Source organism: Pseudomonas sp. UBA6562 (genome assembly GCF_002434265.1).
In the GTDB taxonomy this organism is placed as follows: domain Bacteria; phylum Pseudomonadota; class Gammaproteobacteria; order Pseudomonadales; family Pseudomonadaceae; genus Aquipseudomonas.
Genome location: NZ_DJJS01000008.1, coordinates 1 through 115,343, shown reverse-complemented (window position 1 = coordinate 115,343; position 115,343 = coordinate 1). Strand labels below are relative to the sequence as shown.

Genomic DNA, 115,343 nt, shown 5'->3' with positions numbered 1-115,343 from the left:
CGCAGGTGCCTTGCCGGAAACTGTACTTTCGGCACCTGGCAGGGCAGCGCTCTTGGCGACGCTAGCGGCCTTGTCCGAGGCCTTTGGGGCCTTGTCCACGTCGGCAGCGGCCTTACCTTTGACACTGGCGCCCTTGCGCGGCTTGGCCTTGGGCGCTACCGCCTCGGCTTCTGCCAGCTTGCGGGCCATCTTCCAGTGACGCTCGTCTTCGCCGTCGGGTTTGCCCTCGGACTCCCAGATCTGGTAGGCGAACTCGCGGATACGTTTGTCTTCAACACTCATCACGATGCTCCTGGCTGCGCTTAATCATGTTCGATCAACAGATTGACCGGAAACTCGGCTAGAACGGCGCTCAACTTCAGCTCCTTAGTAGGGCTGACAGCGCTGTTTCCGAAAAGTCCCGAGCAAGTGGTGGAAGACAAGGCGAACGGCAGAATCACCCGCGTATCTTCCCAGGCATGGGCAGGGATCAACGGCGTGTCGGCGTGTTCGCCCAACAGGCCCGCCGCCAGACGCGGCAGCACCACGACGGCGCGCTCGCCTTCACCGATGCGGGCGAAGGCCATGACCTTGTCGGCGTGCTTGCCTTCGACCGGCAGCGGCTGGTACTCGCCGCGGCGGAACAGCTCGGGGTACGCGCGACGGCAATCGAGCACGCGCGCGATCAGCGCTTGCTTGATACGCCCGTCGCGCCAGTGCGCGACCAGTTCGGACAGCGCGGCGCTGTCGTCCAGGCTGGCACGGCGGGCGGCGTAGTCCACCGGGCGACGGTTGTCGGGGTCGACCAAGGTCAGGTCCCAATATTCGTTGCCCTGGTACAGGTCCGGGATGCCGGGCACGGTCATGCGCAGCAGGGTCTGCGTCAGGCCGTTGAGGGCGCCCGGGCTGGCGATGGCCTGCGCAGCGCTTTCCAGCGACTGGCGCAACTCGCCATGGTCACGGCCTTGCAGCAACTGTTCGGTGTAGCCGGTGCAGACCTTCTCGTAGTCTTCGTTGGGCGCGTTCCAGCTGCTGCGCAGCTTGGCTTCGCGCAGGGCCTTCTGCTGCCACTGCTGGATGCGCTCGATGTAGCTCGACACCGCCGTGCTGTCGTCCAGGTCCAGGTCCAGAGGCCAGCTGCCCAACAGCAATTGGAACAGCATCATCTCGTCGCCCGGGCTCGGCACTGGGCCTTCGGCATCTTCCTTGCGCAGCCCGCTGGCGAGTTCGCGCCAGTGTTCGATCCGCTCGGCCAACCAAGGGCCGCGCTCGCTGAGTACGGCCAGGCGTGCGCGTACGTCTTCGCCGCGTTTGTGGTCGTGGGTGGCGGTGGCCAGCAGGTTGTCGGGGAAGTCGCGCAGCCGGCGCTGGGCTTCTTCGTGGAACTCGTCGATCGGCGCGCTGAAGCGTTCGGCTTCGAAGCCCACGTCGTTGCGCGAAAGCAGGCGCGCGGAGCGGTAGAAGGCGGTGTCTTCCACGGCCTTGGCGGCGCTCGGTGCAGTCAGTTGCTGGAAGCGCACACAGGCATGGCGCAGTTGCTTGCGCGCCTTGCCCACTGGCAGCGAACGCCAGCGCTGGCCGCCAAGCCACTGTTCGAGGTGGCCGAGTACTGGCCAGTCGGCTTCGGGCAGCGTCTGGCGCGCGTCGTTCAGTGCTTGCTGGAAGAACGCCTCGTCTTCGCTCGGACGGCCGCAGGCGTTTATGTAGGTGCGGTACACCGAGTAATGCTCGACCAGCGCCTGCACCCCGCGGCGGATGGCACCCAGGGTGAGGTCGCGGGTCATCAGGTCGTTGCGGGCGACTTGCAGCAGCGCCTGGGCGACCGATTCGAAGTCGCCGGCAAGGCTTGCGTTGAGCACCAGACGGCGCGCCTGGCGCACTTCCTCGGGAAATTCGGGGCGTTCGCTGACGCGCTGCCACAGCTCGGTCAAGGGCGCTTCGCCAGCCGGGTCGTGCTGGGCCAGCGACACCTGGTTCATGAATTCGTAGCCGGTGGTACCGTCGGTGTTCCAGTCGCGGTGCAGGTGTTCGCCGGTGCCGAGGATCTTCTCCACGTAGATGGGGAAGTGCTCGACCGCCGTTTGCACGGGGCGCGCGGCGAGCAGGCCGTTGACCCGGCGGCGCAGCTTGCGGCAATAGCCACGAGGGTCGGCCAGGCCGTCGATGTGGTCGATGCGCAGACCGTCCACCAGCCCGCGCTCGATCAGCTCGAACAGTTTGGCGTGGGTGGCTTCGAACACGCTGGCGCGTTCGACGCGCAGGCCGCCTAGTTCGTTGATGTCGAAGAAGCGCCGCCAGTTGATGTCGTCGGCGGCGGTGCGCCAGCTGGCCAGGCGGTAGGACTGGCGCTCCAGCAGCGCGTGCAGGCGCTGCAAGCCGGCTTCGCTGCGCGCATCGAACAGGCGCAGCACAGGGTCCAGACGCGCGCCGTCGGCATGCAGCTGCGACAACTCGGCCTGCAGCGGCTTGGCCGCCTCGAGCGGATCTTGCGCCTGGCGCAGGGCGTCGAAGCGCTCGGCCAGGGCTTGCAGTTCGCTGACTTCGCTGTGCTTGAGCACCTGGCCGTAGTCGAGCGGGCAGATCGGGAAACGGTGTTCGTGGTGCGCCACTTCCAGACGGCCATGTTCGGCGTCGAAGGTCAGTGGCAGTTCGCCTTCCTTGAGGGCTACGCCATAGTCGTTGCCCAGGAACGGCAAGAGCAGTTGCCCGGCCAGCAGCGGGTCGTTGGAATTCCACTGGATGTCGAAGAACTCGGCATAGGGGCTGCGGCGGCCCCAGGCCAGCAGGCTCTGCCACCAGGGGTTGTCGGCGCCGCCGACGGCCATGTGGTTGGACACGGTGTCGAGGATCAGGCCCATGCCGTGTTGGCGCATGGCCGCCACCAGCCGTTCCAGTGCCGCTTCGCCGCCCAATTCCGGGTTGACCTGGGTCGGGTCGACCACGTCGTAGCCGTGCCGGGAACCGGCGCGGGCCTTGAGGATGGGGGAGGCGTAGAGGTGGCTGATGCCCAGTTGAGCAAAGTAGGGCACCAGGGGTACGGCGTGGTCGAGGGTGAAATCACTGTGAAATTGCAGGCGTACGGTCGCAGTCAAGGGCTTCATCGGTCGCGCTCCCACGCATTGTTGCGGGCCTTCGCCAGCAGTTGCAGACGCCGGAAGGCGTCATCATCGTCCAGCAGTTGTTCGGTCGGCAGGGCAAAGCGCCGGCGCCAGTTGGGGTGGCCTTCGGTGGTGCCGGGCAGGTTGGGTTGTTCGTCGACGCCGAGCAGGTCTTCGAGCGGCAGCAACACCAGTGGTGCGCGGGTTTCGCCGACGAACTGGATAGCGGCGTCGATCAGGGCTCTGTCATCGGCCAGCGGGCCGTACTCGGCTTCCAGCAAGTGGCGCAGACCTGCGCATTCCTTGGCGCGGTCTTCGCGCCACTGCGCTTCGGCGTCCTTGTCGATCAATTCCAGGCGGCTTTGCCAGTCGATGTCACGGCTTTGCAGCCAGCCGGCCAGCGGTGCCAGGTCATGGGTGCCGGTGGTGGCCAGCGCGTTGTCCGGCCAATCCTGCTGCGCGGTGAAGCGGCCGGGGCCGTTCTGTTCGAAGGGCAGCACGCGCATGCCCAACACGGCCTTGGCGGCCAGTTGCTCACGCAGGCCGTCCGGCACCGTACCCAGGTCTTCGCCGAGCATGATCGCCTGGTGGCGCACCGATTCCAGGGCCAGCAGGCGCAGCATGTCCTCGAACGGGTAGTGCACGTAGGCGCCTTCGCGCGGCGAAGCCCCGCGTGGAATCAACCACAGCCGGCGCAGGCCCATCACATGGTCGATGCGCAGGCCGCCGGCGTGGGCCAGGTTGGCGCGCAGCATCTCGATGAATGCGCGGAAACCGTTGCGTTTCAGGCCCTCGGGCGAGAAGCCGCAGATGCCCCAGTCCTGTCCGGAGCGGTTGATGATGTCGGGCGGGGCACCGACGGTGAGGTCCGCGAGCAGCTCGTCCTGTCGGCTCCAGGCCTGGCTGCCGGCGCCGTCGGCGCCTACCGCGAGGTCGGCGATCAGGCCGACCTTCATGCCGTTGGTGCGCGCCGCTTGCTGGGCGCGTTGCAGGCTGCGGTCGGCCAGCCATTGGCAGAACGCCTGGAACTCTACCCGCGCCGGATAGGTGTCGGCGAAGGCCTCGACTTCGGGGTGGTAGGGGTCGTGCCAGGCTTTCGGCCAGCGCCGCCAGTCGGCACCCAGGCCTTGGTCGACCGCTTCGGCTTGCAGCACTTCGAAGCGGCAGTGGTGTTCCAAAGCCTCGCCACCGGCGGCGCGGAAACTGTCGAAGTCGGCCCGCAGTGGGTGCTGGCCTTGGCTGAAATCCTTGTACAACGCCTGCAACAGGCGCTGGCGCATTTCGGCCGCGCGGGGCCAGTCGACCAAAGGCTGCTGTTCCAGATCGTGCAAGGCGTCCGCCAAGCCCTCGGCTTCGATGGCAGCGCGCACCTCTCGTTCGCCCAGCAAGGCGGCGGGGCTGGCATAGAGGGTGTTGAGCAGCAGGCGGCTGGAAGGGGAATAGGGGCTGTAGTGCTCCTGCTCGAAGGCCGACAACGCATGGATCGGGCTGATCGCCAACGCGTCGGCGCCGCGCTCGGCGGCGCTGCGCGCCAGTTGTTCGAGCGCCAGGCAGTCGCCATAGCCGCCGTCGCCTGGGCGGCGCAGGCTATACAGCTGAGCCGCCAGGCCCCAGCAGCGAGCAGGGGCCTCTTCGACAGCGTCGTCCAGGCTGTAGCAGCGCGCAGGCGCGACGGCCACGGTCAGGGAGCGGCCGTCGACCTCGACCTGGTGGTAACCCAGTGGCAAGTCGCTTGGCAGCTCGGCCTGATCGCCCAAGGTGCACTCGCGGACATTGCCGCTTTCGTCGGTGCAGCGTGCCGTACTACCGGCCGGAAACCAGGGCTGCAACGGCAAGGCATGGCCGACTTCACTCGTGAGCAGCTTGGGCAGTTCCTGAAGGTCTTGTTGGCGTTCCAGCGCAGCCAGGCTTTCGTTCACTTCGGCGGTATCTTGCGCCGGATGCCCCAGGGCGCTGAGCACACCGCGCAGCACCTCGTCGCTGACTTGCTGGGGGCGGTCGTTGGCATCGGTCCAGTCCCGGGCGATGCCGACCCGTGCGGCCAATTGATGCAGGGCGTGGTCGCTCATGCGGTCTCCGAAGCGGTGGGGATCAAGCTGACGACGCAGCTGTGGGCTGCCAGCGAGGAATCGGGATGCGTGGTGTCGCCGCTGTCGAACAGGCGCATGGCCGGGCCGGGCAGCTCGACCGCCACAGGGTGCTTGCCCAGATTGAGGTCGATGCGCAGCTCCTGACCACTACCCAGACGCCAGCGCGCACTGACGGCCTTGTCGGCCAGTACGCTGCAGCCGAGCGAGGTGGTGCCTTGCAGATGCGGCACGATCAGGCGATGGCGCAGTTCCAGCAGCTGCTGGTACAGCCCGGGCCAGCCGGCGATGACGTCCTGGCCGGCGGGGTTGGAGGCTTGGAATGTGCCTAGCGCATTGGGGTCGGGAATTTTTTCCCGCGTTTCCGGGTTCGAGAAGGCGGCGAAATGTTCGAACTCACCCCGTCGGCCCTCGCGCACTGCATCGGCCAGTTCGTCGTGGAAGTCGGTGAAGAACAGAAACGGCGCCCGGCTGCCCTGTTCGTCGCCCATGAACAGCAGCGGGATCATCGGCGAGAGCAGCAGCAGGCCGGTGGCAGCGCGCAATGCGGCGGGCGGGGCCAGCCGGGTCAGACGCTCGCCCAAGGCGCGGTTGCCGATCTGGTCGTGGTTTTGCAGGAACAGCACGAAGGCGCTGGGCCGCAGATGGCCGCTCGGTTCGCCACGGGGTTCGCCATGGCGGTTGGCCTGGCCCTGGAACACGAAACCTTCGGACAGACAGCGGGCCAGCTGTTGGGTGGGCGCGTCTTTGTAGTCGGCGTAATAGCCCTCGGTCTCGTCGGTGAGCAGCACATGCAAGGCGTTGTGGCCGTCGTCGTTCCACTGCGCATCGAAGTGCTCTTCGAGCAGGAACGCCTGGTTGTGCTCGTTTTCCAGCACCAGCCACACCTGGCGGTCGCCCTGGGTTTCGTTGCGTACCCGTTCGGCCAATTCCTTGAGAAAATCCGGTGAGTCGATGGCGTGGACCGCATCCAGGCGCAGACCGTCGATGCGGTAATCCTGCAACCACATCAGGGCGTTCTGGATGAAGAACTCGCGGACCGCCGGCTGCCGGAAATCGATGGCCGCACCCCACGGGGTTTTCTTGGCTTCGTTGAAGAAGGCGCCGGCGTATTCGTGCAGGAAGTTGCCGTCGGGGCCGAAATGGTTGTAGACCACATCGACCATGACGCTGATGCCCAGGCCGTGGGCCTTGTCCACCAGCGCGCGCAGCTCGTCGGGCGTGCCGTAGCTGTGCTGGGCGGCGAAAGGCAGCACGCCGTCGTAGCCCCAGTTTCGATTACCGGGGAACTGACCGAGCGGCATCAGCTCGATGGCGGTGATGCCGAGCTTGGCCAAGCGTTCCAACTGCTCGCCCACGCCCCGATAGCCACCCAGCACGCCCACATGGACTTCCTGGATGACGGCGGTGTGCCAAGAACGGTTGGGGTAGGGGTGCTGCCAGTGGTAGGCCTGGTTGTCGACGATCGCGCTGGGGCCGGTCACGCCTTCTGGCTGGTAACGCGACGCCGGGTCGGCGACGGTCAAATCATTGTCGATCTGGTAGCGGTAGTGCTGACCGGCGGTGCACGGCACAGTGCCTGCAAACCAGCCATCTTCTTGGGGTGTGAGCTCGAAAGGCGCTTGCCCTTCGAGCACTACGTTCACGTGACGCGCGTCTGGCGCCCAGAGGGCGAAGCGCGCGGACGTGGCGTCCAGCAAGTGTGCGCCATGTCTGTGCATCTTCGAATCTCCGGATCAGTAGTGGGCGACGTGTGCCTGTTTGACGAGGTCTTCGAACAGCCGGGCGTATGGGGTCACCGCCTGGTACCAGTTGAACGGTTGGGTCATCGACAGGCAGCGCATGGCGTTGAGCAGGTCCGGCTGGCTGTAGACGTAGAAGGCACGGCTCAGCGCCTCGCGATAGCTTTCTGGCGTGGATTCGTCGAACAGGAAACCGGTCACGCCGTTTTCGATGGTGTCGGCCAAACCGCCCGTGTTACGTGCCACCGGCAAAGAACCGAAGCGTTGCGCGTACATCTGGCTCAGGCCGCACGGCTCGTAGCGCGAGGGCATGAGCAGGAAGTCGCTGCCGGCGAACATGCGTCGCGCATCGGTTTCGTTGAAGCCGATGCGCACGCCGATGCGGCCGGGGTGGCGCAGTGCGAGTTCGCGCATGGCTTGCTCTTCGGCAGGCTCGCCGCGGCCGATGATCGCGATCTGACCACCTTGCTCGACGATGAACTCGGCCACTGCCAACGTCAGGTCCAGGCCTTTCTGGTAAACCAGGCGCGAGACCACGGCGAACAGTGGGCCTTCGCTGTCATCCAGGCCAAACAAGCGGCGCACTTCCTGGGTGTTGCGCGCCTTGCCTTCCCAGTCGTTGAGGCTGAAGTTGTGCTGAAGGTGCTCGTCGGTGGCCGAATCCCAGCTTTCGTCGATGCCGTTGGGAATGCCGCTGAGCAGCCCTTGCTGGGCTTTGCTGGCGAGGAAGCCGTCCAGACCGCAGCCGAACGCCGGCGTGGTGATTTCCTGAGCGTAGGTGGCGCTGACGGTGGTGATGTGGCTGGAGTAGGCCAGGCCCGCCTTGAGGAACGACAGCTTGCCGTAGAACTCCATGCCTTCCTGTTGCAGGGCATGCTCGGGGATCGCGAGCTCCGGGCAGCAGGCCAGGCTGTACACACCCTGATAGGCCAGGTTGTGGATGGTGAACAGGGTCGGGGTGCTCAGGCCGCGCCAGTGCATGTAGGCCGGTGCGAGGCCTGCGGGCCAGTCGTGGGCATGGACCAGTTCCGGTGTCCAATGCGCCAGGCCTTCGCCTGCGGCGATCTCGGCGGCGGCCAGGCCCAAGCGGGCGAAGCGGATATGGTTGTCGGCCCAGTCGCGACCGTCGTTGTCGCCATAGGGGGTGCCTTCGCGCTGGTACAGCTCGGGGCAGATCAGCACGTAGATGACCAGCCCGTCAGGCAAGTCCATCCGGCCGATCTTGCACGGCGGCAGCGCGGCGTGGCCGCCCAGTTGGCCGACGATGTGGATCGGGTTGTCGCTGTCCATCACCTGCGGGTAGCCAGGGATCAACACGCGCACGTCGTGCAGGTCGGAGAGGGCGCGCGGCAGGGCCGCGGACACATCGCCCAGGCCGCCGGTCTTGACCAGGTCGGCGATCTCCGAGGTGACGAAGAGTACTTTGCGTTTGTTCGGGTTCTGCTGGCGCTTGGCGCCGGGTGATCTGCCAGCCGTGATAAAGCCTGGGACCTGAGGTCCGCGGTGTTCCGTTTTGAACGTGTCTGCATGTGGCTCGACAGCGGCGCTGATCATCGTACTCTCCATCCCTAAATTCAGGCCCTCTGGGCCTTCGCGTTACATCGTGCTGGCTCTCTTCTCTGTACTGGGTGAAGCGTCTTGCAATCCATGCCCCGAATTCTGTGCAACCTTGGAAACGCCTGGGCCTTCCGGGCCGCAAGCGTTAATGCGCTGTGGGGTGGGCGGGCCGTGAGAAGAACGTCTCTGTACTGCGGCCTGCTTAAGTGCTGACCGGTGCGTCGAGCGGAAAGTTCTACCTGTTTTGAGCGATAGTTCCGAACGGTAACGGCACCGGATTTCGAGTGTAGGAGATACCCGGTAGAAAATGTGACCCGCTGGTCACAAAAGTGGGGCCTGCAAGCACATTTGCAAGGATCGCGCCCTTTGCAAAGTTGCCGGGCTAGCGCTGGCGTTCGTCATGGCCGAGGCCAAAAGTGCCCCATGGGGTGGCATGCACAGTGGCAGCCTGCACGCTTATGGCGCGACTGCCGCCATAGGGCAGGGCACGGGGGAGGCAGGACTCGGCGCGCGCCTGCGGACGGGTTCAGTGGCGCCGTTGCAGCGACGCTTCGGTGCTGGCGTGGGTCTGCGTTTGCGCGACCTCCTTCAAGGGCACTTCCCCAACGGCCCGCGCCTGTTCGATCAGCAAGGCGTCGCCTTGCTCGCCCAGCAAGGCCTGCAAACGTTGGAAATCGCCGCACCACAAGGTTTCGACATCCAGATCGCGGGCCTTGTCGCGCGAGGGATCGAAGGCCACCGCGCGCACCTGCAAACGCGCGCCCTCGGCTTGACCGCCCACTTCGACCCCATACCCCGGCGTCGCCGGTTTGCGCAACACCACGCGGCCGGTCTGCGCCCAGCCCGTGGCCATCCCTTCGCGCACCTCGTAGCCCAGGCTGCTCAAGCCGCGCAGCACCGCCTCGCGGCGTGCCTGGGCCGCCAGGGCTTGGGCATGTGCGTCGAGCGCGGCTTGAGCCTGCGCGATCAAGGCATCCAGGTCGGCGAGGCGGTCGCCCGGCCCGCAGGCGTCCAGTTGCGTGCGCAATGCCACCTGGGTCGCGGCCCGCAGTGCGTCGGTCTCGGCTGTCGAATCGGCCAGCGCATGGAGTTCGCCTGCCAGGCCCCGCACCCGTTGCAGCCGCTCGCGCACCTGCTCGAAGGCGCGGGTGGCGCTGGCGAGGTCGATCACCAAGCTGTCCAGCAACAGCGCCCGTTGCCCAGGTTGCTGCGCCTGCTCGGCGCGCTGCAAGGCGAGTAGGAAGGGTTGCGCCGCAGGCGCGCCTTGCAACAGCTGCAACTGCGCGATGTAGCGGTCGATACGCAGCAGGCGCTCGTCACGTCCGGTGCCTGCCCCCTGCGTGGCCAGCCATTGGGCGTAGGAGGGCTGTTCGGCGTCGCCCTTGAGCTGTCGCGCCAATGCCTGCTGCGCCTCGCTCAAGGTGGTCGGGGAGGCAGCCTCAGACGCCAGCGCTGCGAAGCCCCGCGCCAGCACGGCATCCGCATCGTCCTGGCCAGGACCGTCACGCAAGCCGGCCAGCGCTTCCAATACCTGCGCTGCCACTGGCTGACGACTCGCCTCCAGGGCCTTGAGCAGCGCCTGGGCGTTCTCACGCACCTGACGCATGCGCTGACGCTGCTGCGCGGCCTGCTCGATCGCCCGGCCTTCGCGCTCGCGCAGGTCGCGGCGCAGGAACTCGATCTCCTCCGGCACCGCTTTTTGCAATTCGCTGAAACGTTCCTCGACCAACAACGTCTGCAACCGTGCGTGCCTGGCCTGGGTCGCGGCCAACTGTGCCGTGTCGACGCCGCTCAACCGAGTGGCCTGCACCGTCCAGTCCGCCATGGCCTGGGCCAGGCGTTGCAGATGGCCCTGGCAGATCGCCAGGATTTCCTCGCGGGTGACGATACGCACGACTTTCGGCCCACTCATGGCGCTACCTCGGTGGAAGAGGCCGGAGCCTCGTGGACGGGCGTGGGCAAGGTGCTGCCCATGGCTGCTTCGATCGCCAGGCGCAGGCGTTCGCGCTCGGCGGTGGGGTCGTGGTACCAGGCCTGCGACGACACCCGGTGCAGGTGCGCGATGGCCCGGCCCAGTACCCGCGGGCGCCAGATTTCCCGCGCCCGGGCATGGGCCAGCAAGGCGTGGCAAGGCGCGTCGCACTCGATGCCGATGGCGTATAGACCGGTCAGTGGGTGTTCGATGGCAAAATCCAGGCCGAAGGCATCGCCTTCGCTGGCCGGCGCGGCCTGCCAACCCAGGCTGGCGATGTACTCGCCCACCAGGCGCACGAAGCCGTCGCGCACGCCGTCCTGGACACGCGCCGGCAGGCTGCTGCGGTCGGTCTGCAAACGGTCGAGCAGGCGCGCGCCATTGGCGAACTCCCCGGCGGTCAAGCTGCGGGCGTATTCCAGGTAGCCCTGCAGGTAGTCGCGCGGGCTGGCCGGGGCACGCTGGGTGTTGAGCATGTCGGAGATGTCGGCGATCGGCATCGAGGTGATCATCACCACCTTGCGGCGTGCCCGCGTCACGGCCACGTTCAAGCGGCGCTCGCCACCGGTCTGCCCGAGCACGCCGAAGTTGCGGCGGAAGGTGCCCTGGCCGTTGCGGCCGAAGGTCGAGGAAAACACGATGATGTCGCGCTCGTCGCCCTGCACGTTTTCGACGTTCTTGACGAACACCGCCATGTTCTCGCCGTCTTCGCTGCGCTCGCGCTCTTCGGCGTAGGCCGCGCGGAAGGTCGGGTCCTGCTCGGCGCGCAGTTCCAGGCAATCTTCGATCAGCTCGGCCTGTTTGCGGTTGAAGGTCACCACGCCCACCGACTCGCGCGCGGCGAAAGGCTGCTGCCACAGACCGGCGAGGTAGTCGACCACCCGTTCGGCTTCGGCCGGGTTGCTCTGGTTCTGGTACACGCCTTCGACCTGGATCAGCTCCAATGGCTTGATGCGCTGGATGTTGGCCTGCGGATGGCGCACCGGCACGTTCAGGCGATTGCCGTAGAACGAGGCGTTGGAGAAGCCGATCAGCTCGCGGTAGGCCGAACGGTAATGGATTTGCAGCGTGGTGCTGGGCAGCACGTTGCGCGCCAGTTGCAGCAGGTCCGGGCAGTCCTTGATCTCGCGGCGGTTCCAGGTGTCTTCGAAGGCCTCGCGCTGTTCTTCGTCGGTGTCCTCGTTCGGCTCGTCGCCGTCGAACACCTGCGCTTCGTCGCTCTCGATGCGGCTGGAGAAGAACGCCGTGGGCGGCATCTGCTTCTCGTCGCCGCTGACCACCGTGACCTTGCCGCGGAACAGCGTCGGCAAGGCGTACTCCACCGGCATCTGCGAGGCTTCGTCGTAGATCACCATGTCGAACAGCCCGGCCTGGAGCGGCAGCACGCGGCTGGCCACGTCCGGGTTCATCAGCCAGACGGGGCGCAGGTGCATCAGCCCGATGCGGCTGCCCAGCTCGATGAACTCGCGCAGGCGCCGCGAACGCTTGCCGGTGAGGCGGGTGAGGTCTTCCCATTGCTTGCGGTTGCCCAGGCGGTCGGGATCGATGCCCTGGCCGAGCAGGTCGCGGTTGAGCAGGCGCATCTGTACGTCGGCCTCGGCCAGGCTGGCGATCTTGGCCTGCGCTTCGTGCTGGCTGAACAGCAGCTCGGGGTGGGCTTGCTCGATGCGGTGCTTCCAGCCGAGGCGGGCTTCCAGGTTGAGCACGCGGCGGACCGTGCCTTCGAGCTGTGCGGTTGGGATGGTGTCGAGGGCGTCCTGACGTTGGCGCAACAAGGCCAGCAACGCCAGTTCGGCCTCCGACAACAGGGTGGCGCGGGCGCGGAAGCGCTGGTAGGCGGCAAGGCTCGGCAGCGCGTCTTGCAGGGCTTGCAGGCTGACCTGGGTACTGCGGTTGTGGCGCACGGCATCGGCCAGCTCGGCCTGCAGGTCGGCGCCCAGCCACTGGCTCAGCAGCTCGAGGCGCACCAGGCTGGCCTGGCGTACGCCCTGGCGCAGCAAGGAGGCGTCGACGTCGGCCAGCAGCGCCTGCACCTGGCGTGGGTCGCCACTGAGTGCGGCGGCATCGCTCTGGGCCGGGCGCGGCGATTGCGCTAACGCGGCGGCCAGTTGCCGCACCTGGTGCAGGTGGCGTTGCACGCTGCGCACCTTGGGCAGCAGGTCGGGGCCGCTGTCGGCGGGCACCGGCGGCAGTTCGAGGGCGCGCTGTACGGTCTGCAATTGCCCGCGCAAAGGGCGCCAGGCACGCTCCAACTGCGCGGCGTCCAGCAGGGGCGGCAGCGCCGTGTCGAGGTCGTCGTGGCCGAGGGAGGCGAGAAAGCCGTACAAACGGCGGCGACGCAGGTAGCGCATCGGGTTGAGCCAGCGTTGCCAGCCCCGATCGGCGTGCACGCGCCGGGCGTCGTCGGCCACACGGGCGAAGGTCGCGTCGTCGAGTTGGCCCAGCGCTGGCGACAGGTCGGCGTGGTGCGCGCCTTGCTCCAAAGCGGCCAGTGCCGCGTCCAGTGCGTGCAGTTGGTTCAGCAGCGCGTCGCCGCGCAAGGTGCCGTCGCCAGGGCTTTCGCGGAACAGGGGTAGCCATTGCGCCAGGCGCTGGCAGGCGCGCTCGTCCAGGCCGAGCAAAGTGTTGGCATGGGCGGCGAGCCAGGCGCGGTAGGGGGCCGGGTCGTCGAGTTCGAAGCTGGCTGGATGCGCCAGCAGGGCCGCGTCGCGCTGGGCTTCGACTTCGCCGAAGCGCTGCAAGGTTTCGGCGAAGGCCTCAAGGGTGGGGGCGTCGGCGGCGAAGGCTTGCAGGCGGGCCAGCGGGCTGCCCTCGTAGCGCGCCGGCAGCCACAGGCCGATCAGCGGGGCGCAACGCTCCTCCAGCTGCGCCAGGCTACCGATATCGAGGTCGGCCAGGCGCTGGCGCAGGGCCGGGAAGTGCAGCGGCTCGGGCCCCGACTGCAGCTCGATCAGTTCGCCGAGCAGGCGCCGGTAGCTCAGGCCGCTGTCGGGGTCTGGCTGGTGCAGGCTCTGGTGGTAGCGGTCGAGTTCGCCTTCCAGGGTTTCGATGCGCGCGGCCAGTTGCTGGCGCTGACGCTGCCAGGGCGCGCTGGGATTGCCTTGGCCGAACAAGGTGTCGAGTTGCTCGCGGATGCCGCGAATGACCGGCTCGCGGTCGCGGTTGATGTCGTTGAGCATGACCACGCGCTGGCCCAGGCCTTCGGCGATCAGGCGTTTGTGCACCACCTCCAGCGCCGCATGCTTCTGGCAGACGATCAACAGGCTGCGCTGGCGGCCGATGGCATCGGCCACCATGTTGACGATGGTCTGGCTCTTGCCGGTGCCGGGCGGGCCTTCGACCAGCAGCCCGGGGCCTTGCCGGGCCTGCATCACCGCCGCTTCCTGGGACGGGTCGCTGGCTACGGTGAAGTAACGGTGCAACTCGCCCACCGCCTGGGGCTCGGCGAACTCGTCGGCGGTGGATTCGGCCGCCCGTAGGCGCAGCGCGGTTTCCAGACCCGTGCCCGAGGGCGCGAGGCTCTTCAGATGGCGCAAGTCTTCGCCGATGGCCTGGCCCATGAAGGTGACGTGGAACAGCACTGCCGCGCAGGCCAGTGCGTCCTGGTCCGAGGCCAGTTGCACCGACGGGCTGGGCAGTTCGCCGAGCTGGCGCGCGCGGGCTGGGGCGAGCATGCCGAAGGCGTCCATCACGTCGCTGGCGCGCAGGGACGAGCGGCCCAACAGCTCATCGGCCGTGGCGCGCCAACGCTTGCACGCCTCGACGCCCAACACGCTTTCCAGCGCCGGGTTCAGGCGCACCTCCTCGCGCTCGCTGTCGAAGGCCAGGGCGGCCTGGCCGCGTTGGCCCACTTCCAGTTGCAGGCTCAACGGCCATAGCAGCACCGGAACGATGCGAGGCCGCGCGTTACTGCGCGCATCGCGGCTGAGCAGGAAGGGGAAGCCCAGGTACAGCCCGTCGATGCCGGTGTCGCGCTTGTACAGCGCGCTCTGCCGGTGCAGGCCGTGCAGGCGCGCGGCCAGGCCCGGGTCGAGCTGCAGCGTCTGCGGGTCGAGGTTGACTGCACGGGCGTTGCGTTGCAGCAGGTGGTCGAGCAAGGCCGGGGCAGGGCGCCGCTCGCTGTGCAGCTCATTGAGGTCGACGCGGGCCGTGGTCTTGCCGATGGCCATGCGCACCAGCGGGCCGCGCATCACCGCGCTCACCACCTTCTTCTCGAAGAAGTCCAGGATCTGCGCGACGTACTGCTGTTTCTGCGGCTCCAGCCATTGGCTGGGTTCGATCGCCAGCAGCACCAGGGCCTGGGCCAAAGGCATGCGTCGCTCCAGACGGAACTGTTCGGCCCACTGGTCGACCGCTTCAACACCGCAGCGGGCAAAGCCCTGGATGCGTTCGTCGACACTGCGCATCAGCTCCGCCTGCGGGCGTTGCAGGCGTTGCGCGGCGGTGTCCGCGTCGAACCAGCCCACTTCATGCTCGCGCGCCAATGCGGCGGCTTCGGCGATGATCGCATCGGCGGCACGGAACTGGCTCAGGCTCGCGCTGAGCAGCACGATCAGGTCCTCCTCGGCGATCAGCCGGCGTTGGCTGAGCGACTGCAAACCGGGGTGGTCGGTGTCGGGGAACAGCCGCTGGCGCGCCTCCCACTGGCTGGCCAGGGTGGCCCGCGAGGTCGACAGCAGGTAGATGCGCAGGTCGTCTTCGACCAGTTCGATGTGCTGGTGCAGGGCGCGCTGGCGCACGTTCTGCGCGCGGGTCTTGAGGCGGCTGAGCCAATGGTCGCTGTGCAGGCGTTCGAGCAGTTCCGGCACTTCGCCGCTGATCAGGCCATAGCCCTCCAGCGGATGCTCCAGCAGCCAGCCGGGGGTGACGATCTCGCCGCGCAGGATCAACGGAATTTCCGGGTTGAGCAGCTTCAGCGCGAGCATCAGACGCAGGTCGTCGTGCAGGCCTTCGTGCTGCACCACCTGGCGCAGGCCGGCGAGCACCGTGGGCGCCAGGCCGGTCTGCTCGGCCCAGGTCACGATCACCCCGCGCAGCAGGTGCTGCAAAGCTTCGGGCCAATGCTCGGCCTGCGCCGCGGCCAGGGCGAAGACCTGGGCGTTGCGGTAGTGGCGGTCGCCGAGCGACAGGCGCGCGCCGGTGCCATCGTCCGGGGTGTCGTTGGCGGCAGGCGGGGCCGGTACCTCGGCGCCGTCGAGCCAGGCCGCGACCTGTGGCCACTGCCAGCGCTGGTGGCGGTCACGGGCGAGCAGGCCGCGCAGCAGCAGGTGCAGGCGCGGCTCCAAGGTGTCGGGCAGCGGCACGCCATTGGCCAGCACATGGATGAGGAAAGCATTGGCCTGCACGCCTTCGAAGCAGGCACCGCGGGTCAGCTGTTCGAGCAGGATCATGCCCAGGCTCCACCAGTCCGACGCTGCGGCCACGCCACCGGCGACCGCTTCGGGCGCCATGTAGCGGCTGGTTTCCAGAGGCGAGACGATGTCCAGGTCGAACTCCGACAGGCGCGCCGAGCCGAAGCCGCTGATGACCATGTCCAGCGGCTCGCGGCTGCGCACCAGCAGGCTGGTCGGGCGCAGGTCGCGGTGGCGCAGACCGGCTTCGTTGAAGGCGTGCAGGGCCTGGCCCACTTCACGCAGCAGGTGGCTGGCGCTGTCGAGGTCGACCACCACGGGGCCGAGGTCGGCCAGGCTGCCGCCGTCCAGCGCCTCGATCACTTCGAAGGCGCGGCCTTGCCAACGGCCGGTGGCGAACAACTCGGGCACGTGGGCCAGGGGCAGGCGGCGCAGTACGTCGTAGATGGCCGGGTCCGGCTCGGCGCCGGGGCGGTAGAGGGTGAGCACAGCGCGTTGGCCGCTGTCGCGGTGTTCGGCCAGGTAGCGCTCGCGGATGCCGTCGGTGTTGCTGATCGCCTGCTCCAACCGCCAGCCTTCCACTTCGCTGGGGGTGTCGTTGGCAAGTGTATCGCCTGTGTCTTCGTCGACAGGGGCGCAGGTGGGTGGCTCAGCGTTCGCGGCTTGGGCCCGGTCCGCCTGGGCGAGGGCTGCCACCGGTGCGCCGCAGGTCAGGCACATCAGGTCGCCGGGCTCCAGGGCATGGCCGTTGCCGCACTGCGGTGCCAGCGCGGGCGCCGAGCCCCCGGCGCCGTTGGCTGGCGCTGTGGCCGACGGATCGGCCGGGGCTGCCGATTCGATCGGGTGCCCGATATCGGCCGCCTGAGCCTCGCTCGGCGCGGCCTCGGTCGGGCGCCAGCCGTCGGCATGGATCGGCTCGGCGGACAGGTCCCAGGCGCAAGGCTGGCCGTGCACGGTGCCGGCGCAGAACAGCTCGTCGAGGCCACGCTCGGTGTGGCAGTTGGGGCAAAAACGCATCATGTCGGTGAACTCCGCTCAGCGCCGCTTCGACGTGTGGGCGCTGGTCTGTAACTGGTGGCCCTGGCTGTGCAGCAGGTCGCGCAGGCGCAACAGGTCGCCACGTCGCGGGATGCCTGCCATCCACACGCTGCCGGCCTCGTCGAACATGAGGTCCAAGGCCTTGTCGGCGGCGCGCAGGGGGCGTTGGTAATCGGCCAGGCGGGCCCGGCCGAGCGGCGTGAGCAGGCTCAGGCGCTGGTTGTCGCTGCCGCGCAGGGCGAGGGTCTGTTCGCTGTGTTCTTGGTAGGGGTCGCTGATCAGACCGTCGATCAGCCCCTGGGTTTGTTCCAGTTGCGGGCCCAGCGCTTCCAGGCTGTGGCCGCTGTACACCAGGATGTCGCCGGCGCTGCGCTGGCGCAGGGCGCGCAGCAGGGCGAGGAGGGCGTCGAACTGCTCGAACGGCTCGCCGCCGGAGACCGTGATGCCGTCGGCCTGGGCCAGCCAGGGCGCGATCTGCGTCAGCAGCGCGTCCAGGCTCACCTGGCGCTTGCCAGGCCCCCAGGTGTCGGCCGAGATGCAGCCGGGGCAGCGCAGACTACAGCCCTGGAACCAAATGCCCAGACGTTGGCCCGGCCCCAGGGTGGTGACGGGAAAATGCACCCGCGACAGGCTCAGGTGCATGCTCAGCGCGCTTCCAGGGTCAGGCCGGCGGCGTCCAGGGCGCCGATGCGCAGGGCTTGGCCCGGCTGCACGTCCTGGTCGAACAGCGCCCGCGCCAGCGGGTTGAGCAAGTGCGCTTCGAGCTGGTTGCGGATGCCCCGGCCGCCGTTGCCCAGGTCTTGCAGGCACAGGGCGTGCAGGGCCTGGCGCGCCGGTTCGCCGAATTCGACGCTGAAGCCCTGGGCTTGCAGGTCGGCGAAGGTGGTCGCGACCATCTGCTCGAAGATCTGCGTGGCCACCTCTTCGCGGATGAAGTCGAAGACGATGATGTTCTCGCCGATCCGGTTGAGGATTTCCGGACGGTTGAGCACCAACTTGAAATAGCGGTCGATCTCGCTGTGGACTTTGCCCTGCACCTGCTCGAACGGCTCATGGGGCTGCACGTTGGCGACCCGCTCGCCGTTTTCGCCCTGGCGGTAGATGCCCAGGTTGGAGGTGAACACGATCAGCGCTTCGGAAAAGTACACGCGGTCGCCGCGCCCGGAGGTGAGCACGCCGTCGTCGAGGATCTGCAGGAACTTGTCGAGGATGCGCGGGTGGGCCTTTTCGATCTCGTCGAACAGCACCACGCTGAAGGGTTTCTCGCGGATGGCGTTGGTCAGTTCGCCGCCCACGTCGTAACCGACGTAGCCGGGCGGCGCGCCGATCAAGCGCTGGTCGGCGTGTTCGGCGCTGAATTCCGACATGTCGAAGCGGATGTACGCGCTTTCGTCGCCGAACAGCAGGTGGGTGATGGTCTTGGCCAGCTCGGTCTTGCCGACTCCGGTGGGCCCGGCCAGAAAGGCCACCCCGCGCGGGCGGTTGCCCTTGCGGCTGGCGCCCACGCCGGTCACCGCGCGCTTGACGATGTCGAGCATGTGCGTGACCGCGTGGCGCTGGCCCTTGACCCGTCGCTGGACGATGCCGTCGGCGTTGCGGATGCGCGTTCGGTCCAGGCTCAACCAGGGGTCTTCGGTGACGCCCACTTTGTAGCGGCGCACGGCGTCGCTGATCTGCGTCATGTCCACGTTCTCGACCCGCGCCAGCTGGGCGATGGCGCTGAGGTCGAGCAGCAGCAGCCCTTCGGTGTTTTCCACGAAAGCCTCGACGGCCGCGTCCAGCGCCTGCGGCTCGGCGCCCTGGCTGCCGACGAGGCCGCGCAGCAGGGCCGGCGCCAGTGCGCGGCGTGCGCGTTGGTCGGGTTTGCCGACCGGGATGTGGCGCAGGCGCGGATTGTCCACCAGCAGCCAGTCGGGCAGGTCGCCTTCTTTCTCCACCAGCCACAGCAAGGTGTTGAAGAACGGCTTGCGCTCGGCCGTGGCAGGGCGGCTGCGCGCCTGGTGCGAAAGCACCAGGGCCTGGGTGAAGAGGCGATGCTCGGCGGCGCTGAGCTGGTCGTTGCGCACCGCCAGGCGCGAGGCGAAATCGAGGATCAGCGCCACGGGCTCGCCGCCCTGGGCGACCAGGCGCTCCAACGTCACGCCGAGCAGGTCGATGCCGGCCGGCGCCACACCGTCCACGGCATTGAGGCCCAAGGCCTGCAAGGCGGCCAGGCCGCCGGCCGGGTCGGCGCCAGGGCGGTGCATGGCGGTGAAGCCGCTGACCGGGTTCCACAGCAGCACGTGGCTGAAACCGGCATCGAGCAGGGCATTGCACAAGGTCTGGTTGAAGCTTTGCGCGGTGACCGCGCCAGGGGCGATCTGCGTGGCTTGCAAGTCGCGGATGTTGCCCGTCAGGACGAATTGACTCTTGAGGGGCAGAAAGCGCACGAGGTCGCGCAACCAGCGTGGCCGTTCGAAATGGACAATCCCTGACATGTTCGTGCTCGCGGCGTGGGTCGATAGCGCAGGGTATGGGGCGGGGGCGGTATTTTCCAGTTTTGCTGTGAGGAAAATACGCGGTGGGTGTAGTTCGACGGTATGGACCCCGCTAGGCTACCACGATAGTGGCTTTAAGCCATATCACGCTGATTGGCATGCCAGAAGACCGTCTACCAAGCGGGTGATGGGCAGTGCAAAGATTGTCCGACAATTTGCACGAAACACCTTGCTTCCCGCTTCGCTTGGGCTAGGGTTGGCACAACGCTATCGATCCATACGCCTTTAGTCTCAGGAGGAGCCTGGCATGCGCATTCGTGGTGATTCGTTCTGGTCGTGGGCCGATCCCACGCTGCACCATCGTCGGCATGACGAAGCCCTGCCCAATGGCACGTGCCTCGACGTACAAGTCCGCCTTTCCCGCACCGGGGCGACCCAACTGTTCCTTGGCGTGTATGGCGCTTCGGGCTTGGCGTTGCACGAAGAAGCCTATGCGTCGCGCCCCGGCGAGTCGATGACCCGCGCCTTGGCCTGGGGCGTGGTGCGGGCCAGGCAGGTCGCGGTCGAGCTGGCCACCTTGGCATGCGTGCCCACGGTACGGCAGGTTCCCCTACAGGCCACCGGCCCCTGCTGAGGGCATCGAACGCTGCCTGCGCAGGCGCGTCAGGTTCTGACGCCGGCCTCTGCTAGCATCGACGGTTCACCGCAGCCAGGGAGTGGCGCATGAAGTCCGTCGTGATCAAAGTCCACCGTAGCGAATACCCCCAACCCATTCGTCTAGACGCTGGGCAACTGCTGAGCGTTGGCCAGCGCTACGAGGGCAGCGAAAACTGGGAAGACTGGTACCTGTGCACCTGCGCCGGACAATCGCCCGGCTGGGTACCGGCGCAGTTGATCGAGATCCTGGGCGTGGGCCAGGGCCGTGCCCGAGAGCCGTATTGCGCCCACGAACTGGATGTGGAGCCGGGCCAGTTGATCGAGGCGCTGCGCCCGCTGAACGGCTGGTACTGGTGCAAACGTTTAAGCGATGGCGAGCTGGGCTGGTTGCCGGCAGAAGTGCTGAGGCTGCCCGGGCAAGTGGTCGACGCCTTCTGATCTGCTTTTTTTTCGCCAACCTGAATCTGTAACCGTATCAGTTGCAGCGCGACCATAGCGCTACCCCAGCCGAGCGACCAGGCCTGTGCTGGGCCGGCTGCGCGCCATGGCATCGGCGCTCGTCAGCCAGGCCGTTTGGTTAACGCACTGAGAGGTTTCAATGGGCAAGCTCGCGTGGTTTCTTGGAGGATTTCTGCTACTGACCATCGGTATCGGCCTGCTGGGAACCATTCCACCCCCCTGATCGTCGGTGCCCGGCCCGGCCCGGCCCGTCCTGCCCCTGGACGGGACCAGGCTGTTGGCGGTGTATGGCCTGTCAAGGGTGGCAGGTCATGATCCGTTCACACGGCTTGCGGTACCCTGCGCAGCGTCCTGATCCAAGGAGGCACGCGCAATGATGCGAACCCACAAAGGTGCAGCTGCGATGGGGCGGTGGCGCACGCATTTTCTCGATCACACCTCATTCCACGAAGACGACTACGCACGTGCGCTGTTGCAAGCGCAAGTGCTCGAACAGGCGGGCGCCATCAGCACCCGCGAATGGATCGAACTGGTCAGGCAGGCCAACCAGGCTTTGTTGAAAATCGATTGAGTAAGGTAGGAAATTTGTCCACAGAAACCGTGGGTAGGTCTGTGGATAACGCGCTCAAGGGCTTGGCTTCAAAGGCTTTGGTTGGATTGCGCAGAATTTGTACAAATTATGTTTATCATCCCTGATTGTTGCTCCCAAGGCGTTTCGCTCAAGGTGCGCGCAGGTGCTGCGCAGGCTTTGACCCATCACCAATCCTGGGAAAATACGAAACACAGCTTATTGCCTTCCGGGTCTCTGCAATAAGCGGCGTAGAAGCCTGCGCCGTACTGCGGGCGCGGCCCGGGAGCGCCTTCATCGCTGCCGCCGTGGCGCAGCGCAGTGCCCCATGCGGCCTGGACTTGATCCGGGCCTTGCGCAGCGAAACTGACCTGGGTGCCATTGCCTGCGCTGGCAGGTTGGCCGTCGTAGGGCCGTTGCACATAGAACTGCGGCCATTCGGCGCCAGGCGTCTGCCAGCCAGCCCCTTCAGGCCCCTGGTCGTCGACTTGCGGTAGGCGCTCCAGGCCAAGGCATGTCAAAACGGCATCGTAGAACGCGATCATGCGCGGTAGGTCGCGCGTACCTAATTGAATGTGGCTGAACATGCGGCGTTTCTCCGTGATCAGGTGGTGATTGCATGGGGCAACTATACGCTGTGAAGCGGCCGGGCGAGGGGGCCGACGGCCGTCCAGGCTGCCAGAAACAAACGAGCGGCAACGGTGGTGGCACGTGCAGGGAAAGACTCAGCATGATGATGAAATGATTAGCAAACGCTTATGATTATCATGTAGATTGCCGCGCTCATGGAGCTTTCCTCTCTGCACAAGGAGTCCGCCTGCAATGCCGCCGTCCCTCAATCCGTCCAAATCCCTGGCACTCGGTGTCTGCCTTTCCATCTTCGGCTCCGCGTCATTGGCAGAGACGGAAACGGAAATAGAAATCGATTCCGAAGCCGAGACGCGCGTGCTGGAACTTGGCAGCACCGATGTCCTCGCCACAAGCCTTGGCCGCACCACGGAAAACAGCGGCTCCTACACCACTGGCAACATGAGCGCCGCCACCCGCCTGCATCTCTCGATCAAGGAAACGCCCCAGTCGGTATCGGTGATGTCCCGCCAGCAGCTCGACGATTTCCAGCTCAACACCTTGTCCGAGGCCATGGCCCACGTCACGGGCGTTACGGTACAGCGCAACGATTCGGAGCGGCCGACCTATTACTCGCGCGGCTACGCCATCAACAATTTCCAGATCGATGGCATGCTCAACACTTTTTCGGGGCTCAAGTCCGATTCGGACACCATCATCTACGACCGCATCGAGGTCGTGCGCGGCGCCACGGGCCTCACCACCGGGGCCGGCGACCCGTCCGGGACGATCGCCATGGTGCGCAAGCGCCCCACCCATGCATTGGCCGCCAAGGCCGGTGTCAGCGCGGGCAGCTACGACAATTATTACTCCTACCTCGACGTCGGCGGGCCTCTGGGCTGGGACGGGCGCTTACGCGGGCGCACGGTGCTGGCCTACCGCGACAACCGATCGTTCATGGACAAGTACGCGAACCAACGCGAAGTGGCCTATGGCGTGCTCGAAGCGGACCTGACCGACAGCACGGTGCTCGCGGTCGGCTACGACTACCAGAACAAGCACGTGCAGGGCTCCTCATGGGGCACCGTACCCTTCTGGAACGCCGATGGCAGCAAAGCCGATCTGCCGCGCTCGACCAACCTCAGTGCACCCTGGTCGTCTTGGCCGCTGCAGGACCAGACCTTCTTCGCCACCCTCGATCAGCGCTTGGGCAATGACTGGCTGATGAAGGTCGCCTACACCCACCGCCAGAGCGAGACCGACGGCAAGGTGTATTACGGCGGCAACGGCTTCCCCGAAGCCAACGGCAGCGGCATGCAGGCCTGGTATTCGCATTTTGGTGGCGAAGAAAGGATGGAGGCGCTCGACTTCAACCTCGCCGGGCCGTTCCAATTGCTGGGCCGCACCCACGACTTCATGATCGGCTACGGCGAATCGGAGCGGCGCAACAGCGAGCCTTACCGTACCGGCCTGAACGTGGGCGAGGGCTACGACAAGATCGCCGACTGGAAATACATGGGCGGTGTGCCGAAGTTCTACGACATCGACACCGGCCTGGACAACGGGCGCTCGCACACTCGGCAGAAGGCCGGCTACATCGCTACGCGCCTGAACCCCACCGAACGCCTGCACCTGGTGCTGGGCAGCCGCTATGGCAGCTGGGACACCGAGCGCAAGAACTGGTCCTACGACGACACTCTCGCCGTGACCGGCCGATCGCATAGCGCGCAGACGCAAAACGATCAGTGGACTCCTTACGCCGGCGTGCTGTACGACCTCAACGACCGATTCACGGCCTACGCCAGTTACGCTGACATCTTCAATCCGCAATCGGTGGTGGACGTCGACAAGCAGTACATCGAGCCCATCGTGGGCAAGGTCTACGAGCTGGGACTCAAGGGCAGCCTGCTCGAAGAGCGCCTGAACCTGAGCACTGCCGTGTTCCGCAGCAAGCAGGACAACGTGGCTGAAGTCGACGACTCGGTGCCGCCTAATGGCAACGAAGTGTTCTACACCTCAGGCGGCAAGGGCATCGTGGTCGAAGGCTTCGAAGCCGAGATCGCGGGTGAGGTGGCGAGCGACTGGCAAATGAGCATGGGTTACAGCTACACCCACGCCGCTGCCGCCAACAAGCAGCGCAAGGGCACCGAGCAACCACTGAACCTAGTGCGGTTCTCCACCACCTACCAAGTGGTGCCTGCCTTGACGGTGGGCGCCAGCCTGGATTGGCAGAGCGATACCTTCCGCTTGGCCAACCGACCGATAGGCCGCAAGGGCGATACGATCGTCACCACCCGTGACAAGATCAGCCAGAAGGCGTTTTCCGTGGTCGGACTGATGGCTCGCTACCGCATCGACCGGCACCTGAGTGCGTCGATCAACGTGAAGAATCTTTTCGACGAGCACTATTACAACAATGTCGGCTTCTACAACGGCGTCTACCACGGCGAGCCGCGCACGCTGATGGTGGGGCTTGACTGGACGCTTTAGGTTGAACCCGCGAGGCGATGGGTCGGCTGCACTCAGCTCACTTCCCGCTGCGTCGCATGCTGCACCACGCGATTGCGGCCCTGTGCCTTGGCGCGGTAGAGGGCCTGGTCGGCCTGGATCAGCAGGCTGTCCAGGTCGTCGTCCGGCGCCGCGGTGCCGCCGGCCAGGCCGATGCTGACGCTGATGCGCAGGGTTGGGCCGTAACCTTGCAGCGTGAGCGACTCGACCGCCCGGCGCAGCCGTTCGGCGAGGAAGCTGGCTTGGGGCGGGGCCAGGCTAGGCACCACGATGGCGAACTCTTCGCCGCCCAAACGGGCGAACAAAGCGCCTTTGCCCAGTTGGTCCTGCACAGTACGCGCGAATTGGCGCAGCACCTGGTCACCCACGGCATGGCCATGACGGTCGTTGATGGACTTGAAGTGGTCGATGTCGAGCATCATCAGGGTGATCGGCAACCCCGGCTGACGGCAGCTGTGCAGCAGAGCGCCGGCCTGGTGCGTGAAGGCGCAGCGGCTCAGAGCACCGGTCAGGTGGTCGACCGCGGCCTGGTGCGCCAGGCGGCCGAGCAACTGCCGGTTGGCGTGGCTGACGCAGGCCACCACCAGTGGCCCCAGTACCAGCATCGCGATGCCCAGGCGCGCCGACATCAACGCGGTGACCGCTGTCTCCGTCTGCGGCAGGCTGAAGCGCATGACGTTTTGCGCCACGGCGACGATCAGCGTGCTGCCCGCGCCCAGCGTCAACAGCGACAGCAGGAACGGCGAGTAGCTCAGGGCGCACCACACCAATGCGGCGATTGGAAACGCGATGGCGCCAGGCCCCCCCACCGCCAGACCCAACCCCAGCGAACCGAGCAGCACCAGGAGCGGGGCTAGCGGGATCGGCTGGCTGCCACTGCGCAGCATGCCGCGTGCCGAAGGGGCGCTAAGGACCACAGGCAGCACCAGCACACTGGTGGAGAACTGCTCGCTGAACCACGCCAGCCAGGTGGCGCGCACCGACTCGTCGAACCAGGGCGCGGCCACCAGACAGGCCAGGCTTGCCGCCACCACGGCGGCGCTGGCGCTGGCGCCGAGCAGGCACAGCACGCCATAGGGCGTATGCAGGCGACGGTCGTTGCGCGGCAGGCGCGCCATCAGCAGCCACAAGGTCGAGACCACACTGAGGTTGCACAGGTTGAACCACAGCGCGGGGCGCCACTCGCTACCGCAGGCCAGGTCGGCGGTGACCATGGCCAGGTAGATCAGGCACCAGCCAAGCGGGCTGGCCTGGCGGGGATGGCGCAGCAGCAGACCTGCCAGCACCGCGTTCACCGGCCAGAACAACGACAGCGAGGCGAACGGGCGCGCCAGAATGCCGGCCAGCGTCAACACCAGCGTCAGGCTGAACAAGGCCAGGTAGATCACCAGACGCGAACGGGCTGAAAACACCATGAACGTGGACCACATGCGCGGTGAAGAAGAAAGACCGAGCTTCGAGGTCAGGCTCGGCAACGACGCGGGAAGTGTGGTTCAAGCGAGTAATTGATGTCAAATGGATGTCATCGTGGCCGGTTCGTTGGCGATTGGCTGTACCGCAAGCGGGCAAATACTCGACTCACAAGGGAAACAACCACGGCACCATGACCACCGTCACCAGCATCACCAGCACCGTGAACGGCACACCGACTTTGACGAAGTCGGCAAAACGGTACTGCCCTGGCCCCAGCACCAATGTGTTGACCGGCGAAGACACCGGCGTCATGAAGGCCGCCGACGCGGCCAGCGCCACGGTCATGGCGAACGGGTAGGGCGAGAGGCCCAGTTGGCTGGCCATGCTGATCGCCACCGGCGCCATCAGCACTGCGGTGGCGGTGTTGGAGATGAACAGACCGATCACCGCCGTCAGGGCGAACAGGCACGCCAGCATCGTGCGCGGGCCGGCACCGCCGAGCAGGCCGACCAGGCCGTCGACCGCCAGGGCAATGCCGCCGGTTTGTTGCAGCGCCAAGGCGAAGGGCAGCATGCCGACGATCAGCACCAGGCTCTGCCAATGGATGGCGCGGTAGGCACTGTTCATGTCGATGCAGCGCCCGGCACCCATCAACAGACAACCGATCAGCGCCGCCACTACATTGGGCACCAGCCCGCTGACCATCAGCGCCACCATCACCGCCAGACTGGCCAGCGCTTGCGGGGCGCGGCGACGTGCCGGGGCGACCTGGTCGATTTCGGCCGGCAGGCTGAGCACGATGAAGTCATGCGGGTGGGTCTGCAGTTGGCGGATGGCCTTCCACGGGCCGACGACCAGCAGCGTGTCGCCCATGCGCAGTGGAGTTTCCAGCAGGTCCTCTTCGACGGCCTGCTGCTCACGGCGCAGGCCCATGACGTTGAGCCCCAGGCGTGTGCGCAACGCCAAACCCAATACGGTCTTGCCCAGCAGGCTCGAACCAGGCGGCAGCGACACTTCGGCCATACCCAGATCCTGGGACTGGTCGATGAAATAGGCGGCCTTGAAACGCAGGGGTTCGAGCTGCATCGACTGGCACAGGCCGCGCAGGTCGTTGCCTTTGTCGAACAGATCGAGCAACAGCACGTCGCCCGCCTGCAGCACGGTCGCCGAATCGGCAGCGATCACCCGCGTGGTGAATTTATGCTGGCGTTCGATGCCCACCACGTTGGCGCCGTGGGCCGTGCGCAGCGCCAGCTCGCCCAGCGAATGGCCGACCAGGGGGGAGTGTGCGCGGACCCGCAGACGTCGCTCGCGGCCGCTGAGTTTATAGTCCTGCACCAGATCATGCAGGGTCGGACGCGCCTGGCTGCGACCCTCGGCGTGCGACTCGCCCTTGAGCCAGCGGCGCGTCACGAGCATGTAACCGACACCCAGCACCAGCACCACCAAGCCGAACGGGGTGAAGCTGAAGAAGCCGAACCCTTCGACGCCATGGCGCAGCAACTCGCCATGAACCACCACGTTTGGCGGCGTCGCGACCAAACTGAGCATGCCGCTGATCAGGCCGGCGAAGCTCAATGGCATCATCAAGCGGCTGGGCGCGATGTGCAGACGCGCGGCGATGCTCAGCACGATCGGAATGAAGATCGCCACCACGCCCGTCGAGCTCATCACCGAGCCCAGGCCCGCCACCGACACCATCAACAGCAGCAACAGGCGCACTTCGCTGTGGCCTGCCGTGTCGCTGAGCCATTCGCCGATGCGGTAGGCGATGCCGGTGCGCACCAGACCTTCGCCGATCACGAACAGCGCGGCGATCAACACCACGTTGGGGTCGCTGAAGCCGGCCAGGGCCTGTTCGATGGTCAGGACGCCGGACAGCGGCAGGGCGAGGATCACCAACAAGGCGACCACGTCCATGCGCGGGCGGTTGCGGATGAACAGCACGACGGCGACGGTCAGCAGGGCGAGTACCCAGAACAGCTGGACATTCATGGAGCGGGTGATCCTTCACGTGAGGGAGCTGGAGGCGCGCATGGTCGAGGTTGCGCCGGGGCCGAGCGCAGACTGTGCAGGTTTTCGCTGACGGATGCATTGATGTGTTGCAGGTGTCTTGCAATGGATACGAGCACAAGCTCGTCATGCGTATCGGCTGCCGCAAGGATGTGCGCAGGCCATGCGCCAGTGGCTTGCGCTGCGCAGTAGGCCGTAGGGCTGTCGAGGCGCCGAGGGGGGTAGTCCTTGAGGGCAGTCTTACGGGTGGGCTGGAACTGTAGGGCGGAGCGGAGGTGGAGGTGAAACCGCCGCGTCGCTGCGAATGCAGACAGACGCGGGGTCTCGAAGGCCAATGGCAGCGCCGGCACTCCGTTTCAGCGGAGGGACACGCTAGCTGCCGTGTGGATCCGGGGCAGGCTTATTTCTTGCCAGAGTGGATGGCCAGAATCACACCGTTGGTGGTCTGTACCAGCACATAACGGCCAGCCATCTTCACCCAATGGCTTTCTTTTTCCGGCGCCGGCAGGCCCTTGGACTGCCAGTCTTTGACAGCCGCTTCGTCACGCTTGTACTGGTCGGGCGCTTTATCGCCGACTTCCAGCTCACGGTTGCGCGTCTCGTTGGACTTGACGCTTTCTTGGGTCGATTCGGCGGCTTGCACCACCATCGGCACGCCGACCAGGGTGCCGGAGAAGAGCAGGGCGCAGAGCAGAGAGTTGGCTTTCATACCGGTGTTCCTTATGGACGTGTGTACAAAATCCGACATCCCAGCGCGACGACAATTCACTTTGCGTGCTGGCCGGGTGCTAGAGTCACGTTCTTTTTTTCGAGGAATGAACATGCGAGCACTACTGCCGATGGCCGCCGCGCTGCTGATGGTCGGCTGTGCCTCATCGACCATGGACGCCGCCCGTACCGCCGCGCCCAACGCCCAGCTCGATTCGCGCAAGAACGCCGACCTGGTGGCCCAGTGCATCCAGTACGGTTGGCAGGACGAAAAGGTGTTCGGGGTCGATGCCAGCGGTTACCTGGAAACGCGCAAGGCGGGCGGCTTCACGGTGTATACACGCGAAGCGCAGGCGTTCGTGGACGTCTACCCGCAAGGCGGCGGTACCCATATCGATTTCTATGCGGCGCAGCACGATGGCGTGGCCTTGCAGCGCAAGGCGGCCGCCGCTACCTGCTTGTAAGCGTAATACTCAGCGGCGGCTGCACGCTCACGCCAGATAGCCGCCGTCGACGGCCAGCGCAGCGCCCGTGGTATAGCTCGACGCCGCGCTGGCCAGGTACAGCACCGCCCCTGCCATTTCATTCGGTTCGGCCACGCGTTTGAGGGGAATGTGTTGCAGGGCGGTATCGAGAATGGCCTGGTTCTTCACCAGCGCCGCGGCGAACTGGGTATCGGTCAGCCCTGGCAGCAGGGCATTGCAACGAATGCCGAACGGTGCGCACTCCTTGGCGAAGGCCTGGGTCATGTTGATCACCGCCGCCTTGGTCACCGAATAGATGCCCTGGAAATGCCCCGGCGTGACGCCATTGATCGAAGCCACGTTGATGATGCTGCCGCCGCCATGCTCGCGCATCAGTTTGCCGGCCGCCACCGACATGAAGAAATAGCCGCGAATGTTGACGTCCACGGTCTTCTGGAAAGCGCCGGGGTCGGTGTCGAGGATGTTGCAGAACTGCGGGTTGGTGGCTGCGTTGTTGACCAGGATGTCGAGCCGGCCGAAGCGCTCGCGAACCGCGTCGAAGGTGCCTTCGATCTGCCCCAGGTCGCCGATGTGACAGGCCATGGCGGTCGCCTGGCCTCCCGCCGCGACGATGGCGTCGGCCACCTGTTGGCAGCCTTCGAGTTTGCGACTGGTCACCACCACATGGGCGCCCTGTTGGGCCAGGAGCTGGGCGATGGCCGCGCCGATGCCGCGGCTGGCGCCGGAAACGAGGGCGATCTTGCCGTCGAGGTCGAACAATTGCGTCTTGGACATGGGGCGCTCCTGAAACGGGTCAGAGGGGTGAGCGGGCGATGACGTGGAGGGTCATCTGCTCGAGCAGGTGGTTCATGCGGACGAAGCTGGCGAAACGGGCGTCCTGCGTCTGGCGATGGAAGTAGCGGTAGTAGATCTGCTGGACGATGCCGGCCAGCCGGAACAATCCATACACGTGATAGAAATCGACGTTGTCCAGTCGCAACCCGCTGCGCTCGGCATAGCGCGCGACGAACTGCCGGCGGCTGAGCATGCCCGGCGCGTTGCTCGGTTGGCGGCGCAGCTGCTGGATCGGCGCAGGATCGTCGGCTTCGATCCAGTAGGCCAGGCTGTTGCCCAGGTCCATCAGCGGGTCGCCCAGGGTAGCCATTTCCCAGTCGAGCACGCCGATGATGCGCGCCGGATCGGCCGGGTCGAGGATGACGTTGTCCAGGCGGTAGTCGTTGTGCAGGAGCGCCGGGCGCGGGTGGTCGGCGGGCAGGTGCTCGCGCAACCAGGCGATCGCCCGCTCCCAGCGCGGCGCGTCGGGAGTGAGCGCCTGTTCGTAGCGCGTTGCCCAGCCCTCGATCTGGCGCTGCACGTAGCCCTCGGGCTTGCCCAGGTCGGCCAGGCCGCAGGCTGCGTAATCCACCTGGTGCAACTCGGCCAGGCGGTCGATTAAGCTTTCGCACAACGCCCGGGTCGCGGCTGGCTCCAGGCCCAGTGCCGGCGGCAGGTCGGCGCGCAGGATGATGCCTTCGACCCGCTCCATCACGTAGAACTCGCTGCCGATCAGCGCAGTGTCGGTGCAGTGCAGATAGGCCTTGGGGCAATAGGGGAAACCGGCGTTGAGCTGGTTGAGGATGCGAAATTCGCGGCCCATGTCGTGGGCGCTCTTGGCCTTGTGGCCGAAAGGCGGGCGGCGCAGCACCAGGTCCCGCTCGGCGTAGCGCAGCAGGTAAGTGAGGTTGGAAGCTCCGCCCGGATACTGACGAACCTCAGGGCTGCCGCTCAGGCCCGGCAGGTGGGCCTTGAGGTAGGTGTCGACCGCCGTCACGTCGAAGGCTTCGCCGCTGCGGACGTCGATGGTGTGATCTGTAGGCATCGGTCTTCCTTGTAGTTGTCTCGACCAACCTGGCCACGGTAATCAGCGCACCGGCCGGCGACAAGCGATCCAGGCCTCGATAGACCGGGGTGTTGGGGGTCGATCAGCTGCTGTGATGCGAGCGGGGCGACGCAAGCCGAAGGCCAAAAAAAACCGAAGCCAACAGGCTTCGGTTTCCAATTCCGCGCGCGGCGCCCGGGCGTGGCGAGCGTCGCACTGGCGGACTCAGGAGGGGAACAGCTCGCTGAGCTTCATCGACAGCATCATGTCGCCTTCGACGCGCAGCTTGCCGCCCATGAAGGCCTGCATGCCATCGGTTTCGCCGCTGACGATGCCCTTGAGGGTTTCGCTGTCAAGCACCAGGGTGCAGTTGGCGTCGGGGTTCTCGCCTTCCTGCAGCTCGCAGGTGCCATCCTTGATGATCAGCGCGTAATGCTTGTCTTCGTCGGTGATGTTGAAGCCGTAGACCAGGTCCAGGCCGGCGGCGGCGGACGGGTTGAACTTCTCTTGCATCTTCTTCACGGCATCGGCTACGGAGGTCATGGCGTGTTCCTTATCGGTTGTGGGTGACGGAATACAGTGGCGGAAACGGATGGGTCAGCGGTAGGTGATCAGTTCCGGCGCTCTGAGCAAACGCAGGTGCGCCTGGCTGTTGAAGGTACTCAGGCTCACGGTGTGACCCTGGAATTTCAAATGGCTGAGCGAAGTGTTGACGATCTGCCAGTTCAGCGTGAAAGCCTGGGCGGGCGTTATGCCCGTCACGCGGTGAAGCAAGGCGGCGATGCTGCCGCCTGAGGTGAATACGGCAATGTCCTGGCCTTCCTGAGCTTGATCCAACAGGCGCTGCAAGCCCCGGTCGATGCGCGCAGTGAAGGCCTGCCAGGTTTCCAGGCCATCGTCGGCGCTGTGCTCGCCAGCGTGCCAGCGCTGCACCATCAGGGCAAACAGGCGCTGGAATTCGCTGCGGTGCGCGCGCGCGTTGCGCATCACGTCGAGCACATGCGGCTCGTGGGGCAGCAGATCGGGCAGCAGGGTACGGATCACGCCTTCGGCGTCGAACTCGTTGAAGTCGGGGTCGGTGTCCAGTGCGGGAACGGCATTGCCATGGGCTTGCAGAGCATCGAGCGCGATGCGCGCGGTGTCTTGCTGACGGCGCAGGTTGCCGGCGATGCAGCGGTCCAGGTGCAGCCCCAGCTGGGCGAAGTGTTCACCCAGGGCCTGGCTTTGGCGTATGCCCAGTTCGGACAGCACGTCATAGTCGCTGGCGCCGAACGAAGCCTGGCCATGTCGGATCAGATAGAGATTGCCCACGGGGTGCCTGCACGCATTGGGAGTGCAGCGAGGTTAGGATGCGGCCGGCAGGCTGTCAACGAAAAAGCATACAAGCGTTTGAAAAGGGCGTTTGAATGTTGACGCATGCTTCTCGAATTCGACGGCCTGCATCGCGCCCGTTCCTACCGAAACGCGCGCCCGTTGCGGGCGCGCGGTCGATTTCAATGGGCGCCGGCCGATTTGCTCAGGTCGCTTTCGGCCCATTCCGTGTAGATGCACGCATCGGCCACTGCCCAACGTACCTTGACCGTATCGCCTGGCTGCATCGGCATGCCGGCGGCCGACAGTGCCTTGACCGTCAGTTCCGTGCCCCCTGCGGTGACCACATGGCAGGTCTGGCTTTCCCCGAGGAACAGCACTTCGCCCACCTTGGCGCCGACTTCGTTCCAGCCGGCCGGCAGTGGCTCGCGCGCGGCCTGTTCGACGCTCAGGGCCAGGGCCTTTTCCGGGCGCACCATCACCAGCGCGTCTTGCTCGGCGGCAAGCCCTGGGGTCAAGCGGATGGCCAGCGGTTGGCCCTCGAACGTGCCCGCCGCATTGCTCTGGGCCTTGATGCGCAGGAAGTTGGAGTTGCCCAGGAACGAGGCCACGAACGCGTTCGGCGGGTTCTGGTAGAGGTCGTAGCCGGTGCCCAGGCCGACGATCTTGCCGTGGCTGAAGATGGCGATGCGTTGCGACAGGCGCATGGCCTCTTCCTGGTCGTGGGTCACGTAGACGATGGTGATGCCCAGGCGCCGGTGCAGCTGGCGCAGTTCGTCCTGCAGGTCTTCGCGCAGCTTCTTGTCCAGCGCGCCGAGCGGTTCGTCCATCAGCAGGATGCGCGGTTCGTACACCAGGGCGCGGGCGATGGCCACGCGCTGTTGCTGGCCGCCCGACATCTGCGACGGCTTGCGATGGGCGAAGGGTTCGAGCTGCACCAGCTTGAGCATGGCATCGACGCGCTTGGTGGTTTCCGTGGCGCTGAGCTTGCGGATGGCCAGAGGGAAGGCGATGTTGTCGCGCACGTTCAGGTGCGGGAACAGCGAATAGCGCTGGAACACCATGCCGATGTCGCGCTTGTGCGGCGGCACCTGCACCAGCGATTGGCCTTCGACCAGAATCTCGCCGCTGCTCGGGGTTTCGAAACCGGCCAGCATCGACAAGGTGGTGGACTTGCCCGAGCCGCTGGAGCCGAGGAACGTGAGGAATTCGCCGTCCTGGATCTCCAGGTCGAGGTTGTCCACGGCGGTGAAGTCGCCATAGTGCTTGTTCAGGCCGCGCAGGCTGACCAGAGTCTTGCCAGGCGCTTTGTCTTGGATCACTGCACTCATTTTTATTCTCTCCGCAGACTGCTTTTCACAAGCTCACGCGTTGGCTTCGGTACGCCGGCGCAACGCGGCGGCAATGAACATGACCAGCAGCGACAGGCCGATCAGCAGCGTCGAGGCGACGGCGATGACGGGGCTGAGGTCCTGGCGCAAGGTGGTCCACATCTTCACCGGCAGGGTCTGCAGGTCGGGGCTGGCCATCATCACGCTGAGCACCACTTCGTCCCACGAGACGAGGAAGGCGAACAGACCGCCGGCGATCATCCCCGGGCGAATGGCCGGAAAGGTCACCTTGTAGATGGCTTGCAGGCGCGAGGCGCCGCAGATCACCGCCGCATCCTCGATGGACTGGTCGAACAGCTTCAGCGAGTTGATGATCGAGATGATGGTGAAGGGCAGTGCGACGATCACGTGGCTGACCACGAAGGCGAACAGCGTGCCGGTGTAGCCCAGTTTCAGGAACAGCGCGTATACCGCCACGGCGATGATCACCAGCGGCACGATCATCGGCATGGTGAACAGGCCGTAGAGCATTTCCCGACCGGGGAAACGTCCGCGCACCAACGCGAACGCGGTGGGCAGGCCCAAGGCGACGGCGGCGACGGTGGTCAGCACGGCGACCTTGAGGCTGGCGAGTGCGGCGTCCATCCAGTCGGGGTTGGAGAAGAACTGCGCGTACCACTTGACGGTCCAGCCTGGCGGCGGGAACACCAGCCACTGCGAGGAGCCGAACGACAGCAGCACGATGAACACCACCGGCAGCAGCAGAAACGCCGCAATGACGCCGGTGGTCAGGTACAGGCCCGTACGCAGCGGGCGACCCATGGCATTGGGAGACAGAAGCATGGCGGATTACCTCGGGTTGCCGACCGGAGATTCCGGCTGCAGCTTCAGGTACAGGTAGAAGAGCACCAGGGTGATCGCCACCAGCAGTGCCGCGGCGGCGCTGGCCAGGCCCCAGTTGAGGAACGACTGCACCTGCTGGATGATGAACTCGGGCAGCATCATGTTCTGCGCCCCGCCCAGCAGCGCCGGGGTGACGTAGTAACCGAGCGACATGACGAACACCATCAAGGCCCCGGAGAACAGCCCCGAGCGGCACAGCGGCAGGAACACCTTCCAGAAGTTGGTCCAGGGGCTGGCGCCGCAGATCGAACCAGCCTGCAGCACCATCGGGTCGATGGCGTGCATGGTCGCCTGCAATGGCAGCACGATGAACGGGATCATGATGTAGCTCATGCCGATCACCACCCCGGTGAGGTTGTGCACCATCTCGATGGGGGTATCGATGATGCCCATGGCCATCAACGCCTTGTTGATCACACCCGAGCTCTGCAACAGCACCAGCCAGGAGTAGGTGCGCGCCAGCAGGCTGGTCCACATCGACAGCAACACGATGTTCAGCAGCCAGCGGCCCCAGCCTTGAGGCACCAGGGTGATCGCCCAGGCCAGCGGAAAGCCCAGTAGCACGCTGATCAGCGTCACCAGGCCTGCCACCGAGAAGGTGTTGATCAGGACCCGGGTGTAGGCCGAGTTGGCGAACAGTTGCGCGTAGTTGCCCAAGCCCGGCTCGGGCTCCAGCACGCCGCGCAGCAACAGGCCGATCAGCGGTGCGAAGAAGAACAGGCCAAGGAACAGCAGGGCCGGCAGCAGGTTGCGGCTGCCTTTCCAGCGCTGGCCCAGGCTCGGGCGGCGCACGGGGGCGGCGCCTGTGTCCGGCCCTTGGGCGTTTTGCAAGGCGTTGATGGCGACTTTCATTTGACCAGCCACTCATTCCAGCGGGCGGCGATGGCCTGGCCGTTCTTGGCCCAGTAGGCGAAGTCCAGGGTTACCTGGTCTGCGGCGTAGGCGGTCGGCAGGTTCTTGGCCAGGTCGCTGTCGAGCTTGGCGACGCTGTCGACGTTCACCGGAGCGTAGGCGGTCTTGTTGGCGAAGTCGGCCTGGCCCTGCGCGCTGCTGGCGTTGGCCAGGAACTTCATGGCCGCGTCCTTGTTCTTGGCGCCTTTGGGCACGACCAGGAAGTCGGCCATGACCAGGTTCTGTTTCCAGCTCACGCCGACTGGCGCGCCGTCTTGCTGCAAGGCGTAGACGCGGCCGTTCCAGAACTGGCCAAGCGAGGCTTCGCCCGAGGCCAGCAGCTGCTGGGACTGCGCACCGCCGCCCCACCAGACGATGTCTTGCTTGATGGTGTCGAGTTTCTTGAAGGCGCGGTCCAGATCGAGGGGGTAGAGCTTGTCGGGCGCGACGCCGTCGGCCAGCAGGGCCAGTTCCAGCACGCCTGGGCTAGGCCATTTGTACAGGGCGCGTTTGCCGGGGTAGGTCTTGGTGTCGAACAGGGCGCTCCAGTCGACCGGCTTGCTGGCGCCGAGCTTGCCTTCGTTGTAACCGAGTACGAAGGAGAAGAAGAACGAGCCGACGCCATGGTCGGAAACGAAGCGCGGGTCGATCTTGTCGCGTTGGATGGTGTTGAAGTCCAGCGGTTCGAGCAGGCCTTCGCTGGCGGCGCGCAAGGCGAAATCGGCTTCGACGTCGACCACATCCCACTGCACGTTGCCGCTTTCGACCATGGCCTTGAGCTTGCCGTAGTCGGTCGGGCCGTCCTGGACCACCTTGATGTCGGTCTGTTTGCTGAAGGGGATGGCCCAAGCTTCTTTCTGCGCATCCTGAGTGGTGCCACCCCAGCTGACGAAATTGACGTTCTCGGCGGCCACGGCCGCCTGGCAAGCCAGGGTCAGCAGGCTGGCGGACAGCACTGCGCTTACACGTTTGCTCAACAGCATGGTTACGCCCTCGTTACTTTTGTTATTCGAGGCGGGTCAAGTGCACCCGCCAATCATGTTCGGGGAGCAGCTTTGTACTGGGTGAAGCGACAACGTTGGGTCCGGATGCAGCACGTAAATATCAAGGTCTACGGAATGTCATATTATGGTATTCCAAGATTTTGGCAAGTAATTGAAGGCTACCGGCCATCACTTGTTTTCCACCCCCGAACGTTAGGCTCTTCGGCAGGATGGGGCGCCTTCGCTCTGTGTGGTTTCTAGGCCAGCGGGCGGGCGATTGCGTCGCCCGCCGCAGCCTTCGTCCGTGTGCGTCTCATGCGCACTCAAACAGGCTCGAAAGGAATGCTCTGCACCACTTCCAGTTCGTAACCGGCCAGGCCCGCGTACTTGAGCGGCGGGCCGAGGTGGTTGAGCTTGCCCACGCCGAGGTCTTGCAAGATCTGCGCCCCGGTGCCGACTTCCGAGTACACCCGCGATTGCCCACGCTGATACGGACGTTGCGGTTGGGTGAGCTGTGGAATGCGTTCGAGCAGTGCCTGGGAGGATTCATGGTTGGCCAGGACCACCACCACGCCAGCGCCTTCCTGAGCGACCTTTTCCAGCGCCGCCCATAGGGTCCAGTTGGCGGGGCCGGCATACTCGGCGCCGACCAGATCGCGCAGCGGGTCGATCACGTGCACGCGCACCAGGGTCGGACGCTCGCGGTGGATTTCACCCATCACCATGGCCATGTGCACGCCGCCTTCGATACGGTCTTCGTAGCTGACCAGACGGAAGGTGCCATGTACGGTGGGCAGTTCGCGTTCGCCAATGCGCTTGACCGTGTGCTCGGTGCTCAGGCGGTAGTGGATGAGGTCGGCGATCGTGCCGATCTTGATGCCGTGCTGTGCGGCGAACACTTCCAGGTCGGGGCGGCGGGCCATGGTGCCGTCGTCGTTGAGCACCTCGACGATCACCGAGGCCGGGGCGAAGCCGGCCAGGCGCGCCATGTCGCAGCCGGCTTCGGTGTGCCCGGCACGGGTGAGTACGCCGCCTTCGCGAGCGCGCAGGGGAAAGATGTGGCCAGGTTGCACGAGATCTTCGGGGCGAGCGTCGGCGGCCATGGCGGCGGCGACGGTGCGTGCGCGGTCGGCGGCGGAAATGCCGGTGGTGACACCCGTGGCGGCCTCGATGGACACGGTGAAGGCGGTGCTGAAGGCGCTGCCGTTGGCAGGCACCATCTGTTCCAGGCCGAGGCGCTGGCAATGCTCGTCGGTCAGGGTCAGGCAGATCAGGCCGCGGGCATGGCGGGCCATGAAGTTGATGGCGGTGGCGTCGCAGCGCTCGGCGGCGATGAGCAGGTCGCCTTCGTTTTCCCGGTCTTCGTCGTCCACCAGCAGGACCATCTTGCCTTGGCGGTAGTCTTCGAGGAGTTCTTCGATGCTGTTGAAAGCCATGCGCTACGCTCACTTCTTGTAAAAGGTTGTGGTATACCATCATACACAAACCCCCTTGCGGAGCGCAGTGCATGAAAGCCTATTGGATCGCCCATGTCGACGTCAGCGACGCCGAGCAATACCAGCAGTACACCCAGCGCGCGCCGGCGGCGTTCCAGGCCTATGGCGGACGTTTCCTGGCCCGTGGCGGCCGCAGCGAAGCGCTGGAGGGCCGACCCACGCCGCAACGCAGCGTGGTGATCGAGTTCGATTCCTACGAGCAGGCGTTGGCCTGCTACCGCTCGGCCGAATATCAAGAAGCCTGCGGCCACCGCCAAGGCGCGGCCAAGGCCGAAGTGATCATTGTAGAAGGGTTTGCGCCTTGAGCCCTGCGACGTCAACGCACGGCTGACAGGGTCATCGGGCAGGCCGCCAGTTCTTTTGGCGCCAGCCTGGCGGTTGCGATCACTCGGACGCGGATCGGTCGACCCACACCTCGACCCGGCGATTGCGCAGGCGCTCCTGCCACTGCATGTTGCCTGCCACCGGCAACGCATCGCCCAGGCCCAGCACCTGCCGCGCCTGCACGCCCTGGCGCGCCAGTTCGCGACGCACCGCGAGCGCACGCAGGCGCGAGAGCAGGGCCGCGCGGCCTGGCGTGTCTTTGCGGTCGCTCAAGCCCACCAGCACCACGCTGCCACGCAGCTTGCCCGCAGCCCGCAGATAGCCGGCCACCCGCTGTACGTCGTGCAGGGCCTTGGTGTCGAGCAGGGCACTGTCGGGTTGGAAGCGAAAGCTCACGCTCAGGCGCTCCGCGCTGCTGGCCAGACGCCGGTAGGTCGGCGGCTGGTCGGGCAGCGGCGCCACGGCGACCGGCACGATCTGCTGCGCGACGAAGCCCTGCGCGGCGACGATGGCCTGGCCCGCGTTGCTTTGGGCGAACGTCGCGAGACCTTGGGCAAAGGGCGTGGGCTGCGCGGGTAAATAGAAGTACAGGCGCCGTGACAAGGGATAGTCCTCGCTGGCCACCAGCGCCCGACTGGGCGCCATCGCCGGCCCATCGCCGGCTGCGATCGCCAGTGCGCGTGCCGCGTGCAGCGTGCCCAAGCCGCTGAAGCCGATCGCCTGGCGGTCGGCCACTACCTGTGCCACCAATGCGTCGGCCGACTCGAAGCGCTCGGCCTGGGCCGACAAGCGCAGGCGCTGTGGGCGCAGCACCAGGCTGTCGAAGGTCTCGAACGTCCCCGAGCGCCCATCGCGGGCATACAGGTGGATCTCGCCGCCTGTCACGCCCAGTTGCTCCCAGCGTGTCACCTGACCAGAAAAGACCTGCGACAGTCGTTCGAGCGTCAACTGCCTCAATGGGTTGTCCGGGTGCGTGACGATCGCCACGCCGTCGAGCGCGACCACCTGCTCGCTGGCTGCACTGCGCAAGTCGCCCATGCCGCTCAGACGCTTGAATTCGTCATCGCCGATTGCACGTGAGGCGCTTGCCAGGTCTGCCTGGCCTTCGGCCAACGCCATGAATCCGGTGCGCGTGCCATGGGCGCCGATGTCGATGCGTATCGGCTGGCCCTGCGCGTCGCGTGCGCGAACCACCCATTCGTTGGCAAGCGCGCCGGGCCGCTGCTCGATGGCGGTCGCGCCGCGTGCCTGCAACATGCCTTGCACCAACGCCGGCACCAAAGCGCTGCCCAGCGTGTTGGAGCCCTGGATGCGCAACTGGCTGGGGGCCGCCCAGGCCAGTGTCGGCACCAGGCAGAGGAGGGCGATGAGACGCGACATACCGTGCAGGCTCTTGGCGGCGATGCTCGGCAGGGTACGCCTGTCGCGTGTCCAGCGGATGACAGGCGCGCCGGACTGTATGGCTTTCTCTAGAGCCATCTGTGCCGCACGGCTCAGGCGCTGTCGCGTTATGCTGTTTCTAGATGTTTCTATAAAAAGTCTGCATAAGGAAGCCAACCGTGCCGCTCAAGGACCTGCTGATCGCCCTGGTGGTGATCGTCGCGTGGGGTGTCAACTTCGTCGTCATCAAGGTCGGCCTCGATGGCTTGCCGCCGATGTTACTCGGCGCGCTGCGCTTTTTGCTGGTGGCGTTTCCCGCCGTGTTGTTGATCAAACGGCCCAAGCTGCCGTGGCGCTGGCTGGTGGCCTATGGCGCGACCATTTCACTGGGGCAGTTCGCCTTTCTTTTCCAAGCCATGTACAGCGGCATGCCGCCTGGGCTGGCGTCGTTGGTGCTGCAATCCCAGGCGTTCTTCACGCTCGGCTTCGCTGCGCTGTTTCTCGGTGAGCGATTGCGCCCGGCGAGTGTGCTGGGCTTGTTGGTGGCGGCCGCGGGGCTGGCGGTGATCGGTAGCGAAGACAGTGCCCACGTGCCGCTGATCGCCTTGCTGCTGACCCTGTGCGGGGGCGCGATGTGGGGCATGGGCAACATCATCACCCGACGCTTCGGTTCGGTGGACCTGGTGGCCCTGGTGGTCTGGGGCGGCTTGATTCCACCGCTGCCGTTCCTGGCGCTGTCGTGGTGGCTGGAGGGGCCCGAGGCGATCAGCCATGCGCTGCTGAACATCTCGCTGAATTCGCTGTTGGCCCTGGGGTACCTGGCCTTCATCGCTACCATGGTCGGTTACAGCCTATGGGGCGCCTTGCTGTCGCGGCACCCGGCCGGCAAGGTGGCGCCGTTTTCCTTGCTGGTGCCGGTCATCGGGTTGAGTTCGTCGGCCTGGTTGCTGGGCGAGCGGCTGACGGCGTTGCAGTGTTGGGGTGGGGGGCTGGTGATGATGGGGCTGCTGATCAATGTGTTCGGTCCGCGACTGGCACAACGGTTTCACACACGCCGTGACCACACTACCTGAGGTAGGCCGGGCAATCTGCTAGGATCGGCGCTTTGTATCGGCTTGGAGGCTCGACATGATCGTTACCACAACCTCACAGATCGACGGTCGTCCGGTCGCCCAGTACCTCGGCGTGGTCAGCGCCCAGTCGGTGCAGGGCGTCAACTTCGTGCGTGATTTCTTCGCGCGCTTTCGCGACGTTTTCGGCGGGCGCTCGCAAACGCTCGAAAGCGCGTTGCGCACGGCACGCGAGCAGGCCACTGACGAGTTGCAGCGGCATGCCCAGCAATTGGGTGCGGACGCGGTGGTCGGGGTGAACTTCGAAATCAGCATGCCCAGCGCGCAGGGCGGGATGGTGGTGATGTTCGCCAGTGGTACGGCGGTACGCTTGGCGTGAAGCTTCGCAATCGGCTCAACGGCGCCTGTTTTCGGTCGATTCATTGATCCTGGGCAGGGGATTGGCGCATCGCGCTCGTGAGGCCTGTGCAGGTGTGTTTTTCTGTCGGACATTTCAGCAATGTCCACCGGAGAAACCCTATGAGAGTCAGGGAAGATACTTACTGGCAGTGGGCCGATGCCAACCTGCACAGTCGTTGCCATGACGAGGCACTCAGCGACGGCACTTCGTTTGAGGTCCAGGTGCGCTTGTCGCGCCTGGGCGCCACACAGCTGTTCCTGGGCCTGTACAACCGCGAAGGTACGGCGATCCGCGAAGAGTATTATCGCCAGCGGCCGGGAGAAACCATGACCCGCGCCATGGTCTGGGGTGTGGACCGCGCACGGGCCTTGGCGACCGGCGCCGTCGAGCTGCCGTCGGTGGCTCGACGCAAGGCCTGACGCGGTCGCAGAAACGCCCGACCAGGGGCCGGGCGTCAGGTTGTAGCGCCGGTGGCGTCACTCCACCGATTCGATCACTTTCACCGCATCGCGCTCGCGGGCCGCGGGCCATTCCTGTTGCAACGTTTGCAGCACCCGTGCCACGAATTCGGTGTCAGCTGCCGCCTTGCGCCCCACGAAGCCCTGGCCGCGGCGGTACACCTTGAAGCGCGCGCGCATGCTCGGCAGGTGGGCCTCGAACTGTTCTTCGTGGGAGTTGGGCGGCAGGCGGTCGAGGCGTACCTCGCCGGTCTGGCTGAGCCACAGCAGGTGGTCGTCGAAGCTGTCCTTGCGCGCGGCGAACAGCTGGGCCAATTGATCGATGGTCGGTTTGTCGTTCAGGTTCATCATAAAGCCCCCATTACCCATTGTCTGGTGTCGTTCCGAGTGTTCGCCACAGGCGTGTAGCGCACTACCAAAGCTGCTACCGCAGCGTTGCAACAGGGGCTTTCTCACGCTGTCTTTTGGACAGTTCCCGCTCCAGAGACGGCCTGCGTTACCGCGCAGGCCGTCTGGAATACCCGTGCCAGTGTCCCCGATCAGGGAGACGGCTCGATCATGCCCAAACTTCTGGAAGGTCGTCAATAATTTTGTAGTGAAAATTTCTAGTCACTACATATTGTCGAACAATCGCTTTAGTCGTGTAGGCTGGCGCGCAATTTTGCCGTTTCAACGCCGACGTCGCCGTCAAGGCGAACCCTGCCCTTGGAAAGGGGTCAGGAAAAAGCCGCACCCAAAAAAGTGTCGTCGAGACCACAGACAAGGAGCTTCGCCCGCATGCCGACAAAGCCTGACCCTGAAAGCAAACCCAGCATCAATCCCCCCGTCTTTTGGATAGCAGCGCTCTTGCTGTTGGCCTTGGTGATCTACGCCAGTGTGTTTCAAACCCATGCGCAAGCGCTGTTCGGTCATATTCAGGGCTGGATCATCGGCAACGTCAGTTGGTTCTACATCCTTGCGGTGGCGATCGTTCTCGGTACCGTGGTCTTTCTGGGGGTCAGCCGCTACGGCGACATCAAGCTCGGCCCCGACCACAGCACCCCCGACTACAGCAGCGCCACCTGGTTCGCCATGCTGTTCTCGGCCGGTATGGGCATCGGCCTGATGTTCTTCGGCGTCGCCGAGCCGGTCATGCATTTCGCCAAGCCGCCCTTCGGCGACGGCGGTACGGTGCAGGCGGCGGGCGAAGCCATGCGCATCACCTTCTTCCACTGGGGCCTGCACGCCTGGGCGATCTACGCCATCGTGGCGCTGATTCTGGCCTACTTCAGCTTCCGCCATGGCTTGCCGCTGACCTTGCGTTCGGCGCTCTATCCACTCATCGGCGAGCGCATTTACGGCCCGATCGGGCATGCCGTGGACATCTTCGCCATCATCGGTACGGTGCTCGGCGTAGCGACTTCGCTGGGCTTTGGCGTGTCGCAGATCAACACCGGTCTCAACGCACTGTTCGGTGTCCCGGTGTCGATTCCGGTGCAGATCGCGTTGATCATCGGCACGACGTTCCTCGCTACGTTGTCGGTGGTGTCCGGCCTGGACAAAGGTATTCGCCGACTGTCCGAGCTCAACCTGGGCCTGGCGGTGCTGTTGCTGCTGATGGTGATGGTCCTGGGACCGACCGTGCTCATCCTGCAGACTTTCGTGCAGAACACCGGTGGCTACCTGAGCGAAATCGTCAGCCGCACCTTGAACCTCAACGCCTATCAACCGACCGACTGGATCGGCGGCTGGACGCTCTTCTACTGGGGCTGGTGGCTGGCCTGGTCGCCCTTCGTGGGCCTGTTCATCGCGCGCATTTCCCGCGGCCGCACCATCCGCGAGTTCGTCACGGGGGTGCTGTTGGTGCCGACCGGCTTCACCCTGCTATGGATGACCGTGTTCGGCAACACCGCCATCCACATGATCCTCGACCAGGGCTTCACCGACTTGGCAGAAGCGGTGAACCGCGACACGTCACTGGCCTTGTTCGCCTTCCTCGAACACTTCCCGTTCTCCAGCGTGATCAGCACCTTGGCCATCGTCATGGTGGTGGTGTTCTTCGTCACTTCGGCCGATTCCGGCGCCATGGTGGTCGACATGCTGGCCTCGGGCGGGCAGGAAAACACGCCGGTCCGCCAGCGCATCTTCTGGGCGTCGAGCATGGGCCTGGTAGCCATCGCGTTGTTGCTTGCCGATGGCCTGACGGCCTTGCAGACCGCCACCATCGCCAGTGCCTTACCGTTCACCATCGCTTTGCTGTTCAGCATGCGTGGATTGCTCAAGGCATTGAAGCTCGATGCCACCAAGCGCGGGCTACGCCATCAGGCGCTGGCGATTTCGCCGACTGCTTCGCGAGGGGCCAGCAATTGGCAGCGCCGCTTGCGCACTTTGGCGATGTTCCCGCGTCGTTCCCACGTGCTGCGCTTCATCAGCGACGTCGGGTTGCCGGCTTGTCAGTCGGTCGCCGAAGAATGGCGCCGCCAGGGTTATGAATGCGTCGTAGAGCAAGGCGAGGAGGGCGATGTGACGCTCAAGGTCGGGCCGAGCGAAGACACTTTCGTCTACCAGATCCGCCCGCAAGCCTATGCGATGCCCAGCTTCGTCAGCAGCGAGGCCGACGGCGAGGAGCGCAAGTATTTCCGTGCCGAAGTGCATTTGCGCGAAGGCGGCCAGGACCACGACGTCATGGGCTGGTCGAAGGACGAAGTGATCGGCGACATCCTCGATCACTACGAGCGCCACCTGCACTTCCTGCACCTGGTGGGATGAGATGAAAAAAGGGCCGCGAAAGCGGCCCTTTTCCGTGCGGGACATCGGCTGCGCTACGCACGCCTTGTCCATGCCTCAGTCCAAGTCGGCCGCGCTGTGGCGCTCCGGCACTTGGGTCCGCTCGTCCCCCCAGGTGCGGTTGACCCGCAAACCACGCTGCACGGCGGGCCGTGCGGCGATGGTCTCGGCCCAGCGCAACACATGCGGGTACTCTTCGACGGCAAGGAATTCGGCTGCGTTGTACACCGTTCCCTTGACCAGCTGGCCGTACCACGACCACACCGCGATGTCGGCGATGCTGTAGTCGTTGCCGCCCAGGTAAGGGCTTTCTTCCAGGCGCCGGTCGAGGACGTCGAGTTGACGCTTGGCCTCCATGGTGAAGCGGTTGATGGCGTATTCGATCTTCTCCGGCGCATACACGTAGAAGTGGCCAAAACCGCCGCCCAGATAGGGCGCCGCACCCATCTGCCAGAACAGCCAATTGAGCGTTTCGGTGCGCGCCACGGACTCGGTGGGCAGCAGGGCGCCGAACTTTTCCGCGAGATACAGCAGGATCGAGCCGGACTCGAACACCCGCTGCGGCGGCTCGACACTGAGGTCGAGCAGGGCGGGAATCTTCGAGTTGGGGTTCACGTTGACGAAGCCGCTGGAGAACTGATCGCCCTCACCGATGCGGATCAACCACGCGTCGTATTCCGCGCCAGTGTGGCCCAGGGCAAGCAGTTCTTCGAGCAGGATGGTGACCTTGACGCCGTTGGGCGTCGCCAGCGAATACAGCTGCAAGGGCTGCTTGCCGACCGGTAGTTCCTTCTCGTGGGTCGGGCCGGCGACCGGACGGTTGGTGCTGGCGAATTTGCCACCGGAGGCGGCGTCGTTGCGCCAGACCTTGGGGGGGACGTAGGCATTGCTCATGAGGGCTCCTCGGTGTGGAAAAGATGATGCGTCTTGGAGTGGACCGGCGAGGGTGAGTGGGGTTCGAACGCGGTCGGAGAAGTCAGGCCGGCAAGCACGCCGCGAGCGGAGAGGCCCCTGGGCCGCGGCGTGATCGCCATACGTGGCGCCGGCCACCGTTGCCGCTCTGCGCTTGCCACGAAAACTGCGCACTGCGTGCGTTATGCAGCAGACTACCCATCATGATCCTTACCGCAAAGAGGCTTCGATGAAGACCGAGTTTTTCGGCAATACCCGCTTGGACAATCCTTCTGCAGGCACTTGCGACGAATACGGCCTGACTGGCCTCAAGCGCTTCGACGACCTGCTCGACGCCCGTCAGCGGCTGATGCTCGAGCATCCCGGCTGCACCATCGTGATGTCGCTCGACGATCTCGACCAGGCGCGCTATACCAGCGGGCACGCGCGGTTGGGCTTGGGCCTCGACCAACCCGATGCCACCGAACTGGCCCATCTGCCTGCCTGCTGTTTCGAGCACGGCGAATACGTCGGCTATACCAGTTGCAAGGCTGAATTTGCCATGTGCCTGCGCAATCTGCGCCAACATGTCGTCGCCACTACCTTCGCCGATGCCTGCGCCCACGGCCTGACCCTCGACGACGAGGCGTTACAGGGTTGGGTCCAAGCGCAGCGCGCGCCGCTGGCGGTGGTCGAGCAACCCCTCATCGCGTTGGTGGTGCCGGTGCTCAACAGCGCCGATGCGCTGGTGGCGTTCCCCAACGGCTATTTCGAAAGCGATCTCGACCCGGCCATGAACCACGCTGTAGTCAGTCGTCTGCAAGGCCTAGGCTATGGCTTGTTCGGTGTGGGCGCGACCTACCTCGGCCTGCTGCGTGACGCACCGGCCGATGCGGCGACGGCGACGGCGGTGGCCCAAGCCTTTGCCGCCCTCTACAACGTCGAAGCGGCGCAACGGGATGCGTTGATCAGGGTCGTGATATGTGCTGTGAGCGGGCAGCGACACCTGTGGTTACGTTACGTGGAATGACCGGCGGCGCTCATCGCGCGCCCAACCGCTGGTCCAAAGCCAGGCACTCCTCAGCGGCTTGGCCCTTCTACCACTCAGGCCCAACCATCAGGAGCGAACCTCATGCCTCAGGGTGACAAAACCAAATACACCGCCAAGCAGAAACGCAAGGCCGAACATATCGAGCAGCAATACCAGAGCGAGGGGCTGTCGGCCGAGCAAGCCCAGGCCCGCGCCTGGGCCACGGTCAACAAGCAGTCGGGCGGTGGTGAGAAGGCTGGCGGCTCGGGGCGTAAAACGTCCAATAGCGCAAAGGCCAGCGCACGCTCGGACTCGGCCAAGCGCGCTGCCAAGTCCCGTGAAGGGCATGATCGTATGTCCGAGGCGTCGTTGGAATCGCAGACCAAGGAGAGTTTGCTCAAGCAGGCGCGTACCCAGGACATCAAAGGGCGGTCGAGCATGAGCAAAGCCGAACTGATCGCCGCCTTGCAGCATCACGCCAAGCAGTGAGGCGCCAGACGCTGGGCTCTGCGTGCAAAGCCAGAGTCCGGGCGTCTGCCTAGATAGCAAAGGCTCATGCAGTTCAAGGCGAGCGCATGTTGCGTGTCCGCTTCCGAACTTCGTTTCTTGATCGGCGCAACAGCGCATGCCAGTGCTCGGTCAGCGGGCGAATCCAAGGTCTGCTCGCTAAGAAGACCTAGCCTGAGCATTAATGCTTAAGTATTAGTTATGTATGAGTTTGATGCTGTTGCCGTTGTTAATTAAACGCACTCCGGAATTTCTGGCATAGAGCGCTTACAGATTTATGCTGGGCGGTCGATATAAAAATAAATATACCTGCGTCGTCCTCAATCGAAATGCTTCGTCCGTCAGGTTAATGGCGGCAATTATCCGGCGAGTATCGATCGTTTTTAATTTGCTGAAACAAGGAGGCCATGCGGAACGATCGGGCAGGGCGCCTGTCTGCTTGGTGGCTCTTAGCCATGAACCAGGATCGGTCCCATATTTAGGGCGCTTGAACCTTCCAGTCAACGGTTTTTGACGTATCAAAGTTCTGTCAGTTATCGATTCTCGCAGGCTATTTCTTGAATAATTTTCAATGTCCCGCCCTTTCACAGCCCGTCATTGAAAACATTAATGGCGAAATGATGGCGCTGTTTTCGATTTTTTGTGATGCTGCCTTTATGCGAACTGCGACCAGGCCAACGAGGGTGCAATGAACGGCGTACCCATCCCTTTCAACGAACAGCAGCGTCTGGCCAAGCTCGTCGGGCTGTGCGTGATGCACGACGACGCCCGCGGCGAGCTGCGGCCCTTGGTGGAACTGGCCAGCGCCTATTTCAAGGCGCCCATCTGCCTGGTCTCGATCGTCAGCGACCGCCAGCAGTGGTTCATGGCCAAAACCGGCCTGGCCGCCGACAGCACGGACCGCGACGTTTCGTTCTGCGCCCATACCATCGTGCACACGCAGCCGTTCGAAGTGCTCGACGCGTCGGTCGACCCGCGTTTCGCAGCCAACCCGCTGGTTACTGACGAGCCGGGTATCCGCTATTACTGCGGCGTACCGCTGATGGTCGAGCAGGCGTTCGCCATCGGCAGCTTCTGCATCATCGACACGGTCGCGCGCCCTGCCATGAACGCCACCGACCGGGCCATGCTGGCCAGCTTCGCCGAGTGCGCCATGCGTATCATCGACGGTATCCGCCAGCGTAATTTCCTCGACCACCCGACTGGGCTGCTCAACCGCATCAAGCTCGAATGCGACGTCAAGGACCGCCTGGCGCGGCGCGAGCGCTTCAGCCTGATGGCCTTCGACGTGATCCAGGCGTCGACGCTCAATGAAGTGGTCAAGGCCCTGGGGTACAACTTCGCCCATGACCTGACCTTGCAGATCAAGGAACGCCTGGTTCGCCAAGTCGATCCTGACCTGCAGCTGTACCGTATCAGCCCCACGCGTTTCGGCACCTTGGTGCCCGCCCAGTACGACGTCGAGGCCCTGGCTGCGCGCATGGTCAAGACGTTGCAAGAACCCATCGAGTGCCACGGCATACCGGTGCCCTTGGACGTGGGGGTTGGGGTCGGCCACATCGGCGAAAGTGAAGGCGATGGCGACGGCGCCGACCTGGAGTGGCTGCGCCGCGTAGTAGCCGCCGCCGACGCCGCGCGGCGCAACCCCACGCGCTATGCGGGCTACCAGCCGGAAGCCGACGCTGCGCAGCGGCGTGCCTTCATCCTGTTGTCGTCGTTGAGCACGGCGCTGCTGGGCGACGATCAGTTGCAGCTGCACCTGCAGCCGCGTATCGATCTGCTCAGCGGTGCCTGTTGCTCGGCCGAGGCGCTGTTGCGCTGGCAGCACCCCGAACTCGGCGCCATTTCGCCGGCCGAATTCATTCCTCTGGTGGAAAAGACCGCCTTGATGCCATTGCTCAGCCATTGGGTGATGAACGAGGTGCTTGCGATCCTGCGGCGCACGCGCGGCCAGGATTTCAGCGTGAGCATGAACGTCAGCGCCGGCGATCTGGAAAGCCCCGCCTTCATGGATGCGTTGCTGGCCGGCCTTGAACGTCATGGGTTGAGCAGCACGCGGGTGCAGTTGGAGTTCACCGAAAGCCTGTTGGTGGAGCACCTCGAAATGGTCCAGCAGCAACTGGCGCGCGCGCGCGCGGCCAACATCGACATTGCCATCGACGATTTCGGTACCGGCTACAGCAATTGGGCCTACCTCAGCCGCATCCCGGCTTCGGTGGTCAAGCTCGACCGTTCGCTGATCCAACAGTCGGCGGCCTGCTCGCGCGAACGCATCCTGGTTAGAACCATCGTCGAGCTGTCGATCGAGCTGGGATACCGCGTGACCGCCGAAGGCGTCGAAACGCTCGAACAGTTGTCCCATGTGCGCGCGTTGGGCTGTCACGAAGCGCAGGGTTTCCTGATCGCCCGGCCCATGCCCAGCGCAGCGTTCGAAGCCTGGCTGCACACGGCCGGCGCGGCACGGGCCCTTGCCTGAAGCCGCCGCCACCTTCCCTTCAATCCACAGTAGGTCTTGATCATGTTCAACCGGCATCTGAAAGCTACGTTGGCCGAGCGCGAAGCCGATCTTGCGCGCGCCGTGCAGCTGCTGAGCCTGATGGACCAGGCCGGTATCGTCGTCAGGCTGGATGCCGATAACCGCGTCATCGAATGCAACGCCGCCTTCACCCAGGCTCTGGGCTATCCCGACGCGCAGGTCCTCGGCCAGAAGCTGTCCCAGCTGGTGCCTGGCTACGTATCCAGGCTGCCGTGCTTCCATGCCTATGCCAAAGCCATCGCGGCGGGCGTCCCGGTGCGTGACGACTACCGCTTCCTGCGTGCCAACGGCAGCCTGGCCTGGTTGCGCCTGACCTGGCACCCGGTGCGCGATGCGCAGGGTGCCCTGCAGCAGATCGTCGGCTATGGCTGCGACGTGTCTACCGAAGTCAGTCTGGCGCGGGAAAACCAGGCGTTGCTCGATGCGTTGCTGCGTTCGACCGCGACCATCCAGTTCAATCTCAATGGCACGGTGCTGGGGGCCAACGAGCAGTTCCTCGCCAGCATGGGCTATAGCCTCAATCAAGTCGTGGGCGAACATCACCGCATGTTCTGCGAACCCGAATACGCGGCAAGCCCCGCCTATGCCGAATTCTGGCGCACCCTCAACGCCGGGCAGTACGTCAACGGACGCTTCAAGCGCCTGGACAGCCGTGGCCGCGAGGTATGGCTGGAAGCCAGCTACAACCCGGTCAACGATGCCGAAGGCAACCTGGTGCGTGTGGTCAAGTTCGCCTCGGTGGTGACCGACCAGGTGCAGCGGGAGAACGAGGTCAGACGCGCCGCACAGATGGCCCTGGAGGTGTCCAACCGCACCGATGTCAGCGCCAGCGAAGGCGCGTCGGTCGTGGATCAAGCGGTATCGACCATGCAGAGCGTGTCGCAGCAGATGCAGTCGGCCGCCGTCACCATCGAAGCGCTGGGCAAGCAGTCGGTGGTGATCAGTTCGATCGTACAGACCATCGGCGGCATCGCTTCGCAAACCAACCTGCTGGCGCTCAACGCCGCCATCGAGGCGGCGCGTGCGGGCGACCAGGGCCGTGGTTTCGCCGTGGTGGCCGATGAAGTGCGGCAACTGGCGGCGCGTACCAGCAAGGCCACCGAAGAGATCGTTGGCGTGGTTGCGCAGAACCAGACCCTGGCCAGCCAGGCGATCGTGGAGATCGAGAACAGCCAGAGCAGCGCTGCGCTCGGTTTGTCGTTCGCGTCCCAGGCCGGGACTTCGATCAGCGACATCAAGGAGGGGGCCAGACGTGTGGTGCAGGCGATCAGTCAGGTGAATCAGGACCTGTCCTGAGGCACGGGGTAAAGTGTGGCCACGAAACGAGCACGCGCGGCCATCGAGCCCATAGGGTTCGACCACCTGCGCGGCATCGAGCGTCGACATCCCGTCCGGCCTCAACTGGCAGCGCTTGGGCGACCCTGATACAGACTTACCGGAGCCATCCATGACCCAATACCGCGGACTCTTGCTGGAAGACACTGGCCAGCCTGCCAGCGAAGAGGCCATCGCCTCGCTGGAGGCCCAGCTGGGCGCACGCTTGCCTGACGACTATCGCGCGTTCCTGCGCAGCATCAACGGCGCCGAACTCGACTACGACGTGATCGTAACCCTGGCCAGCGGTGAGCGCGATGTCCTGAGCTTTACGCTGTACGGCCTCGATGCGCAGAGCGAATGGGGCGCCAACCCGTTCGAACTTGAGCAGTTGCGCGAAACCGACGGCTTTCCATCAAGCGGGCTGTTGCCCATCGGTCGCGACGGTGGCGCCAGCGTGCTGCTGTTGGACCTGCGCGAAGGCCGTCAGCAGGTGGCGGCCATGGTCGCCGGGCTGCCGGCCTGGACCGGGCGGCGCCAGCAGGGCGACGAGTACGTGGTGCTGGCCGAATCGTTCGACGCCTATCTGGCGCTGCTGCACCTATCGGACGCGACCGTGGCCGACCATATCGAGCGTTTCATGGTCACTCCCGACAGCATCGCCGCCACCCTCGAATGGTTCGACAGTGGCAGCCCGGGATGGCGCGAACGTTTCCGTGAGCAGTGGAACGCGCGCATCGCCCAAGCGCCGATCTGAGGCGCGGCTCAGAACCAGCGGTCGTTGCGCTTGCGGCCGCGGGTCAGGGCGGGAAGGATCAGGCCGGCCAGCAGCCCGGCGCCGGCGATGCTGCCGCCATAGACCATGTAGCGCATCATCACCTGTTTGTTTTCATCGCCCAGACGTGCCTGGGTGTCTCTGAGGGCCGATTGGCTTTCGTCGAGCTGTTCGCTGAGGGTGGTATTGCGCGCTTGCAGCTCATCGACCAGCGATTTGCGCGAATCGAGCGTTTCCTGCATGCCTTGCACGCGGTTCTTCCAACTGTCGTCGATGGTCTTGAGCTGGCCGGAGAGTTCGTTGACCTGGGCTTCGAGCTGCGGCACGCGCTCGTTCTGGCCGGGCACGGCTTGCAGGTCGCTGGTGAGAATCCATACCTGGTCGCCATTTTCGCCACGTACCTGGCTGTAGTTGCCTTGGGTGCTCAACAGTGTGACTTTCTGTCCGGATTTGAGGTTGCCGACGATGCGATGACCGTCCGTGGGGCCGCTGCGTACATAGGTGGTCAGGCTGTCGCTGACCCAACGGGCATCGTTGGCCTGGGTCTCGGCGTGGGCCGGCGCGGCAAGCACGACCAGGGCGGCGAACAGGCTACCGCGCAGGACGGCAAGGGCGGGGAGGGCAAGGCGGGAATCAGGCATGTCGATCTTCGCTGGAACGGGACGAATGAAGGCCCCATGCAGCGGGCCGTGATTCGGTCGGGTGGGTTGACCGTCAGCCAAAGACCATTTTTATAGCGGCAGGTTCACCAATGGGTGTAGGAAAACACGGCGGATGTTGGAGCAGCCGAGCGGCCGCTCCAACTCGATTCAGCTCACCACTTGATAGCACGGCACGTACGCAGCGCCGCCCGGCAACTTCATCCGGTGTTGGTCGACGAACGCCTGCAACAAGCGCCCCAGCGGGTCGAGCACGGCGCTGTCGCCGCGGATCTGGTACGGCCCGTGTCGCTCGATCAGGCGGATGCCGTTGTCCTTGACGTTGCCCGCGACGATCCCGGAAAAGGCACGGCGCAGGTTGGCGGCCAGCTGGTGGGGCGGCAGGTCGCGGCGCAGGCTGAGGTTGGCCATGTTCTCGTGGGTCGGGTCGAACGGGTGCTGGAAGCCCTCGTCGATTTTGAGCAACCAGTTGAAATGGAAGGCGTCGTTGCGCTCGCGGCGGAACTGCTTGACCGCTTTGAGCCCTTCGACCATGTGCCGCGCCACGGCGGCTGGGTCGTCGATGATGATCTGATAATGCTGCTGCGCCTGCTCGCCCAAGGTGGCACCTACGAAGGCGTGCAGCTGCATGAGGAAGGCTTCGGCGCTACGCGGGCCGGTCAGCACGACCGGGAAGGGCAGCGAGGCGTTGTCCGGGTGCATGAGAATGCCCAGCAGGTAGAGGAATTCCTCTGCCGTGCCAGCGCCGCCGGGGAAGATGATGATGCCGTGGCCTACGCGCACGAAGGCTTCCAGGCGTTTTTCGATGTCGGGCAGGATCACCAGTTCGTTGACGATCGGGTTGGGCGCTTCGGCGGCGATGATGCCCGGCTCGGTCAGGCCCAGGTAGCGGCTGCCGGCCATGCGCTGCTTGGCGTGGGCGATGGTCGCGCCCTTCATCGGGCCTTTCATCACGCCAGGGCCGCAGCCGGTACAGATGTCGAGCTTGCGCAGGCCCAGTTCGTGGCCGACCTTCTTGGTGTACTGGTACTCCTCGCTGCTGATCGAATGCCCGCCCCAGCACACCACCATCTTCGGCTCCACGCCAGGGCGCAGGGTGCGGGCGTTGCGCAACAGGTGGAAGACGTAATCGGTGATGCCCTGGGAGCTTTCCAGGTCGATCCGCTGGCTGGCCAGCTCGCTCTCGGTGTAGACGATGTCGCGCAGGGCGCTGAACAGCATTTCGCGGGTGCTGGCGATCATTTCGCCGTCGACGAAGGCGTCGGCCGGCGCGTTCAGCAGCTCCAGGCGCACGCCGCGGTCCTGCTGGTGGATGCGCACTTCGAAGTCGCGGTAGGCCTCAAGGATGGTCTTGGCGTTGTCGACGTGGGCGCCTGTGTTGAGGATGGCCAGGGCGCACTGGCGGAACAGGGTGTAGAGGGTGCCGGAACCGGCTTCGCTGAGTTGCTGAACTTCACGTTGCGACAGCGTCTCCAGGCTGCCTTTGGGGCTGACGGAGGCGTTGATGACGTTGCGTGTGGGCATTGGGTCTTTCCTGTGCAGGTAGAACATCCTTCTCTGTCGCCACCATACCGACAAAACCGAGCGGCAACGAGGGGGCAGGCGAAAAGCCTGCGGTGCCCGACCCAGACACCCCGGGCCGGGCGCATCGGTGCTTCACTGCGCCGACAGGTGCTCGTAGAGGATAGTCGCGCCGATCAGCATCAGCACCACGCCGCCGAGGATTTCCGCACGCTTGCCCACCAGGGTGCCGAGCACCCGGCCGAGCATCACCCCGAGCGTGACCATGACCAGCGTCGCACAGCCGATGGCAGCGGCCGCTACCAGGATGTTGACATCGATGAAGGCCAGGCCGATGCCCACGGCCAGCGCGTCGATGCTGGTGGCGAACGCAGTCAGGGCGAGCATCGTGAAGCCGTGCTGGGTGGGCTTTTCCGCTTCCTCGTGGTCGGCCTGCAAGCCGTTGTAGATCATGTGCAGGCCCAAGAGCAGCAAGAGGGTGAAGGCGATCCAATGGTCCCAGGCTTGCACGTAACCGCTGGCAGCCTGGCCGATGGCCCAGCCGATCAAGGGCGTGATGCCTTCGATGACGCCGAAGATCAAGCCGGTGCGCAGCGCTTCGCTCAGGCGCGGGCGGTGCAGGGTGGCGCCTTTGCCGATGGCCGCCGCGAACGCGTCGGTCGACATGGCCAGGGCCAGGAAGAAGAGGGAAATGGGATTCACGGTCAGGATCCGGTCGGGCTATGAGTCAACGACGCGACCACACGCCCGACCTTAGGCATGGATGCGTCGTTGGTCTCGCCAATCCGAAGATGTCCACGCCACGGCGGCTGCCGAGAATGTTGACGTGAACGCGCTGTGCCCAAGGCCGCCAGCGCAGGCTACTCCCCAACGAGGGCGGGCATTATGCCCGTTGCTTTTGCGAAACGGAATGCTTGTGTCGCGATGGTTCGCCTTCGCGACTCACCGGCAATGGGCCGCTGCGAATGCCGGCAGGGCCGCGCGCGCCATCCAGCCACGGGCCCATAGGCCGCGCCTGGCACGGGGCCATTGGCCACGCCTGGAAGGTACCGAGGGTAGCCCCACCCACAAACGGTCCGGCTGGCAATCGTGGACAGCTGCCTTATGCTGTGGCCCATCCCTTCCAAGGAGTCGCCCATGTCCTGGTCCGCCAGCCAATACGTTCGTTTCGAAGACCAACGCACGCGCCCGGTGCGCGATCTGCTCGCGGCCGTGGCGCCGCGCCCCGTGCGCCATGCCACGGACCTCGGCTGCGGGCCGGGCAATTCCACCGAGGTGCTGTTGCAGCGCTGCCCCGACAGCCAGGTGACTGCCCTGGACAGCGACCAGGACATGCTCGGCCAAGCCCGCCAGCGGCCGCGCCTGAACGTGCCGCGGGTTCGTTTCGAGCAGGCCGACATCGCCCAATGGAGCGCTGCGCAGCCACAAGATCTGATTCTGGCCAACGCCTCCTTGCAGTGGGTGCCCACACACGAAACGCTTTACCCGCACTTGGTCGCGCAACTCAGCGAGGGCGGCAGCCTGGCCGTGCAAACGCCCGACAACCTCGACGAACCCGCGCACCGCCGGCTGCGCGAAGTCGCCGGCAGTGGCGAATGGGCCGCTACGTTCGCCGACTTCAGCCTGCCGCCGCGCCACGCCGCGCCGTTCTACTTCGAGCTGCTGGCGCCGCTGTGCGAGCGGGTCGACGTGTGGCGCACCACTTACCACCACCCCCTGGCCGGCGGTGTCGACGCGGTGGTCGAGTGGTTCAAGGGCTCGGCGTTGCGGCCCTACCTGGCGCGCCTCGACCCAGCCGGGCAAACGGCGTTCCTGGCCCAGTACCGCGAGGCCTTGCGCGCGGACTATCCGGGCACCGACGATGCCCAGGTGCTGCTGGCCTTTCCGAGGGTGTTCGTGGTCGCTACGCGCTAAAGCACGTGGCGGCAGGGTGCGCGGAGTTGTCGACACTTGGCCGAGGGCGTATAAACTGCACCCCACCTTGGCCGGTCGCTTCCTGAATCGGCCAGCGAAACATAGAGAGTCGTCATGGGCGCACAGTGGAAAGCCAAACATAAAGAAGCCGCGGCCAACGCCAAAGGCAAGGTCATGGGCAAATTGGCCAAGGAGATCCAGATCGCCGCCAAGTCGGGTGCCGATCCGGACATGAACCCGCGCCTGCGCCTGGCCGTGGAGCAGGCCAAGAAGGCCTCGATGACCCGCGAGACACTGGAGCGCGCCATCCGCAAGGGTGCCGGGCTGGACGGCGACACCGTGCAGTACACCGCCGTCACCTACGAAGGCTTCGCGCCGCACCAAGTGCCGCTGATCGTCGAATGCCTGACCGACAACGTCAACCGTACCGTCGCCGAGATCCGCGTGGCCTTCCGCAAGGGCCAACTGGGTGCCAGCGGCTCGGTGTCATGGGACTTCAACCACGTCGGTCTGATCGAAGCCACCCCCGAAGGCGATGCCGACCCGGAAATGGCCGCCATCGAAGCCGGCGCACAGGATTTCGAAGAAGGCGAAGAGCCGGGTTCGACGCTGTTCATCACCGACACGGGCGATCTTGGCGCCGTGCAGAAAACCCTGCCCGAGCACGGTTTCACCGTGACCTCGGCCAAGATCGGCTACACCCCGAAGAACCCGGTCAAGGCCAGCAGCCTGAGTGCCGAGGCCCTGGCCGAAGTGGAAGCCTTCCTCGAAGCCATCGACCATCACGACGACGTCCAGAACGTCTACGTCGGCCTTACCGAGTGACCGAGCGCGCCGGGGCCCGTGCGTGGCCCCGGCGACCCTGAACCGCAGTTGGCGCTCGCTCGCATCCCATGACAGCTCCGAGCGCTTTTCCGCGTTCACGTCCCCTTCAACCCCTCCAGGATATATGTCCGCCTGGCAGGTGCTCTGCAAGCTCGCTCCCATACCGTCCAGGCCCTGCCCATGAACGCCGCGTTCGCCGCCCTCAGCCTCGTCCACCTGCGCACCCTCGACTGCCTCCTGCACCTGAAGAACCTCAGCCACGCCGCCCAACGCCTGGGTTGCAGCCAATCGGCGTTGAGCCGGCAACTGGCGCACCTGCGTCAAGCGTTCGACGACCCGCTTCTGGTACGCCAGGGTCGCGGTTACGTGCTCAGCGAGCGAGCCGAACAGTTGCGCGCGCCTCTGCAGGACGTGCTGCACTCGCTCAGCGCCTTGCCGCAACCGGCCGCGTTCGACCCCGCGCGCTGCACCCGACGCTTTTGCCTGGCCGCCTCGGACTACGTGGCCGAGCACATGCTGCCGTTGCTGGTGGCCGCGCTGGAGCGCGAAGCGCCAGGCGTGTGCTTGGGTTTTCGCACTTGGCAGGCGGGCGACTACCCTTTGCTGGCCAACGGTGAGATAGACCTGGCCACCACGCTGTTCGACGACTCGCCGCCCAACCTGCATGGCCGGGTGCTGGGCGAGGACCGCGTGGTCTGTCTGATGCACCAGGACCATCCCCTGGCCGCCGCCGAGCGCTTGGGCCAGGCCGATTACCTGACCTACGGTCACGTGCGCATCTGCGCCGGTGGCGACAAGGACAGCTTCGTCGACCGCCACCTACGCGCTCAGGGCCTGCAGCGCCGCATCGCCCTGGATGTGCCGTTTTTCACCGCCACCGTGCAGGTGGTGGCCAGCACCCATTACCTGGCCACGTTGCCCGAACACATCGCGCGCCAGTTGTGCCTGCGCCACCCGCTGACCTGGCGTGCACTGGATTTCGTCGAGCACACGCAACGCTACTGGGTGGTGTGGCACCAACGCTGGCAGGGCTCGCCCGAACACCGTTGGTTGCGCGAACGGGTCTTTGCGTTGTGGCGCCAATCGCAGTTCAGCGTGCAAGGCAGCTCACCGCTTTCGCCATAGCAGCTATGCGCCCGGCGCGGTGCTGGGGGCACCGTTACCGGCCTACACTGGCGCATCGTTTGATCGTGCCCAGGAGCCCGCCGCATGACCCCCGAACAATTTCGCCAGTACGGCCACCAGCTCATCGACCTGATCGCCGACTACCGACAGACCGTGGCCGAACGACCGGTCATGGCCCAGGTCGAACCCGGCTACCTGAAAGCGGCGTTGCCCGAGGCTGCCCCGCAGCAAGGCGAGCCTTTCGAAGCCGTGCTCGAAGACGTCCAGCGCTTGCTGATGCCGGGGCTGTCCCACTGGCAGCATCCGCAGTTCTACGGCTATTTCCCGTCCAACGGCACGCTGTCGTCGGTGCTGGGCGACTTTCTCAGCACAGGCCTGGGCGTGCTCGGTCTGTCCTGGCAATCGAGCCCGGCGCTCAGCGAGCTGGAAGAAACCACGCTCGACTGGGTGCGCCAGGCGCTGGGCCTGTCAGGGCAGTGGAGCGGGGTGATCCAGGACACCGCATCGACCAGCACCCTGGTGGCCTTGATCTGCGCCCGCGAACGCAGCAGCGGCTATGCCCTGACCGCAGGCGGCCTGCAAGCCCAGGCCAAGCCGCTGATCGTCTACGTCAGCGCCCAGGCCCACAGCTCGGTGGACAAGGCCGCCCTGTTGGCAGGCTTTGGCCGCGACAACATCCGCCTGATTCCCACCGACGCCCACTACGCCTTGCGCCCCGAGGCTTTGCAGGCGGCCATCGAGCGAGACCTGGCCGACGGCCTGCAACCTTGCGCCGTCGTCGCCACCACCGGCACCACGGCCACCACCGCCCTCGACCCGTTGGACGCCATCGGCGCCATCGCCCAGGCCCATGGACTGTGGCTGCACGTCGATGCCGCCATGGCCGGCTCGGCGATGATCCTGCCGGAATGCCGCTGGATGTGGCAGGGCATCGAGCGCGCCGACTCGCTGGTGGTCAACGCGCACAAGTGGCTGGGCGTGGCCTTCGACTGCTCGCTGTACTACGTGCGTGACCCGCAGCACCTGATTCGGGTGATGAGCACCAACCCCAGCTATCTGCAATCGAGCGTCGACGGTCAGGTGAAGAACCTGCGCGACTGGGGCATTCCGTTGGGTCGCCGCTTCCGCGCGTTGAAACTGTGGTTCATGTTGCGCAGCGAAGGGCTGGACGCTTTGCAGCAGCGGCTGCGGCGGGATCTGGACAATGCCCGCTGGCTGGCGGCACAGGTCGAAGCCGAAGCGGATTGGCAGCTGTTGGCGCCCGTGCACTTGCAGACGCTGTGCCTGCGCCATTGCCCGCCAGGGCTCGATGGCGACGCGCTGCAAGCCCATACCCAGGCCTGGGCCGCGCGGCTCAACGCCAGCGGCTCGGCCTACGTGACCCCGGCGCAGTTGCAAGGGCAATGGATGGTGCGGGTCTCGATCGGCGCGTTGCCTACCGAACGCGCTCATGTGGAGGGGCTGTGGGAGGCGCTGCGTGAGGCGGTCAGGGGCTGAAGCCCCTTCTTTGGGTCGAAGGCGGGGTGGGGCCTGGTCGGCTATGGGTGGTAGCAGGCTATCGACCTCCTAGAGCGGCTCTATTAGAACTGTCTCAAAGCTCGTCTACGCTCTTTCGAGGGGTTGCCCGGCCTGGTCGGGCGCCGCTTGGAGTCGCCAGTGTCCGGCGACTCTGCCGACCCAACACCACATCGCGCACTTTTGACGCGGCCGACCTTTGCAGGCGCAACGCGCAACCGTGACCAGACCCGAGCCGTAGGGAGATAGCCATGTCCACCGAATCGAAATGCCCGTTCCACCACACCGCAGGCAGCGGCACCAGCAACCGCGACTGGTGGCCCGACCAACTGAACCTCGCCGTGCTGCACCAGCACTCTGCGCAGTCCAACCCGTTGCAGCCCGATTTCGACTATGCCAGTGCCTTCCGCCAACTGGATTTCCAGGCGCTCAAGGCTGACCTGCACGCCCTGATGACCGACTCCCAGCCCTGGTGGCCCGCCGATTTCGGCCACTATGGCCCACTGTTCGTGCGCATGGCCTGGCACAGCGCCGGCACTTACCGCATCGCCGACGGCCGTGGCGGCGCGGGCTCGGGCCAGCAGCGTTTCGCGCCGCTCAACAGTTGGCCCGACAACGTCAGCCTCGACAAGGCCCGGCGCCTGCTCTGGCCGATCAAGCAGAAATATGGGCAAAGCATCTCCTGGGCCGACCTGATCGTGTTGACCGGTAACGTCGCGCTGGAGTCGATGGGCTTCGAGACCTTCGGCTTTTCCGGTGGCCGGCCCGATGTGTGGGAACCCGATCAGGACGTGTACTGGGGCTCGGAAAAGGTCTGGCTCGGCGGCGATACCCGCTACGGCAAAGCGCAAACTCCGGGCCAGGGCGACCTGGTGGCCGAGCCCGAGAAGCACGGCGAAGAACAAAGCCGCGACCTGAGCCAGGACCGCAACCTGGAAAACCCTTTGGCTGCGGTGCAAATGGGCCTGATCTACGTCAACCCGGAAGGCCCGGATGGTCACCCCGACCCGGTCGCTTCCGGCCGTGACATCCGCGAAACCTTCGGCCGCATGGCCATGAACGACGAAGAGACCGTGGCCCTGATCGCCGGCGGCCATGCCTTCGGCAAGACCCACGGTGCCGCGCCAGCCGACAACGTCGGCGCCGAGCCGGAAGCGGCCGGTCTGGAGGCCCAGGGCCTGGGCTGGCACAACCGCTACCGCAGCGGTGTCGGCCCCGACGCCATCACCAGCGGCCTGGAAGTCACCTGGACCTCCACCCCGACGCGCTGGAGCAACGAATACCTGGAAAACCTCTTTAACTTCGAGTGGGAGCTGTTCAAGAGCCCGGCTGGTGCGCACCAGTGGCGGCCCACCCAGGGGCAGGGCGCAGGGCAGGTGCCGGACGCCTTCGATGCCGGCAAACGTCATGCGCCGTCGATGCTCACCTCCGACCTGGCGCTGCGTTTCGACCCGATCTACGAACCCATCGCACGCCGTTTCAAGGAGCACCCGGAGCAGTTGGCCGACGCCTTCGCCCGCGCCTGGTACAAGTTGATCCACCGCGACATGGGCCCGCTGTCGCGCTACCTCGGCCCGGAACTGCCGCAGGAAGAGCTGCTGTGGCAAGACCCGCTGCCCAAAGCGCCGGCACCGTTGTCGAACGCAGACATCGACGCGCTCAAACGGCGCTTGCTCGCGTCCGGCTTGAGTGTGGGCGAACTGGTATCCACCGCTTGGGCTTCGGCATCGACCTTCCGTGGTTCTGACAAGCGTGGTGGCGCCAACGGGGCGCGCATTCGTCTGGCGCCGCAGAAAGACTGGGCGGTGAACCAGCCCGAGCAATTGCGCAAGGTACTGGCCGTGCTGGAACAGGTGCAGGCCCAATGCCAGGCCGAGGGTAGGGACGTTTCCCTGGCCGACCTCATCGTGCTGGGCGGCACCGCTGCGGTGGAGCAGGCGGCCAAGGCGGCCGGGCATCCGGTGCAGGTGGCGTTCCACGGCGGCCGCAGCGATGCGTCGCAAGAACAGACCGACGTCGAGTCGTTCGCCGTGATGGAGCCGCTGCATGACGGCTTCCGTAACTTCACCAAGGCGCGTTACAGCGTCGGTGCCGAACGGCTGCTGCTCGACCGCGCGCAACTGCTGACCCTGACCGCGCCGGAGCTGACCGTGCTGATCGGTGGCTTGCGCGTGTTGGGCGTCAACCATGGCGGCAACACCCAAGGGGTGTTTACCGATCGGGTCGGGGTGCTCAGCAACGACTTCTTCCGCCATTTGCTGGACATGGGCGTGGAGTGGAAGCCGACTTCTTCGGACAACGATGCCTTCGAAGGGCGCGACCGCAAGACCGGACAAGCGCGCTGGACCGGTAGCCGGGTCGATCTGGTGTTCGGTTCCCATGCGCAATTGCGGGCGCTGGCCGAGGTGTATGGCAGCAGTGACGGCGAGGCGCGGTTCGTCCGGGACTTTGCGGCGGCGTGGGTGAAGGTGATGGAGTTGGACAGGTTCGATCTGGACCGTGCGGTATAGCCAGGAGACTCTGATGCGGAACATGTCAGCCAGCTAAGCCGAAACAGTGTTACTTGGGGCTGCTTTGCAACCCATCGCGGCTAATCGGAGCGCCGAACCGGCCGCTCCTACAGGGTTTCGCTTCTTCTGTTGGAGCGGCCGGTTCGGCGCTCCGATTAGCCGCGATGGGCCGCTGAGCGGCCCGGATTGCTTGACTGAGGGCAGCGGGCCTGTTTCTGCACGCCCTCCGGCTTCGACGTCAGCGGAGGGTCGCGGGTTAGGGCGCTGTCATTGCACAGCGCCCTCGAGCGCATGCTGTAGCTGTTCGATCATCTGAGCGATATGCGTCTCGCTCAACACGATGCCTTGGTCGGTGTCGATCAGTTGTCCAGCCGCGACCCGCGCCTTGAACCAGTCCTCCACGAAACCTGGTGCGTAGCCTCCGGTGCTGAACCCTTTCCCGCCGAACGCGACCATCCCCGAATAGATGTCGAGGTACTGCTGTCGGCGCTCCACCCGGTGGCGGTGCTGATACACCCAGAACTGCACGTCGTACAGCAGGTAGGACAACGGGTCGGCGTGCAGGGCGAAGCAGCGTTTTTCTTCGAGCAGCCGCAGGCTGATCGCACGCACGGCCTCGCCAATGCGCGGAAACGGCGCGAAGTCCGCCAGCAAGGGCGCCAGCATCGGCGAAAACTCGCCTTCGGTAACCCGATACAGGTCGTCCTCGAACATTTCCTCGGAATTGTCATACACCTCTTCGTTGACCAGCCCGCGTACGAACGTCTCGAAGTCCTTGGCCAGCACGGTGATCTGGTAGTCGCCTTCCTGGTCGACGTGCACCACCTGGGGTTCGCCTTCGGGGCCGCAGGCACGGTAGTCGAGGGCGACCATGTCGTGCCCGGCGCTCGGAGTGTCGCAGATGTACACGCCGATGTCCGGATAGCCCCATTCCTCGATCATGAAGCGGCTGCCGAACTCGCCGCACAGCGAGTACATCTTCTGCCTCCCGATGCTTAGAAAACCGCTGATGGCGGCATGGTCACCGGCCCATGAGGTCGACTCTTCGGTGGGGAAGCAGGTGTTGCGCGGTAGGCCGCCGTTGTGCCTGCGCATGAACGCGACGTAGGACGCCGGCAAACGGTAGCCCAGTTCGGCTTCGACTTCTGCGACGCAGGCGTCGCTGGGCGGGACGTCGGTATATTCCTTGCGGGCGTAGTCGCAATCGTCCCAGAAGGTGTCCAGGTCGAGGTCGTGGGGAAAACCGCTCATGCCGAGGCCACCTGTGCGAGAAGGGGCCGGGGGACAGTGACGGGTGCGGTGCTGTTCATGGCTGCGTCCTTTGTGCAAACGATGATCGTCGTGGCCCGTCAGACTCATGGGCAATGGGGAAGTTCGTCGCCCAAGGCGTGCCTTGCAAGCAAAACGAGTCGAGGCGCAGCCATCGGTATTTAGTTTGGGCCAGCCACGTTCCAGGCCCTACACTGGCACCTATCCATCGACTACCGCAGCAGCGCATCGGCCGCTGCCAGCCAGGAGGTTGCCTTTTCGTGACGCTCGATTCCCCGCTCGCTCGCCTGCCCGGCATCGCCATCACCCCCGACGCCATCGAAGTCCTGGCGGACGCCGCCAGCTATCGCCGTGCCTTGTTCGACCTGATCGAAGGCGCGACCCGGCGCATCGTTCTGGTCGCGCTGTATCTGCAAGAGGACGAAGCCGGCCAGGAGGTGCTCGATGCGCTGTACCGGGCCAAGGCCGCGCGCCCTGAGCTGGACATCACCGTGGTGGTCGACCTGTTCCGCGCCCAACGCGGCTTGCTCGGCGCCGGCAAGCAACCCGGCAACGCGGCCTGGTACCAGGCGCAGCGCCGCCTGCAGGGCCTGGACGTGGCGATCCACGGAGTACCGGTGCAAACCCGCGAGCTGTTCGGCGTGCTGCACCTCAAGGGCAGCGTGATCGACGACTGCGTGCTCTATACCGGCGCCAGCTTCAACAACGTCTACCTGCACCGTTTCGACCGCTACCGCCTGGACCGCTACCACCTGCTGCGCAGCCCTGCACTGGCCGACAGCATGGTGCAGGTGGTGCGCCAGATCATCGACGGTGACGCCACGCCGCGTCTCGACCAGCCCGATGTGCCCGACAGCCGCAGCCTGCGCGGCAAGATCCGGCGTTTGCGCGAGCGCATGCGGCAGTTGCAGTACCGGGTCGCGTTGCCCGTCAGCGAAGGCCTGCGCGTCGTGCCGCTGCTCGGCATCGGTCGCGGCAACGCCCTCAACTATACGCTCTGCGCCCTGGTCCGCGCCGCCCGGGGCGAACTGGTAGTGTGCACGCCGTACTTCAACCCGCCGCGCATGCTGATGCGCGAGATTCGCCTGGCGCTCGCCCGTGGCGTACAAGTCGAACTGATCGTCGGCCACCGCACCGCCAACGATTTCTACGTCGCGCCCGAAGAGCCCTTCAGCGCCAGCGCTGCGCTGCCCTATCTCTACGAAGACAACCTGCGCGCCTTCGCCCGCCGTCAGCACCGCGCGTTGGAGCGTGGCCAGTTGCACATACGCATGTGGAACGACCCGGGCCACACCTTCCACGCCAAGGGCCTATGGGTGGATCAGCGCTACAGCCTGTTGACCGGCAACAATTTCAACCCGCGCGGCTTCAACCTCGACCTGGAAAACGCCTTGCTCATCGACGACCCCGACGGCGAGTGGCTGGCGCCACGGCAGGCCGAGCTCGACGGCATCCGCCGACATACCGAGCAGGTCGACCACGCCAGCGACCTGGGCGAGAAGGGCGACCATCCGAAGAAGGTCCGCACCTTCCTGCGCCGCCTGCGCTACACCCGCTTGGAGCCGTTGATCAAGCGGATGCTGTAGACGCGCCGGGCTCGAGCGCTCACGACGACTGGCGCTGGCCGTCCGACCCTGGCGGCGCCTCGTCCTGCGCCGCCACCCGTTGGCACAGCTCGATGATCTGCTCGCGCATCCAGCGGTTGGCCGGGTCCTGGTCGGTGCTTTCGTGCCAGTACAGGTGGGTCTCCAGCGGCGCCACGTCGATCGGCAAGGGCAGGTAGCGCAGCTGGTGGCGGCGGGCGAAGCGTTCGGGCACGGTCATCACCAGGTCGGACTGTTGCAGCACCTGACAGGCCATCAGGTAATGCTGCGAGCGCAGCACTACCTTGCGCTGCACGCCCATCCGGCCTAGCGCGAGGTCCACATAGCCCAAGCCGTTGCGCCGGCTGGAAATGTGGATGTGCGCCATGCTCAAGTAGCTTTCGAGGGTCAGGCGGGTGTCGGCCAGCGGGTGGCCCTGGCGCAGGGCGCAGACGAAGCGGTCTTGCAGCAGCTTGACGTGGCGCACCTGGGGGTCGGTGTTGAGCGGCGCGTCCACGGCGAAGTCCAGGCGGCCGGCGGCCAGTTCCTTGGTGGTTTCGCGACGCTTGCTGGGAAAGCTGTCGATGGTCACCCCAGGCGCCAGCCGGCGCAGGCGCTGGAACAGGGGCGGCAGGATCACCGCTTCGATCAGGTCGGTCATGCTGATGCGGAAGGTCTTGCTCGCTTCCAAAGGGTTGAACAGCCGGCTTTCCTGCACCGACACCCGCAGCAGCGTCAGCGCATTGCGCACCGGGCCGATGATGTTTTGCGCCATGGGCGTGGGCACCATGCCCTGAGCGGTGCGCACGAACAGCGGATCGTTGAAGGTCTCGCGCAGGCGCGACAGGGCGTTGGACACCGCCGGTTGGGTAATGCCGACGATCTGCCCGGCGCGGGTCAGGTTGGCTTCGGTGTAGATCGCATCGAAAACGATGAACAGGTTGAGATCGACCTTGCTGAGGCTCATGCGCGCTGCTCGCTGACGGACATTGCGACCGATCGTATAACGCTTATGAATGTTAATACACGTAAAAAATACACTGGATGGATCGGCTCCCTCTGGCCTAGGCTCTGCGCTCACCCCGCCGATCATCAGGAAAGCGTGCCCATGGATTTTGCCTACACGCCCAAGGTGCAAGCCCTGCGCGAACGCGTCACCGCCTTCATGGACGAGCATGTCTATCCCGCCGAAGCGGTGTTCGCCCGGCAAGTGGCCGAAGGCGACCGCTGGCAGCCCACCGCCATCGTCGAAACCCTCAAGCGCCAGGCGCAGGCCGCCGGCCTGTGGAACCTGTTCCTGCCCGAATCGGAGCTGGGCGCAGGGCTGAGCAACCTCGAATACGCGCCGCTGGCCGAGATCATGGGCCGCTCGCTGCTCGGCCCCGAACCCTTCAACTGCTCGGCGCCCGACACCGGCAACATGGAGGTGCTGGTGCGCTACGGCACGGCCGAGCAGAAACGCCGCTGGCTCGAACCCCTGCTCAGGGGCGAGATCCGTTCGGCGTTCGCCATGACCGAACCGGACGTGGCGTCCTCCGACGCCACCAACATGGCTGCCACCGCCATGCTTGAGGACGAGCAATGGGTGATCAACGGCCGCAAATGGTGGACCTCCGGCGCCTGCGACCCGCGCTGCAAGGTGCTGATCTTCATGGGTCTGAGCGACCCCCAGGCGCCGCGCCACCAGCAGCACTCGATGATCCTCGTGCCCACCGACACACCGGGGCTGCAGATCGTGCGGCCCTTGCCGGTATTCGGGTACGACGATGCGCCCCATGGCCACGCCGAAGTGACCTTCGACGAGGTGCGCGTGCCGGTGGAAAACGTCATTCTCGGCCCCGGTCGCGGCTTCGAGATCGCCCAGGGGCGGCTCGGCCCAGGTCGCATCCACCATTGCATGCGTTCGGTGGGCATGGCCGAACGCGCGCTGGAGCTGATGTGCCGCCGCGCCACCAGCCGCCACGCCTTCGGTAAACCTCTGGCGCAATTGGGCGGCAACTTCGACAAGATCGCCGAGTCGCGCATGCAGATCGAAATGGCCCGGCTGCTGACGCTCAAGGCCGCACACATGATGGACAGCGTCGGCAACAAGGTCGCGCGCAGCGAGATCGCCCAGATCAAGGTAGTGGCGCCCAATGTGGCGTTGCAGGTGATCGACCGGGCCATCCAGCTGCATGGCGGGGCAGGGGTCAGCGACGATTTTCCCTTGGCCTACATGTACGCCATGCAACGCACCTTGCGGCTGGCCGATGGGCCGGACGAAGTGCACCGCGCGGCCATCGCCAAGTATGAGTTGAGCCGCTACGAACCGGCGCGGCCGTGAAGGGGGCGCTCGCCGGGTAGGCGAGCAGGCCTTTCACACCTCCATCAGTTCCCTGACCCGCGCCACCAGCGCTTCCACCGCGAACGGCTTGGTCAGAATCGACATGCCCGGCTCCAGCTGGCCATTGCCGATCGCCGCGCTCTCGGCATAGCCGGTGATGAACAGGGTCTTGAGGTGAGGACGCAGCACCCGTCCGGCGTCGGCCAGTTGCCGGCCGTTGAGCCCGCCCGGCAGGCCGACGTCGGTGATCAGCAGGTCGATGACCGTGTTGGAGCGCAGCACCGTCAGCCCCGCGACGCTGTCGGCCGCATCGATCACGGTGTAGCCCAGGTCGTTGAGCACGTCGTCGAGCAACAGGCGTACGGTCGGCTCGTCGTCGACGATCAATACGGTCTTGCCCGCCTGGTTGCGCACGGCGCTGGTGGTGCTCGGTTCGCTGCGTTGTTCGACGGTGTCGCCTTGCGAACGGGGCAGGTAGATGGTCACCGTGGTGCCCTTGCCCAGCTCCGAGAAGATCCGCGCCTGGCCGCCGGACTGTTTGGCGAAGCCATAGATCATCGACAGCCCCAGCCCCGTGCCCTGGCCGATCGGCTTGGTGGTGAAGAACGGGTCGAAGGCCTTGGCCAGCACTTCCGGAGGCATCCCCGTACCGGTGTCGGTGACGCTCAGCGACAGGTATTGCCCAGTGGGCACGTCGAGCACCTTGGCCGCGTCCACGCCGATCCAGCGGTTGGCCGTTTCGATGACGATGCGCCCGCCTTCGGGCATGGCGTCGCGGGCGTTGATGCACAGGTTGAGCAGGGCGTTTTCCAACTGGCTGGCATCGGCGCGGGCGCGCCATTTGCCGCCGACCGAGAACGTCTCGATGACGATGCTCGGGCCGACGCTGCGCTGGATCAGGTCGCTCAGCCCCTCGATCAGCTTGACCACGTCGATCGGCTGCGGGTCGAGGGTCTGGCGCCGCGAGAAGGCCAGCAAACGGTGGGTCAGACCGGCAGCACGCTTGGCCGCACCTTGGGCGGCGGCCATGTATTTGTCGATGTCGTTGAGGCGGTTCTGCGACAGGCGCAGTTTCATCAGCTCCAGCGAACCGGAAATCCCGGCCAGCAAGTTGTTGAAGTCATGGGCCAAGCCGCCGGTGAGTTGGCCGACCGCTTCCATCTTCTGCGATTGGCGCAGCTTCTCCTCGGATTGCACCAGCTCCAGGGTGCGCTCGGCCACCCGCTGTTCCAAGGTCTCGGTGAGGTGGCGCAGCGCGTTCAAGGCGTGGTCGCGCTGCTCACGGACGGCGCGGCGCTCGCCGACGTCGATCAGCACGCCGGGGAAGTCCATGGGCGTGCCGTCGGCAGCGTGGTCGACGCGGCCGTTGGCTTCGATCCAGTAGTAGTTGCCGTCGACGCGCTTGACCCGGTACTGGTGCGCATAGGCGCCGCCGCGTTGGCAGGCCTCGTCGATGGCGGCAATCAATCCGTTGCGGTCTTCGGGGTGTACGGTGGCGACGACTTGCTCCAGGCTCAGGCCTACTCGACCCAAGGCCGGATCCAGGCCGAACGAGATGGCGAAGGCTTCGTCCACCGTGAAGCGGTCGTGTACCAAGTCCCAGTGCCAGGTGCCGATGATGGCTCCGGCTGCCAGGGCCAACTGCACGCGCTCGACGTTCTCCCGGGCCAGTTGCTCGCTGACGCGCAAGCGGTCCTGGGCGTTGCGCCGCTCGGTGACATCGTTGAAGAAGACGCCGATCTGCCGTTCCTCAGGCTCCCCGACACGCACCGCGCGCACGTCGAACCAGCGGGAAAACGACTCGGCGTAGTTCTCGAACTGGATCGACTCGCCGGTCTTGGCCACGTGTCCGTAGGTCTGGAACCAGAAGGGCTCGAGATCGGGCGCGTATTCGGTCACCCACTTGCCCTGCAGGTTCACCCCCGATTGGCGCTCGAACGCCGGGTTGACTTCGAGGAAGCGGTAGTCGATGGGCTGGTCGTCGCCGTCGAACTTCACTTCGACGATGGCGAAGGCGGTATCGATGATCTCGAGCATGGTCAGGAAGCGTTCTTCGCTCTTGCGCAGCGCAGCTTCCGCCGAGCGCATGCGGGTCAGGTCGAGCATGGCGCCGATCATGCGCACGGCGTTGCCGTGCAGATCGCGGCTGACATAGCCACGGTCGAGCACTTCGGCGTAGGAGCCGTCGGCTCTTTGGAAACGATAGCCATCGCTCCAGGTGGTGCCGACCCCGTCGATCACCGCACGTATCGAGGTGTAGACACGGTCGCGGTCTTCGGGATGGATGTGCGCGACCCACCACTGGTAGCCCATTTGACCGTGATCGAGGGTATGGCCGTAGGCCTCGTACAGCGCGTCGTTCCACTGCACCTGGCCGCTGGCCATGTCCCAGTCCCAGATGGCATCGTTGGTCGCTTTGGCCACTAGACGGTGACGTTCCTGGGCTTCGAGGATGCTGCGTCCGGCCAGATGCTCGTGGGTACGATCGCGCAGGATCTTCATGAAGCCCAGGTGTTCGCCGCGCTCGCCGTGCAGCGGCATCAACTCGCCTGAGGCCCAGAACTGCGTGCCGTCCTCGCGCACGTGCCAGCGCTCGTCGGACACCCGACCATCGCGCAGGGCCAGGCGCATTTCCTCGGATGGGCGACCGCTGGCGCAGTCTTCGTCGGTGAAGAAGCGCTCGACGCTTTCGCCGCACATTCGCTCGGCGCTCCAGCCCATGATATGGGTCGCGCCGATGTTCCAATCGGTAATCAGGCCATGGTGGTCGCTAAGCACGATGGCGAAGTCCACGGCGCTTTCGAACACTGCCCAGTGCCGCGCGGCCGTGCGTGCGCGCCGCGCCTGTTCGGCGATGGCTGCGTCGGTAGTGGGGTCGGTGCGGTCCGGGTCGATGCCGGCGGCTTCGAGCAGACCGCGCAAGCGCAGCACTTCGGCGTGTAGGCGCGGCTCGGGATCGCACGCGGTGGAGGGCGATGGGTATTGGGCGGTCATGTTCTCGGGTCACGCTGGCAGCGGAGAGGATGCAATGGGTATGGCTTGGACCGGCAAGTGCATGCAGGGGTTGCATGAAGGGTGGCCACGGACCTAATGCCAGTCAGTTAAGCCGCAATAGTGCTCATTAGGGCTGCTTTGCAGCCCATCGCGGCTTGTTGGAGCGCCGAACCGGCCGCTCCAACGAGCAGGCGCAATCCTGTTGGGGCGGCCTTAGCCGCGATGGGCCGCTGAGCGGCCCCAATCGCTTAACTGACAAACATTAGGCCGAGGGCACATTTTTCTGCATGGCTGCGGTCGCCGGTCGGCGCTCAGTATGCCCTATTCGCAGGGGTATTACCGCAGGGTGGCTGGGTTGCCACAGGGTTGGCCATCGCTGAAGTCATGGCGACCAGTCGGGTGATCCATCTGGCGAATGGTACGCGACGGATGCAAGAAGTTACCGACTGTAGGCTGCTGCGCGCCTTGCAAGGTGCAAGTGGATTGCCATGGCTGTAAGAATTTATTACAGTTGAGAACCATTTTCATTGATGAGCTTCGCGATGGCCGCCCATTCGAGCTTTCCACACGCGCGTCTCGATGCTCGCCAGAAGCTGCTTCATCAGCTGTTTGGTGACCATCACGGGTGGCTCCTGGGCCGCTTACGGGCGCGTTTGGGATGCGCCTGCGACGCTGCGGACATGGCCTCGGAAACCTTCGTACACGTGGTGGCATTGCACGACCCTCAGGCGATTCGCGAACCCCGTGCGCTGTTGACCACGATCGCCAAACGCTTGATGTACGCCAGTTGGCGCCGCCGCGACCTGGAGCGTGCCTACCTGGAAGCCTTGGCCGGCGGGCCTGAACAATTCGCCCCGTCGGCAGAAGAGCAGATGCTGGCCATCGAAACGCTGATCGAAATCGACCGCTTGTTGCAGGGGTTGTCCTCGCGCGCCCGCGCGGCCTTCCTGTACAGCCAGCTCGATGGCCTGACCTACGCTGAAATCGCACGCGAACTGGGTGTCTCCGCGCCGCGGGTTCATCAGTACGTGGCTCAAGGGTTGCGCTGTTGCTTGGAAGCGTGCTCATGAGCTCCGCGCTCTCGAAGACCCTGTTGGAGGCCATCGACTGGATGGCTGCCCAGCGCTCCGGCAGCTTCGAGGCGCATCAGCAACTGGCGTTCGAGCACTGGTTGGCGGCGGACCTTCAGCACCAGGAGGCCTGGAACCTTCTGCAACGCAAGGTGCAGGCTACCTTTGCCGGTGTCGATGGGGTGTCGGGGCGCATGCTGATCCAAGAGCGGCCGGTGCGCCGCCGCGCCTTGCTGCGTGGTGCGCTGGGGCTGGGCGCACTGGCCGCCGGCAGTTACTGTCTGACGCAGCCTGGCTGGCAGTTCGCCGGGTGGCGTGCTGACCTGAGCACCGGTACCGCCCAGCGCCAACGGCTGTCCTTGCCCGACGGATCCTCGCTGACGCTCAATGCCAGGAGCGCGGTGAATCTGGACTTCGACAGTGCGAGGCGCGATATCGAGTTGCTCGAGGGCGGCGTAATCGTCGAGGTGCGCGCCAGCGGGCGCGATGCATTACGGCTGCGTTGCGGCCTGGGCATGGCGAGCATGGCCGAAGGGCGCTGCGTGATGATGCGTTTCGCGGAGCAGACCCAGGTATGGGCACAGCGTGGCGAGCTGCTCGTAACGCACCTCAATGGCGCCAGTCTGCTGCTCGCACAAGGACAGGGCGTGCGCCTGACGGCCAACGGGATCGATCCGCTGGACATTTGCGCAAGCAGTGCGGCGGCCTGGTCGCAGGGCATGCTCCAAGCGCACGAGCTGCGCCTGGAGGCTGTCATCCAAGCGCTGCGACCCTATCGCCGCGGCGTGCTTACGGCCAGCCCCGAGGCTGGGCGGTTGAAGATATCCGGCGTGTTCAGCCTCGAGCGAAGCGACGATGCCCTGGCCGCAATCGCCGAGCTCCTGCCACTACGGGTCGAACGCGTGCTGGGGCTGTGGACCCGCGTGACCCTGGCTTGAGGCGCTGGAAAAAGATATTCGCCGGCCCTTAATTTTTCGTTGGCTCATCGCACAAGGAAGGCAGTGCTGTGCTCTAGCAGCTGATCCGTCCAGACACCGGAGAGTCATCCACCTATGCGTCCCCTGTTTTTCTGCCCGCTGGCCATCGCCGTCAGCATTGCCGTCGCGCCCGTGGCACCCGCCTTCGCAGCCCCGGCTTCCAGCGCCTCCGCACGCCAGGCCTATGCCCTGCCCGCAGGTCCGCTGGAGACGACGCTGATCGCCATCGGCCAGCGCAGCGGCCGGCAGGTCGCGTTTCTGCCCGACGACGTGCGGGGGCGCCAGGCCCACGCGGTGTCCGGCCAGTTGACCGCTGAGCAGGCGGCGCAGCAGGCGTTGCAGGGTAGCGGCCTGTCGCTGTCGGTCAGCGGCAATGGCGCGCTGCTGGTGCAGCCGCACACCGACGCCTTGACCTTGGGCGTATCGGACATCAATGCCAGTGCCGACCGCGAATCGGCCTACGGGCCGGTCTACGGCTATGTGGCCAAGCGCGGGGCCAGCGCGACCAAGACCGATACGCCGCTGATCGAGACGCCGCAGTCGGTGTCGGTGGTGACCCGTGCCGAGATGGACGATCGCAAGAGCGACACCTTGGCCGACGCCTTGGGCTACACCCCCGGATTCGTCAGCCAGCCCAATGGCTTCAGCCGGGTAGCCGACGACTACACCTTACGCGGTTTCAACGTCGGTTCAGGCACTGGGGGCATGCTGCTCGACGGCATGAAATTGCAGTCCAGCGTCTACGACGGCGGTATCGAGCCTTTCGGGCTGGAACGTGTCGAGGTGCTTAAGGGGGCGTCTTCGGTGCTGTATGGCCAGTTGTCGCCAGGCGGACTGATCAATGCGGTGAGCAAGCGGCCCACGGATATGCCGTTGCACCGGGTCAGTGCCGAGTACGGCAGCCACAATCGCCAGCAGTACACGTTCGACCTCGGCGGGCCGCTGGACGAGCAGGGCGAGTTTTCCTACCGGCTCGACGGTCTATGGCGCGACGCCGACACCCAGGTGGATCACATCGGCGATGACAAACGCTACATCGCGCCGTCACTGATGTGGAAACCCAACGACACCACCTCGCTCACCCTGCTTGCCAGCCACACCGAGGCCCTGACGGGGCTGACGCCGCCCTTGAACTACGGCATGACCACGTTCAGCCCCAATCCGGGGCGCAAGATCGGCCGCGACGATTTCGTCGGCGAGCCTGGCTACGACCATTTCAACAGCCGCATCGACACACTCGGGTACATCGTCGAGCATCAGGTCAGCGACGCCCTCAAGCTGCGTCACGCCTTGCGTTATTACCAGTCCAACGTGTCGTGGAATTACCTGCTGCCGTTCAGCATCAGCGGCGACCGGCTCAATCGCCGCTACAGCGAGCGCCAAGAGCGTTCCACTGGCTGGACCAGCGACAACAACGTGGAATGGACGCTCGACAGCGGTCGCTGGCAGCACCGCGTATTGGCCGGCATGGACTATTACCACAAGACTTATGACACCCACCGCCACATCAGTGCCACGGTGGCCCAACTGGCCCCCAGCCTTGATCTCTCCACCTTCGCCTACACCGGTGTAGGCAACAATACGGCCGCGGAGTCCGGCTGGGACATCCACAGCCGCCAGGTGGGTGTGTATCTGCAAGACCAGATCACCTTCGACGAACGCTGGGTCGTCCTGCTGGGCGGGCGCCAGGATTGGGCCGAGAGCCGCAACTACTCCTACGTCACAGGCGGCCGTACGCCACGCAGCGATCGCAAGCCCACCGGCCGCGTGGCCCTGTTGTACCTGTTCGACAACGGCATTGCGCCCTATGTCAGCTACAGCCAGTCGTTCCAGCCTGCCGATGTCGCCAATCCAGGCGTGGCGCAAACGTTCGACCCCATCGAAGGCGAGCAGTACGAGGTGGGCATCCGCTACCAGCCGCCTGGCAGCGGCACGATGCTCAGTGCGGCGGTCTATCAGCTGACGCAGACCAATGCCATCACCTACGACGCCCTCAACGGGCAGTACGAGCAGTATGGCAAGAGCCGTTCCAAAGGCCTGGAACTCGAAGTCAAGACCGACCTCACCGACGACCTCAGCCTGACTGCCGGCTACAGCTACACCGACGCCCATGTGCTGCAGGACAACGTGGTCAGCAACGTCGGCAAACGCCTCGAAGGGGTGCCGTACCACAATGCTTCGCTGTGGACCGATTACCGCCTTGCGGCATTCGGCTTGCCGCAACTCAAGGTCGGCTTGGGTGCGCTCTACACCGGTACCACGCGCACCACGCCGACCGTCACCGACCGCAAGATTCCGGCCTATACGCGCTTCGACGCGCGCATCAGCTACGACGTCGACGAGCATTGGCAGTTGGCTGCCAAGGCACAGAACCTGACCAACGCGTCCTATCTGTCGTGCACCACGTCGTGCCGTTATGGCGACGAGCGCAGTGTCATCGGGTCGGTCAGTTACCAGTGGTAAGGGGGCTGGCGAACATGGCTTTGTGAGACCTAAGAAGGCCGTGCACTAATGCCGGCCAGTTGAGCAATCAGGTCGATCATCGGCGATGGGCTGCAAAGCAGCCCCAGTTGACACGGTTTCGGCTTAACTGACTGGCCTTCGGCCTTGCAGTGACTGTCTTGATGCGCTGATCACCTCGCAGCGATGCCCCCAGCAGCGGGGGCATCCCAGATCAATCCGGGTGCCGTAGTGGGGCAGGGGCAGAGTCCGGCTTCGCCGCGAACCACCCAGGCCATGAGCTGCGATGCCGACTGCCCACCTCCACGCAGTCGATCAACGCTTCGCTCGCCAATGCCGCAACTCGATCCGCCTTGGCGGTGCGATAGCGCACGCTATGGATGCATTCGCGGTCGCCGAACTCGCAACGGTTAAGGCGTGTGCCGCCGCACGGGCCATTGGCCAGCCCTTTGGGGCAGGTCTCCGGGCACACGTACAGGGTTTGCTCCAGGCGACAGCGCCCGCAGGTGTCGCAGCCCACCAGCGGCCGCTTCGCCGCGCGTTCCAGGCGATGCAACCAGCGCCCGCCGTGCGCGCCTTGCCACAGCGGCCGGCGCACGAGCCAAGCGAACGCTCGGCTCAGTCGGGTCGTGCCGCCAAACACCTGATGATGGAGCGCCGAGAGCAGTCGGACCCGTGTCGCTTCCTTGAACGACGGCTTCACCTGTGCTTGCCCCAACGCCCAGTGGGCGCGCTCGGGGCGGAAGTCGACCGGTGCCACACCGGGCATATGCCAGGCCTCGTTCCAGGCCGCCTGCCACTGGGCCTGGTCGTCGATCTCGGCCTGGCAGGCCTGGATGGCTGCCTCCAAAGCAGTCATTTGCTCCAGTTCGTGCACGCCCGACAAATGCACGCCGGCGTAGCCGATGCGTTGCAGCTGTGTGATCTGCAACGCCAGGCGACGCAGGCTGCGGCCTTGCGCGAACGTTTTGGACACCTCGGCCTCGGCTTCGAGCATGCGCAGCATCGAGGCCGATACCGTGACCCCGGCCACGTGCTGGAGCATCTTGGCGCGGCCGTGGGTGACGGCGATCAGGCAGGCGATCAGCGGCTTGGGGGTCGGCTGGTCTTGCATCCACTGCCAGGCTTCGACGTGCTTGGCCATGTCGAAACCCAGTTGCAGGTCGAGAAAGTCCGCGCCGGCGCGCAGCTTCTTCGCCGCTTTGAAATACTGCGCGCCGCCTTCTTCCTCGTGGTACTTGAACGGGTTCAGCGCCGCACCCAGCAGCCAGTCCGGGCGGGCCTGGCGCACGATGGCCAAGGCTGCGACCGACTCCAGGTAACGCACCGGGTGGGCGCCAGGCTCGTGGCCTTGCAGGCGGTCGCCGGTCAGCACCAGCAACTGGTCGAGGCCGGCGGCGTCCATGCGTTCGAGCTGGGCCTGCAGGTCCTGGCGCTCGCGGTCCTTGCCGGAAAAGTGCAGCAGGGTCGGCACGGGGTGCGCCAAGCTGGCATGGGCTTCGAGCGGCGACAGGTCCAGGCGGCTGCCGACCCGGTCGCCGATCGACACCGTCATCGGCCAGCCGCACAGCTCGCGACGGCCCATCATGCTTGCCAGTGCGTCGAAGCGGGCGGCCGAGGGTTTGGGCACGAACTCCAGGATGCAGACGAAGCGGCCTTGTCGCAGGGCGGTCTTGAGGGTGGGCATGGCAGGTATCTCGAGCGATGCAGCGCTGAACCGGTAGGAAGGTGACGAAGCACCCGGCGAGGGTGCGTTGGCGGTGCGTGGCGACAGGTACCGATATGGCTACCTCGCCGCTCACGGCGCCTAGTGTGACGCATTGCGCCACGGCGCGTTGTCTCGCTGCGCAGAGCGCATTGCTGAACCCGACATCGGCTGCGGGCTATTTCTGACATTCCATGGCTATAGCCAAGTCGTTCGGGCAATCACGGCCATGCGAAGGCGGCCGTTTCAGTGCTCGGATCAGCCGCGAAGGCTGGCGCAGCAGGCCCACTGGCTAAGATCGATCGGGTCAGGTGCTTACCTCCGTTGGAGCAGCTTCAGCCGCGATGGCCGGCAAGGCCGGCCCAATTCAGCCACGGGAATCTGCTCGAAGAAAAGCGGTATCTCAACTAGGCCGACGCTGCCGGCCATCGCGGCTGAAGCCGCTCCAACGAGCGTTTTTGCGGGAAAATCTTGAAAGCGCGAAGACCACCGGTCGCCCGTACTTGCTGGTCGGCCAGACGGTCATGGTTCAAGGCTGTTCCTCCACTATGGTGGAAGTAGCTGCACCGAACACCTGTCGGCACTCATGCACATGCCAGTGCTGCGGGGCCAAGCCGATATCGCGCAACGTGGCGACCGGTCCTAGCGCGACAGATGCGCCCAGACCTTCAGCAAGTGCAGCGTCGTGCTCGCTGTACGTTGCGCCCAACCCAGGTGTCCTATCCTGCGGCGCACTGGCTACAGCGAGGTTTGGCGACATGTCTCTGATAGGTGTTTCAACGTTGGAACTGCGACAGATGATCGAGCAGGCGTGCCTGCCCGATCGCTGCGAAGTGTCCTGTCCAGATGGGGTCAGCCTGACCCTGCGCCTGGGCCAGGGTACGACCCTCGACGATTGCGTGACCCTCACCGGCGTACCGATCGACAGCTTGAACAGCTGCCGCGATGTAGTGGCGCTGGTCGGTCAACTGCGTGAGCAGCAGCGCCGGCAAGGCGCTGATACGGTGGCCCGCATCCATGCCTGAGGCCGGGGCGCCATGCTCCGGTCTCAGGCGATGGCTGACGTGGCCGGCCCTTTGTGCTCGACTCGCGTCGCTGGACCGTTTTTATAAGCACTGCGCCAGAAAACGCGCAGTACGGCTGTCTTCGCAGGCCGCGACCTCGTCAGGCGTACCCGTCGCAACCACACGACCGCCTTGGGTTCCGGCACCCGGGCCGATGTCGATCACCCAGTCGCTCTGCGCCACCACGCGCATGTCGTGTTCCACCACCAGCACGCTGTGTCCGGCATCGACCAGGCGGTTGAGCTGCACCAGCAGGCGGTCGACGTCTTCGGGGTGCAGCCCCGTGGTGGGCTCGTCGAGCACGTACAAGGTCGCGCCTCGCGCCTGCCGCTGTAGCTCAGTCGCCAGCTTGATGCGCTGCGCCTCGCCCCCCGACAGTTCCGTGGCCGGTTGGCCAAGGCGCAGGTAGCCCAGGCCGATGTCGGCCAGTACCTGCAAGCTGCGGCGGATGGCCGCTTGTTCGGCGAATACCTCCAGCGCCTGGCCCACGGTCAGTTGCAGGACGTCGGCGATGTTCAGGCCTTGCCAGGTCACGGCCAGCGTTTCGGGGTTGTAACGCGCGCCGTGGCAGGTCGGGCAGGGCGCGTAGACGCTGGGCATGAACAACAGCTCGACGCTGACGAAACCCTCGCCCTCGCACTGCGGGCAGCGACCCTTGGCCACGTTGAAGGAAAAGCGCCCGGCGTCGAACCCTTGGGCCTTGGCCTGTTCGGTGTTGGCGAACAGCTTGCGCACCGCGTCGAACAGCCCGGTGTAGGTGGCCAGGTTCGAGCGTGGGGTGCGGCCGATGGGTTTCTGGTCCACGTCCACCAGACGCTTGAGGTGTTCGATGCCCTGGGTGATTTCGCCCGTGCTGGGTAGCTCGGCGTCGTCTTCCAGGCTGGGCGTTTCGCCCTCGCTCGCCGCTGGGCCGCGGCCCAGTTGCGCCCCCACCAGCTCCAGCAACGCCTGGCTGACCAGGCTGGATTTGCCCGAACCGCTGATGCCGGTCACCGAGGTGAAGCAGCCCAGCGGTATGGCGACGTCCACCTGGTGCAGATTGTTGCGGGTGATGCCTTGCAGGTGCAGCCATTGCTCGGGCTGGCGCGGTGCGCGTGCAGTGTGCGTGTGTTCATCGAATACATAGGGGCGGGTGCGCGAGTCGGCGATGGCGGCCAGCCCTGCCGGCGGGCCGCTATACAGCACACGTCCGCCCCGTTCGCCGGCGTCGGGTCCGACATCGACCAGCCAATCGGCGCGACGCATGGTCTCCACGTCGTGCTCGACCACATACACCGAGTTGCCGGCTTCCTTGAGCCGCTGCAAGGCGCTGTACAAGGCTTCGCTGTCGGCCGGGTGCAAACCGGCCGAAGGTTCGTCCAGCACATAGATGACGCCGAACAACTGCGCATTGAGCTGGGTCGCCAGGCGCAGGCGCTGCAGCTCGCCCGACGACAGGCTCGGCGTGCTGCGGCCCAGCGACAGGTAGCCCAGGCCCAGGTCGAGCAGGCTTTGCAGGCGGGCCAGCAGCTCTTCGGCGATGCGTTGCGCGGCCAAGCGCTTTTCCGCAGAGAGGGCCGGTTCGTCCGAAGCCTGGTCGTTGCCTGCGGCGACCCGCCGTAATACCTCGCCCAGTTCGTCGAGGGTCAGTTGCGACAGCTCGGCGATGTCCAGGCCATCGAAGGTCACGTTCAGCGCCTCGCGCTTGAGCCGCTTGCCGTGGCAGGCCGGGCACGGCCCGGGGCGCATGAACTGCGACACGCGCTGGCGCATCTGCGCGCTCTGCGAGTGCATGAAGGTGTGCAGCACATAGCGCCGCGCACCGCTGAACGTGCCTTGGTAGCTGGGTTCGAGTTTGCGCGATAGAGCCGTGCGGATCTGTGCCGGGGTCAGCCCCGCGTACACTGGTACGGTCGGGGTTTCGTCGGTGAACAGGATCCAGTCGCGGGTCTTCTGCGGTAGGTCGCGCCAAGGGATGTCCACGTCATGGCCCAGGGTCACGAGAATGTCACGCAGGTTCTGCCCTTGCCAGGCCGGGGGCCAGGCGGCCACGGCGCGCTGGCGGATGCTCAGCGAAGGGTCGGGCACCAGGGTCTGTTCGGTGACTTCATAGACCCGGCCCAGGCCATGGCACTCGGGGCAGGCGCCTTGTGGGGTGTTGGCGGAAAAGTCTTCGGCGTAGAGCATCGCTTGGCCGTCAGGGTAGTGGCCGGCGCGCGAGTAGAGCATGCGGATCGAACTCGACAGCGTAGTGACGCTGCCCACCGACGAGCGCGCGCTGGGCGTGCCGCGCTGCTGCTGCAAGGCGACCGCCGGCGGCAGCCCTTCGATGGCGTCGACGTCCGGAACGCCGGCCTGGTCGATCAGGCGCCGCGCATAGGGCGCCACCGACTCGAAGTAGCGCCGCTGGGCTTCGGCATACACCGTGGAAAAGGCCAGCGACGATTTGCCCGAACCCGATACGCCGGTGAAGACCACCAGGGCGTCGCGGGGGATCTGCACATCGACGTTCTTCAAATTGTGCTCACGGGCACCGCGCACGTTGACGAAACCGGTGGGGGTGAAAGATGAGGGCGGTTTGGCGGGCATTGGGCGGTCCTGTAACGGCTGGAGGGCTGGCTGTGGCGGGCATGCCCCGAATCGGCCTGGTGGCTGATCGCAGGGTTAGCCGCTGCCGCACAGCGCCTGGCTATGGACCGTAGCCAATGCTTGCGGTTCGAAGCGCTACCGGTGGTGCAGGTTGCACAGCGACCGCGCGGTTTGGGTTCAGGCGTGGTTCAACGTCAGGGCGTGTTGCAAACGCTCGCGCATGGCCGTGCGTAGCGCATGGGGGCGCTTGATCCGTAGCGAACCGGCATGGGCCAGCAGCCAGGCCATGAGCTGGGGCTCGTCGCTCACCGTGGCCGCCACGTGAGCGCCGCCCTGGCTATCGCGCCGCAGTTGCATGTCGTCAGCCAAGGGCGCGTCGAGCAGTCGCTCGGCCAGGGCGGCATCCACCCACAGACACAGTTCGATTTCGCGTGAATGCGGTGCACGGTCGGTCAGGGTGATGGGCACGTGGCCGTGCAGGGTAGGGTCGGGCCGCAGATACCAGCCGAACGGCGTGCCTTTGTCGTTGCAACGCAGCGGAAACAACCCCGCCAGCTCGTTCAGGTCGCGCTCGATGGTGCGCTTGCTGGTGCTGTGGCCTGCCTCGGCAAGGGCACGGTGCAGATGGGTGGAAGTGGTCCCGGGGTGCTGGGTGGGCAACAGCTTGAGCAGTCGCCATTGGCGGGCGATGGTCTGTCGAGTGGAGTTGCTGGGCAAGGTCTGGTCCGGTGGTGGCACATGGCTATGCTTGTCAGCATAGCTCGCGTGCTCCACCGCGCCAAGCCTCGCGCCGCCAGAGGAGAGTGTTTGGCGGGAACCGCAAAGGCCTGGAATAGAGGCGGTGCGCCAGGGGAGTAGGGGCCTGGCGCATCGGCTTAGAAGGTGTACGACACCCCTGCCTGTACCGTGCGCGGAGCGCCGGGGTAGGCATACGTGTTGAACGCGCCTTCGTCATAGCCTTTGTTGAAGAGGTTCTTCACGTCCAGATTCAGGCGCACGTGTTCGTCGACCTTGTAGTAGCTGAGCAGGTCGACCACGCTGTAACGCGCCATGGTGTAGGTCTGCGCTTCGGTCTGGCCCTTGCGGTCGTCCACGTACTTGAGCCCCACGCCAAGGCCCAGGCCCTTAGCCATGCCGTCCTGGAACTCGTAGGTGTTGAGCAGGCTGAAGCTGTTGCGCGGGATGTTGGCCAGGCGCGTGCCGGTGGGCAGGCGGTTGTCTTTGGTCACTTGCGCGTCGACATAGGCATAGCCGCCGATCATGCGCCACTCGGGGGTGATGTTGCCGGCGACGTTGATGTCCAGGCCGCGGCTGCGCACTTCGCCGGCGGCGGTCTGGAAGGCGGTGTCCACCGGGTCCAGGGTCAGCACGTTTTTCTTGACGATGTGGTAGAGCGCGGCGTCGACGCTCAACTGGCCGTCCAGCGCTTCCCACTTCATACCCAGCTCATAGGATTTGCCTTCTTCGGGGTCGAAGCCGCCGCCTTCGCGGGCCGCGCCCGTGTTGGGCTTGAAGGAGCGTGCGGTGTTGGCATAGACCGCCAGCGTATCGGTCAGGTCGTAGATCAGGCCCAGCCGTGGGGTGACGGCGTTGTCGCTCTTTTCGAAGGAACGGGTGGCCAGCGCGTAGTCCTCGTTTTCGTTCTCGAAGCGCTCGAAGCGCAGCGCCGCCAGGGCCTTGAGGCGCTCGGTGAGGGCCACTTGGTCCTGGACGAAGAACGCCCAGGTCTTGAGGTTGGATGTGTCGTGGGTCGGCGTGCGTGTCAGCGCAGGGCGCGACTGGCCGAGCACCGGATTGTAGAGGTCGATGGGGTAGGCACTGAGCGATCCGGACGAACGCATGATGATCGACTTGTAGTCGTAGTCTTCGTATTCAACGCCGGTCAGCAGCGTGTGGGAAAACGAGCCAGTGTCGAAATGGCCGGTCAGGTTCAGCTGATAGTCGCGGTCGGTCCACTCCAGCTTGCGGTAGTTGAAGTTGCGTCCCAGGGTACGGTTGTCCGCTTGCAGGCCGTTGGCCTCCACGGCATTGCCCTTGAGCGTGCCGTCCAGCCATTGCAGGCCGCCGCCCAGGGTCCAGTCGTCGTTGAGGCGATGCTCGAAGCGCAATTGGGCCATGTCGTTGTCGTTGTGCAGCAGGTTGTCGCTGCCCTTTTCCCAGATGTACGTGTCGCGCGAGGCGCTGCCGGATTGGCGGGGGTAACGGGTCAGCCCGCGGTCGAGCGGGTGGTTGTTGCGCATGAAATCGCCTTCGAACACGATCTTCGTGCTGTCGTTGACCTGCCAGCTGAGCACCGGCGCCACGTCGTAGCGCTCGGTCTCGACGTCGTCGCGAAAGCTCTCGCCACCTTCGCCCAGCAGGTTCAGACGGTAGGCCAGGCTGCCGTCCTGGTTCAGCGCGCCGGTGGCGTCGAGGGTGGCGCGATGCATGCCTTGGTCGTCGATCTGGCTGCCCAGGGTGACCTTGGGCTCGGCCTGCGGCTGCTTGCTGACCACGTTGAAGGTGCCGCCGGGGTCGCCACGGCCATACAGGGCGCTGGCCGGGCCGCGCAGCACTTCCAGGCGCTCGACGGTGTTGGCGTCGGGGGCGTTGGGGTAGCCGCGGTTGGTGGGAAAGCCATTGCGGTAGTACTCGCCGGTGGTGAAGCCGCGCACGGTCACGGTGGTCAGGCCCTGGCCGCCGAAATTGTTGGCCCGGCCGACGCCGCCCGCGTAGTCCAGGGCGTCCTGCAGGCGGGTGGATGCGGTGTCTTCGACCACGTCTCTGGGGACCACGCTGACCGACTGCGCGGTCTCGTGCAGGGCGGTGTCGGTACGCGTGGCACTGGCCGAGCGGCTGGCCTTGTAGCCCTGCACCGGGCCATCGGCACGTTCGTAATCGCTGTCGGCGCTGATGCTCACGGCATCAAGCTGAATGTTGCCGGCCTCGACCGGCGGTTGTGCGGCCCAGAGCAGGGTGGGCGCGGCGGGGAGCAGGCACAGCGAAACGAGCGAACGGCGCATCGGGTGAGGTCCTGAAGCAATGAAAATGGGATAAAAATGCGACGCGATCTTATGTGGGAATTATTACCAGTTACAAGCTGTTTGGTGTGCCAGATATCGTTGCGCCGTCCTCTGTAGTTGGTCGTTAGGCGCCGTCGCCACACCGTCCCTGGCTTGACCTGCATGATGTCGAGCGGTTGCCGCTCAATCTCGCGGCGCGTACCATGCCTGGCAATCCTTCCAATAACAGTTTCTCGCCGGCGCCCCCATGGGCGGATGGCGTATTGCCCATTGCTGCGTTTCGGAGAACCCCACCTCGCCCATGAACGGTCCAATCCCTACCTCGATCCCTGCTCCGGTGGGCGGCGGCAGCTGGCTCAGCGTCATTGCGCTGGCCTTGGCCGCGTTCATCTTCAACACCACCGAATTCGTGCCGGTGGCCCTGCTCAGCGACATCGGCCGCAGTTTCGCCATGACCCCGGCCCAAGTGGGGCTGATGCTGACCATCTATGCCTGGGTCGTGGCACTGGCTTCGCTGCCGATGATGCTCATGACCCGCAACGTCGAGCGCCGGCGCCTGCTGACGGTGGTGTTCGTGGTGTTCATCGTCAGCCATGTGCTGTCGTGGCTGGCGCAGAGCTTCGCCATGCTGCTGGTCAGTCGGATCGGCATCGCCCTGGCCCATGCCGTGTTCTGGGCCATCACCGCCTCGCTGGCGGTGCGTGTGGCGCCGCCGGGGCAGCAGGCCAAGGCGCTGGGTTTGCTGGCGACCGGCACCACGCTGGCCATGGTGCTCGGCATTCCGCTGGGGCGAGTGGTGGGCGAAGCCCTGGGCTGGCGTATGACTTTCCTGGGGATCGCCGCCGTGGCGCTGGGCACCTTGCTGTGCCTGTTCAAGTCGCTGCCGTTGCTGCCCAGCCAGAATTCGGGTTCGCTGCGCAGCTTGCCGGTCCTGTTCAAGCGCCCGGCGCTGGTCATCACCTACCTGCTGGTCGCACTGGTGATCACCGCGCAGTTCACCGCCTACAGCTACATCGAGCCGTTCGCGCTGGACGTCGCCAAGATCGGCGGCGAACGCACCACCTTGGTGTTGCTGCTGTTCGGCGGCGCCGGCCTGTTCGGTTCGGTGCTGTTCAGCCGTTACAGCGAGCGCTTCCCCCATGGTTTCCTGCTGGGCGCCATCGGTTTGTTGGGCGCGTGCCTGCTGTCGCTGCTGCCGTTGTCGGGCAACTTCTATGCGTTCGCGGGGCTGAGCATGTTCTGGGGCATCGCCATCCTCAGCTTCAGCCTGTCGCTGCAGGCCAAGACCCTGAAGCTGGCCAGCGACGCCACCGATGTGGCCATGGCGCTGTTCTCGGGCATCTACAACATCGGTATCGGCGGCGGCGCCTTGCTAGGCAGCATCGTCAGCAGCCAACTGGGCGTGGCCAACATCGGCCTGGTGGGCGGTAGCGTGGCGGTGCTTGGGTTGCTGATCGCGGTGCTCAGCACCCGGCGCCTGACGCAAGCCGACATGGCCGGCGCCAAGTCGTAAGCCTTCACCCGATCGCACGCCCTCGCGGTTCACAGCAGGCTGAACCAGGCCGAGGCCAACAGCAGCCCCGCGAGGCCTCGGTTGAACCAGCGCAGCGCGCCTGGCGCCTGCAACCAGCGCGCGCTGCTGGCGCCCAGCCAGGCCCAGGCGGCCATGCACGGCAGCGCGACCAGCAGAAACACCACGGCCAGCAGCCATACCGGCAGTGTCGGACTGGCGAACACACCGATCACCGCCACCGCCATCCACCACACCTTGGGATTGAGCAACTGCAATCCCGCCGCAGCGCCCGGGCCGAACGTGCGGGCCTGGGCCTGTTCCAGCGGTGCGCTGGCGCTGCGCAACATCTGCACGGCCATCCAGCTCAGCCAGGCCACCCCTAGCCAACCTAGCCAGCGCTGCACTTGCGGCTGGCCCAACAGCCAATCGCCCAGGCCCAAACCCACCACCAGCACGATGCCTGCCGCCGCCGCGCAGGCGGCTAGCAGCGGCGTCAGGCTGGCGCGCCAGCCACGCCGGGCGGCATGGGCCAGAATCAGCAGGTTGGTCGGCCCGGGGCTGATGCTGGCGACGAAAGCGAACAGGGCGAAGGGCAACAAGGCGTGTGACATGGGCAGGGCTCCAGACGAATGCGAGCCCAGCGTGGCGTATGGGCGCCGCCTAGTCTGGAAGCTTTGTGCAGCGCTTGCGGTAGTCGGCGGGCGTCAGCCGGTAGGCGCGGCGGAACCAGCGGCCCAGATGGCTCTGGTCGGCGAAACCCAGACGCGAGGCGACATCGACCGGGGTATGACCGCGGGCCAGCAGAATGCGCGCCTGGGACAGGCGCAATTGAATCAGGTAGGCATGCGGCGCGATGCCGTAGGCGGCTTTGAACGCGCGGGTCAGCCGGTAGCGGTCGGTGCCGCAAGCGGCGGCCAGCTCGTCCAGGCCGATGTCCTGATGGGCGTGGGCATGCAGGTATTCCCGCGCACGCTGGGCGGTCAGCGGCAGGCGCGGGTCGGGGTGCAGGCGCTTGCGCCATTGCAAGTGCCGGGTGAGGGCAGCGAGCAGCTCGTCGCTGGCGGTCTGGCGCACGATGCGCAGTTCCCTGCCATGCAGCGCCTGGAACGCGCGCAAGGTGGCGCTGGCCAACAGCGGGTCCTGGCACAGGGTGTCGGCAAAGCCTGGCAGGGCGTGCTGCGGCACCTGCTCGAACACCGCATGCAGCTCACGCTCCAGCCAGTGGGGGTCGAGGTAGAGCATCGAGTAGGTGAAGCCGTCTGCCGTCGGCGCGTGGCCGTCGTGCAGCTCGCCGGGCTCGAGCAGGAACACCTGGCCGGGAGTGCTCTGGTGGCGCACGCGGCGGCAATTGAACTGCTGCACGCCCTGTTCGGTGACACCTACCAGAAAGCTGTCGTGGAAATGCGGGTCGTAGGCGTGCCCGACGAAGTGCGCACGAACCGACTCGATACCGGTGGCGGCGTCTTGGTTGAGGTCGATCCAGTTGCTCATGGGCGTCTCCAGGGCGCCGGGTTCAAGGGAGAAGCAGCACTCGACAGGTGCGAATCCGGACGCCACTTCACTGCTGGCAGGCAAGCGCGCAGACGATGCCTGAGGTGCGATGGGCTGCGCTTGGCCTGACCGCGCTCACAGCCTAACCGCCGTCGGTCGGTTGCGTCTGGAACGTCTGTGCAACCCTGAAGCCCGCGTTCATTGCAGCCCACCCGCGTCGGCCAAGGCCAGCGGGTGCAGCGCGCGGAAATGCTGCGCTTCCTCCACCAACCAGTCGTGCACCGCCCGCGCGCCCGGCTGCAACAGCCCGGCCTGGGAGTACAGCAGCACATAGCGTTTGTGGTTGGGGATCGGCACGCCGAACGGCACGATCAGCGCGCCGCGCTCCAGTTCGTCGTTGAGCAGCGTACGGCGGGCGATGGCCACGCCTACGCCGGCGATGGCGGCCTCGATGCTCAGGTGGTTGCGGTTGAAGGTATGGCCGCGGCGCACATCGAGCCCGCCCGCACCGATACCGTCCAGATAGAACTCCCATTCGGCGTATTCCGAGCTGCCGCGCCAGGCGGTGATGTCATGCAGCAAGGGGTAGTGCATCAGGTCCGCCGGGCCATGCAGGGGCGGGCGGCCGCGCAGCAGGGCCGGGGAACAGACCGGGAAGATCTGCTCGTCGAGCAAGGGTGTGGAGAGCATGCCCGGGTAGCTGCCGTCGTTGAGGTCGATGGCCAGGTCGAATTCGCTTTGGTCCAGCGCCTGGCTGCTGTCTTCGGCCACCAGTCGCAGCTCGATGTCCGGATAGCGCTGCTGGAAGCGCGGCAGGCGCGGTGTCAGCCATTTCGCCAGAAACGAGGGGATCGAGCGCAAGCGCAGGGTGCCGCGGATTTCCCCGGCGTCCAGGCGCAACAGCTCGGCCTCGATGCTGCCGTAGGCATCGCTGACGGTCTGCGCCAGACGCTGGCCTTCGGCGGTGAGTTCCACGCCACGGGCACGGCGCACGAACAGCCGAAAGCCCAGGCGCTCTTCGAGCAGGCGCATCTGCTGGCTGACGGCGCCGGGCGTAATGTGCAGCTCTTGCGCGCAGCGGGTGAACGACAAATGCCGGGCGGCACAAGCGAACACATGCAGCCAGACATACACCTGGCCATTCAACTGCCCCTTCATTGTTTAGTCCTGCTAAAGGCTTGGTTAGGAATTTTCGTTGGTCATTGTAGGCACTGCGGAACACCATAGGCTCCAACAACAGCAAACATCTACGTTCCGCAGGCTCCGTGCGTTAGCCCCAGGGCGTCGCACCGCGAGGTATTAGCATGGCTATCAGTGTATTCGACCTGTTCAAGATCGGCATCGGTCCTTCCAGCTCTCACACCGTGGGGCCGATGCGGGCCGCCGCCACGTTCGCCCAGGCGCTGCGTGCAGCCAACCTGCTGGAACAGGTGACACGGGTCGAAGTACGCTTGTATGGCTCGCTGTCGGCCACGGGTGTCGGCCATGCGACCGACCGCGCTTGCCTGCTCGGCCTGATGGGGCAATGGCCCGATCAGATCGACCCGCACAGCATCGAGCCGCGCATCGCGCAACTGCATGAGGAGCGCTGCCTGATGCTCGACGGCAGCCGGCCGGTGGATTTCGACTATGCCCGCGACATGCGTCTGCTCGACGAAAGCCTGCCGTACCACCCCAACGCCATGACGATCGAGGCATGGCAGGGCGAGCAGAGCCTGCTGAGCCAGACCTATTACTCGGTCGGCGGCGGTTTCATCGTCGAAGAAAGCGAGATCGATGCGCCGGCCAGCACCGACAACCAGGTCGAGCTGCCCTATGAGTTTTCCTCCGGCGCCGAGTTGCTGGCCTTGTGCAAGACCTACCACCTGAGCGTCAGCCAACTGATGATGGCCAACGAGCGCGCCTGGCGTTGCGAAGAAGAGATCCGCGCAGGCCTGCTGAAGATCTGGGCCGCCATGCAGCAGTGCGTGGAGAACGGTCTGCACAACGAAGGCATCCTGCCCGGTGGCCTGAAGGTCAAGCGCCGCGCCGCCAAGCTGCACCGCAGCCTGCAGGAAATCGGCAAACCCAACGTCATCGGCTCGACCCTGAGCGCGATGGAGTGGGTGAACCTGTTCGCCCTGGCCGTCAACGAAGAGAACGCCGCCGGCGGGCGCATGGTCACCGCGCCCACCAACGGGGCGGCCGGCATCATCCCGGCGGTGTTGCACTACTACATGAAATTCAACCCCGGCGCCTGCGACGACGACGTGGTCAACTTCCTGCTGGCGGCTGCCGCAGTGGGCATCCTGTGCAAGAAGAACGCTTCGATTTCCGGTGCGGAAGTCGGTTGCCAGGGGGAGGTGGGTTCGGCCTGTTCCATGGCCGCCGCCGGTCTGGCCGACATCCTCGGCGGCACCCCGGCGCAAGTCGAGAACGCCGCCGAGATCGCCCTGGAACACAACCTGGGCCTGACCTGCGACCCAGTAGGCGGCCTGGTGCAGGTGCCGTGCATCGAGCGCAACGCCATTGCCGCCGTCAAGGCCATCAACGCCGTGCAGATGGCGCTGCGCGGCGACGGCGAGCATTTCATCTCCCTGGACCGGGTGATCCGCACCATGCGCGACACCGGCGCCGACATGCATGCCAACTACAAGGAAACCTCGCGGGGTGGCTTGGCGGTGGCGTTCGTCGAGTGCTGAGCAGTTCTGCTGTGACGAAAAATGGCGCTTGGGCGCCAGTATCAGTCAGTTGAGCCAAAGCCGTGCTATTGGGGCTTCTTTGTAGCCTCTCGCGGCTGAAGTTGCTTCAACAGAGTAGGAGTCACCCTGTGGGAGCGGCTTTAGCCGCGATGGGCCGCAAAGCGGCCCCTATTGCTCAACTGACTGATACTGGCGCCCAGGCGCCGTTTTTTGTAGCCAGCGGGATCAGACCACCACACCCTGACTGCGCAGGTAATCGTCGTAGGTGCCGCTGAAATCGACCACGCCTTCGGGCGTCAACTCGACGATCCGAGTTGCTAGCGAGGAGACGAACTCCCGGTCGTGGCTGACGAACAGCAACGTGCCGGGGTAGTTCTCCAGCGCAAGGTTCAGCGCTTCGATCGACTCCATGTCCAAGTGGTTGGTGGGTTCGTCCATCACCAGCACGTTTGGCTTTTGCAGGATCAATTTGCCGAACAGCATGCGCCCCTGCTCGCCACCGGAGATGACCTTCACCGATTTGAGGATCTCGTCGTTGGAGAACAGCATGCGCCCCAAGGTGCCGCGGATGACCTGCTCGCCGCTGACCCACTGACCCATCCAGTCGAACAGCGTCACGTCGTCTTCGAAGTCGTGCGCGTGGTCCTGGGCGTAGTAACCGACCTCGGCGCTGTCGGTCCACTTCACCGCGCCGGCGTCCGGCTTCAGTTCACCGACCAGGGTGCGCAGCAGGGTGGTCTTGCCGATGCCGTTGGGGCCGATGATCGCCACGCGCTCGCCGGCCTCGACGGTGAAGCTGAAGTCCTTGAACAGCACCTTGTCGTCGAACGACTTGGCCATCTTCTCGACCACTACCGCCTGGCGGTGCAGCTTCTTGGTCTGCTCGAAGCGGATGAACGGGCTGACCCGGCTCGATGGTTTGACCTCGGCCAGCTGGATCTTGTCGATCTGCTTGGCGCGCGAGGTGGCCTGCTTGGCTTTCGAAGCGTTGGCCGAGAAGCGGCTGACGAAAGTCTGCAGCTCGGCGATCTGTGCTTTCTTCTTGGCGTTGTCCGACAGCAACTGCTCGCGCGACTGGGTGGCGGCGGTCATGTACTCGTCGTAGTTGCCTGGGAACAGGCGCAGCTCGCCATAGTCCAGGTCGGCCATGTGCGTGCACACGCTGTTGAGGAAGTGCCGGTCGTGGGAAATGATGATCATGGTGCTGTTACGCGCCGTCAGAATCGTTTCCAGCCAACGGATGGTGTTGATGTCCAGGTGGTTGGTCGGCTCGTCGAGCAGCAGCACGTCCGGGTCCGAGAACAGTGCCTGGGCCAGCAGCACACGCAGCTTCCAGCCAGGCGCCACTTCGCTCATCGGGCCGAAGTGCTGTTCCAGCGGAATGCCCAGGCCGAGCAGCAGCTCGCCGGCGCGGGACTCGGCGGTGTAGCCGTCCATTTCGGCGAACTCGGTTTCCAGTTCGGCGACGGCCATGCCGTCTTCCTCGGTCATTTCCGGCAGCGAGTAGATGCGCTCGCGCTCGGCCTTGACCTTCCACAGCGGGCCGTTGCCCATGATCACCGTGTCGACGACGTTGAATTCTTCGTAGGCGAACTGATCCTGGCGCAGCTTGCCCAGGCGGGTGTTGGGCTCGAGCATGACCTGACCGCCGCTGGGCTCAAGGTCGCCGCCGAGGATTTTCATGAAGGTGGACTTGCCGCAGCCGTTGGCACCGATCAGGCCATAGCGGTTGCCGTTGTTGAATTTGACGGAGACGTTTTCGAACAGGGGCTTGGAGCCGAACTGCATGGTGATATTAGCGGTGGAGATCAATTGCCTTACCTATCAGTAACTTACAGTGTGCTTTTTCAGCCTGGGACCAATTTGGGACCAATCTGGAGCTTTTCGAGCTCCTGCCAATCAGAGGCTGAGTTGATCCAACGTGCATAAGTCGACAGCAGCATCTGCACGCTATGCCCGAGCTGTTGAGCGATGAATGCGGGGTTGAGACCGGACATTAAGCATATTGTCGCATAGGTGTGACGGCAGTTATACGGTGGCCGATAGCGGACATCCAGCGCCTTAAGGGCAGGGCGCCACTGGTGGTGAACGTCCGAGGTTTGCTTGACGAACTCGCCGTTCTTTCCAGGCGGAAAGATGAAAGGTGATTCAGTGAACTGACCTTTCCCCAGCTTGCGGCGCTCGGCGTACTGGCGCGCAAACTCCAGAGCATGCAGCGCTCTCTCGTTGAGCAGCACGAATCGATCTCTGCCCGTTTTCGTCCTTTCCTCGACCACACCCAAGGCGATGGTGCGCCGGACATGGATAGTCCTCTTCGCCTCGTCGAAGGTGTCCCACCGCAGGGCCAGGCCCTCGGACAGTCGCAAGCCAGTGAAAAACATGAACTCGAAGAACGCTGCATAGATCTGGCTAGGCCAATGCTTGTGCGCGTACAGCTGCGCGATAATGGCGTTGGCCTCTTCCAAGGTGAAAGGGTCGACCTCCTTCCGTGTCCTGGCCGGCAGCTGGATCGACTCGGCTGGGTTGCGTGATATCAGGCCATCCATCACCGCAGATCGTAGGATGGTCGACAGCTTCACCATCGCATTGCGCTTCACTGCCGGCGATGTCCATTTCGATACTGCCACGATCCTACGCAGCAAAGTTGAAGTGACCAGATCGATGCGCACTAGAGCTAGGTGTGGCACCCAGTACAGGTTCAGCGTGCTCTTGTAGTTCATCCTGGTGCCGGCAGTAATTTCCCGGCTATCGAGCCACAACTGCGCGTACTCCCCGAACGTTGGCATGCCGCCCACCACAGCAGCGGAGCTGGGAAACAACTCCGCGTATTTGTCGTGATCGAGTAGGTTCAGTTTGATCAGGCTGATTACTTGATCGCGAAGCTGGGATGCAGCTTTGATGCCTTTCTGTGACGCGGGGTAGGGAAGGGTTTCACTTCGGCGAGTACCTTCCCACATGAACCGGAGTCGGAGCGATCCGTGGTGAATGTCGATCCCTGGGGGTAAATCCATTGGCTTTCCAGCCATTCGTCATACCTCTTTTTGCTGTAAATGATTCGGCCGCCATGCTTCATCCAGACGCCCTCTGGAATCGCGCTGCGGAGGCGGCGACCCTCTAGGGCACGCTTTGTACAGCCGAGAAGGTCGGCCATTCGTTGTTCAGTGACCTTGTCGACGTCGCCGGTGTTTTCGGTACTCATAGTGGCTCCAGTGCTAAGGGGTGACAGGTGATTTCAGAAGGTAAATATGGCGCTTGTGGGCATGCGCGTTACCAGACGATTACCCTTTTGGTTTCAAACCGCTAACCTCAAGCGTGCCGGCTGTTAGCATATCCAAGCTCTACACCGATCAAGCTTCAGGTCTAGAATTGTTGCCTTGGCTTCATTTGAGCTTTTATGGAGTCGAGTCAGCGTTTAGGTTTGAAAAGGTTTCCAGGTGAGGGGCATTAGCATAAGATGCTACAGTCGCAGTAGGACCTAAAAGCAGGTTGGCTGCAATTTGGTATTTTGGTTGGCGAAGTATGCTAAGTTTTAGTTAGGGTATAAATTTAAATTACTACAGGGATTAGTTATGTCAAGTTATGTTGTTTGGGCTAACAAGGGTGGCATCGGGAAGTCAACGCTGAGCTTTCAGTTGGCATGTTCTGCTGCACACGAAAACCCCAAGAAAACTGTTTATGTGATTGACCTTAGTCCTCAATGTGATGTGTCCAGAATGTTACTGGGTGGGGGGCATAATGGAGGTGAGGAGAGCATTCTTGCTTTGATGGGCGGTTCTCCAAGAAAAACAGTGCAATCTTATCTTTCTGATTGCTTAAATAATGTGCCCACCGGGCATGGATGGCCAGATATTAGGGATTATATAATAAAGCCCAACGATCACAGGGGTGAGGGGGCAGAGGATCTTCCGGATAATATTCGTTTGCTTTCGGGTGATTTCGACTTAGAAAGAACCATTGCTTTAATCGAGCAGTTACCTCAGCCTCCTCGTCGAGCTGGGCGTGCACCAACCGGCCCAGAATTTTCTCAATACCTCTTAATTCGCTCCTTTATCAAGCATGGGGTGGACCAGCTGACGCCCGGTAATGACGCGATAGTGATCATAGACACTGATCCATACTTCAACGTGATCACTACCCATATGGGGCTATTGGCAGCTGAGCACTGGGTAACGGCCTACTCTCCAAACTCGCAAGCCAGCCAATTCGCAGTTTTGCGAAGCCTTGAATTTATGTTTGAGCCGGTTTCGGGTCTTAAGCGTTTCGTTGGAGACGAACAGTCGCGCTATCCAAATCCATGGTTCGACTACCGTGGCAACCCTATGCTGGTTCCAACTCTCGAAATGGCGGAGCCGTTTTTGCTAATTGCAAATATGACCAACCCATATCGACTAAGCGGGGGTCAAAGCTATACGGATCCTCAACGTTTGCATCGTCAGACCATCAACTCAATTACAGATAAGGTAGAGGCGGAAGCCGATCTTTACAATGTCGCAAGATTTCCAAATCATGAGCACCTTTGGGATATGCGTCGACTTGGGCTGATTTGTGATTATAATGGTGTAGAATTACAGTCGCTTCAGTTAGGCAGAAACTACCCAGAGCCTGGTTCTAATAAAAGTTACCATTTAAATAGAACTGGTGGCACGCCGAATCAGCTTGAAGGGTACCAGCGTCGACTACGCCATGTGTCAAAGCTACTTTGAATAAAAAAGCTACATTGCATGCTTCAAAGCAGCTTTAGTTGGCTGGGTCCGCGATTGCGGGTCCAGTCTTTGTTTGTGCCAGGATCACTCATTGGATTGCGCTGTAATATAGGCACCAATGTGTCAGTTCAGCAATTCGTTCTAAATCATCTTTTGCCATGTTGCAGCTATCTGCTCGATTTAGCGAGTTCAAGTGCATCGATAAAGCGCAAAGCCGCTCTGTAGGTGAAGCAAAAGCCGAATGTCTTGCCCGTGATCATATCGACTATGTGCCAGGCCTTGCCTTTGGCAACGACCCTGAAAAATTGATTCGGCCCCGTCGCCTTAAGCGCGATTTTACTATTAAAGTCGACCGTTACCCTAGTGGTCCGCTCGCGCAAAGCGGCCAAGACCTCAACGCGCTGCTGCATGGCAGGGTGCATAGTTAATCCTTGTTTGATTTAGAGATGAAACTCGATTGCCTCGGCCTTTCGAGTGATTCGGGTTTCGGCGAAGCGGCGTTCCGGGACGCGGCGGTCGCGGCGCACGGGGTCGGTGTCGCCCAGGGCGGCATGCACGGCCATTAGGCCGGCCAGTGCGATGCATAATGGGCTGATTAGTTGACGGCCCATAGCCTTTGTGACTGCCTCAATGCGGCGTCCGACCTCAAGCTTGTATAGCACCGTCTCGATGCGGTTAGCGGCGGTACCAGGGCTGATGCCCATGCGTCGCGCGATTTCCTTGGTGGTCAGGCCCTGGGCGACCCACAGCAGGGCCTCCAGTTCGCGAGGTGCCAGCGCCTGTCCGAGCTGGCCAGTCCATGTACCGCAGGTGATCTTTTCCATGAATCATCTCGGGGGACTGCATTGGTCAGGCGCCAGACGCAGTGACCAAACTGGGCGTGAAAAGCCAGCCTGGCGCCTGCCAATGCAGTCGATGGTTGTTGGGGGAGGGTGGTGCAGGGGGTCGCTTTGCGCGGTGCAGAATCGTCCGCATCGGGGTGTGATCTGTCGTCCGGTCTGGGCTGCCCGGCTTGCTGGCTTTCGCCTCCCATATTCCTCTGCTCCGCTTCCCTTCTCAGGGCCTGTGCATCGCAGGGCAAACAAATCACACCCCGATGCGGCCTGCGATGGGGAGCAGGCCGTCGGGCCGTCTTTCCGGCTGTCACCGCACAACCATTGAGCCCGTCATGCGGAAGGGCTATCCCTTTATGCGCTTGGGAGTCCAGCGGCCGGCTAACCCCGGTCAGGATTCATTTCCCGTCTGCCCCTGTTGCCAAGGCCAGCAAGTGGAACTGGGTCAGGCGACAGCGTCGGCAGCGGCCTCAGCTTGGGCCTTGATGCGTTCGTGTACCTCGCTGCGGTGTACGGCTATCTCGGCTGGCGCCTCGATGCCGATTCGGACTTGGCCGCCATTCATCTGCAGCACCGTGACGCGGATGTTGTCGTTGATCACGATGGTTTCGCCTGCCTTGCGGGTCAGTATCAGCATGGTCCTACTCCTTGGTTGGTTTCCCGTCTGGCCCGCGTGAGCAGGCCAATCGGTGAAACCTCAGCGACCCGCTGCTGGCGTCGGTCGCTGGTTATTGTTCTGGCTGTCGATGCAGGGTTACTCGCCACCCTAGTGGGCATTACTGCTCGCTGCTTCGCGCTATGCCGGTAGAGCGCCTAATCTCGGCCCCGGCAGGGAGCGCTAACAGCGCAGCACGGTGGCCGCTGGGTCCAGATGCACCAACGGGTCGTGTTGGCCCGGTATCCAGAGCCGGGCGTGGGCCAGTCCTAACTGGCGTGGTCGACGACTTAGCTTGTTCCTACCCAGGTGATGGCCTGGGTGCGTCGAGAGGGTCACGTCTGGTTATTTAAAGAGCAGTGGCTTTACAGCCTTCGAGCCTTGTAGCGGCTCGGTGAAGAAACATTACGCTTCGTAATATTACAGGTCAATACCCTCCGTAATGTTTTTTCGGTAGGCATAAAAAAACCCGCTATAAGCGGGCTTTGTACTGTTTGGTGTTCAGACCATTAGACGAACACTGCTGTAGGCATCTTCCCATCAAGCACAGTGCCCACGATCTCCCACGATTCATCGAGGAGCTTCGTGCTGTAAGCGTGGTTCAATGGGCGAAGGTACAGGTCACCCGCATCACGGACCAACTGCTTAAACGTCGCTTCGTTGGTCGTAAGCATGCGCGCGACCACAAACTGTCCTGGGCGCGGCTCTATGTCGGGGGCAACTAAAATCAATGTCCCTTCTGGGAAGGACGGCCCAGACGTTGAAGTCATCGAGCTGCCTGTAACCCTAAGCCAGAAAGCATCGTCCCCGGCCCATACGTCAGAGGAATGATGAGGGCACAATGCAACGTTCAACACTTCTGTAGCTTCCCTGGCGATACCTGCTTGAACCCAACTGATTTCTGGATAACTAAACGACCGCGACGGCTGGGGGGCCATTTGGACATTCGAATCAGGATGAATGCCCATTTCAATACCCATTTGAGGAAGGCCTAAATAGCTCAGCACTTGACCAATGACCTCAAGGGAAGGCTCTCTGCGACCGCTTAGCCAATGGGCGACACCACCCTGGCTAACGCCCATGTGTTCGGCGAGCTTCTCCTGGGTGATCTGGCGTTCTTTCATCCTGGCTCTAGCCAGCTCGTACCATTTTTTCATCCGGTAATTATTACGGCCTGTGTGGTTCCCGCCCACTGACAGGGCGTAATGTCTCTTGCAGTGAAGCATTACCAAACGTAATATCGGCTGCACGCTACCGGAGACCCTCTATGTCAAACATCAAGAACATCCGCGAACGCTTGCGCATGACCCAGGCCGCGCTGGCCGTTGCGGTTGGTGTGACGCAGAGCGCGATCGCCCATTACGAAAACGAGCGTCGAAAGCCTGGCCTTGAGGAGTGCCGAAAAATCGTGGCCGCCTTCAACAGCCATGGTGCTGGCGTGACCCTCGATGAGGTGTTCCCACCCGCCGACGCACTATCAGCTGCGTGACTCAGTGAGCTGATACGGCCAGGCACCGCCGCCCTGTTCAATCGAATTTTGCGGCCAGTGCTGCCGTTTAGAAAGATGCTCAACACGACTGGGATTTCATCCAGTACCCGAATCGCAGACACAAAAAAACCGCCTGGCAGGGCGGCTTCTTCAACATCACATCGAGACGAATTATGCCCATCAAACACGACGCAGGCAACACATTGCCTGAGCGCATCCCTGCACCTGGGATTCATCTATGAGCACCATTCTGATGACCGCCTGTTGGCCACTGCAGGGCATGAGTCCTGCGCAGAAGTCAGTTCTGATTTCCCTCGCTGATAACGCGAATGATGACGGTGTTTGCTGGCCCTCTCTCGCTACCATCGGCGTCCGCACCTGCCTCTCAGAACGTGCTGTTCGCAATGCGCTTCGCTGGCTTGAAGAGGCGAATGTCCTGGCAAGCCATCAACGGTTCGGCCGATCGACTTGGTACACCCTGACCCCGGCAGCATATGCCCCCGGCACTAAATGCCCCCCGGCACCAGATGCCCCACCGCCCCGGCAGGATATGCCCCCCACCCCGGCACCTGCTGCCCCCAGAACCGTAAAGGAACCATCAATTGAACCGTCACCTGCTGGCAATCGCGATTCGCGATCGCCGTCATGCCCCGTGCAAGACATCGTGAATCTGTTTAACCGATTGCTCACTCCGCAGCTGCCAGCGGTGGTGCTTGTATCCGAATCCCGCAAAAAGCAGGTCCGTGCTAGGTGGGTCCAGAGCGATGTTCACCAAAGCCTGGATTTCTGGACCGAATATTTCGCGACCGTGGCCGAATCCGATTTCCTGATGGGCCGACTCCAAGGCAAACCAGGCATTGCGCCATTCCGCGCCACGTTCGACTGGCTGATCAACGCTGGTAACTTCGTCAAGGTCGTGGAGGGCAATTACAGTGCGTGAACTCTACAGCGCAGAGGCTGAACACGGCGTGCTGGGTGCGATGCTGCAACGCCCGGAACTGATTGACATCCTCGCAGATGGCTTGAGCCCCACATCGTTCTACTTCGCCGAGACGGCCGAAGTATTCCGCGCCATCCTCGAGCTGCATTCGACCGGCAATGCTGTCGACCTGTTGACGGTTGGTGAGCACATCGGTCGGTTGCACACCGGCGACAACGCGTTGGCCTACTGCGCAGAGCTGGTGCAGGCCACCCCAAGCGTTGCCAACGCCCGGGCGTATGCCCGTATCGTGAACGACCGCGCCATCGAACGGGCGCTTTACGACTTGAGCGGCCAAGCGCTCGACATCGCCCAGGGCGCAGGCGACTTGCAATCCAAAATTGCCGCAGTCCAGGCCGCCGCGATGGCCATTGATGCTGGTAGCGATGAGGTCGAAGTCGTCAAGGCAAGCGATCTGCTCGCCCAGCAGGTAGAGGTCTGGCAGGACCGGCACGACCGCCTGAGCCGAGGTGAAACCCTGATCGGTCTGTCCACGGGCCTGGCGGATCTCGATGAAAAGCTGGGTGGCCTGCAGCCAGAGCAACTGATCATCGTTGCCGGACGCCCGGGCATGGGCAAGACGACGCTGGCAATGGCCATCACGCAGCATGCGGCGATCCAGCAGAACAAGACTTGCCTGGTGGTCAGCTTGGAAATGAGCAAGGGCCAGCTGCTCGACCGCGCGGTTGCCTCTGAGGGCCGAATTCCACTGAATTTGGTGAAGAGCGGTGCGGCATGCCAGTCCCACGGGAGCCAGCTTGCGGCCGCAGCCCATAAGATTCAGCGAGCACCACTGTTCATCGCTGACAGGGCTATCGGAACCGTTGGCCGTATCCGCTCGATGGCGCGCCGCCACAAGCTCAAGCATGGGCTGGACTTGCTGGTTATCGACTACCTGCAGCTGATGGAAGGTGAGGGCGGTAACCGTACCGAAGAGGTCAGCAGCATTAGCCGAGGCTGCAAGCTGATTGCCCGCGAGTTGGGTATTCCAGTCGTGCTGCTCAGTCAGCTTTCCCGAGAGTGCGAAAAGCGTCCCAACAAACGCCCTGTGCCCTCGGATCTGCGCGAATCTGGCGCTATCGAGCAAGACGCCGATGTGATCCTGTTTGTGTACCGCGACGAGGTCTATCACGAAAACAGCGAGTACAAGGGAATTGCCGAAATCATCATCGGCAAGGGTCGAGATATTGAGACGGGCACCGTTCGTGCTGCGTTTGTTGGCCAGTACAACCGCTTCGAAGACCTGTCGACCAGTTGGGTGCCGCCAGTGAAAGCAGCTCCGACCAAAGAGCGCTCGCTTTCCGCTCGCTATGCGGGAAGGACGGCTGCAGCATGAGCATGGAACTCCGTCCCGAACTTAGCGAGTACCGCTACGCGCTTTACTGCCGCAGCGATCGGCTCGATCTTTCGTACAAACCAGCGCCCCCAGTAGCGCTTTATCGCGACAAGGCTCTGGCCGCATCGCACGGCGCCAGAATGTGGCCCTCCACCTACAGCATCATTGATCTGCTTGGGGAAGAGCTTCCTTGCCGGGGAAGAGCATGAGCGCGACGGCCATCGTCAAGCTTTCGGACGCCGAGATCCGCCGACAAGCCGCTGTGGCCGGCGTACGTGACCTGCGCGACCCACGTCACCCTGGGTTGAGGTTTCGCTTTGACCAGAGCCGGCAATCAGGTACTTGGTTCCTTGTGGTACGTCGGAAGTGGAACCGGCTGGCCCGCTTCCCTGAGTACGGGCCGGCTGCGATTTTTGCTGAGTTGCCAGCGCTTCGGCAGCGGTTGCTAGGCCGTCCAGATGAAGCAGTCGCCCTCGCAGGCCTTGTGACCTTCAGCGACCTACTGGACTGGTTCAAGGGCCGTGTCGCCAGTGACGCCGCGCTTTCCGATTCTTGGAAGGGCACAGTAAGCACGGTGGTAGATCGGCACCTGCAGCCTCGTCTTGGCGACATGCCTATCTGCGCACTCACCCCGGCCGCCCTCGACAAGTCCCTGATGTGGCCTCTTCAAGCGACGTGCTCGACGTCCTATGTCCGGCAGATCTTTCGAGTGTTGAGCCGCGCCATGAGCGCAGCACGCACGCTCGGACTGATCCCCAGCAATCCCATGGCTGAAATGAAGTTCACGAATTTCATCAAGACCAAGATTTTGCCGAAAGATGGACGACTGCGGTCCGATCACCTGCGCGAGGTACTGCCCGCGCTAGGAGCACTGTTCGACGCATCGCCCATCGACGCCATGCTGGCCCTGTTGATGATCTGCCACGGCACGCGCATAGGGGAAAGCCGGCAAGCCGAGTGGTCCGACTTCGCCTTCGGTCATGCCGAATGGTTCATCCCGGCCAAGCACACCAAAACCCGTACTGAACATCGGCTGCCGCTGACGTCGCAAGTGTTGGCACTGCTGCGCCGGTATCGCAACACACAACTCGACGGCGGCTATACCGGCCGGTACCTGTTCCCAGGCCGAAAGGGGCAGGCGATGAGCGCCAGCCAGGCCTCGTCCGTGTTTCGGCGCTTGGCCAGCCGCGAATGGTCGAGCCATGACCTGCGCAAGGTCGCGCGTACCGCCTGGCTGGATATGGGCGTGGATGGGTTCATTGGCGAAATGCTGCTGAATCACTCACTCGGCAAAGTTGCTGATACCTACATCAAGACCAAGGGCAATGGACTGCGCCGGGAGGCACTGGAGCAATGGCACGCATGGTTAGACGGGATCGGTTTTGCGTCCATCCACGGGTTGACGGGCGTGCAATCGGTCATTCCTCACAACGGGCCACAGGCCACACCGCGCAAAGCGCGCAGCCCAATCATCGAATTAGTCATAGGGGAGAATGCAGAACGTGAAAAAGGGCACGGACCGTGGCTTTGATCAGGCCCGAATTGACTTGGTTAAGTGCCCGACATGCAAGGGGAGGGCAGTAGTAAGAGGGGTGTTTTTTGAGCTGGCTTGTACCGCTTGCAACGGGTCAGGTTGGGTTGTTGAGGGATCTAGGTTGGTGCTTCCGCTCGACGAACTGGTAACCCAGCTCAGTTTCAAGCTACAGGCGGCAGAGCAGCAAATAACTCAAATGAAAAGGCCCAGCGAAACGCATGGGCCAGAGCAGCAGTATCAGGGGACCAACCGACGTGGCGCGGGTGGCTCCAACTTCACCGGGGATTGAGTAACAACATGAAAAAACGAACCTACACCGACAAACCTCTGGGTGATACGGAGTACATGCTTGAGCAATGGGGGTGGTGGCGTATGGACGGGATGGGGATACCGCGTTACGTCTCACCTCTGTTTGCGCTCATGCGTGACCACGTACCCTCGGAAGGCGGTCAGAGACAGTACGTCATAACCGATGACCTGGCTCTTGCAGTGGATGGCGCTTTGGCACGCTTGAGCAAGCGTGACCAGCAGATGGGCGACTTCCTGTGGCTCTATTTCGGAGCAAAGTGGCCCGCCCTGCGCGTGGCCCGAGAAAACAACATAAGCGAAGCCAAAGCGCGCGAGCTGATCAAGGCCGGGGTAGCTTGGATCGATTGTGCCTTGGAGCAGGTAAGGGAGGCAGCTTAAAAAGTTCTTTCCGCGCGGATAAAGACCTGTTTCCATAGCAGCGTGTCCAGCTCACGACGCGACACAGAGACCCCCCTGGGGCTTCCCTAGGGGATGAGGGCTGCTCAATGCTGGGCTGATGCCAGTAGATTTATTTGATGGCGTTCTGCCTCCATACCGTTCAAAATGCGTGTCTTAACCCTCGCCATGGAGAGCGATATGAACGATGTGCCAACGACTCAAAAACGCCCTGTTGGGTTTCTTCTTGGGTTAGGTATTCTTTTTATCCCGGTCATATTTGTCTGGTTCTTGCTTAGAAAGGGACATTCGACTTTGGCTCGGATCGTGGGATTCGGATGGTTGGTTTTATGCCTTTTTGCTGTGTTTTCAGGCGAATCAGAACGACAGGTAGATAAAACAACTTCTACCGAGTCTACGGCGAGTAGTGCTGCGCCGGTTTCTGACTCACAAGCGCCGGCATATCTTTCCTCTCAGGTTGCTCAGCTATACGAGGAAAATACAGTTGCAGCGGATATGAAGTTTAAGGGCAAGAGAGTTAAGGTTAGCGGCAGGGTCACTGATATAAATACGGATTTCATGGGGAACCCTTACCTAGTCCTCGCTGGCAGCAACCCTTACCTGGGGCCTCAGTTCAAATTCGCGAAGTCAGCCATTGAAGTGATGGCGACTATCAAGAAGGGTTCGACTGTTCAGGTAATATGCACTGGTCGTGGAGATGTTGCTAAAACGCCGATGTTTGAAGATTGCAAAATCGCAAACTAATATTTAAGGGCAAAAATTTCTGTCCTAATGCGTCATAGGTTTTATTCAATAGCCCGGTTAATAGCCGGGTTTTTTATTTCAATATAGATCTGCGTGAGTTAGTTACGACGCTGATTTTTGCATACCCACTCTCTCAAAATATTCTTGAGTCTCGGCTATCGCTGAGTTTCTTCCATTGCACTCCCGATCCGGGAGGAATCGAGATGCAGACCATGCCCCCCGAAAAGGATCCGACATTCTGGGTCATGCTTGTGGCCGCATTACGCGACCACGGCATGCCTGCCGCATTAGCTACCATCTTGAGTTATATGCGAATCCTCTATGACGACAAGGAGCCCCGCTGGGATCGCCGCTTACTTGAGGCGGCTTTAGGCGGCGTGCTGGTCTTCATGGTCGGTATAGGCGCTGAAAAGTTCGGAATGACTGGCGGCTATGCCTATGCCGTTGCTGGATTTGTGGGTGTGCTAGGTGTCGAGCAGGTTCGCCAGATGGGTCGTCGCTGGGCTGAGCGCAAAGTTGATACGCTATGACGAAAAGCCCGCTGGTAGCGTTACTGGTCGCCATAGTCGCGTTTTCGCTACAAGGACACATGGGTTCTCACGAAATAGCGACCAGCGTGGCCGCCCCAACTCAAAAAGAGGCTATGCAATGATTTCTTGTTCTTGCGCCATAAGTTCTGGAAAAGCGCATATGGCAGCCATTGGCAGGATTGAAAACTCTGTAAAACAGTTGGCAACTAGATTGGCAGCAGACGGTGAGGTCGACCAACATGCGGCTGAGCGAGCACTGATTGCTCTTCATCGCGCAACTGCACAACTTAAAGATGCCGTCATACGCATACCGTCGCGTGATCTGAGCGGTGTTGTGTAACGAGCACAGGAGAGCGGCATGATCGATTGGAAACTGGATATCGATACCGTTCCGCTTGTACGCGAACTCTCAGATATCAAGAAGCGGCAGATCCCGTTCGCGCAGATCCTTGCCCAAACCCGGCTGGCCCAGCAGATCAAGGCCGGCATGCTGGAAGTGATGAAGCAGCGTATCGACCGGCCCACGCCGGCCACGATGCGCAGTTTGTACGTTCAGGCGGCAACCAAGAATCGCGCGGCCAAGGTCTACTTCAAAGACGCTTGGACCTCGGGCATACCTGCCGACACGTACCTGCAGCAGGCGGTACAGGGCGGACAGCGACCGCATAAGCGATTTGAGAAGTCGCTAATCGCTAAGGGGCTGATGAAGTCCGGGCAGTACGCCGTCCCGGTCAATGACCTGCTCAATCAATACGGCAACGTGTCACGCGGCACCATGACCCGCATCCTATCGGGGTTGGGCGCAGCCGAGTCGGCCAGCGGCTTCCAGGCCAATGCCACCGGTAGCAAGCGCAGCCGACGCAAGGGCAACGCCAAGCGCTACTTCACCGGCACGGTCAACGATGAGCCGGGCATCTGGCAGCGCAAGCACACCGCATTCGGTGAAGCGGCCAAACCGGTCTTCCTGTTCACCAACAGCGCGCCGCGATACCGCGTGATCTTTCCGTTCTTCAAGATCGCTTCGAACATCGCCAAGGCCCACGGCCCGACCATCCTTGAACGCGCATTGCGCGATGCCATTCTGACCGCCCGGGGCTGAAAATTTGAGCGCACCCCTGGAGGCCCCGTATTCCGTGGCTTCCAGCGGTGCAGGGAGGTGAGGAAAGGTCGAGTTGGTCAATTTCTGGCCATTTTCGATGGGTCCTCCCGAGGGTACCGGGGGTAGGGGGTAATTCGGGCCCCGCCTTTTCGCTATGTATGACCTGAATTCGGAGGTTGGTTGTTGTTTAGTCCATGACGAATCCCACGATCACCCGTCAGCCGTTCTGGCTGAACAAAAAACGCATGGCCGAAAGCCTCGGTATTTCGGTGCAGGCCTTTGATAAATGGCGCGTTGAGCCGGTGCAGAAGATCGGCCGCGAGTCCTTCTACGATGTCCGTTCGGTGCTCGAAAACCGCCTGCAGCACCAGAGCGGCAAACAACAACCCACAAGTGACGACATCGACCCCCTTGCCGAAGCCAAGCTACTGCAAGAGCGGCTTCGGCTGACTCGCGAGCAGGCAGACGCCCAGGCGATGCGAAACGAGGTCAAGCGCCGCAACTTGGTGCCGGCCGAATTCATGACGTTCGCTATCAGCAGACTGGTGAGCCTGATCGGCTCAACCCTCGACACCGTGCATACCAAGGTCAAGCGAAAGCACCCTGACATCGAGGCTCGACACCTTGAGGCGGTGCAGCGTGAGGTGGCCGTTACGCGTAACGAAGCCGCAAGCCTGGATAAGCGCCTCCCGGAGATTCTTGATGAGTTCCTTTCAGCCATGGATGACGAATCTGGCTAACGCGATGCGCGTTGGTCTGACAGCGTTGTTCAAAGAGCCACCCATGACCGTGGTGGAATGGGCGGACAAGCATTTTTACCTGTCCTCTGAGTCGTCCTACCAAGAGGGACGCTGGACTACTGCCCCGTTTCAGGTGGCCATCCTTAATGCGATGGGCAATGACCTGATCCGCGAAGTCAACTTCGTGAAGTCGGCCCGCCTTGGCTACACCAAGATGCTTATGGCATTCATCGGGTACCTGGTGCAGCACAAGAAGCGCAACGTGCTTATGTACTGCCCGACTGAGGGTGACGCCGAGGGCGTCATGAAGCGACACATCGAAGGGATGATCCGCGACGTGCCGGTAGTCTTGGACCTGGCTCCGTGGCACGGCATGAAGCATCGCGACAACACCCTTGAAGCCAAATGCTTCGTCAACCGCAAGATGTTGTGGTGCCTGGGCGGCAAGGCCGCCCGTAACTACCGTGAGAAAAGCCCGGATACCGTCATTTACGACGAGCTGTCGAAGTTCGACGAGGATATCGAAGGCGAGGGCGCGCCCACGTTCCTGGGAGACAAGCGCCTGGAGGGGGCTACGTTCAAGAAATCGATCAGGGGATCTACGCCGACCGATTCTGAGAAGTGCCAGATATCCCGAGCCGCGATCGAGTCTCCACACGACCTGCGGTTCAACATTAAGGCGCCTTGCTGCGGTACCGAGCTGGTCCTGCAATGGGGTGGCAGAGAAGACCCGTTTGGTATCAAGTGGCGACTCAACGAGCGCCAAGAGGTAGAGGCAGCCTGGTACCTGTGCCCGCACTGCCACGGCGGCACGTTCGAGTATCACGAAATGGTCACTGCCGCTGCTGAAACGGGCCGGTGGGTCTGCGAGCGCTCCGGCATCTGGACGCGCGACAGCATGGCGTGGTTTGACGTTGGAGGCGAGCCAACGGCTACGCCTCGTTCGGTAACGTTCAGCGTGTGGACCGGTTATTCGACATTTACTACTTGGATCGAGATTGCGACTGACTTCGTCAAGGTCGGCAAGGACCGGGGCAAGCTGAAAACCTTCATCAACACCACGCTTGGGCAGGTGTGGGAGGAGGACCAAGGCGAAAAACTGGACTGGGAACAACTGCGCGATCGTCGAGAAACGTTCACTGAGCTGCCGGCCCGAGCTGTCGCTCTGTTCGGCGGTATCGATACCCAGGACGACCGCTACGAGGGCCGAGTATGGGCCTACGGCGCCGGCGAAGAGGCTTGGCTGGTGCATCGCTTCATCCTCACCGGCGATCCGGCTAGCGTTGAGCTGCGCCGCAAGGTAGGTCGCGAGCTGCATCGCCAGTTCAAACGGGCGGACGGCACGGTGATGCGCGTAGAGCGGTGGTGCTGGGACTCCGGCGGCCACTACTCCGACGAGGTCCGCGCCGAGAGCCGTAAGCACGGTGTGCAATGGGTGATTCCGATCTTCGGGGCCAGCACCTATGGCAAACCGATCGCCAATTTCCCGCGCAAGAAGGACAAGCGCAGCAAGGTCTATCTGACCGAAGTCGGCACTGACAACGCCAAGGAGCTGATCTACAGCCGACTCAAGCTGCAGCCAGATGGGCCTAGGCCAGTGCCGGGCTGTGTCCATCTGCCTGCCGACGAGCTGATCTGCGACGAAGACGAGCTGCAGCAGCTGACCAGCGAGCGCAAAAAATGGGTGGTGATCAAGGGTCGACGCGTCATGCGCTGGGACGCCGGCGGCCGCCGTAACGAAGCACTCGACTGCGCTGTATATGCGCTGGCCGCGCTGCGGATCAGTCAGCAGCGGTTCGGCCTGGACTTGGATCTGTTGGCCAGTCAGAACCCTGACACCGGTGTGTGGGAAGTCGAGGAACACGAAGACACGCAAGAAGACACGTCGGCGCCTTCTGGCGATGACACGTTGCCACCTGCAGAGCAGGCGGCCCCAACCCTACAAGTCCAGCCCGCCGCCGGCGGCTGGGTCGATACCGGAGCGAGCAAATGGCTGTAAGCGCACAGGAAATGGTGGATCGCTACTTGCGGGCTGAGATTGACCTGCTCGAAGGCGGTAAGGACGTGCAGTTTGGAGGTCGTCGCGTGACGATGGCCGAGCTGCCTCAGATTCGTACAGGCCGCTTGGAGTGGGAGCGCCGTGCTTCCGCTGAGGCGCGCGAGGGGCGCCCAGGGCACTCCCTGGCGACGTTCTGATGATCGGGGAAATGGTCGACCGCGCCTTGGCGCCGTTCTTTCCGCGCGTAGTTGCCGAGCGAATGCGCGCCCGCAGCGTGATCATGGCCTTTGAGGCCGCCAAGCCTTCGCGCACGCACAAGCCCAAGAAGCAGCCCAAAGACGCTGATAGCGAGCTGCATCACTCGCTCAAGTCCCTGCGCGAGCAGTGCCGCAAACTGGACGAGGATCACGACCTTGTAACGGGCCTGTTTGACCGGCTCGAAGAGCGGGTAGTCGGCGGCCCGGGTATCGCCGTCGAGCCCATTCCCATGCGCTACGACGGCACGGTGCATACGCAGTTGGCCGGGGCGATCAAAGCGCTATGGGGCGAATGGTCGCTGGCGCCGGAAACTTCGGGCGAGCTGACCCGGCCGCAAATGGAGCGACTGGTGTGCCGCACCTGGCTGCGCGACGGCGAGGCCCTGGGTCAGCTGCTCATGGGTAAGGTGCCAGGCTATACGCACCTGCACGGCGTGCCTTTCGCCATCGAGCTGCTAGAGCCTGATTACCTGCCAATTGACTACGTGGATTACTCCGCCGGCATTGTTCAGGGCGTTGAGCGGGACAACTGGCGGCGCGTACAGGCCTACCACCTGCTCGATGGCCACCCAGGTTCTATGGTCGGGCAGAAGTGGGCATACAACACCAAGCGCGTCCCGGCCGATCGGGTGATCCACATTGCGAACCGTAAGCGCATCGGCCAGAACCGTGGCCAGCCGCTTCTGCATGCCGTGGTGATCCGCTTGGCGGACATCAAGGATTACGAGCAGAGCGAGCGGGTCGCGGCGCGGATCAGTGCTGCGCTGGCCATGTACATCAAGAAAGGCACGCCCGACGACTACGTGCTGCCCAAACAAGGGCAGACCCAAGAGCAACGCACCTTTCCATTTGGCCCAGGCATGGTGATCGACAACCTGCTGCCCGGCGAGGAAGTCGGGACGATCGAGAGCAACCGCCCGAACCCCTTCCTTGAAGGCTTTCGCAACGGCCAACTCAAGGCCGTGGCCGCCGGCGCGCGCAGCACCTATTCGAGCGTGGCGCGCAGCTATGACGGCACCTACTCGGCGCAGCGGCAGGAGCTGGTCGAGGGCCAATTGGGCTACGACCTGCTGCAGCACGAGTTCATCGACTACTGGTGTCGCCCGGTGTACCGGGCTTGGCTGCGCATGGCCGTCATGAGCGGCCAGTTGCGGATTCCGCCTGATGTGGATCAGCGGACCCTCTACGGCGCCTTCTATCAAGGCCCGGTCATGCCCTGGATCAACCCGGTGCATGAGGCGACCGCCTGGGAAATCTTGGTCAAGGCAGGCTTTGCCGACGAGGCCGAGGTGGCCCGGTCGCGGCAGCGTAACCCGTCCGAACTCAAGGCCTCGCGGATCGCCGAGGTGGCCGCCAATCGCGCGGCCGAGCTGGTGCTGAGTTCGGATTACTACCACCAAATCTATGGGAAGAACCCAACAGATGCAGACGCAAAAAAGGAACCAGCCCCCGCCGCTGATGAGCCCGCAAGGGTCGGTCGGGACGACGACGAATAACCCCGGCAGCAGCTGGTACACCATCAAGGGCGCTGCTACGCGCGGCGTGGCCGAGGTGTATCTGTTCGGTGACATTGGCGACTGGGGAATCTCGGCGCAGCAGTTCGCCAAAGACCTGCGCGCTGTGGGTGACGTGTCACAGATCAATCTGCACATCAACTCGCCGGGCGGTGCCGTCTTCGAAGGCATGGCCATGTACAACCTGCTCAAGAGCCACAAAGCGCGGGTGATCGGTACCGTGGTCGGCCTGGCCGCCAGTATGGGCAGCGTGGTGGCGATGGCCTGCGACGAGATCCGCATGCCGGCGAACGCCATGATGATGATTCACAAGCCCTGGGGCATCCAGGGCGGCGACGCCGAGGCCATGCGCACATATGCCGAAACCCTCGACAAGTTCGAAACCGGCATGGTGGCGGTGTACGTCGCCAAGACCGGCAAGAGCGCCGAAGAAGTTGAAGCGCTGCTGACGGCAGAAACGTGGATGACCGGCGCTGAGGCCGTCGCCCTGGGCTTTGCCGACACCTTGCTCGATTCGGTCGAGGCCTTCGCCACGATCAACTCCAACCGCCTCAAGGACTACACCAACATGCCCACAGCTGCACAGCAACTCTTCACCCCGCGCGGTTCGGTCATGCCGCCTGCAAGCGGGCCAGCACCGACGCCGGGCAACCCTGCCGAAACCGCCGAGCAGATCGCCGCGCGCGTCCTGGCAGCTGACGGTGCCCGACGTACTGCCATTCAAGCAGCCTTCACGCCTTTCACCGGGCAAGAAGCGTTGCGCGACACCTGCCTGAACGACTTCAACTGCACGATCGACCAAGCCAACGCCAAGCTGCTCGAAGTGATCGGCCAAGGCACGACCCCGACCGGTACCGTTCGCCATCACGGCCACATCACCAACGGCAATCTGGTGGGCGACTCCGTGCGCGCTTCCATCTACGCGCGTGCGGGCCTGGGCGAGTTGCAGGACGACAACGGGTTCAACTTCATGACCCTGCGCGAGCTGGCGCGGGCCTCGCTGGTCGAGCGTGGCGTTGGCGTCTCGACACTCAACGTCATGAACATGATCGGCTTGGCGTTCACCCACGGTTCGAGCGACTTCGGCAACATCCTGCTCGATGCAGCCTACAAGTCGCTGCTGACGGGCTGGGAGAAGTCCGAAGAGACCTACCACCTGTGGACCAAGAAAGGCCGCTTGAGCGACTTCAAGATCGCCAGCCGCGTAGGCCTGGGGACGTTCTCGTCGCTGCGCGAGGTGCGTCCTGGCGCTGACTACAAGAACATCACCCTGGGCGATACCGGGGAGACCATCCAGCTGGCCACCTACGGCGAGTTGTTCACCATCAACCGTCAGGCCATCATCAACGACGATCTCGATGCACTGACCGCGATTCCGCGCCTGATGGGCGAGGCCGCCCGGGCAACCATTGGCGACTTGGTCTACGACCTGCTCACCAAGAACGGCAAGATGAAAGACAATCGACCGCTGTTCGATGCCTCGCGCAAGAACCTCTTCACCGGCGCCGCTTCCAAGCTGTCGATCGAGGCGATGAGCGCGGCCAAGACCGCAATGGCGCTGCAGCAGGCCACGGTGGCCAAGGACGCCAAGCCGCGACCGTTGAACATCCGCCCGGCCTTCCTGCTGTGCCCAGTGGCATTGGAAGACAAGGCCAACCAGCTGATCCGCTCGGCCTCGGTACCGGGTGCCGACACCAATGCCGGCATCGACAACCCAATCCGCAACTTTGCCCAGGTCATTGCCGAGCCGCGATTGGATGCTGATTCCGCTACCAGCTACTACCTGGCGGCCAAGCAAGGCTCGGACACCATCGAAGTGGCCTACCTGGACGGGATCGAGACGCCGTATTTCGACCAGCAGGAAGGCTTTACCAGCGACGGTATCGCTTCCAAGGTCCGCATCGATGCCGGCGTGTCCGCGCTCGACGCGCGCGGCTTGAACAAGTCCGCCGGCCAGTAACCGCTGCGCACTACCAAGCACCCCGCCTAAGCGGGGTTTGTTGTTTCTGGAGGAAGAGAATCATGGCGACCAACTATATGAACAGCGGTGACACCGTCACCCTGCCGGCGCCGACCGGCGGATCGGTAAAGGGCGTGCCCCAAGTCATCAACGACCTGGCGGTGATGCCACTCGAAAGCGGCGCCAAGGGTGCGCCTATCACCTACCGCACGGCCGGCGCCTGGAGCGTCCCGGCTGACGCTGCCCTCAAGGCCGGCAACGCCGCCAGCGTGAAAGACGGCGCGCTGGTAGTCCCGGGTACTGACGGCTCCAAGCCCTACGGCAAGCTGCTGAGCGATTCCGCCGGCGGCTATGCCGAAGTGCTGATCGTGCAGTAATGGCCACGGCATCGAGCTTTCGAGAGCGCGCGGCCCGGCGCCTGGATCGGCCGATTCTGCGGCGCGTCGGCGATCGAGCCACGCGCGCGGACGGCCGTGAGGTGCTGGGGATCTTCGAAAACCCCTTCCACGATCCCCAGCTGGGGAGCAAGCGCCTAGCCTCGGCCATCAACGCCGAGGCCGTGCGCGAACCCCAGTTCAGCCTGCCGGTGGCAGACGCGGTCGGCTTAGAGAAAGGCGCCGCCCTGACCATCGAGCTGGCCCCGGAGGACGGCGGCGGTCTTTACACCGTCGTCCGGCCGGAGCCGGACGGTACCGGCTGGGTGACTCTTATCTTGACGGTGAAGCATGAGCGAACAGCAGACATCACCTAGTGAGCTGACCCAGCTGCACGCGGCCATGACCCAGGCCATGACCCAGGCGCTGCCCCAGCTACCGAACATCGCGGCCTATCCGGTGCTTGAGGCCGGCATGCAACTGCCGGCGATGTTCTATGCCCTCACCGGAATGGCCCCCGGGCCAGATCCTGGCGATGGTCGCACCTGCATCATGGCCACGTTTGAGGCCTTGATTCTGGTTGAGGAAGACCGCGAGCAGGCACCGCTGCAAGCCGCGATCCTGGCCAGCAAGCTGGTCAAGTTGCTGGACGGGCAGTATTGGGATTTGGACTTCGTCGACCAGACCCAGGACGTGCAGGCCATGCCGTCAGAGATCACGCCGGAGCTGCTGAAATGCGTCGGCTGGTCGGTGCAGTGGCGGCAAACGGTCTACCTGGGTGGCACCGAGTGGCCTTTCCCCGACGAGCCGCCCGGGACGCTGGTTTTTGCCTTCGACCCGGATACGGGGCCAGGCAATGAAGGCTTGTACAGGCCGCCGGCGGACATGGCATGACGTACGTTTCCTCACAGCACGACCGCATGCTGGAAGGGGGGGTAATCAAAGGTTACGTCGTGGCTGTGGATCTGGCCGCCGGCAAAGTGCGGATGACGGACGGCACCGATTGGGTCAGCGCATGGGTGCGCTGGCATGCCCTGGCCGCCGGCAAGGCCCGCCATTGGCGATCGCCGAGCCTGGGCGAGCAGGGCGCGTTGATCAGCCCAAGCGGAGATCCTGCGCAAGGCACGTTTGTGCCGGGCCTGTACGGCAACGCCGGTGCCCAGCCGGACAACCGCGATCACGTCGAGGTTTGGCGTTACGACGATGGCGGCTCGCTGGTCTACGACTGGCAGGCCAAGAGCTACACCATCACGCTGCCCAGCGGCACGGTCACGATCAAGGTTGGCAGCAGTACCGCAGTGATCACCGACGACAGCATCACTGCCAAGACCTCGACGGCAGCAGTAGAGGCACAAGCCGTCACGGTCAAGGCGCCCAGCATCACCCTGCAGGGCAATGTCCAGATCAACGGCGCGTTACGCGTAACGGGCGACATTTTCGGCGGCGCCAGGATCATCGACACCGCCGGCAACACCCCTAACCATAAGCATTGAGGCAGGCATGGCTGAGCAACGGAAAAACGCACCGATCAACGGGATCGACAGCGAAACGGTGGCCAAAATGGTCGGCTACCAGATCACCGGGTTCTGTGACCGCATGCGTATGCGCGACTACTGGCGCCGGCTGCTGGCCGGCGACAACGACCCCGAGGTTATCGCCGAGGGCCTGTGCCGCGCCTTGAGCGGTGGCCAGTACATCGAAGGGCCGGCGCGCAATGTGACGATCAATTTCAACGTCCAGAGCACGGCCGAGCCCCAGGCCCTGGCCGCCGCGCTGGCTGCAGACGTTGAAAAGGTCGTCGCCAGGCACGGCTAACCCCTCCCAACCCACTCAAAGCCCGCCGCGCGCGGGCTTTTTCATTGGAGCCACACATGGCCGCGAAGAAATCCACCGACGCCGAGGCCGACGCACCTGTCGCCCCGGAGCGCGTCACCTTCCGCGACACCGTTTACACGTCGCGCTCACTGGTGCTGCCTGATAGCGACCGCGTACTGCAGGTGCAGGCCAACGCCGTATCGGTTGAGCCGGACGACGTCGCTGCCCTGAACTACCTGAGCAACCACCCGGACTTGGCCAGGGAGTAACCCCATGATCGGACTGGACCGCCGCACGGGACAGCCGCTGTCCGGTAAGGCCCATCTACGACAGTCCATCGAAGTGATTCTGACCACGCCTGTAGGCAGTCGCCGGATGCGGCCGGAGTTCGGCAGCAACCTGCGCCGCTACATCGACTTGCCCGTTACCGAGGGGTGGAAAAGCGCTGTGCAGGCCGAAGTCGCCCGCGCGCTTGGCCGCTGGGAGCCGCGCTTGAAACTGGAGCGTGTACGGGTGGTGTCAGTGGTCGACGGGAAGATAACCATGCAGCTGACCGGCCAGTACCTGGGCGACAGCGCGATTATCGAGGTGACGGCATGAGCACGATCGACCTTTCGGCGCTGCCGGCACCGCAGGTGCTGGAGAGCCTGGACTTCGAGGACACCTATCAGCAAAGCCTAACCACGTTCCGCGAGGGCATGGGCGAGAGCTGGAATGCTGAGCTTGAAAGCGACCCGGTGCTGGCCTTGCTGGAAGTGGCAGCCTTTAGCCGCCTGCAAGACCGCGCGCGCGTCAACGATGCCGCCAAAGCCCTGCTGCTGGCCTACGCCAAGGGCACAGACTTGGACCAACTGGCGGGCAACGTGCAGCTCACGCGCCTGGTCGTTCAGACCGAGGACTTGACGGCCGTGCCGCCGATCGAAGAGGTGCTTGAGGAGGACGATGCGCTTCGGGAACGGGTGCAGCTGGTTTATGAGGGCCTGACCACGGCCGGGCCACGCAACAGTTACATTCTGCACGCGCGTAACGCCTCCGGCTTGGTTGCCGACGCTACGGCCGAAAGCCCCTCGCCGGCCACCGTCGTGGTAACGGTGCTGAGCCTTGAGGACGATGGCGCAGCCACTGCCAGCCTGCTGGCAGACGTGACGCAACGCCTGAACGACGACGATGTGCGTCCAGTCGGGGACCGGCTGATCGTGCAAAGCGCGCAGATCCTGCGATACGAAATCAAAGCGGTCGTGTACTTCACCGGCAACGGCCCGGAAAACGAGGCGTTGCTGGCCGAGTGCAAGCGCCGATTAAAAGCCTGGATCAACCCACGCCGGCGGCTGGGCGTTGAGGTGCCCCGGTCTGCGATCGACGCGCAACTGCATATCGAAGGCGTCAGGCGTGTTGACCTGATCGGCTGGGCCGATCTCAAGCCGACCAAAGCCCAAGCCGCCTGGTGCGCGAGCGTGACCGTAACGCGGGGCATCTGACGTGACGAGCCTGCTTCCCTCCAATAGCACGCAACTTGAACGCGCAGTAGAGGCGGCCAGCCGTGACCCGGCTGGTATTCCTCTGCGCGCCCTTTACAACGCAGATACCTGCCCAGCGCCCTTGCTGCACCAGTTGGCATGGGCCTGGTCGGTCGACCGCTGGGACGACACTTGGTCTGAATCGGTCAAGCGCTCGGTGATCCGCTCGGCGTTCTACGTCCATGCCTACAAGGGCACGATCGGCGCCCTGAGGCGGGTGGTTGAGCCATTCGGCTACCTGATCGAGGTGGTGGAGTGGTTCGAGACAGAACCCCAAGGTGTGCCCGGCACCTTTGCTCTGCGCGTAGGCGTTTCCGACTCGGGCATCAGCGAAGAAACCTACAACGAATTGAGCGCGCTGCTCGACGACGCGCGGCCCGTGAGCCGGCATATGACGGCCCTGGCCATCAGCCTTGAAACCGCCGGGCACCTCTACATCGGCGGCGCAATCTTCGACGGTGACGAGTTGGACGTATACCCGCCGGCGATTCGCGACATTGAAGTCACAGGCTCTGTAGGCCGTGGCGGTCGCGAACACACTATCGATATCCTGGACATCTCATATGGTTGATCAGAACACCCAGTTTTACGCCATCCTGACGGACATTGGCGCTGCTAAGCAGGCCAACGCGGATGCCCTGAACATCCCATGGACCATCACACACATGGCCGTGGGCGATGCCAATGGCACCGATCCCCAGCCCGACGCGTCGCAGACCAAGCTGATCAAAGAGTGGCGCCGCGCGCCGCTCAATCAGCTGAAAATCGACGACAAGGACAAGTCGATTATCGTCGCCGAACAGGTGATCCCCGCCGACGTGGGCGGGCGCTGGATTCGCGAAATCGGTCTGTTCGATAGCGACGGCGACCTTGTAGCGATCGCCAACTGCGCGCCCACCTACAAGCCGCTGCTTAGCCAAGGATCTGGACGTACCCAGGTCGTGCGCATGAGCCTGATCGTCAGCAGTGCCAGCAACGTGCAGCTCAAGATCGACCCTAGTGTCGTGCTAGCCACCCGCGAATGGGTGAGCGAGGAACTGGCCCGCCAGGACTTCAAGCATTCGGTACTCGCGGCCACCACGGGGAACATCGCCCTGAGCGGCCTGCAGGCGGTAGACGGTGTGTCATTGCCGGCAGGCGCCCGGGTGCTGGTCAAGGATCAGAGCGCAGCCAAAGACAATGGCCTGTACTTGGCCGCCATCGGCGCCTGGACGCGCTGCCCGGATGCGAATACCAGCGTGAAGGTCACGCCCAATCTGCTGGTCTTGGTCGAACGTGGCACGGTCAACGGCGACAGCGCTTGGCAGCTGGTCACTGACGCAACGATCAGCCTGGGCGTTACCGCTTTGGCCTTCGAGATGGTCTTCGGTCGCACTGGGGTGGCGTCTGGCACGTATTGCAGCGTGCAGGTCGACAAGTACGGCCGTGTGGTTGCGGGGACGAGTCCGACCACCGCCGCCGGCTACGGCCTGACGGATGTCTACACCAAGACTCAGGTCGACGACGCGTTGAGCAAGAAAGCCAATTTGTCCTCGCCCAAGTTCACGGACGTGCCCGAGGCGCCGACCGCTGAGGTGGGGACCAGCTCCAACCAGCTGGCCACCATGAAGGCTCTGCTGCAGGGGCTGAGTGCGTATGGATTGGCAGACAAGTCCAGCCGTCCGGCCGACCTCGATGCGCTACGCGGCACGCGTTTTTTCGGCTTCACGCACTGGACTATTGGTGCGCCGGCCGAGGCGGGGGCTTACGACGCAGTCGGCCTGCAGATCGAGTCCTATGGGCAGCGCACGCAGTTTGCGGTTTCGGGCGGCGCCAAGTTGCAGATCCGCACCGACGACAGCGAGGACTACAGCGGCTTTTCCGCTTGGGGCGAGTTGGCGACCGTGGACGCGCTAAGCGCGTTGTCGAGCGCAATGGACATCCAGCTGAGTCAGAAGGCTCCGCTGGCCTCGCCCAAGCTCACCGGCAAGCCCGAGGCGCCTACGGCAGGCAAGGGCACCAACAGCGATCAGCTGGCTACCACCGCGTTTGTGCAGGCGGCTATTGCCGCGCTGGTTGACTCTGCGCCTGGTGCGCTGGATTCGTTGCGCGAGTTGGCAGCGGCATTGGGCAATGACCCGAACTTTGCCAGCACCATCCTCAACGAGCTGGCCAAGAAAGCCAACTTGGCCTCGCCCAAGCTCACGGGCACGCCCGAGGCGCCGACGGCAGCCGTGGGCACCAACACTGATCAGCTCGCGACGATGAAAGCCTTGCTGCAAGGCATGGCGTCATTCGGATTAACGTCCGGGCGATCGACCTTCGTTGATGACCTGAACGCGCTACGCGGCACCTGCTTTTTTGGCTTCGGCGAAAAGTCTGCCGGGGCGATTGAATTGGGCGGTGGGTACGACGCCATTGGCTTGCAGATTGAGTCGATAGGTCAGCGCACGCAATTTGCGGTACCGGGCGGAACCAGACTGTTCGTGCGCACGGATGACAGCAACGATGCCAGCGGCTTTGAAGGTTGGGTCGAGCTGGCGACCGTCAATGCGCTGGCCGCCTTGGAAGCGCTGGTAGCCCTGAAAGCGCCCCTGGCCTCGCCCAAGTTCACAGGCTTGCCCGAGGCGCCTACGGCGGGGAAGGGGGCCAATACCAGCCAAGTGGCGAATACGGCCTTTGTTCAGACGGCGGTCGGTGCTGTGGTCGACTTGGCGCCAAGCGCCTTGGACACCTTGAAGAAGATCGCCACGGCGCTGGGAAATGACGCGAACTTTGCTGACACGGTGACAAGCCTGCTGGGTCTGAAAGCACCGCTGGCCTCGCCCAAGCTCACGGGCACGCCCGAGGCGCCGACAGCCAGCAAGGGCACCAACACCACCCAGCTGGCCACCACCGCGTTCGTGCAG

The 115,343-nt window shown here is 64.0% G+C and carries 97 protein-coding genes, 1 pseudogene and 1 riboswitch (1 of these 99 running past the window's edge); of the genes and pseudogenes, 53 read left to right on the top strand and 45 right to left on the bottom strand.

The features are described from left to right. The 9 genes from B4M43_RS16285 to B4M43_RS16245 all read right to left on the bottom strand — a co-directional run. Window positions 1–282 carry the 5' portion of a DUF2934 domain-containing protein gene (locus B4M43_RS16285; protein WP_296268511.1) on the bottom strand. It extends 102 nt beyond the left edge of the window, so only the first 282 of its 384 coding nucleotides appear in the window; it begins with the start codon at window positions 280–282; its stop codon lies beyond the left edge, outside the window. A gap of 20 nt (window positions 283–302) precedes the next feature. Further along, window positions 303–3,080, bottom strand: coding sequence for a malto-oligosyltrehalose synthase (locus B4M43_RS16280; protein ID WP_296268510.1), 2,778 nt, complete (start codon window positions 3,078–3,080; stop codon window positions 303–305). Continuing rightward, entirely contained in the window at window positions 3,077–5,146 is a 2,070-nt protein-coding gene (malQ, locus tag B4M43_RS16275; RefSeq protein ID WP_296268509.1) for a 4-alpha-glucanotransferase, read from the bottom strand. Before malQ ends, B4M43_RS16280 begins: the two co-directional genes overlap by 4 nt. Continuing rightward, window positions 5,143–6,885: a malto-oligosyltrehalose trehalohydrolase gene (treZ, locus tag B4M43_RS16270; RefSeq protein WP_296268508.1), complete on the bottom strand. Its 1,743-nt coding sequence runs from the start codon at window positions 6,883–6,885 to the stop codon at window positions 5,143–5,145. Before treZ ends, malQ begins: the two co-directional genes overlap by 4 nt. A 15-nt stretch (window positions 6,886–6,900) precedes the next feature. Then, entirely contained in the window at window positions 6,901–8,460 is a 1,560-nt protein-coding gene (gene glgA / locus B4M43_RS16265) for a glycogen synthase GlgA (RefSeq protein ID WP_296268507.1), read from the bottom strand. A 529-nt stretch (window positions 8,461–8,989) separates the two neighbouring features. Beyond that, entirely contained in the window at window positions 8,990–10,375 is a 1,386-nt protein-coding gene (locus B4M43_RS16260) for a hypothetical protein (RefSeq protein ID WP_296268506.1), read from the bottom strand. Beyond that, window positions 10,372–16,806 (bottom strand): AAA domain-containing protein, encoded by a 6,435-nt coding sequence (locus B4M43_RS16255; RefSeq protein WP_296268505.1) that lies wholly within the window; start codon window positions 16,804–16,806, stop codon window positions 10,372–10,374. The genes B4M43_RS16260 and B4M43_RS16255 overlap by 4 nt, the downstream gene beginning before the upstream one ends. A gap of 15 nt (window positions 16,807–16,821) precedes the next feature. Continuing rightward, on the bottom strand, window positions 16,822–17,466 hold the full coding sequence (locus tag B4M43_RS16250; protein WP_296268504.1) for a 4Fe-4S cluster-binding domain-containing protein: 645 nt from the start codon (window positions 17,464–17,466) through the stop codon (window positions 16,822–16,824). A 2-nt stretch (window positions 17,467–17,468) separates the two neighbouring features. After that, on the bottom strand, window positions 17,469–19,301 hold the full coding sequence (locus B4M43_RS16245; protein ID WP_296268503.1) for an AAA family ATPase: 1,833 nt from the start codon (window positions 19,299–19,301) through the stop codon (window positions 17,469–17,471). Between the two features lie 307 nt (window positions 19,302–19,608). On the opposite strand from B4M43_RS16245, the gene B4M43_RS16240 reads away from it, so the two are divergent. The 3 genes from B4M43_RS16240 to B4M43_RS16230 all read left to right on the top strand — a co-directional run bounded on the left by B4M43_RS16240 (window position 19,609) and on the right by B4M43_RS16230 (window position 20,988). Further along, the gene (locus B4M43_RS16240; RefSeq protein WP_296268502.1) at window positions 19,609–19,935 is read left to right on the top strand and encodes a hypothetical protein; all 327 of its coding nucleotides are present in this window, start codon (window positions 19,609–19,611) and stop codon (window positions 19,933–19,935) included. Window positions 19,936–20,024: 89 nt separating this feature from the next. Beyond that, on the top strand, window positions 20,025–20,396 hold the full coding sequence (locus B4M43_RS16235) for an SH3 domain-containing protein (RefSeq protein ID WP_296268501.1): 372 nt from the start codon (window positions 20,025–20,027) through the stop codon (window positions 20,394–20,396). 394 nt (window positions 20,397–20,790) lie between these two features. Next, complete coding sequence (locus tag B4M43_RS16230; RefSeq protein WP_296268500.1) at window positions 20,791–20,988, top strand: hypothetical protein; 198 nt, start codon at window positions 20,791–20,793, stop codon at window positions 20,986–20,988. A gap of 185 nt (window positions 20,989–21,173) precedes the next feature. Here the strand turns inward: B4M43_RS16230 and B4M43_RS16225 are convergent, their stop codons facing one another. Further along, window positions 21,174–21,572 carry a VOC family protein gene (locus B4M43_RS16225; protein WP_296268499.1) on the bottom strand — a complete coding sequence of 133 codons (399 nt, stop codon included), beginning with the start codon at window positions 21,570–21,572 and terminating at the stop codon, window positions 21,174–21,176. A 235-nt stretch (window positions 21,573–21,807) separates the two neighbouring features. Here B4M43_RS16225 and B4M43_RS16220 point away from each other — a divergent pair, with 235 nt between their 5' ends. Continuing rightward, complete coding sequence (locus B4M43_RS16220; protein WP_296268498.1) at window positions 21,808–24,042, top strand: TonB-dependent siderophore receptor; 2,235 nt, start codon at window positions 21,808–21,810, stop codon at window positions 24,040–24,042. A gap of 32 nt (window positions 24,043–24,074) precedes the next feature. Here B4M43_RS16220 and B4M43_RS16215 read toward each other — a convergent pair whose 3' ends face one another. From B4M43_RS16215 to B4M43_RS16205, 3 genes are all read right to left on the bottom strand, one after another. Continuing rightward, window positions 24,075–25,475: a GGDEF domain-containing protein gene (locus tag B4M43_RS16215; RefSeq protein ID WP_296268497.1), complete on the bottom strand. Its 1,401-nt coding sequence runs from the start codon at window positions 25,473–25,475 to the stop codon at window positions 24,075–24,077. Between the two features lie 163 nt (window positions 25,476–25,638). Continuing rightward, window positions 25,639–27,468, bottom strand: a complete 1,830-nt coding sequence (locus tag B4M43_RS16210; protein WP_296268496.1) for an SLC13 family permease — start codon at window positions 27,466–27,468, stop codon at window positions 25,639–25,641. Window positions 27,469–27,886: 418 nt separating this feature from the next. Continuing rightward, window positions 27,887–28,195: an RcnB family protein gene (locus tag B4M43_RS16205; protein ID WP_296268495.1), complete on the bottom strand. Its 309-nt coding sequence runs from the start codon at window positions 28,193–28,195 to the stop codon at window positions 27,887–27,889. 112 nt (window positions 28,196–28,307) lie between these two features. Here B4M43_RS16205 and B4M43_RS16200 point away from each other — a divergent pair, with 112 nt between their 5' ends. Then, the gene (locus B4M43_RS16200) at window positions 28,308–28,658 is read left to right on the top strand and encodes a hypothetical protein (protein ID WP_296268494.1); all 351 of its coding nucleotides are present in this window, start codon (window positions 28,308–28,310) and stop codon (window positions 28,656–28,658) included. 27 nt (window positions 28,659–28,685) lie between these two features. On the opposite strand, the gene B4M43_RS16195 is transcribed toward B4M43_RS16200, so the two are convergent. The 9 genes from B4M43_RS16195 to ribBA form a co-directional block, all read right to left on the bottom strand. After that, window positions 28,686–29,453 (bottom strand): SDR family oxidoreductase, encoded by a 768-nt coding sequence (locus B4M43_RS16195; RefSeq protein WP_296268493.1) that lies wholly within the window; start codon window positions 29,451–29,453, stop codon window positions 28,686–28,688. A gap of 19 nt (window positions 29,454–29,472) precedes the next feature. Further along, a complete protein-coding gene (locus B4M43_RS16190) occupies window positions 29,473–30,537 on the bottom strand; it encodes a phosphotransferase family protein (RefSeq protein ID WP_296268492.1) in 1,065 nt (354 codons plus the stop codon). Window positions 30,538–30,762: 225 nt separating this feature from the next. Then, window positions 30,763–31,080 (bottom strand): SCP2 sterol-binding domain-containing protein, encoded by a 318-nt coding sequence (locus tag B4M43_RS16185; protein ID WP_296268491.1) that lies wholly within the window; start codon window positions 31,078–31,080, stop codon window positions 30,763–30,765. Window positions 31,081–31,134: 54 nt separating this feature from the next. Continuing rightward, window positions 31,135–31,848: a histidine phosphatase family protein gene (locus tag B4M43_RS16180; RefSeq protein WP_296268490.1), complete on the bottom strand. Its 714-nt coding sequence runs from the start codon at window positions 31,846–31,848 to the stop codon at window positions 31,135–31,137. A gap of 182 nt (window positions 31,849–32,030) precedes the next feature. Beyond that, on the bottom strand, window positions 32,031–33,179 hold the full coding sequence (locus B4M43_RS16175; protein WP_296268489.1) for an ABC transporter ATP-binding protein: 1,149 nt from the start codon (window positions 33,177–33,179) through the stop codon (window positions 32,031–32,033). Between the two features lie 33 nt (window positions 33,180–33,212). Then, window positions 33,213–34,022 (bottom strand): ABC transporter permease, encoded by an 810-nt coding sequence (locus B4M43_RS16170; RefSeq protein ID WP_296268488.1) that lies wholly within the window; start codon window positions 34,020–34,022, stop codon window positions 33,213–33,215. A gap of 6 nt (window positions 34,023–34,028) precedes the next feature. Beyond that, a complete protein-coding gene (locus B4M43_RS16165) occupies window positions 34,029–34,934 on the bottom strand; it encodes an ABC transporter permease (RefSeq protein WP_296268487.1) in 906 nt (301 codons plus the stop codon). Then, complete coding sequence (locus B4M43_RS16160; protein WP_296268486.1) at window positions 34,931–35,956, bottom strand: polyamine ABC transporter substrate-binding protein; 1,026 nt, start codon at window positions 35,954–35,956, stop codon at window positions 34,931–34,933. The genes B4M43_RS16165 and B4M43_RS16160 overlap by 4 nt, the downstream gene beginning before the upstream one ends. Window positions 35,957–36,279: 323 nt before the next feature. Continuing rightward, window positions 36,280–37,392, bottom strand: a complete 1,113-nt coding sequence (ribBA, locus tag B4M43_RS16155) for a bifunctional 3,4-dihydroxy-2-butanone-4-phosphate synthase/GTP cyclohydrolase II (protein WP_296268485.1) — start codon at window positions 37,390–37,392, stop codon at window positions 36,280–36,282. 71 nt (window positions 37,393–37,463) lie between these two features. Between ribBA and B4M43_RS16150 the strand changes: the two genes are divergently transcribed. Further along, entirely contained in the window at window positions 37,464–37,757 is a 294-nt protein-coding gene (locus B4M43_RS16150) for a DUF1330 domain-containing protein (protein WP_296268484.1), read from the top strand. 79 nt (window positions 37,758–37,836) lie between these two features. Here the strand turns inward: B4M43_RS16150 and B4M43_RS16145 are convergent, their stop codons facing one another. After that, on the bottom strand, window positions 37,837–39,156 hold the full coding sequence (locus B4M43_RS16145) for a phosphate ABC transporter substrate-binding/OmpA family protein (protein WP_296268483.1): 1,320 nt from the start codon (window positions 39,154–39,156) through the stop codon (window positions 37,837–37,839). A gap of 179 nt (window positions 39,157–39,335) precedes the next feature. Between B4M43_RS16145 and B4M43_RS16140 the strand changes: the two genes are divergently transcribed. The 3 genes from B4M43_RS16140 to B4M43_RS16130 all read left to right on the top strand — a co-directional run bounded on the left by B4M43_RS16140 (window position 39,336) and on the right by B4M43_RS16130 (window position 41,045). After that, complete coding sequence (locus B4M43_RS16140; RefSeq protein ID WP_296268482.1) at window positions 39,336–40,229, top strand: EamA family transporter; 894 nt, start codon at window positions 39,336–39,338, stop codon at window positions 40,227–40,229. 55 nt (window positions 40,230–40,284) lie between these two features. Next, window positions 40,285–40,605, top strand: a complete 321-nt coding sequence (locus B4M43_RS16135; protein WP_296268481.1) for a YbjQ family protein — start codon at window positions 40,285–40,287, stop codon at window positions 40,603–40,605. Between the two features lie 140 nt (window positions 40,606–40,745). Further along, window positions 40,746–41,045 (top strand): hypothetical protein, encoded by a 300-nt coding sequence (locus B4M43_RS16130; protein ID WP_296268480.1) that lies wholly within the window; start codon window positions 40,746–40,748, stop codon window positions 41,043–41,045. Between the two features lie 57 nt (window positions 41,046–41,102). Here the strand turns inward: B4M43_RS16130 and B4M43_RS16125 are convergent, their stop codons facing one another. Continuing rightward, complete coding sequence (locus tag B4M43_RS16125; protein ID WP_296268479.1) at window positions 41,103–41,435, bottom strand: hypothetical protein; 333 nt, start codon at window positions 41,433–41,435, stop codon at window positions 41,103–41,105. A 426-nt stretch (window positions 41,436–41,861) separates the two neighbouring features. Here B4M43_RS16125 and B4M43_RS16120 point away from each other — a divergent pair, with 426 nt between their 5' ends. Next, on the top strand, window positions 41,862–43,832 hold the full coding sequence (locus B4M43_RS16120) for a BCCT family transporter (RefSeq protein ID WP_296268478.1): 1,971 nt from the start codon (window positions 41,862–41,864) through the stop codon (window positions 43,830–43,832). 75 nt (window positions 43,833–43,907) lie between these two features. Here the strand turns inward: B4M43_RS16120 and yghU are convergent, their stop codons facing one another. Then, on the bottom strand, window positions 43,908–44,744 hold the full coding sequence (yghU, locus tag B4M43_RS16115; protein WP_296268477.1) for a glutathione-dependent disulfide-bond oxidoreductase: 837 nt from the start codon (window positions 44,742–44,744) through the stop codon (window positions 43,908–43,910). A 247-nt stretch (window positions 44,745–44,991) separates the two neighbouring features. Between yghU and B4M43_RS16110 the strand changes: the two genes are divergently transcribed. From B4M43_RS16110 to B4M43_RS16090, 6 genes and pseudogenes are all read left to right on the top strand, one after another. Continuing rightward, entirely contained in the window at window positions 44,992–45,771 is a 780-nt protein-coding gene (locus B4M43_RS16110) for a hypothetical protein (protein ID WP_296268476.1), read from the top strand. Window positions 45,772–45,873: 102 nt separating this feature from the next. Then, window positions 45,874–46,260 (top strand): termination factor Rho, encoded by a 387-nt coding sequence (locus B4M43_RS16105; RefSeq protein WP_296268475.1) that lies wholly within the window; start codon window positions 45,874–45,876, stop codon window positions 46,258–46,260. A gap of 706 nt (window positions 46,261–46,966) precedes the next feature. Then, window positions 46,967–48,754, top strand: coding sequence for an EAL domain-containing protein (locus B4M43_RS16100; protein WP_296268474.1), 1,788 nt, complete (start codon window positions 46,967–46,969; stop codon window positions 48,752–48,754). Window positions 48,755–48,796: 42 nt separating this feature from the next. After that, a pseudogene (locus B4M43_RS21220) lies at window positions 48,797–49,573 on the top strand (PAS domain-containing protein); the annotation flags it as partial. A 30-nt stretch (window positions 49,574–49,603) separates the two neighbouring features. Further along, window positions 49,604–50,110 (top strand): methyl-accepting chemotaxis protein, encoded by a 507-nt coding sequence (locus B4M43_RS21215; RefSeq protein ID WP_414707873.1) that lies wholly within the window; start codon window positions 49,604–49,606, stop codon window positions 50,108–50,110. Window positions 50,111–50,261: 151 nt separating this feature from the next. Further along, window positions 50,262–50,885, top strand: coding sequence for an SMI1/KNR4 family protein (locus B4M43_RS16090; RefSeq protein ID WP_296268472.1), 624 nt, complete (start codon window positions 50,262–50,264; stop codon window positions 50,883–50,885). A gap of 8 nt (window positions 50,886–50,893) precedes the next feature. Here B4M43_RS16090 and B4M43_RS16085 read toward each other — a convergent pair whose 3' ends face one another. The 3 genes from B4M43_RS16085 to mntP all read right to left on the bottom strand — a co-directional run bounded on the left by B4M43_RS16085 (window position 50,894) and on the right by mntP (window position 53,785). After that, window positions 50,894–51,544, bottom strand: a complete 651-nt coding sequence (locus B4M43_RS16085; protein WP_296268471.1) for a TIGR04211 family SH3 domain-containing protein — start codon at window positions 51,542–51,544, stop codon at window positions 50,894–50,896. 168 nt (window positions 51,545–51,712) lie between these two features. Beyond that, window positions 51,713–53,086 carry a nucleotide 5'-monophosphate nucleosidase PpnN gene (ppnN, locus tag B4M43_RS16080; protein WP_296268470.1) on the bottom strand — a complete coding sequence of 458 codons (1,374 nt, stop codon included), beginning with the start codon at window positions 53,084–53,086 and terminating at the stop codon, window positions 51,713–51,715. Between the two features lie 132 nt (window positions 53,087–53,218). Then, on the bottom strand, window positions 53,219–53,785 hold the full coding sequence (mntP, locus tag B4M43_RS16075) for a manganese efflux pump MntP (RefSeq protein WP_296268469.1): 567 nt from the start codon (window positions 53,783–53,785) through the stop codon (window positions 53,219–53,221). A 6-nt stretch (window positions 53,786–53,791) separates the two neighbouring features. Continuing rightward, a riboswitch (yybP-ykoY riboswitch) is annotated at window positions 53,792–53,964 on the bottom strand. Between the two features lie 256 nt (window positions 53,965–54,220). On the opposite strand from mntP, the gene tam reads away from it, so the two are divergent. The 5 genes from tam (at window position 54,221) to katG (ending at window position 60,972) form a co-directional block, all read left to right on the top strand. Then, window positions 54,221–54,997, top strand: a complete 777-nt coding sequence (tam, locus tag B4M43_RS16070; RefSeq protein WP_296268468.1) for a trans-aconitate 2-methyltransferase — start codon at window positions 54,221–54,223, stop codon at window positions 54,995–54,997. A 114-nt stretch (window positions 54,998–55,111) separates the two neighbouring features. Continuing rightward, window positions 55,112–55,822 (top strand): YebC/PmpR family DNA-binding transcriptional regulator, encoded by a 711-nt coding sequence (locus B4M43_RS16065; protein ID WP_296268467.1) that lies wholly within the window; start codon window positions 55,112–55,114, stop codon window positions 55,820–55,822. A 180-nt stretch (window positions 55,823–56,002) separates the two neighbouring features. Next, on the top strand, window positions 56,003–56,947 hold the full coding sequence (locus B4M43_RS16060) for a LysR family transcriptional regulator (protein WP_296268466.1): 945 nt from the start codon (window positions 56,003–56,005) through the stop codon (window positions 56,945–56,947). A gap of 84 nt (window positions 56,948–57,031) precedes the next feature. Next, entirely contained in the window at window positions 57,032–58,444 is a 1,413-nt protein-coding gene (locus B4M43_RS16055; RefSeq protein ID WP_296268465.1) for a DOPA decarboxylase, read from the top strand. 269 nt (window positions 58,445–58,713) lie between these two features. Continuing rightward, on the top strand, window positions 58,714–60,972 hold the full coding sequence (katG, locus tag B4M43_RS16050) for a catalase/peroxidase HPI (RefSeq protein ID WP_296268464.1): 2,259 nt from the start codon (window positions 58,714–58,716) through the stop codon (window positions 60,970–60,972). Window positions 60,973–61,239: 267 nt separating this feature from the next. Here katG and B4M43_RS16045 read toward each other — a convergent pair whose 3' ends face one another. Continuing rightward, window positions 61,240–62,223 (bottom strand): SMI1/KNR4 family protein, encoded by a 984-nt coding sequence (locus tag B4M43_RS16045; RefSeq protein ID WP_296268463.1) that lies wholly within the window; start codon window positions 62,221–62,223, stop codon window positions 61,240–61,242. A gap of 278 nt (window positions 62,224–62,501) precedes the next feature. Between B4M43_RS16045 and pssA the strand changes: the two genes are divergently transcribed. Then, complete coding sequence (pssA, locus tag B4M43_RS16040) at window positions 62,502–63,827, top strand: CDP-diacylglycerol--serine O-phosphatidyltransferase (RefSeq protein ID WP_296268462.1); 1,326 nt, start codon at window positions 62,502–62,504, stop codon at window positions 63,825–63,827. Between the two features lie 19 nt (window positions 63,828–63,846). Here the strand turns inward: pssA and B4M43_RS16035 are convergent, their stop codons facing one another. After that, entirely contained in the window at window positions 63,847–64,791 is a 945-nt protein-coding gene (locus B4M43_RS16035; protein ID WP_296268461.1) for a LysR family transcriptional regulator, read from the bottom strand. Between the two features lie 141 nt (window positions 64,792–64,932). Here B4M43_RS16035 and B4M43_RS16030 point away from each other — a divergent pair, with 141 nt between their 5' ends. After that, window positions 64,933–66,147, top strand: a complete 1,215-nt coding sequence (locus tag B4M43_RS16030; RefSeq protein ID WP_296268460.1) for an acyl-CoA dehydrogenase family protein — start codon at window positions 64,933–64,935, stop codon at window positions 66,145–66,147. A 33-nt stretch (window positions 66,148–66,180) separates the two neighbouring features. Here the strand turns inward: B4M43_RS16030 and B4M43_RS16025 are convergent, their stop codons facing one another. Continuing rightward, window positions 66,181–69,075 (bottom strand): hybrid sensor histidine kinase/response regulator, encoded by a 2,895-nt coding sequence (locus B4M43_RS16025; protein WP_414707872.1) that lies wholly within the window; start codon window positions 69,073–69,075, stop codon window positions 66,181–66,183. Window positions 69,076–69,746: 671 nt separating this feature from the next. Between B4M43_RS16025 and B4M43_RS16020 the strand changes: the two genes are divergently transcribed. From B4M43_RS16020 to B4M43_RS16010, 3 genes are all read left to right on the top strand, one after another. Continuing rightward, on the top strand, window positions 69,747–70,211 hold the full coding sequence (locus B4M43_RS16020) for a sigma-70 family RNA polymerase sigma factor (RefSeq protein WP_296269012.1): 465 nt from the start codon (window positions 69,747–69,749) through the stop codon (window positions 70,209–70,211). Continuing rightward, window positions 70,208–71,149, top strand: coding sequence for a FecR family protein (locus B4M43_RS16015; protein WP_296268458.1), 942 nt, complete (start codon window positions 70,208–70,210; stop codon window positions 71,147–71,149). The genes B4M43_RS16020 and B4M43_RS16015 overlap by 4 nt, the downstream gene beginning before the upstream one ends. A gap of 114 nt (window positions 71,150–71,263) precedes the next feature. Then, window positions 71,264–73,651 (top strand): TonB-dependent siderophore receptor, encoded by a 2,388-nt coding sequence (locus B4M43_RS16010; protein ID WP_296268457.1) that lies wholly within the window; start codon window positions 71,264–71,266, stop codon window positions 73,649–73,651. 211 nt (window positions 73,652–73,862) lie between these two features. Here B4M43_RS16010 and B4M43_RS16005 read toward each other — a convergent pair whose 3' ends face one another. Then, window positions 73,863–75,335 carry a methylenetetrahydrofolate reductase C-terminal domain-containing protein gene (locus B4M43_RS16005; RefSeq protein ID WP_296268456.1) on the bottom strand — a complete coding sequence of 491 codons (1,473 nt, stop codon included), beginning with the start codon at window positions 75,333–75,335 and terminating at the stop codon, window positions 73,863–73,865. A gap of 776 nt (window positions 75,336–76,111) precedes the next feature. Here B4M43_RS16005 and B4M43_RS16000 point away from each other — a divergent pair. Beyond that, window positions 76,112–76,378: a DUF1652 domain-containing protein gene (locus tag B4M43_RS16000; protein ID WP_296268455.1), complete on the top strand. Its 267-nt coding sequence runs from the start codon at window positions 76,112–76,114 to the stop codon at window positions 76,376–76,378. Between the two features lie 81 nt (window positions 76,379–76,459). Here the strand turns inward: B4M43_RS16000 and uvrA are convergent, their stop codons facing one another. The 3 genes from uvrA to B4M43_RS15985 all read right to left on the bottom strand — a co-directional run bounded on the left by uvrA (window position 76,460) and on the right by B4M43_RS15985 (window position 81,987). Beyond that, window positions 76,460–78,985 carry an excinuclease ABC subunit UvrA gene (uvrA, locus tag B4M43_RS15995; RefSeq protein WP_296268454.1) on the bottom strand — a complete coding sequence of 842 codons (2,526 nt, stop codon included), beginning with the start codon at window positions 78,983–78,985 and terminating at the stop codon, window positions 76,460–76,462. 177 nt (window positions 78,986–79,162) lie between these two features. Then, window positions 79,163–79,702, bottom strand: coding sequence for a WYL domain-containing protein (locus B4M43_RS15990; RefSeq protein WP_296268453.1), 540 nt, complete (start codon window positions 79,700–79,702; stop codon window positions 79,163–79,165). Window positions 79,703–79,860: 158 nt separating this feature from the next. Further along, window positions 79,861–81,987 carry a TonB-dependent siderophore receptor gene (locus B4M43_RS15985; RefSeq protein ID WP_296268452.1) on the bottom strand — a complete coding sequence of 709 codons (2,127 nt, stop codon included), beginning with the start codon at window positions 81,985–81,987 and terminating at the stop codon, window positions 79,861–79,863. Window positions 81,988–82,288: 301 nt separating this feature from the next. Here B4M43_RS15985 and B4M43_RS15980 point away from each other — a divergent pair, with 301 nt between their 5' ends. Beyond that, the gene (locus B4M43_RS15980) at window positions 82,289–83,500 is read left to right on the top strand and encodes a sugar transporter (protein WP_296268451.1); all 1,212 of its coding nucleotides are present in this window, start codon (window positions 82,289–82,291) and stop codon (window positions 83,498–83,500) included. 29 nt (window positions 83,501–83,529) lie between these two features. Here the strand turns inward: B4M43_RS15980 and B4M43_RS15975 are convergent, their stop codons facing one another. The 3 genes from B4M43_RS15975 to B4M43_RS15965 form a co-directional block, all read right to left on the bottom strand. Then, window positions 83,530–84,111, bottom strand: coding sequence for a LysE family translocator (locus B4M43_RS15975; protein WP_296268450.1), 582 nt, complete (start codon window positions 84,109–84,111; stop codon window positions 83,530–83,532). 49 nt (window positions 84,112–84,160) lie between these two features. Then, window positions 84,161–84,991, bottom strand: coding sequence for an AraC family transcriptional regulator (locus tag B4M43_RS15970; protein WP_296268449.1), 831 nt, complete (start codon window positions 84,989–84,991; stop codon window positions 84,161–84,163). Between the two features lie 198 nt (window positions 84,992–85,189). Then, window positions 85,190–86,149, bottom strand: coding sequence for a LysR substrate-binding domain-containing protein (locus tag B4M43_RS15965; RefSeq protein WP_296268448.1), 960 nt, complete (start codon window positions 86,147–86,149; stop codon window positions 85,190–85,192). A gap of 146 nt (window positions 86,150–86,295) precedes the next feature. On the opposite strand from B4M43_RS15965, the gene B4M43_RS15960 reads away from it, so the two are divergent. Next, window positions 86,296–87,672: an L-serine ammonia-lyase gene (locus B4M43_RS15960; RefSeq protein ID WP_296268447.1), complete on the top strand. Its 1,377-nt coding sequence runs from the start codon at window positions 86,296–86,298 to the stop codon at window positions 87,670–87,672. Window positions 87,673–87,897: 225 nt separating this feature from the next. Here B4M43_RS15960 and B4M43_RS15955 read toward each other — a convergent pair whose 3' ends face one another. The 3 genes from B4M43_RS15955 to B4M43_RS15945 are packed head-to-tail and all read right to left on the bottom strand — an operon-like array spanning window position 87,898 to window position 90,871. Next, window positions 87,898–89,484 carry an ABC-F family ATPase gene (locus B4M43_RS15955; RefSeq protein WP_296268446.1) on the bottom strand — a complete coding sequence of 529 codons (1,587 nt, stop codon included), beginning with the start codon at window positions 89,482–89,484 and terminating at the stop codon, window positions 87,898–87,900. Between the two features lie 35 nt (window positions 89,485–89,519). Further along, window positions 89,520–90,629 carry a site-specific integrase gene (locus B4M43_RS15950; RefSeq protein ID WP_296268445.1) on the bottom strand — a complete coding sequence of 370 codons (1,110 nt, stop codon included), beginning with the start codon at window positions 90,627–90,629 and terminating at the stop codon, window positions 89,520–89,522. Next, entirely contained in the window at window positions 90,539–90,871 is a 333-nt protein-coding gene (locus B4M43_RS15945) for a hypothetical protein (protein WP_296268444.1), read from the bottom strand. The genes B4M43_RS15950 and B4M43_RS15945 overlap by 91 nt, the downstream gene beginning before the upstream one ends. 370 nt (window positions 90,872–91,241) lie before the next feature. Here B4M43_RS15945 and B4M43_RS15940 point away from each other — a divergent pair, with 370 nt between their 5' ends. After that, entirely contained in the window at window positions 91,242–92,375 is a 1,134-nt protein-coding gene (locus B4M43_RS15940; RefSeq protein WP_296268443.1) for a ParA family protein, read from the top strand. A 167-nt stretch (window positions 92,376–92,542) separates the two neighbouring features. Here the strand turns inward: B4M43_RS15940 and B4M43_RS15935 are convergent, their stop codons facing one another. The 4 genes from B4M43_RS15935 to B4M43_RS15920 form a co-directional block, all read right to left on the bottom strand. Then, the gene (locus tag B4M43_RS15935) at window positions 92,543–92,797 is read right to left on the bottom strand and encodes a hypothetical protein (protein WP_296268442.1); all 255 of its coding nucleotides are present in this window, start codon (window positions 92,795–92,797) and stop codon (window positions 92,543–92,545) included. An 18-nt stretch (window positions 92,798–92,815) separates the two neighbouring features. After that, a complete protein-coding gene (locus B4M43_RS15930; protein WP_296268441.1) occupies window positions 92,816–93,199 on the bottom strand; it encodes a response regulator transcription factor in 384 nt (127 codons plus the stop codon). A gap of 454 nt (window positions 93,200–93,653) precedes the next feature. Further along, entirely contained in the window at window positions 93,654–93,845 is a 192-nt protein-coding gene (gene csrA, locus B4M43_RS15925) for a carbon storage regulator CsrA (RefSeq protein WP_296268440.1), read from the bottom strand. A gap of 527 nt (window positions 93,846–94,372) precedes the next feature. After that, the gene (locus tag B4M43_RS15920) at window positions 94,373–94,987 is read right to left on the bottom strand and encodes a LexA family protein (protein WP_296268439.1); all 615 of its coding nucleotides are present in this window, start codon (window positions 94,985–94,987) and stop codon (window positions 94,373–94,375) included. A gap of 143 nt (window positions 94,988–95,130) precedes the next feature. Between B4M43_RS15920 and B4M43_RS15915 the strand changes: the two genes are divergently transcribed. The 23 genes from B4M43_RS15915 to B4M43_RS21210 all read left to right on the top strand — a co-directional run. Beyond that, window positions 95,131–95,352 (top strand): helix-turn-helix transcriptional regulator, encoded by a 222-nt coding sequence (locus B4M43_RS15915; RefSeq protein WP_296268438.1) that lies wholly within the window; start codon window positions 95,131–95,133, stop codon window positions 95,350–95,352. 238 nt (window positions 95,353–95,590) lie between these two features. Further along, complete coding sequence (locus tag B4M43_RS15910) at window positions 95,591–96,292, top strand: helix-turn-helix domain-containing protein (protein ID WP_296268437.1); 702 nt, start codon at window positions 95,591–95,593, stop codon at window positions 96,290–96,292. Next, window positions 96,285–97,667, top strand: coding sequence for a replicative DNA helicase (dnaB, locus tag B4M43_RS15905; protein ID WP_296268436.1), 1,383 nt, complete (start codon window positions 96,285–96,287; stop codon window positions 97,665–97,667). The genes B4M43_RS15910 and dnaB overlap by 8 nt, the downstream gene beginning before the upstream one ends. Then, entirely contained in the window at window positions 97,664–97,876 is a 213-nt protein-coding gene (locus B4M43_RS15900; RefSeq protein WP_296268435.1) for a hypothetical protein, read from the top strand. Before dnaB ends, B4M43_RS15900 begins: the two co-directional genes overlap by 4 nt. Continuing rightward, window positions 97,873–99,198 (top strand): tyrosine-type recombinase/integrase, encoded by a 1,326-nt coding sequence (locus tag B4M43_RS15895; RefSeq protein ID WP_296268434.1) that lies wholly within the window; start codon window positions 97,873–97,875, stop codon window positions 99,196–99,198. The genes B4M43_RS15900 and B4M43_RS15895 overlap by 4 nt, the downstream gene beginning before the upstream one ends. Window positions 99,199–99,498: 300 nt before the next feature. Continuing rightward, window positions 99,499–99,888: an antiterminator Q family protein gene (locus tag B4M43_RS15885; RefSeq protein ID WP_296268432.1), complete on the top strand. Its 390-nt coding sequence runs from the start codon at window positions 99,499–99,501 to the stop codon at window positions 99,886–99,888. A gap of 198 nt (window positions 99,889–100,086) precedes the next feature. Next, window positions 100,087–100,650 (top strand): OB-fold protein, encoded by a 564-nt coding sequence (locus tag B4M43_RS15880; RefSeq protein WP_296268431.1) that lies wholly within the window; start codon window positions 100,087–100,089, stop codon window positions 100,648–100,650. A gap of 203 nt (window positions 100,651–100,853) precedes the next feature. Further along, window positions 100,854–101,180 carry a phage holin, lambda family gene (locus B4M43_RS15875; protein WP_296268430.1) on the top strand — a complete coding sequence of 109 codons (327 nt, stop codon included), beginning with the start codon at window positions 100,854–100,856 and terminating at the stop codon, window positions 101,178–101,180. A 358-nt stretch (window positions 101,181–101,538) separates the two neighbouring features. Continuing rightward, window positions 101,539–102,279: a hypothetical protein gene (locus B4M43_RS15870; RefSeq protein ID WP_296268429.1), complete on the top strand. Its 741-nt coding sequence runs from the start codon at window positions 101,539–101,541 to the stop codon at window positions 102,277–102,279. Window positions 102,280–102,473: 194 nt separating this feature from the next. After that, the gene (locus B4M43_RS15865; protein ID WP_258198652.1) at window positions 102,474–103,019 is read left to right on the top strand and encodes a terminase small subunit; all 546 of its coding nucleotides are present in this window, start codon (window positions 102,474–102,476) and stop codon (window positions 103,017–103,019) included. Then, complete coding sequence (locus tag B4M43_RS15860) at window positions 102,982–105,018, top strand: phage terminase large subunit family protein (RefSeq protein WP_296268428.1); 2,037 nt, start codon at window positions 102,982–102,984, stop codon at window positions 105,016–105,018. Before B4M43_RS15865 ends, B4M43_RS15860 begins: the two co-directional genes overlap by 38 nt. Window positions 105,019–105,214: 196 nt before the next feature. Next, a complete protein-coding gene (locus B4M43_RS15855; protein ID WP_296268427.1) occupies window positions 105,215–106,771 on the top strand; it encodes a phage portal protein in 1,557 nt (518 codons plus the stop codon). Further along, a complete protein-coding gene (locus tag B4M43_RS15850) occupies window positions 106,698–108,749 on the top strand; it encodes a ClpP-like prohead protease/major capsid protein fusion protein (RefSeq protein ID WP_414707862.1) in 2,052 nt (683 codons plus the stop codon). Before B4M43_RS15855 ends, B4M43_RS15850 begins: the two co-directional genes overlap by 74 nt. 62 nt (window positions 108,750–108,811) lie before the next feature. Beyond that, a complete protein-coding gene (locus B4M43_RS15845) occupies window positions 108,812–109,126 on the top strand; it encodes a hypothetical protein (RefSeq protein ID WP_296268426.1) in 315 nt (104 codons plus the stop codon). Next, window positions 109,126–109,500: a head-tail joining protein gene (locus B4M43_RS15840; RefSeq protein WP_296268425.1), complete on the top strand. Its 375-nt coding sequence runs from the start codon at window positions 109,126–109,128 to the stop codon at window positions 109,498–109,500. Before B4M43_RS15845 ends, B4M43_RS15840 begins: the two co-directional genes overlap by 1 nt. A 37-nt stretch (window positions 109,501–109,537) precedes the next feature. Continuing rightward, window positions 109,538–110,017 (top strand): hypothetical protein, encoded by a 480-nt coding sequence (locus B4M43_RS15835; RefSeq protein WP_296268424.1) that lies wholly within the window; start codon window positions 109,538–109,540, stop codon window positions 110,015–110,017. Beyond that, window positions 110,014–110,616 carry a phage baseplate assembly protein V gene (locus B4M43_RS15830; RefSeq protein WP_296268423.1) on the top strand — a complete coding sequence of 201 codons (603 nt, stop codon included), beginning with the start codon at window positions 110,014–110,016 and terminating at the stop codon, window positions 110,614–110,616. The genes B4M43_RS15835 and B4M43_RS15830 overlap by 4 nt, the downstream gene beginning before the upstream one ends. 7 nt (window positions 110,617–110,623) lie before the next feature. Continuing rightward, complete coding sequence (locus tag B4M43_RS15825; RefSeq protein ID WP_296268422.1) at window positions 110,624–110,938, top strand: hypothetical protein; 315 nt, start codon at window positions 110,624–110,626, stop codon at window positions 110,936–110,938. Window positions 110,939–110,994: 56 nt separating this feature from the next. Continuing rightward, complete coding sequence (locus tag B4M43_RS15820) at window positions 110,995–111,207, top strand: hypothetical protein (protein ID WP_296268421.1); 213 nt, start codon at window positions 110,995–110,997, stop codon at window positions 111,205–111,207. A gap of 4 nt (window positions 111,208–111,211) precedes the next feature. Continuing rightward, window positions 111,212–111,538, top strand: coding sequence for a GPW/gp25 family protein (locus tag B4M43_RS15815; protein WP_296268420.1), 327 nt, complete (start codon window positions 111,212–111,214; stop codon window positions 111,536–111,538). Beyond that, window positions 111,535–112,416, top strand: a complete 882-nt coding sequence (locus tag B4M43_RS15810; protein WP_296268419.1) for a baseplate assembly protein — start codon at window positions 111,535–111,537, stop codon at window positions 112,414–112,416. The genes B4M43_RS15815 and B4M43_RS15810 overlap by 4 nt, the downstream gene beginning before the upstream one ends. A 1-nt stretch (window position 112,417) precedes the next feature. Further along, window positions 112,418–113,026 carry a phage tail protein I gene (locus tag B4M43_RS15805; RefSeq protein WP_296268418.1) on the top strand — a complete coding sequence of 203 codons (609 nt, stop codon included), beginning with the start codon at window positions 112,418–112,420 and terminating at the stop codon, window positions 113,024–113,026. Then, window positions 113,019–115,343, top strand: a 2,325-nt coding sequence (locus tag B4M43_RS21210; RefSeq protein WP_414707861.1) for a phage tail protein, incomplete at its 3' end; no start/stop codon positions are given. The genes B4M43_RS15805 and B4M43_RS21210, both read left to right, overlap by 8 nt.

Bases quoted from the DNA above. Each gene is read 5' to 3' on its own strand.
- B4M43_RS16280 (WP_296268510.1), bottom strand. From the start codon at position 3,080: ATGAAGCCCTTGACTGCGACCGTACGCCTGCAATTTCACAGTGATTTC.
- malQ (WP_296268509.1), bottom strand. From the start codon at position 5,146: ATGAGCGACCACGCCCTGCATCAATTGGCCGCACGGGTCGGCATCGCC.
- treZ (WP_296268508.1), bottom strand. From the start codon at position 6,885: ATGCACAGACATGGCGCACACTTGCTGGACGCCACGTCCGCGCGCTTC.
- glgA (WP_296268507.1), bottom strand. From the start codon at position 8,460: ATGATCAGCGCCGCTGTCGAGCCACATGCAGACACGTTCAAAACGGAA.
- B4M43_RS16260 (WP_296268506.1), bottom strand. From the start codon at position 10,375: ATGAGTGGGCCGAAAGTCGTGCGTATCGTCACCCGCGAGGAAATCCTG.
- B4M43_RS16255 (WP_296268505.1), bottom strand. From the start codon at position 16,806: ATGATGCGTTTTTGCCCCAACTGCCACACCGAGCGTGGCCTCGACGAG.
- B4M43_RS16250 (WP_296268504.1), bottom strand. From the start codon at position 17,466: ATGCACCTGAGCCTGTCGCGGGTGCATTTTCCCGTCACCACCCTGGGG.
- B4M43_RS16245 (WP_296268503.1), bottom strand. From the start codon at position 19,301: ATGTCAGGGATTGTCCATTTCGAACGGCCACGCTGGTTGCGCGACCTC.
- B4M43_RS16240 (WP_296268502.1), top strand. From the start codon at position 19,609: ATGCGCATTCGTGGTGATTCGTTCTGGTCGTGGGCCGATCCCACGCTG.
- B4M43_RS16235 (WP_296268501.1), top strand. From the start codon at position 20,025: ATGAAGTCCGTCGTGATCAAAGTCCACCGTAGCGAATACCCCCAACCC.
- B4M43_RS16230 (WP_296268500.1), top strand. From the start codon at position 20,791: ATGATGCGAACCCACAAAGGTGCAGCTGCGATGGGGCGGTGGCGCACG.
- B4M43_RS16225 (WP_296268499.1), bottom strand. From the start codon at position 21,572: ATGTTCAGCCACATTCAATTAGGTACGCGCGACCTACCGCGCATGATC.
- B4M43_RS16220 (WP_296268498.1), top strand. From the start codon at position 21,808: ATGCCGCCGTCCCTCAATCCGTCCAAATCCCTGGCACTCGGTGTCTGC.
- B4M43_RS16215 (WP_296268497.1), bottom strand. From the start codon at position 25,475: ATGGTGTTTTCAGCCCGTTCGCGTCTGGTGATCTACCTGGCCTTGTTC.
- B4M43_RS16210 (WP_296268496.1), bottom strand. From the start codon at position 27,468: ATGAATGTCCAGCTGTTCTGGGTACTCGCCCTGCTGACCGTCGCCGTC.
- B4M43_RS16205 (WP_296268495.1), bottom strand. From the start codon at position 28,195: ATGAAAGCCAACTCTCTGCTCTGCGCCCTGCTCTTCTCCGGCACCCTG.
- B4M43_RS16200 (WP_296268494.1), top strand. From the start codon at position 28,308: ATGCGAGCACTACTGCCGATGGCCGCCGCGCTGCTGATGGTCGGCTGT.
- B4M43_RS16195 (WP_296268493.1), bottom strand. From the start codon at position 29,453: ATGTCCAAGACGCAATTGTTCGACCTCGACGGCAAGATCGCCCTCGTT.
- B4M43_RS16190 (WP_296268492.1), bottom strand. From the start codon at position 30,537: ATGCCTACAGATCACACCATCGACGTCCGCAGCGGCGAAGCCTTCGAC.
- B4M43_RS16185 (WP_296268491.1), bottom strand. From the start codon at position 31,080: ATGACCTCCGTAGCCGATGCCGTGAAGAAGATGCAAGAGAAGTTCAAC.
- B4M43_RS16175 (WP_296268489.1), bottom strand. From the start codon at position 33,179: ATGAGTGCAGTGATCCAAGACAAAGCGCCTGGCAAGACTCTGGTCAGC.
- B4M43_RS16170 (WP_296268488.1), bottom strand. From the start codon at position 34,022: ATGCTTCTGTCTCCCAATGCCATGGGTCGCCCGCTGCGTACGGGCCTG.
- B4M43_RS16165 (WP_296268487.1), bottom strand. From the start codon at position 34,934: ATGAAAGTCGCCATCAACGCCTTGCAAAACGCCCAAGGGCCGGACACA.
- B4M43_RS16160 (WP_296268486.1), bottom strand. From the start codon at position 35,956: ATGCTGTTGAGCAAACGTGTAAGCGCAGTGCTGTCCGCCAGCCTGCTG.
- ribBA (WP_296268485.1), bottom strand. From the start codon at position 37,392: ATGGCTTTCAACAGCATCGAAGAACTCCTCGAAGACTACCGCCAAGGC.
- B4M43_RS16150 (WP_296268484.1), top strand. From the start codon at position 37,464: ATGAAAGCCTATTGGATCGCCCATGTCGACGTCAGCGACGCCGAGCAA.
- B4M43_RS16145 (WP_296268483.1), bottom strand. From the start codon at position 39,156: ATGTCGCGTCTCATCGCCCTCCTCTGCCTGGTGCCGACACTGGCCTGG.
- B4M43_RS16135 (WP_296268481.1), top strand. From the start codon at position 40,285: ATGATCGTTACCACAACCTCACAGATCGACGGTCGTCCGGTCGCCCAG.
- B4M43_RS16130 (WP_296268480.1), top strand. From the start codon at position 40,746: ATGAGAGTCAGGGAAGATACTTACTGGCAGTGGGCCGATGCCAACCTG.
- B4M43_RS16125 (WP_296268479.1), bottom strand. From the start codon at position 41,435: ATGATGAACCTGAACGACAAACCGACCATCGATCAATTGGCCCAGCTG.
- B4M43_RS16120 (WP_296268478.1), top strand. From the start codon at position 41,862: ATGCCGACAAAGCCTGACCCTGAAAGCAAACCCAGCATCAATCCCCCC.
- yghU (WP_296268477.1), bottom strand. From the start codon at position 44,744: ATGAGCAATGCCTACGTCCCCCCCAAGGTCTGGCGCAACGACGCCGCC.
- B4M43_RS16110 (WP_296268476.1), top strand. From the start codon at position 44,992: ATGAAGACCGAGTTTTTCGGCAATACCCGCTTGGACAATCCTTCTGCA.
- B4M43_RS16105 (WP_296268475.1), top strand. From the start codon at position 45,874: ATGCCTCAGGGTGACAAAACCAAATACACCGCCAAGCAGAAACGCAAG.
- B4M43_RS16100 (WP_296268474.1), top strand. From the start codon at position 46,967: ATGAACGGCGTACCCATCCCTTTCAACGAACAGCAGCGTCTGGCCAAG.
- B4M43_RS21215 (WP_414707873.1), top strand. From the start codon at position 49,604: ATGGCCCTGGAGGTGTCCAACCGCACCGATGTCAGCGCCAGCGAAGGC.
- B4M43_RS16090 (WP_296268472.1), top strand. From the start codon at position 50,262: ATGACCCAATACCGCGGACTCTTGCTGGAAGACACTGGCCAGCCTGCC.
- B4M43_RS16085 (WP_296268471.1), bottom strand. From the start codon at position 51,544: ATGCCTGATTCCCGCCTTGCCCTCCCCGCCCTTGCCGTCCTGCGCGGT.
- ppnN (WP_296268470.1), bottom strand. From the start codon at position 53,086: ATGCCCACACGCAACGTCATCAACGCCTCCGTCAGCCCCAAAGGCAGC.
- tam (WP_296268468.1), top strand. From the start codon at position 54,221: ATGTCCTGGTCCGCCAGCCAATACGTTCGTTTCGAAGACCAACGCACG.
- B4M43_RS16065 (WP_296268467.1), top strand. From the start codon at position 55,112: ATGGGCGCACAGTGGAAAGCCAAACATAAAGAAGCCGCGGCCAACGCC.
- B4M43_RS16060 (WP_296268466.1), top strand. From the start codon at position 56,003: ATGAACGCCGCGTTCGCCGCCCTCAGCCTCGTCCACCTGCGCACCCTC.
- B4M43_RS16055 (WP_296268465.1), top strand. From the start codon at position 57,032: ATGACCCCCGAACAATTTCGCCAGTACGGCCACCAGCTCATCGACCTG.
- katG (WP_296268464.1), top strand. From the start codon at position 58,714: ATGTCCACCGAATCGAAATGCCCGTTCCACCACACCGCAGGCAGCGGC.
- B4M43_RS16045 (WP_296268463.1), bottom strand. From the start codon at position 62,223: ATGAGCGGTTTTCCCCACGACCTCGACCTGGACACCTTCTGGGACGAT.
- B4M43_RS16035 (WP_296268461.1), bottom strand. From the start codon at position 64,791: ATGAGCCTCAGCAAGGTCGATCTCAACCTGTTCATCGTTTTCGATGCG.
- B4M43_RS16030 (WP_296268460.1), top strand. From the start codon at position 64,933: ATGGATTTTGCCTACACGCCCAAGGTGCAAGCCCTGCGCGAACGCGTC.
- B4M43_RS16015 (WP_296268458.1), top strand. From the start codon at position 70,208: ATGAGCTCCGCGCTCTCGAAGACCCTGTTGGAGGCCATCGACTGGATG.
- B4M43_RS16010 (WP_296268457.1), top strand. From the start codon at position 71,264: ATGCGTCCCCTGTTTTTCTGCCCGCTGGCCATCGCCGTCAGCATTGCC.
- B4M43_RS16005 (WP_296268456.1), bottom strand. From the start codon at position 75,335: ATGCCCACCCTCAAGACCGCCCTGCGACAAGGCCGCTTCGTCTGCATC.
- B4M43_RS16000 (WP_296268455.1), top strand. From the start codon at position 76,112: ATGTCTCTGATAGGTGTTTCAACGTTGGAACTGCGACAGATGATCGAG.
- uvrA (WP_296268454.1), bottom strand. From the start codon at position 78,985: ATGCCCGCCAAACCGCCCTCATCTTTCACCCCCACCGGTTTCGTCAAC.
- B4M43_RS15985 (WP_296268452.1), bottom strand. From the start codon at position 81,987: ATGCGCCGTTCGCTCGTTTCGCTGTGCCTGCTCCCCGCCGCGCCCACC.
- B4M43_RS15980 (WP_296268451.1), top strand. From the start codon at position 82,289: ATGAACGGTCCAATCCCTACCTCGATCCCTGCTCCGGTGGGCGGCGGC.
- B4M43_RS15975 (WP_296268450.1), bottom strand. From the start codon at position 84,111: ATGTCACACGCCTTGTTGCCCTTCGCCCTGTTCGCTTTCGTCGCCAGC.
- B4M43_RS15970 (WP_296268449.1), bottom strand. From the start codon at position 84,991: ATGAGCAACTGGATCGACCTCAACCAAGACGCCGCCACCGGTATCGAG.
- B4M43_RS15965 (WP_296268448.1), bottom strand. From the start codon at position 86,149: ATGAAGGGGCAGTTGAATGGCCAGGTGTATGTCTGGCTGCATGTGTTC.
- B4M43_RS15960 (WP_296268447.1), top strand. From the start codon at position 86,296: ATGGCTATCAGTGTATTCGACCTGTTCAAGATCGGCATCGGTCCTTCC.
- B4M43_RS15950 (WP_296268445.1), bottom strand. From the start codon at position 90,629: ATGTGGGAAGGTACTCGCCGAAGTGAAACCCTTCCCTACCCCGCGTCA.
- B4M43_RS15945 (WP_296268444.1), bottom strand. From the start codon at position 90,871: ATGAGTACCGAAAACACCGGCGACGTCGACAAGGTCACTGAACAACGA.
- B4M43_RS15940 (WP_296268443.1), top strand. From the start codon at position 91,242: ATGTCAAGTTATGTTGTTTGGGCTAACAAGGGTGGCATCGGGAAGTCA.
- B4M43_RS15935 (WP_296268442.1), bottom strand. From the start codon at position 92,797: ATGCACCCTGCCATGCAGCAGCGCGTTGAGGTCTTGGCCGCTTTGCGC.
- B4M43_RS15930 (WP_296268441.1), bottom strand. From the start codon at position 93,199: ATGGAAAAGATCACCTGCGGTACATGGACTGGCCAGCTCGGACAGGCG.
- csrA (WP_296268440.1), bottom strand. From the start codon at position 93,845: ATGCTGATACTGACCCGCAAGGCAGGCGAAACCATCGTGATCAACGAC.
- B4M43_RS15920 (WP_296268439.1), bottom strand. From the start codon at position 94,987: ATGAAAGAACGCCAGATCACCCAGGAGAAGCTCGCCGAACACATGGGC.
- B4M43_RS15915 (WP_296268438.1), top strand. From the start codon at position 95,131: ATGTCAAACATCAAGAACATCCGCGAACGCTTGCGCATGACCCAGGCC.
- B4M43_RS15910 (WP_296268437.1), top strand. From the start codon at position 95,591: ATGAGCACCATTCTGATGACCGCCTGTTGGCCACTGCAGGGCATGAGT.
- B4M43_RS15900 (WP_296268435.1), top strand. From the start codon at position 97,664: ATGAGCATGGAACTCCGTCCCGAACTTAGCGAGTACCGCTACGCGCTT.
- B4M43_RS15895 (WP_296268434.1), top strand. From the start codon at position 97,873: ATGAGCGCGACGGCCATCGTCAAGCTTTCGGACGCCGAGATCCGCCGA.
- B4M43_RS15885 (WP_296268432.1), top strand. From the start codon at position 99,499: ATGAAAAAACGAACCTACACCGACAAACCTCTGGGTGATACGGAGTAC.
- B4M43_RS15880 (WP_296268431.1), top strand. From the start codon at position 100,087: ATGAACGATGTGCCAACGACTCAAAAACGCCCTGTTGGGTTTCTTCTT.
- B4M43_RS15875 (WP_296268430.1), top strand. From the start codon at position 100,854: ATGCAGACCATGCCCCCCGAAAAGGATCCGACATTCTGGGTCATGCTT.
- B4M43_RS15870 (WP_296268429.1), top strand. From the start codon at position 101,539: ATGATCGATTGGAAACTGGATATCGATACCGTTCCGCTTGTACGCGAA.
- B4M43_RS15865 (WP_258198652.1), top strand. From the start codon at position 102,474: ATGACGAATCCCACGATCACCCGTCAGCCGTTCTGGCTGAACAAAAAA.
- B4M43_RS15860 (WP_296268428.1), top strand. From the start codon at position 102,982: ATGAGTTCCTTTCAGCCATGGATGACGAATCTGGCTAACGCGATGCGC.
- B4M43_RS15855 (WP_296268427.1), top strand. From the start codon at position 105,215: ATGATCGGGGAAATGGTCGACCGCGCCTTGGCGCCGTTCTTTCCGCGC.
- B4M43_RS15850 (WP_414707862.1), top strand. From the start codon at position 106,698: ATGCAGACGCAAAAAAGGAACCAGCCCCCGCCGCTGATGAGCCCGCAA.
- B4M43_RS15845 (WP_296268426.1), top strand. From the start codon at position 108,812: ATGGCGACCAACTATATGAACAGCGGTGACACCGTCACCCTGCCGGCG.
- B4M43_RS15840 (WP_296268425.1), top strand. From the start codon at position 109,126: ATGGCCACGGCATCGAGCTTTCGAGAGCGCGCGGCCCGGCGCCTGGAT.
- B4M43_RS15835 (WP_296268424.1), top strand. From the start codon at position 109,538: ATGACCCAGGCGCTGCCCCAGCTACCGAACATCGCGGCCTATCCGGTG.
- B4M43_RS15830 (WP_296268423.1), top strand. From the start codon at position 110,014: ATGACGTACGTTTCCTCACAGCACGACCGCATGCTGGAAGGGGGGGTA.
- B4M43_RS15825 (WP_296268422.1), top strand. From the start codon at position 110,624: ATGGCTGAGCAACGGAAAAACGCACCGATCAACGGGATCGACAGCGAA.
- B4M43_RS15820 (WP_296268421.1), top strand. From the start codon at position 110,995: ATGGCCGCGAAGAAATCCACCGACGCCGAGGCCGACGCACCTGTCGCC.
- B4M43_RS15815 (WP_296268420.1), top strand. From the start codon at position 111,212: ATGATCGGACTGGACCGCCGCACGGGACAGCCGCTGTCCGGTAAGGCC.
- B4M43_RS15810 (WP_296268419.1), top strand. From the start codon at position 111,535: ATGAGCACGATCGACCTTTCGGCGCTGCCGGCACCGCAGGTGCTGGAG.